The organism is Corynebacterium sp. HMSC05D08 (genome assembly GCF_001807215.1).
Taxonomy (GTDB): domain Bacteria; phylum Actinomycetota; class Actinomycetes; order Mycobacteriales; family Mycobacteriaceae; genus Corynebacterium; species Corynebacterium striatum.
In genome coordinates this window covers 1-112,941 of the sequence record NZ_KV788350.1, presented here as the reverse complement: position 1 = coordinate 112,941, position 112,941 = coordinate 1, and the positions used below count along the sequence as shown (strand labels likewise).

The following is a 112,941-nucleotide window of genomic DNA, read 5'->3' as shown; positions in this document are numbered from 1 at the left end:
CAGGATGATGAACATGGTGGAGTTCGGCGGCAGCGCCACGCCAAGGCCGGAGTTGCCGGCGACGAGCGTTGCAGCGCGCTCCGAGGTCCAGCCCGCCTTCTTCATCCATGGGATGGTGACAGATCCGACCGTCGCGGAGTTGCCCGCGGTGGAGCCAGCCATCAGGCCGATCATTGCCGAGCCCAGCGTCGAGACATAAGCAGCGCCGCCACGCACGCGGCCGAAGATCGAGTTGAGAATCTCAATCAAGCGGTCAATAAGTCCAGTTGCCTGAACGATGATGCCCATGAAGACGAATGCCATACCGGCGAAGGTGACTTCAGACTGCGCAGCCTCCTTGGCGGATTCCCACAGTAGTGTTGGTGCTCGGGTGCCGCCCAGCAGAGCGGTACAGATGAGCGCTACGACGAGAGATTCGGAGATATCCCTCTTCAAGAGCGTGTTAAAGACCACGGTTACCGCGATGAAGATTGCTAGTGCGGCAATACCCATGAGTCCCTCCTCACATAATTCAGATTAAAGAAAACCGTTTCGGTGACGGCGCTCACAGTAGCATGTTACATGTCAATCATTTGCAATTTTCGCAAAACGCAAATACCCCCGCACCACCCACAATCGGGCAGTACAGGGGCATAAGGAAGCTTGGAAGATGACCTCAAACGTGCAGATTAACGGTCAAAGACCTTCAAAATATCGTCGAGTTTCCGCTGATAAACTTGGACCCGCTCTTCGTAACGCTGGGCAATCGACGACACGCGCAGTAGACGGGAGGACTTGGGGGAAGCAAAGACCACAACGACGTCCTTCTCCCCCATCTAAAGCAGTTGTTCTACAGAACCGCGGTAGGTATGACCGGACAGATTGTGCACGGAACGCCCTAGCTAACCCTTACGTGGAATTCTTTTAAGGATGGCTTTTCTCTCCGCTAAAGTTTCACGACTAAACGTCCACGCAACGACACCCATCGCAGCGACCAATCCGCACACGGCGAAAGCCTTGGCAAAACCAAAGTAGTCCGCCAATCCCCCGACCACGATGGGGCCGAGGATTTGACCGAAGTCGCCGGCCATCTGAAATGTCGACAAGACCTGCCCACCGGAGCGTTGGTTGCCCACTACGTCACCGATTGCTGCCGTTTGCGCGGGATTGATAAGACCAGAAGAAGCTCCGGCCAGTGCAGACACCACCAGGAGCACCAAGACAGAATCTGCAAGGCCGAGCAATCCCACAAATACACCGGTGCCGATGAGTCCGATCAGAATCAGAGGGCGTCGACCATAAGTGTCCGCCCATTTTCCTGAAAACTGCAGCACTACAGCGTTGCCGAACGCGAAAACTGCCAACGCAAAACCTGATGCCGCCGCACCGTTATGGAAAACTGTTGCCGCAAACAGCGGAAGCACAGACACGCGTACGCCCATGTTGATCCAGCCTTGGGCAAAGTTGGAGGTCAACACCGCCCGGAAAGCGGTATCGTGCCATGCCTCGTTAAGTTTCATCGGCTGCAGTTTTGTCGCGTTGGGGTCATCTTCCTCAATTGCGGGCATCAGAATCCACACGACTACCGCAGCTAAGGCCACGCCGAGCCCATAGATGACAAACGGCCAACGAAAACCGAGGAAAGACAAGCTGGCGCCAAGCAACGGGCCGATGACGTTGCCCAGAAGAAAGGCAGTGGCATAGGTGGCCGAACACTTTCCACGAATGCTAGGAGGTGACAACTTAACGATGAGCCCCATGGCGGAGACCGTGAACATCGTCGAACCAATGCCAGCCAAGGCCCTGAATACTACGATGTGCCAATACTCTTGCGAGATGGCGACGAGTCCCGTGGTCACGGCCACTGTAAGAAGTCCGCCAAGATAGACCCAGCGGGATCCAAACCTATCGACAAGGCTTCCGGCACTCGGCGCAAAGACCAAACGGCTAGCGGAGAAAATGGATACCACCATGCCTGCCGCGGCCATCGAAACATCGAAGCTGACCACAAACTGCGGAAGCAGCGGCGCGATCAACCCGTAGCCCAAAGCAATAAGGAAAGCCGCGGAGACCATAATCCAGATTTCACGAGGAATCTTTGCTGGCTGCCCGAGCGCATCGATTGGCTCTGCGGAATTCTCTTTATTTGTCATAGCAACAAACACCATAGTCCGACGTTCAGCACTTAAGTAAACAGAACTAAAGATAACTTCACAGATAGAACGTGTGTTCTAAAAAAGGTCCGGTATGTCAGGCCTCCTAAATATCATCCGTGTCATGAAGAACCACAAGAACTCCCCCTACCGCCTCAACCCCAACGCTATGCCAGCTCGCCGCAACTCCACGCGTTACTCCCGCCATCCTCAAGAAACCCATTCGCTCACGGCCGGTGAACTAGCAGTTGAGATTCTTTTCCACGAGAACGAAACTGTCAACGCCCTCAATGGCGCGCTTCGGCATCCGCGCTCACTAGCCCGCCCTACACCCACATGGCGCCCACCGCTCAAGGAACTACCGTCCGTAGCAGGCTTCCCTAGCTTGAATATGACATTGACGCGGCACCGTGTAGGCGAGCAAGCTCGCGCACGCGTTCTCGGTTACGGTGAGGAGCGAGTCCCCACCTACCTGATTTCAGTACGTATTACCGACCCAACAGGAAGTGCCGTTATGCCTAATGTTGCCGAGGCATGGGTGCGTGCCATGGTGCCGCCGGCACTGGCTGACTCGATTCACGAGACTAGCCGCGGCGACGCGCACAATTTCGTCTGGCTGGTTGACAGCAACTACGTCCCAGTCCACTCCCCGGCTTCTTTGTTTACTGGATTTAGTCAGGCGGCTTAACCGCCAAGCTGCTAGCTGCCTAGGTGCCTAGGTGCCTGTCGAATACTCGGATGCTCGATACGCATCTTCGCTATAACCCTTGTTGTCCGCACTTTCTTGGAAGATATGTTCCACAATCGATCTATTTCCTGGGAACACAAAATAAGTGCGTAGCGCGATAGGCGCAAAGCGGATGATTGTACAGGCAAGGAGCAAGGTGAATGCCTTGTCGACGGAGTGCGATAGAAGTGCTTGGCAAATAATTGCCAGGCGCTCATCACCAGTAATCAGCTGGAAATACAGCAACAGGCCTGGACGCCCGACGCCATCGCTGTTTCCAAAGGAGAAAATCAGCGGATAGACGGAAACCATTCCACACAGCAAGCCGCCCACGAGACCGATTGCAATTGTTCCCGTCACATATCGGAAAAAGTTGCGGTCACCAAGCACACCGAACAAGAACCCCACTAGTATCGCCACTGGATTAAACGCTAGGGGGTACGCGGCAAAGCTTGAGGCAACAACCGTGGCGCCAACACCCGTTGCCATGCCTAATACCGGACCATACAAAATCGCAATGACCATTGTGCCGATCGTGTCAAAGTAGAACGGGATGTTCGTGCCCATCACAAGGGAGCCAAAAATCAAGTTCACTGCCATGCCCATGATGGGGTTAAACATCATGTGCCGCGGTAAAGCACCGTGTTTGGAAATCAACAGGCACAACGTGGCAACAAGGCACAGTACCCAAATCACGATGGTCAACGGGCTTTCGAAAGTATAGGTAATGCTCCAAAACTCCGAATTCATCGTCAAAGCCCACGAAACTGTTGTAAGTAACATGGCAAGCGCAACAAGTAGCTGACGCCACCTGGTACGGAGTAAGTACGGCATAGTTGTGGATTTCACTTTGTTAGATTGGGGCAGGCGGCACGCAGAGCCGGCGAAGACACCATTACCGGGAAGAAGCCAGCATAGGGACATAAATTTACACCGCTTACAAGCAGAGCTGCGATGAAGCTTGTCTGCGGGTAAGCGGTGTGTAGGTAGCTAGAGCATTCTCGCAATCCTCATGGACGCGTTTACTCTAATCCTCACGCTCTTCGTTTCCGAAGTCTTCATCATCGTCACCATCGATGTCATCGTCACCATCGATGTCATCGTCACCATCGATGTCATCGTCATCAATGTCATCGTCATCGATGTCATCACCGTCGTCGGCGCCGAACAAGTCATAGACATCCGGTTCTTCGAATTCATCGTCGTCGAAGGAAACCAACTGTGCTTCCCAATCCATTGCCTGCTCAGAAACAAGGTTCAAGACATCGAAGAGACGGTCGAAGTCGGTGTAAGTGCCAAGCTCTAGGGCCTCAGCGGGAACCTCAATGATAGGAGCGACGTCGTCAAGCTCACCCGCCTCTAACAGTGCCAAGCGCTGCTCCTCGCTGATACCATCCGCGTCATCAGACTCCCACAACTCGTTGATTGCCTCGTCCTCGAGTTCGTCGAACTCTTCTTCATCAAAATCAAAGGCAAGGAATCGGACAATCGCGGAAGGAACACCGTCCACAGTTTCCACCAGAACACGCAGTTCAGAGCCATTTGCAACCTCAGCCACAACCAAGTTGGGGTTGAACTCGTCCTGCACAAATTCTAGATCAGTAATGCGCTCGTCCGTGCCTTCCAAAAGGTCACGCAACACAGTTACTACTTGGTCAGTAGCGATGTGCTTGGCCACCGCCTCAACAGCATCATCCACGGAGAAAGCCACCGAGACTAAAACCGCCTCGAAGTCTTCATCATCTTCATCCACATCCGCCGCCGCAATGTAGACGTTCGCAGCTGGCAAGATAGGGTCAATTTCCACAAACTGAATTTCAAGGTCTGAGGTAATGGGCACAAACATCACGTCATCATTGACGCGGGACTCAATCCCCTCAGCGTCCAACGCAGAAGCGATATCTTCGAAAAAGCTCATTAGTGCAATCCATCCATGTGGCAGTTGGTCACCAAGGCAAACGCCAAGGCCATTCAGATCCTACCTGTTCTCCAGCGCATCCGTTATGAAGCCCAGAGCAGAAAGCAGTTCCGGGCGCCCGCTTCCCCACTCCAACATGTTGTAGTTTTCCCATGCTTGGCGACGCCTCTCAAAAGGCGCCTGAACCACTCGCGGCTCGGAGTCAAAAATCATCGTGTTACGCTGCGGCGATGCATACACCGGCCAATCCTCGTGCGGCTTGCCCGTGTGAATGAACGAGGACCACTGAGACTGCATCAACTCCGTCATGCCATCCATTAGTGAGCTATCTCCCATTCGAGTCAGAGCCGAAACTCGGGACGCCCCCGGGTCGCCGAAGATGTTGGAAAGCTCCATCGAGTGCATCGCTCCCAATCCCAGCCATCGCAACGCCGTCGGGGCAAAGTCGAAGCGGTACATCCACGTGTTGTTCATGCGGGAATGCGCATCCGCAACGCGAACGGTGGGCGCCCAGAACAGGGCGTCGGTAAGCAAGTGCGCAAAGTCCTTACGCGCAATCGCCCCACCATAAGCCTTGACCACCGCCGGCGCGTTCACTTCATCGAAGGAAGCCAAAAGCCGCAGTGCCGCACGCTGCCGAGCACTTTGACGCTGGTATAGGAACTTGCCGAAGCTGGCCTCATCCGAGTTCGTGCCCACCAACAGCGGGACCTGAATTTGCTTGCCCTCTTCAAAGGCCACAAGTGGATGCTGCGGAATGAGGTCGTCATCCACTGTGGGGGCGTAGCAGGAGTTCAAATGGAAAAGCTCGCCCGCACGCCACATCATGGATTGGCCGGCCCGCACGATGTCGCCGAAATCGTGGGTGCGCAAGTCATCGACGCTCGTCGCCCGCGGTAATGCCATGCGCGATACCAATTCTCGCGCCCAGAACGTCGACTGCGTGCGCGAATGCAACATACCAATAGGGGGCGACTGCGCAATGGCACGATTGAACAATCCCTCAGCCCGCGGAACCGTCATCAGTGTCAAAACCGCAGCACCGCCAGCTGACTCCCCCATCAACGTGATGTTTTCAGGATCGCCGCCAAAAGCCGCAATATTGCGTTTGACCCACTGCAACGCCAAGAGCTGATCCGAAACCGCAGGATTTGCCGTGCACTCCCCGCCCAGGCTACGCAAATCCAGGTAACCCAATGCGCCCAAGCGGAAGTTGACGGAAACGTAAACAACGCCCATCTGCGCGGCCAACTCGAAGCCCCGCAACATCAACATGTGCGAAGAACCCACAATAAAACTTCCCCCGTGCAGGTAGACCACCACGGGCAGCTTCTCATCATTATTGGGGCGCACCACGTCTAAGTGAAGGCAGTCTTCGGAGCCTTCGACGCGGTCCTGCCAAGAATAAATGGGTTGTGGAGCCACAGCCCCGAACTGTTTGCACTCCCGCACGCCTTCCCAAGGCGCCACTTTTTGAGCAGGCATAAACCGGTTGGCGCCACCCGTATCCGCGCCAAAGGGAAGACCACGCCAGGAGCGCACCGGGGAGGAGATAGGGCGATCGGTGCGCAGATCCTCCTCAAGACTGCCGCGCACCCAGCCGCTGTCGGTACGAACGGTCAGATCATCTTCCCAGGCATTAGCAGCGGCCACCGCTGCCGCCCGTGCCCGCGCATGCGCGCTGGCCGCATGCATTTTGGCTACGGCGGAACTTGCTTCGCGAGACCTCAGCCCGTAAGTTCCATCAGCATTCATATCTACAAGATTAGGAGAGTTTTACGAGCAATGTCTGGCAGCCAGCTGCGACTACGCCCATAGCAAATACCGGCTAGCCCACAGGAAGCTTTCAGGTTGAAGGCCGAATCTTACGCTACGGTGGGAAATAAACGTGGCGCCCATTCGGAGCGCCATTATCCATATTGAGAGGTGAACAAAAATGGCTGCTTTCTTTAACAAAGATGACAATAAGAACGGAAACGGCAACGTAGGTACTGCTGGGGTTAGTGCTGAAGGCGCTAAGGGCACTGAGGGCACTGCCCCAGAAGGGCTCGACGTTTATGACATTAACCCCGACAACGCCAATACTTTTACTAAGGCGCTGCTCGCAGGACTCGATAAGGCCGTCACTGTACAAACTTCTGTTATCACCAAGTACGTAGAAGGACTGCGCAAGCGCAACCCAGGCTCATCACCGGCGCAACTGCAGGCGCTCGTGGACAAGCATTTCCTTAACATTGTTTCCGGTACCGGTGCGGCCGCAGGCGCATCCGCTGCCGTCCCAGGCGTCGGCATGGTTACCGGCGTGGCCGCCGTCGGTGCCGAGTCCGTAGTCTTCTTAGAGTCCGCCGCGTGGTACATCCTGTCCTCCGCCTACCTGCGCGGCGACAACATTAATGACGAAGAACGCCGCCGCGCTCTGGTCCTACTCGTGTTGACCGGCTCCAAGGGAACCGCAGTGGTTGACACTCTCGTTGGTGACTTGGGCACTGTTTCGGGTGTCACCTCAGCAGCAACCTTGTCGCGCTTTTCCGCGCCCACTCTCAACGGCCTCAACGGACGCTTGACCAAGCTCTTTACCAAGCAGATCACCAAGCGCTTGAAATGGGCATGGGTTTCTAAGCTCATGCCCATGGGTATCGGCGCCGTCCTGGGTACCTCTGCGAACCGCAAATTGGCCAAGAAGGTCATGGAACACGCCCGCGAACAACTATCGCCATTGCCCGCCGCTTAAGTGTTTTTCCGCCACTAAGGGGGCCTTTTCACCCCTAACCTAGTGAGTAAAACAACACGGAACGTATCATGTGAGGAGACACTTTTCGGGGTGCCGCGTGCACCCGCGCGAAGACGCTACTAAAGTCCCATTAACGAACCGTAATTAACAAGGAAATGAGGCGAATTCCTGCCGTGAGCAACTCGAGCATTTTCGGCCCTAATGCGTGGCTGATTGACGAACAGTTCCAGCAGTACTCCAAGGATCCAAACTCCGTAGATAAGGAGTGGCGCGATTACTTCGAGGCCAACGGAGCACCAAACAATGGTGCATCTACCCCGGCGGCTGCTTCTGCGGATAAGTCCGCCAAGAAGTCGGCTCCGGTAAAGCCCGCTGCTAAGTCCGCTGCACTTGGCGGAGCACCGGCAGCTAAGCCTGCCAAGGTTGCTGAGAAGCCTGGCAAGGATTCCAGCTCTAAGAAGAAGACCTCTGATTCCCCGCTCGATCGCATTGGCGAAGCCCCTGAGGCAGGCGAGCGTCAGCTCAAGGGCATGTTCAAGGCAATCGCCAAGAACATGGACGAGTCTCTTGAGGTTCCTACCGCTACCACCGTGCGCGACGTGCCGGTGAAACTTATGTGGGAAAACCGCGCAATGATCAACGATCATCTCAAGCGCACCCGCGGCGGCAAGATTTCCTTCACCCACATCCTCGGTTACGCCCTCGTCAAGGCAACCCAGATTCACCCGGACATGAACGTCCGCTACGAGCTCAAAGACGGAAAGCCCACCGTGGTCCAGCCTGAGCACGTCAACTTGGGCCTGGCTATCGACCTTCCGCAGAAGGACGGCTCCCGCGCACTCGTCGTTGCCGCGGTCAAGGAAGCCGAGAACATGTCCTTCTCCGAGTTTGTGGACGCATACCAGGACATCGTTAACCGCTCCCGCAAGAACAAGCTCACGATGGATGACTTCTCCGGCGTCACCATCAACCTCACCAACCCAGGCGGCATCGGCACCCGCCACTCCATCGCCCGTCTGACCAAGGGCGCAGGCGCAATCATCGGCGTTGGCTCCATGGATTACCCGGCGGAGTTCGCCGGTACTTCCGAAGACCGCCTCGCAGATCTGGGCGTCGGCCGTTTGGTCACCCTGACCTCCACCTACGACCACCGCGTCATCCAGGGTGCAGAGTCCGGCGAGTTCCTGCGCACCCTCGGCCAGCTCATTGTTGATGACCGCTTCTGGGACGAACTCTTCGAGTCCATGGGCGTTCCTTACCAGCCTTTCCGTTGGGCACAGGATGTGCCGAACACCGGCGTAGACAAGAACACCCGCGTCATGCAGTACATCGAGTCCTACCGTTCCCGCGGCCACTTGCTCGCAGACGTCAATCCACTAGGCTGGCGCCAGCCGGGCCTGCCTTGGCCGGACCACCGCGACTTGGACCTCAAGACCCACGGCCTGTCCATCTGGGACCTGGACCGCACCTTCAACGTCGGCGGCTTCGGTGGCCAGGAGACCATGACCCTGCGCGAGGTCGTCAAGCGTCTGCGCGATGCCTACACGCTGAAGGTCGGCTCCGAGTACGCCCACATCTTGGACCGCGATGAGCGCAGCTGGCTGCAGGATCGCCTCGAAGCCGGCATGCCGAAGCCGACCAACGCTGAGCAGAAGTACATCCTGCAGAAGGTCAACGCTGCTGAGGCTTTCGAGAACTTCCTCCACACCAAGTACGTGGGCCAGAAGCGCTTCTCCCTCGAGGGCGCTGAGTCCCTCATCCCGCTGATGGACGCCATCGTGGACACCGCTGCCGGCCAGGGCCTCGACGAGGTTGTTATCGGCATGCCGCACCGTGGTCGCCTCAACGTCTTGTTCAACATCGTGGGCAAGCCACTGGCTGACCTCTTTGGCGAGTTCGATGGCAACTACAAGGGCGGCCAGCTCGGCGGCTCCGGTGACGTCAAGTACCACCTGGGCTCCGAGGGCCACCACATCCAGATGTTCGGCGATGGCGAAATCGACATCACCCTGGCTGCTAACCCGTCTCACCTCGAGGCCGTTGACCCAGTCATGGAAGGTATCGCCCGCGCCAAGCAGGACCTATTGGACAAGGGCCAGGACGGCTTCTCCGTTGTTCCGGTCATGCTCCACGGCGACTCTTCCTTCAACGGCCTGGGCATTGTTCAGGAGACCATCAACCTGTCCCAGCTGCGTGGATACACCACCGGCGGCACCGTGCACATCGTGGTCAACAACCAGGTTGGCTTCACCACCACCCCGGATTCCGCGCGTTCCACTCACTACGCCACCGACCTGGCTAAGGGCTTCGACTGCCCGGTCTTCCACGTCAACGGCGACGACCCAGAAGCAGTTGTGTGGGTAGGCCAGCTGGCCACCGAGTACCGCCGCAAGTTCGGCAAGGATGTCTTCATCGACCTCATCTGCTACCGCCTGCGCGGCCACAACGAGGCGGATGATCCTTCGATGACTCAGCCAGAGCTGTACTCCATCATCGATGAGCACAAGTCTGTTCGTGAGATCTACACCCAGGAGCTCATTGGCCGCGGCGATCTTTCTGATGCAGAAGCTGAGGCAGCTGCACGTGACTTCCACGACCAGATGGAGTCCGTCTTCACCCAGGTCAAGGAAGCTGAGAACGGTGCTCCGGGCGAGCAGCATGGCATCACCGCCGCACAGGAGCTCACCCGTGGTTTGGATACCTCCATCACTGCCGAGGAGATCGCCGAAATCGGCCAGGCCTACGCCAACGGCCCTGAGGGCTTCGAGTACCACAAACGCGTTGCTCGCGTGGCCAAGGAGCGACTGAAGTCCTCCACCCAGGGCGGCATCGACTGGGGCTGGGGCGAGCTCATCGCTTTTGGTTCCCTGGCCAACGAGGGCAAGCTGGTCCGCCTGGCTGGTGAGGATTCCCGCCGCGGCACTTTCACCCAGCGTCACGCAATCCCGATCGACCCGCGCGATGGCAGCGAGTACAACCCGCTGAATTACCTTGCACAAACCAAGGGCAACGGCGGCCGCTTCCTGGTCTACAACTCCGCTCTGACCGAGTACGCCGGCATGGGCTTTGAGTACGGCTATTCCGTGGGTAACCAGGATGCTCTCGTGGCATGGGAGGCACAGTTCGGCGACTTCGCCAACGGTGCTCAGACCATCATCGATGAGTACATCTCCTCTGGTGAGGCCAAGTGGGGCCAGCTCTCCAGCCTGGTTCTGCTGCTGCCACACGGCTACGAGGGTCAGGGCCCTGACCACTCCTCTGCTCGTATTGAGCGCTATCTGCAGCTGTGTGCTGAAGGCTCCATGACCGTGGCTCAGCCTTCTACTCCGGCAAACCACTTCCACCTGCTACGCCGCCAGGCTCTCGGTTCCATGAAGCGCCCGCTGGTTGTCTTCACCCCGAAGTCCATGCTGCGTAACAAGGCTGCCGCCTCCTCCATCGAAGAGTTCACGGAGATCAAGACCTTCCGATCCGTCATCAATGACCCGAACTTCGTTGACCACAACGGCAACAAGGTCGGCGATGCTGACAAGGTCAAGACCATCATGCTGGTCTCCGGCAAGTTGTACTGGGAGCTGGCCAAGAAAAAGGAAGCTGACGGTCGCGACGACATAGCTATCGTTCGACTCGAGATGCTGCACCCGATTCCGTTCAACCGCCTGTCTGAGGCATTCAAGGCTTACCCGAACGCTACCCAGGTTCGCTTTGTTCAGGATGAACCGGCTAACCAGGGTCCATGGCCGTTCTACAACGAGCATCTGCGCCGCCTGATTCCGGATATGCCGGAAATGGTCCGCGTCTCCCGCCGTGCACAGTCCTCGACTGCTACTGGTATCGCTAAGGTCCACCAGATTGAGCAGAAGAAGCTGCTGGACGAGGCCTTCGACATCTAAGAGCGTGTACGTGGCCGTCTGAGACGGCCACAGCTGACGGGGGTCAGGTTTGCCCCCACCAGCAAGCACTAGCGCCCTTGTCTCCCATCACGTGGGAGGCAAGAGCGCTTTTTGTTGTATATGAACCAACTTCCGCGTGCACGCGGTGTAGCAGGCTAAGAGATGAAAAGCTTAGGACTTTGGCTTACTGCTCTTATCAGTCTTGCCGTCATCAGATGTCAGATCAGAGCCACCAGAAGAATTCGAATCTCCGCCAGTATCCATCACTGTTCCGGCGTTGGACTCCGCCATCCATTGGCCAACGGTCTCCTCGATGGAGCCCGATTTCTCGGACTTTTCAACGAGCTCTTCAATTTCTTCCTCAGTAAGGAACTTGGTCAATGAAGACACCGCTAGGCGCTCTTCCCTATTGAACAGGCCCTTGTAGTACAAGGCCACGTAATTCTCTGGAAGTTCCACATCAGAGCCTTCACAACCGTGAGCACTGGCCGGTTCCACGACCGCCAATTCAGGCGGCAGAGCATTCATCAATGCAATATGCGTAGTGGCTAGGAAATCTTCACCAGAGGGTTCCTTTTCGTCCGCAACAAAGCGCTGCGATAGCTTTCTGGCTTCATCAGGATTAAACGCGTTCAGGAGCTGACCGGTGCACCCAATGTAGAGGTTGCTTGTCCCGTCACTGCTTTGGAACAGCGGCAATTTTTCATTCAAGCTCGGGTCTGCCGAAAGTACATCGCTGCTGGCTATGTTCGCTGCACGCCCCTCCGACTCGAGGGTTTGCTTGTAGAGCTCCGCCAGCACCAAGTGGCGCGTGGAGTGCGAATCAACTGCGATCGTCACTGGTTGGCCCACACCCACCTTGGCATCAGCAGAAGGATCAAACCTTGCGCAGGAGCTTGCCGTGCCCAAGGCTAGTCCTGCGGTGGCCAGCATCGCGAGAAATGCGCGGGTTTGCATCACAGTCTCCTAATAGATGTTCCAGAAGATGACATCAGTCAGTTAACAAGGGTCATCACGTCCCTGAAATTCTACACTGCGCATATGCGCTTAACGACGCCGCCTTATCCCAGCGTTTTCCTGTGTTAAATAAAGGGCTAAGATGGGACGGGTTATGACTAGCGCTATCACAGAATCCGCCGTTCGGGAGGCCCTTTCCAGGGTTGAAGACCCCGAGATCGGCCGCCCTATCACTGAACTCGATATGGTCAAATCCGTCAACGTTGACGGCAATGACGTCGCTGTAGAAATCTATCTCACCATCGCTGGGTGCCCGATGAAAAACACCATCGAAGCCAACACCCGCGCTGTCCTCGAGGATCTCGAGGGCGTGGGCAAAGTATCCGTCGCACTCGACGCAATGAGCGACGAGCAGCGTCGCGCACTCAAGCAGAAGCTGCGCGGCGGCCAGGCAGAGCCAGAAATTCCTTTCGCAAAACCAGACTCCACCACCCGCGTCTTTGCGGTCGCCTCCGGTAAGGGCGGCGTCGGCAAGAGCTCCACCACCGTTAACCTGGCTGCCGCATTGGTGACCAAGGGCCTTAAAGTAGGCATCGTCGATGCTGACATCTACGGTCACTCCGTGCCCGGTCTTCTAGGTTCTACCGCTGGCCCCACGGTGCTCGATGATGAGATGCTTCTGCCACCTATCTCCCACGGCATCAAGCACATCTCCATCGGCCAATTCGTGGAGGGCAACGCCCCTGTGGTGTGGCGTGGACCGATGCTGCACCGTGCACTACAGCAGTTCCTGGCGGACGTCTTCTGGGGCGACCTAGACGTGCTCCTGCTCGACCTTCCGCCCGGCACTGGCGACGTCGCGCTCTCCGTTGCGCAGCTCATCCCCAACGCCGAGCTACTCATCGTGACGACCCCGCAGGCCGCGGCCGCTGAGGTTGCAGAGCGCGCTGGCTCTATCTCGCAGCAAACCCGTCAACGCGTTGCTGGTGTCATTGAGAACATGGGCGCCATGGTGCTACCAGATGGCTCCACGATGGATATCTTCGGCACCGGCGGCGGCAAGGTCGTGGCTGAGCGCCTGTCCACCATCCTCGGCTACGAGGTGCCGGTCTTGGCTGAGATCCCACTCGACCCCGCTCTGCGCACTGGTGGCGACGCTGGCGAGCCGATCGTTAAGGCCGCGCCTGAGTCCCCCTCCGCGCAGGCGGTCAAGGGGCTAGCCGATAAGCTGGCCATCCGCTCCGACTCACTCGTAGGCAAGACCCTCGGACTCGGGGTTACCCGCCACTAGCCACGAGCCGGGCTCGGACGAGCTAGGTTACGTCAGCCCAGGAGAAGCCGGAACCTGCTGCATGACCCCCGTCATCGGAAGGTTTCGGCTTTTGGGCGTTTTCATGCCCCTGTGGCGCCTGTGTTTGCGCTCGTTGGCCCTGCTGGCTGGGCTTGGAGTGCGAGGTGTTTTGCTGGGGCGCATAAACCTGCGAGTAATCAAAGGTCGGCCTATTCTGCGTTGGGGTGGACGAGCTCTGCGTACCCGAGGCTGGTTGCTGCGGCTGGTTTGAAATCACCGGCTTGCCTAGGCCCTCCGTCATCTTCTTAGGGTCGAAGTCATCCCACGCGGATTCATCGCCGTCGAAAAGCGCCTTGGTGATAACGCCACGTGGGCCCATGCGAGTCCACTCTGCGGCCTGGCTGATGGGGCCACGCAGTGAGTCGAATTCCTCACCCAAGCCGCTCAGATCGCCTTCCAGCTCTGCTTTGGCGTTGTTGATGGCCTTGCGCGCGGCATAGATCGCAGCCCGAATATCGGTAATAACCCCAGGCAAGCGCTCCGGGCCGATGACAACAATTCCGATGAGAACGATGAACGCTATCTCGAGCCAACCGATTGAAGAAAACACGGTGTCATCTTATCCCTCTCAGCCGTCTTCTGCTGAGGCGACACCTCCACCAATTATGGGGACGAAGCTATTTACGGCCTTGGTTGTGCTTAACCGCGCGGATAACCATCTCAAACTTATCGAGGAAATCCTGGGGTGAAGCTGCCTGACAAACCTCTTCATCCCTTGCTTCGTTAGAAGTGCGCATTACGGTCGCGGCGTCACTAGCAATGCCGGCGAGCTTGGCCATCAGATCTTTGGGCGCGCGGACCTGGGCATCGACGTTGCACTGGCGCAACCACTCGGAAGCGTGCCGCTGCTCGTGGACGTCTGCACGGCACTCCGAGCAATGAACCAAGTGCACTCGCACGCGGTGTTTTGCCTTCGGCTCCATTTCACCGTCGACAAAGGCTGCCACAGCTTCTGGCCCAAGGTGACCAATGGTGTCGCCACGCCGCGCTTTAGCTTTGGCTTTATCGCGAGCTTTGGCATGGGCACTATCGATGCTGGTTTCAGTGCCCACCACCCCACGCAGAGAGAAGGCGGCGCGGCGTTTACGTTCGAAGGATTCCATGAACTATTCCCACCTTCTTTCTTATCGAGGCGTCGCCGTTATTTTGCAGCGCGTTGCTATCTCCCACCATAGACGCCGAACGGCGCTCGGTATGGAACGCTAGCGAGTGCGCAACAGCACGCGAGCGTCGTCGTTAGTCTGTGCCGCGTTCTCCAAGGCAGCGCGCAGCTGCGAACGGCCACGGTGGATGCGGGAACGAACAGTACCCAATTTCACACCCAGAGTCTCTGCGATTTCGTCGTAGCTCATGCCCACAACATCACAAAGGACCACGGCGACGCGGAAGTCAGGGGCAAGCTCATCCAAAGCCTTTTGCAGAACTGGATCCAAGTTCGCCACAGAATAGGCCTGCTCCGGGGTCATGTCCGTTCCTGGGACACGTTCGTAGTCCTCCGGCAAAGCCTCCATACGGATCTTGGCGCGGTGACGGACCATATCAAGGAACAAGTTCGTGGTGATGCGGTGCAGCCATCCATCAAAGGTGCCGGCTTGGTACTTATCCAGTGAACGGAAGACTCGCATGAACGTTTCTTGAGTCAGATCCTCCGCATCTTGCTGGTTACCAGAAAGGCGGTACGCCAAGCGGTAAACAGAGTCTGCGTGCTCAGCCACCAGCTCAGCCCAGGAAGGCATGGCTGCAGTGCCCGCGTCAAAAGCAGCCGTTCCAGTCAGTTCCTCTTGGGCATCAGCGAAGGATGCAGGAGCCCCCTCGCGTGCTTCGCCGAGAGAAGATTCAACGATCTGCTTTTTTGTCATGCCAATCATTTTTCTATACCTAGCTTCAAAACGCCAGACATTATTCTGTTAAGACTCTGTGAAGAGAAAACATCTATCTCATCAGTAACAAACCTGGCGTCTTGACACCGCGCACGTACAAAATTACCTAAGGTTTAGGTTGTGACTATTACGGCATACGACGCATTGCGTTCTTACATCGAATCCACCAGCGACGTTTCTGAGGCACTCGCCGGAGCACGCTCCCATGCTGAGGAATATGGCCTGTCCGTTCCTGATGAAGCAACAGGACAGCTGCTTACCTCCCTCACCGCCACCGGTACTGGCGCTGAGCGCGCACAGGCAGTGGCAATCACCCCGGCTGCCGCCGTGGTAGGAATCTATCTCCTCCAGGGTTTGCCCGAAAACGGCATCGTCACCTGTATCGACCCGGAGGCAGAGCACCAGGCCATGGCCAAGGCCACCTTCCGTGAGGCTGGATTCGCCACCACGCGTGCACGCTTCTTGCCTTCTCGTCCACTCGAGGTGATGGGCCGCCTTGCAACTGACGCCTACCAGCTCATCTTCGCCGACGTTCCTGCACTGGATATGCCTGCACTCATCAACGCCGCATTCCCACTGCTGCGCCAGCACGGCACCTTGGTACTGGCCAATTCCCTCCTCGACGGAACGCTCGCAGACACCACGCGTACTGACCGCGACACTGCGGCAGCCCGCGAGGCAGATGAACTCGCGCGCTCCCTCGAGGGCGCGATTGTCACGCGTCTTCCATTGGGCTCGGGACTTACCCTCATCACCAAGCAGTAGCTAGCGGTCACAACTCTTGGAAGACTAGCGACGAACTGGGCACAAAAGCCGGGGCGGAGCCAACCTTTGAAAGGAAGCTCCACCCCGGCTTTAATCGCAGCCCAAGTCCTAAGAGGCGATTTTATACAGTCTCGTTCTTGCCCACGACCACTACGCCGCCATCAGAGACCTTGAAGCGGGCTTCATCGCGCTCGCGGTCAACGCCGATAATTGCGCCATCGGAAACAACAACGTTCTTATCCAAGATGGCGTGACGAACCACCGCGCCCTTGCCCACGCGCACACCTGGCAAAAGGACGGAGCCCTCTACCGTTGCACCGTCTGCAACATGGACGTCCGAAGAAAGGACGGAGTTGCGGACCGTACCGCCAGAGACGATGCAGCCAGGAGCCACCATTGACGATTGTGCGATACCATTTTGCACAAACTTTGCTGGCGGCAGGTTGGACTCATCGGTGGAGTGAATCGGCCAGCGGTTGTTGTACAAGTTGAAGATTGGGTGCACAGAGATGAGGTCCATGTGCGCCTCGTAGAACGAGTCGATGGTACCTACGTCGCGCCAGTAACCGTGGTCGCGCTCAGTTGAGCCAGGAACCTCGTTAGCCATGAAGTCATAAACATGGGCCTGACCCCGCTCAACGAAATAAGGGATGATGTCCCCACCCATGTCATGATCAGAATTCTCGTTCTGCTCATCCTCAAGCAGCGCCTCAATCAAAGCGTCGGCGGTGAAGACATAGTTACCCATCGACGCATAAGTCATGTTCGGATCATCTGGCGTTGATGGCGGGTTCTCTGGCTTCTCCAAGAACTCAGTGATTGAGCCCATGCCATCAGCCTGGATACAACCGAATGCAGAAGCCTCTGAGCGCGGTACGCGAATACCAGCAACGGAACAGTCCAAGCCGGCGGCGATGTGTTCTTCGACCATCTGCTGGGGATCCATGCGGTAGACGTGGTCAGCACCGAAGACGATGACAAAGTCAGGTTTCTCGTCATAGATAAGGTTTAGAGACTGCACAATGGCGTCCGCAGAACCGTTGTACCAACGCTTGCCACGACGCTGCTGCGCCGGAACGGAAGCGATGTACTGGGAAGTAGGACCCGATAAATTCCAGGCCTGCGAGATGTGACGGTCGAGGGAGTGGGACTTGTACTGAGTCAAGACCGCAATCTTGAGATAACCCGCGTTGACGAGATTCGACAAGACGAAGTCGATTAAGCGATAGGAGCCGCCGAAGGGAACGGCGGGCTTCGCGCGATCCTCCGTCAACGGGAAGAGACGCTTACCTTCGCCGCCGGCGAGGACAATGGCAAGGACATTAGGCTGCGTTTTCACATGTTCCAACCTATTCACTTTTCAAACGTTTCGCAGAAGAAATATCTGTGAAACTACCCCCGCGATCTTTTTCTGCACACGCTTAACTTAATCCGTATTCTGGGAGGGCATGAGAGCCGGAATTTTTTCCAAAGAATACCCACCAGAGATTTATGGTGGCGCAGGCGTACATGTCGCCGAACTGACCCGATTTATGCGCGAACTCATCGACGTATCAGTGCATTGCACTGGCGCGCCCCGCGACGAAAAAGATGTCTTCACCCACGGGGTTGATCCGGAGCTGACGCAAGCTAACCCCGCTATCCAAACGCTGTCCACCGGATTGCGCATGGCCACTGCCGCCTCCGATATCGATATCGCGCACTCACATACGTGGTATGCCGGTTTGGCTGGGCATCTTGCGGCGCGCCTCTACGACATCCCGCACGTAGTCACTGCGCACTCTTTGGAGCCGCATCGCCCTTGGAAGCGTGAGCAACTCGGCGGCGGCTACGAGATTTCCTCGTGGTCAGAGAAGAACGCCATGGAATATGCCGATGCCGTCATCGCTGTGTCTGCCGGCATGAAGGGCGCTATCTTGGATGCTTATCCCCGCATCGATGAGTCTAAGGTGCACGTTGTTCTCAACGGTATTGATACCCAGCTGTGGCAGCCGCGCCAGGCTGACTACTTCGACACCCTGGGCGTCGACAAGCAGCGCCCCGTCGTTGCTTTCGTCGGCCGCATCACCCGCCAAAAGGGCGTAAAGCACCTACTCAAGGCTGCAGCCCAGTTCGACAAGGACATCCAGCTGGTCCTCTGCGCCGGTGCTCCAGATACCCCTGAAATCGCTGCGGAAACCAAGGCTCTGGTCGAGGAACTACAGTCCACCCGTGACGGAGTCTTCTGGGTACAAGAGACGCTTTCGCGCAGCCTTATCCAGGAGGTCTACTCGGGCGCCGAAGTTTTCGTGTGCCCTTCTATCTACGAACCGCTCGGCATCGTGAACCTCGAAGCCATGGCGTGTGGCACCGCCGTCGTCGCGTCTGACGTCGGAGGCATCCCCGAGGTTGTCGTGAATGGTGAGACCGGCGTGCTGGTTCACTACGACCAGAACGATACAGCTACCTTTGAGTCGGACCTCGCCGCGGCTGTCAATCAGGTTGCTACTGACAAAGAGCGGGCCGCTGCATTCGGCCAAGCCGGCCGCAAACGCGCAGTCGACGAGTTCTCGTGGGCCACCATCGCTTCCCAAACCGTCGACATCTACCGCGCCCTCGTATAGGCACATTTTAGGAAGGTTATTCGTGACAACTCATCGTCCTGAACTGCACTTTGTTCCGGAATCGGGAATTCTTGAAGCACCTGCCGGTGTCCTTCTCGATGGCACCACTTGGCATCTGTTCTTCCAGTACCGTCATGAGCTTTCTGCTCCGGCGCGTTGGGGCCACACATATTCTGAAGAACTCCCCTTCGACTGGCTGGAATGCGACGACGTCCTGGCCCCTGTCGGCGGCGAGCTTTCCCTGCGCGCGGGCTCCGTGGCAGCGGGGGAAGACGCCATCAATCTTTACTTCACCTCGGTGACCTCCACCGGCACTTCGGTGCGTTTGGCCCGCTTCACGGACTTCCAAGACGTGTGCGAGATTTCTGATGACAGTCACTCGTTAGATCCAAACGTTGTCCGTTATGGCGAAGTGGCTAGCTCCGTCACCAACTACTCGCGCTTCCGCTCCCCTTCGGTTGTTCCGGATTGGGCGGCAAAGGACCGCGACGAGGGCCACGAGGGCTGGCTCATGCTTGCACTGACTGGGCACTCTGATGCGCCGCTTCCGGTAATTCTCCGTTCTGCAGACGGTCTATCCTGGGAAGTCGAGGGCCCGCTCGAATTCAATGGCGAGCCAGGTTTCAACGAGGGCGAGGTGCCGGCGAACTCCTCTATTCCGCCCGTCGTTTCCCCTCGCTTGGTGCGCCTGCGTGACGAGGTGGACGGCCGCATTTACGACGTCCTCCTTCTTACCCTTGAACGCAACAATCGCGACGTGTCCGGATACTTGGTGGGCCGCTTGGAAGGAACCACCTTTACTATTGCGTCTGGCTTCCAGCGCATTGACTTCGGCCATGACTTCTCGCGGCCGCGCAATACCAACACCACTGATGGAACCATTCCGCAGGAGACGCGTTACGACGAAGCCCTCATCTTCGGCTTGCTCAACGGCAATGGCCGCGGCGACGATCCCACGCTGCACCCATCCTTCAAGGAGGAGGGGTGGGCCAATACGCTGGCGCTGCCGCGCCACCTGACCCTGCAGGGTGGAAAGCTCTTCCAGACTCCGCCGCGTGGCCTACCGGACGCAATCCGTCAGTCTGAACGCGCCCGTTCCTGGACCGGCGTACTGGACGTCCCAGAGGGCTCTTCCGTCACGGTAACTCTGTTGGACGGCAACGGTGAACCAGCGGCCGTGGTCACCCACGCAGGCAGCACCTTGACGCTTGATCGTTCTATGGCTAAGGCTTTTGATTCCTATTTCAAGGACTCCGAGCCGGCCATAGCTCAACTCGCGGAAGGCGACTCTGATTCCCTAACCATCGTAGTCGACGGCGCCACTGTAGAGGTCTACGCCGACGGCGGCCAGGTAGCAATGGGCTCCCGGGTCTACTTCGAGAAGGGCTGTTCCGATGTCATCGTTGAGACTTCCGGCGATGCTGTAATCGAGCAATCCTGGCAGCGCAAGGGCTCTAAGCTCTAAGGCACAACATTTAAAGACTAAAAGGCTGGAGACCCCCACGTGGTCTCCAGCCTTTCTGCATGTCCCTCCCTAGCCCTTAACCTAGGGTCCGGGGGTTCACGCCTTTTAATTGGGTTATACTGCGCGCAATCGGTCGAGACGCGCACGCGCAGTAACCGTCATAGATTCAGGAAGCAGCTCCATCCGCTCTGCAAGAACTTCAGCGCCCAGGTGGCGGGCCGAAGGGCTCATTCCCACCTGCGCTGCGATGGAAGCGCGGTCGAGGTTCATCGGGAAGGATAGGTCCACAGGGTCGGCTGCTTGCTCGAGATGGCCTGCGGCTTGCTCGTACATGCGCTCAATCTTGCCTTCCTCTACGCCCAAGATTCCTAGAGGTTCGCGCAATTCATCCAAGTGGCCCACACCAGGGGTCAAGACGATAACTTCGCCGCCCGGGCGCAAAATACGTTGAAACTCGGCTGGGTTGCGAGGGGCAAAGACTACGGAAATCGCATCCACCGAATCGTCCTGCAACGGAAGGCGTTCCCACACATCCGCTACAACTGCGCCGACGCGTGGGTGGCACTTTGCCAAATGCTTGGCAGCATGTGGTGAAATATCGAGGCCGATGCCGCGTGCGTCCGCGATGGAGTCGAGGGTGTGCGCTAGGTAATAGCCTGTGCCAGCACCTACTTCAAGCAGAGTCGGGGCAACGGTTTCTGGCAGTTCGGCTGCATCCAGTGCATCCTGGACCGCGCCAGTGACAGCTTCCACGAACGGCGCAAAGTGCCCGAGGGAGAGGAAGGTCTCGCGGGCATTGACCATCTCGATGGAGTCGCCCTTATGTTTAAGCCCTGCGCCTGCCGAGAGCGTGACGTAACCTTGCTTGGCTACATCAAAGGAATGGCCCGATCCCGATACCAGGCGGGTGAAATCATCCGCACCGGTGAGAGCAGAGCCATCGTTGGGGTCGGCCAGAACATCGATGATGTGTGAAAGCATGCTTTCAGACTAGCTGGAAACTTCAGTTAGGAGTGAACCGAGTTCAGCTGCTTCCTCTTTGGTGAGTTCAACGACGATTCGACCACCACCATCGGAGGGGATTCGCATAACAATCTTGCGGGACTCCTCAACTGCTTCCATTGGCCCACCTGTCGTGCGTGGCTTCATAGCTGCCATAGTTGTTCCGCTCCTTTGGGATTCAAATTATTTGGGTTACCCCAACCACTCTACGCCGTTTTCCTAGTCACGTTGCGGACTAGTGTTTTTAAGCGGCGCAGATAGGCCTTGCTTTCCAGATTCGGCGGATTCCTCTGTTGCTGCAGCCGTTTCACCGGTGGAAGCTTCAGAATTGGTGCCTGTGGAGGTCAGACGTTTTTCCAGTTCGTTAAGGAGAGCGTCGACTTGGGTCTGACGGTAGCCATAAGAGACAACGTCAAAGCGGATGTCATCAAAGCGATCCTCGCGCAACGCCTTCCGGTTGTCTTCAACAAGGTCACGGCGTTCGTCAAGGTCGGAAAACACCTCGCCACGCCCAAAAATAGAACCCCACACCCAGGTTCCTAGGATCACGAGCGCGAGCAAAACTGCAATTAACAAAATCCACGACAGCATAGGCTAGAGCTTACTGTTAAGGGCGAGGCGTTGATCAATAGGACCTACGACTGCGGCACGCGAGAGGATTGTCTGCGCCACGACATCAGCCATGGGGGCAAGCTCGTGGAGGTGTCGGTTGCGATGCACGCGCTCTCCTAAGTCCACCTCGGCGATTGATTCCACGCCGTAGCGCTTGGCGACGTCGATTAGCAGTCCTGCTTCGACCCCGTACCCGGAGACAAACGGCAGGGCACATGCGACGTCGCGTCGCAGCGCATACTCCCCGCCCAGCGGTTGGGAGATGACGCTGAGCTCAGGGAAAAACATATGCAACAACGGCTTTGCTGTGAGCTCCGTGACGCGGCCACCGCCGCTGGGAGCGCCGTCGATAGTGCGGCGGTAGGTAGCCTTCACCATTTGTATTCGCGGTTCAGTAAACGGAGCAACAAGCTCCTTGACCATTCCCGGCCGGGCAGATTCTAAGTCTGCATCGACAAAAACCACGATGTCTCCTCGCGCGGCAGCTACCCCGCGCCATAGGGATTCGCCTTTTCCTGGGCGAGGAGAAATGTCGGGAAGGATGTCCCGCCAGTTGTGCACCGTCGCCCCGGCGTCACGCGCGCGTTGCGCAGTGAGATCGACGGAGTCGGCATCGATGACGAGGACCTCTGCCGGGTTATCCGCACGGCAGGCGCGTACGACATCGGCGACGGTGGCTTCCTCATTCAACGCGGGGATGATAACGCTGACGTTCATGCAAGCCCACGTGTTGTGTTCAGCGGCGCCATGTGCCCCTGGATGGCGGCGGTCATGCGGATGACGTCGAGGGTTTCCGCAACCTCGTGGAGGCGAAATGCTGCCACGCCATGCGCGGCAGACCAAGCCGTGGCCGCCAGAGTGCCAAAGACGCGCTCGCCGACGCCGCGATCCAAGGTCTCCCCTACGAAGTCCTTGTTTGATAGGGCCATGAGCACCGGCCAACCGGTGGCCACCACCTCGTCAATGCGACGCAGCAGCTCCAAACCGTGGAAGGTATTCTTGCCAAAGTCGTGTGTGGGATCGATATAGACCAGCTCTTCCGGGCAGCCAAGCGTGGCTGCCTTTTCCGCCAGCGCCGTAGTCTCGGCGATGACGTCTGCGACGACGTCGTCAAAGTGCACGCGATACGGACGCGTGCGCGGAGTCACGCCGCCGGTATGGGAACAGACGTAGCCCACCTTGTGCTGGCCGGCTACCTCAATGAGCTCGGGATCCCATCCAGCCCAGGTGTCGTTGACGAGCGTGGCGCCGGCGGCGATGGCTGCCTCGGCCACGCTGGCACGCCACGTATCGACGGAGATGATCACGTCCGGGTGGCGTTCGTGCGCCGCAGCGATGGTGGGAACCACGCGATCGATTTCTTCCTGTGCATCGACGGCTTCGCCAGGCCCAGCCTTCACGCCGCCAATGTCGACAATGCTGGCGCCCTGTTTGATGACCTCCGAGCAACGCTCAATGGCAAGTTCCTCCGCGAAGGTGGCGCCTTTGTCATAAAAAGAGTCAGGGGTGCGATTGACAATCGCCATGACTCGGGCGAGGCTAGCGCTCATTGCGGACTCGCTTGTCGCTCATCACCTTGTGGCACTCCACGATATGGGCAACCGCCTCATCGACGTCATCGGTGACGAGGAAGAGATCGAGGTCCTCCGGATTGATGAAACCACCCGCCGCCAAGGTGGACTTGAGCCATTCAACGAGACCCGACCAGTACTCGGTACCCATGAGCACAATTGGGTAGTTGGTCACCTTGCCGGTCTGAACCATGCACAGCACCTCGAAAAACTCGTCCATGGTGCCCATGCCACCAGGCAGGCAGATAAACGCCTGAGAGTACTTGAGGAACATCGTCTTGCGAGCAAAGAAGTAACGGAAGTTCAGTCCCAGGTCCACGTACTCATTGAGCCCCTGCTCGTGCGGGAGCTCGATGCCTAGGCCCACGGAGAGCCCATCTGCTTCATATGCGCCGCGGTTGGCGGCCTCCATGACGCCGGGGCCACCGCCAGTGATGACGGCATATTCCGACTTGGCCAACGCCTCGCCAACGCGCACGCCCAGGTCGTACTCTGGTGTGCCCTCCCCCATGCGCGCTGAGCCAAACACGGTAACTGCTTTGGGCAGCTTGGACAGAGCGTCGAATCCGGCCACGAACTCACCCTGGATGCGCAGCACTCGCCACGGATCGGCGTGCTGCCACTCGTGGTCAGCGCCGGACTCCAAAAGGCGCTGATCGAAGGTGGACTCTTGCTGGCCATCGGTACGCAAAAGCAGTGGGCCACGGAGGGTGCGGTTTCTTTCAGGCGACATGGGATACTTCCTTGTTTTCGGGGTGCTTTGGGACGCTTGGGGTAACTGCGGGAGGGTGGCTTGTACGACTGTAGCGCCTAAGCGGTGGTCAGGTACTGCAGGAGTGCAGTGGATACGGTAGTGATCTGCTCGATGGGGACCTGCTCGTCCTTCTTGTGAGCAAACCCGGGATCGCCCGGGCCAAAGTTCACGGCCGGCGTGCCCATCTCGGAGAAGCGGGCCACGTCGGTCCAGCCAAACTTGGCGCGGAACTGGCCGCCGACGGCGTCGACAAGCGCGCGTGCCGCAGGCTGTCCCAGCCCGGGAAGTGCCGCGCCAGCTTCGTCGTCAACCTCGATGCTGACGTTCTCGTGCTCGCCGATGACCTCGCGCATGTGCGCCATTGCCTCCGGCAGGCTGCGGTCCGGCGCGAAGCGGAAGTTGACGAACATCCAGGCCTCGTCGGGAATCGTGTTCGTGGCCACACCCGACTCCAGGTGCACGATGTTCAGGCCTTCCTTATAGGTACAGCCGTCGATGGTGACCTCACGCGGAACATAGTTGGCCACGTTCATCAACACCGGAGCCAACGTGTGGGCAGCATTAGAGCCCAGCCAGGCGCGGGCAGAGTGGGCGCGGGTGCCGTGGGCCGTGACCCGCAGGCGGATGGTGCCCTGGCAGCCTGCCTCGATCATGGCGCCGGAGGGTTCGCCGAGCAGCGCCAGATCACCGTGCAACCACTCCGGATGATCCTTTTGTAGGTGTCCCAGGCCATTGAACTCGGTGGCCACCTCCTCGCCCTCATAGGCGATGACGGTGAGATCGTGGGCGAGCTCTGGGGCGTCGTAAAGCGCGGCGAAAGCATGCAAATACACAGCCATGCCGGATTTCATGTCGACGGTGCCGCACCCCCACATGATGTCCCCTTCCATGTGGTGGGGAACGTTGTCAGCCAAAGGCACGGTGTCGATGTGGCCAGCCAAGACCACACGGGAATCTTTGCCCCAGTTGGTGCGCGCGCATACGGTATTGCCATAGCGCACTACCTCGACTTTTTCGCTGTCGAGGCCGCGCAGGGCGGCTTCGACTGCATCGGCAATCGCCTCCTCGTGATGCGATGGGCTCGGAATATCAACGAGCGCTTTGGTCAATTCGATCGGGGACGCAAACAGATCTAAAGTCACAAAGCGCCATCGTAGCGTCCACGGATGTCTGCTGCATTGTGTAATATCCCCTTGGTCAACTTAAAGCGCGTCACAAAAGGCGGATGAATATGGCAGATGCCACACAGCAACTAAAGACTCGCCACCTCACCATGATGGGTCTCGGATCGGCCGTCGGCGCTGGTCTGTTCCTCGGCGTTGGTCTCGGTATTCAGATTTCCGGTACCTCGGTTCTCGTCTCCTATGCGATAGCCGGCGCCCTCGTAGCCGTCATCATGTGGATGCTCGGCGAGATGGCCGCAGCCCGCCCTTCCCTGGGCTCCTTCTCCACCTATGCCGGACAGGCTTTCGGCAACTGGGCCCGTTTCACCTTGGGCTGGATTTTTTGGTTCATGCTAGTCATGGTTATGGGCGCAGAGATTACCGGCGCTGCAGCCATTATCTCCTCGTGGTTTGACATCGCCCCCTGGATCCCAGCGCTCATCGCTGTGTCCTTCTTCGCCGTGGTGAACTTCGCCGCAGTCCGCGGATTCGGTGAGTTCGAGTTCTGGTTTGCCATCATCAAGGTCGCGGTTATCATCGCCTTCCTCGTCGTTGGTGTCCTCATGTTCGTGGGCGTGCTGCCTGGATTCAACGGCGATTTAGCCGGCACAAACTTCACTGAGAACTTCCTGCCTAATGGCCTACCTGGCTTTGCGGCTGGACTGCTTGCTGTGGCCTTCGCCTTCGGCGGTATTGAAGTGGTGACCATTGCCGCCGCTGAGTCTGAGGATCCAGCACACAACGTGGCAACCGCAGTCCGCGCGGTCATCTTCCGCATCATGGTCTTCTATATCGGCGCCATCGTAGTCATCACGATGATCCTGCCATTCGCCGGCATTCAGGATGCCGACGCTGCCGCGGATTCCCCGTTCACCCTGGTTCTGGAAGCAGCCAAGATCCCATTCGCTGCAGGCTTCATGGAAGTCATCATCGCCCTGTCACTGCTGTCCGCGTTCAACGCGCAGATCTACGCCACCTCCCGCCTTGTTCATGACATGTCCAAGGATGGCTCCGCACCTAAGGTCTTCCTCACCAAGAACCCTTCCGGCTCCCCGGTCTTTGCCGTCATCCTCTCGATGGTTTGCGCCTTCGCATCGGTACTCCTGCAGTTCTGGAACCCACCAGGACTTCTGGCCTTCCTCTTCAATGCGGTCGGCGGCTGCCTGCTGGTGATCTGGACCTTCGTGGTTGCTTCCTACCTGAAGCTGCACCCCATCATGGCTGCCAACAACGAGCTGACCACCATCCGCGTCATCGCCTACCCGGTACTGCCATGGGCCACTTTGTTGGCCATGGCGGTGCTGGTCGTGCTCATGCTCCTCGATCCCTCTGCCCGCAACCAGGTCATTGCCGTGCTCGTACTAACGGCCTTCCTCGTCGTTGCGTCGCAGTTCACAAAACCGCGCCAAGTAGCTACGGAAACTAGCTAGCTGTGTAAGCTGTAGCGGTAAAAGATGTCGCCTGGGGTTTCTCGGGCGATTCCCGGCAATCAAAAGGTTCACTTCTAGATATGACTTCTGCATCCGCCCGCGGCCTTGCCACCCTGACCCACGATGGAACCGTCCTTGACGTATGGTTCCCTGCCGTTCACATCGGCGAGGACGCTAACGTCACGAAGACCGGCACCACCCGCTTGGAGCAGACCCCACAGCAATTCGCTGCGCTGGTGGGCCCGGACGAGGAGCGCGGCGTGGCTCGCGTTGCAGTTGAGACCGCCATCAAGGATCTGGATGAGGCCCCGGTGGACACCTACGACGCATACCTGCGCCTCCACCTCCTCTCCCACCGCGCGGTCAAGCCGCACGGCCTGAACATGGACGGCATCTTCGGCCTGCTGGCTAACGTTGTGTGGACCAACTACGGTCCTTGCGCGGTTGCCGACTTCCAGATGGTCCGCGGCCGCCTGTCCTCCCGCGGCCCCGTTACTGTCTACTCGGTGGACAAGTTCCCGCGCATGGTGGACTACGTCGTGCCGACCGGCGTCCGCATTGGCGACGCCGACCGAGTCCGCCTCGGTGCTCACCTCGCTGAGGGCACCACGGTCATGCACGAGGGCTTCGTGAACTTCAACGCCGGAACCCTGGGCGCCTCCATGGTTGAGGGCCGCATCTCCGCGGGTGTTGTGGTCGGTGACGGCTCTGATGTTGGCGGCGGCGCTTCCATCATGGGCACGCTTTCTGGTGGCGGCAAAGAAGTCATCTCCATCGGCGAGCGCTGCCTGCTGGGCGCCAACTCGGGTATTGGCATCTCGCTTGGCGACGACGCCGTAGTCGAGGCCGGCCTCTACGTCACCGCTGGCACGAAGATCGCCGTGTTCGGCAAGATCGCCGAGGCTCTTGGAGTCAAGGAAGGCGACACCGTCAAGGGCTCACAGCTCTCCGGAGCTTCTGGCGTCCTGCTGCGCCGCAACTCCGTCTCCGGTGCCGTCGAAGCCACCGAGTGGAAGGCCGATGCAGTAGCCCTCAACGAGGACCTGCACAAGAACTAAGCTTCTGCCGAGCCCCCGGTTCATAGCCCCCTCGCAGGCGCGTTCTAAACTGGGAAGGTGACTGCATCGACATCTTCCTCATCAGGCTCTCTTGGCAGCGGCCTCAAGGTCCGCCACCTCACCATGATGGGCCTCGGCTCAACCATAGGCGCGGGCCTTTTCCTTGGAACCGGCGTTGGTATTTCCGCCGCAGGCCCCGCTGTGCTCCTCGCCTACCTCATCGCTGGCTTCCTCGCCATCCTCGTGATGCAGATGCTCGGCGAGATGGGCACCGTTATCCCCGCCTCCGGTTCCTTCTCTGAGTATGCCGAACACGGCATCGGACGCTGGGCCGGATTTACCCAAGGCTGGATTTACTGGCTCGCTACCGTTGCAGTCCTAGGCGCTGAAATCACCGGCGCGGCCGGCTTCATAGGTTCGTGGTTCAATGTATCGCCGTGGATTCCGGCCGCAGTGTGCGTAGCATTCTTTGGCATCGTCAATCTCCTGCGCGTACGCCTCTTCGGCGAGTTTGAATACTGGTTCGCTGCCATCAAGGTCATTGTCATCGTCGCCTTCCTGATCGTGGGCTTCCTGCTCATTTTTGGCTTTTTACCAGGGCACGAGTTCATCGGTACCAAGATCTTCCTCGAAGACGGCTTCATGCCGAATGGCCTCGGCGGCGTCGCTGCAGGTCTGCTCGCCGTTGCCTTCGCATTCGGCGGCATCGAGGTAGTAGCCATCGCGGCCGCCGAGTCTGAGGACCCTGAGAAGTCCCTCGTCAACGCGGTGCGCTCCACCATCTTACGTATCTCGGTTTTCTACCTGGGCTCCGTTCTGGTCATCACCTTCCTGTTACCGTATTCCACTCTCGGCGGCGCTGACACCGCAGCACAATCGCCGTTTACTCAGGTGCTCGACCGCGCTGGTATTCCGGTGGCCGCCGGCTTCATGGAAGTCATCATCGTGTTGGCACTGCTCTCCGCATTCAACGCGCAGATCTACGCCTCCTCGCGCATGATGCACTCGCTGGCCTCTCGCCACGAGGCACCGCAGATCTTTACCAAGACCAACGAGCGCGGCGTCCCCACCAACGCCATCGCCCTGTCGGTGCTCCTCTCTGTGGTCATGGTCGTGCTCAACTACGCCGACACGGGCTGGTTGCTCCGCTTCATGCTCAATTCTGCTGGCGCTTCCCTGCTCATCGTGTGGGTATTCATCGCGGTGAGCCAGCTGCGCCTGCGCCGCCGCCTGGAAGCTATCCACCCGCTGCCCATTCGTATGTGGGCTTTCCCGTACCTCACGTGGTTCTCCCTGGCCATCTTCGCGGCCATTGCGGTGCTCATGCTGACCGACGCCAGTGCCCGTGTTCAGCTGCTCTCGGCCGCAGCGATGTTTGCAATTCTCGCAGTCGCCAGCGTCATCAATGCGAAGATGCGCGGGATTTCCCCGACCTCGACGCTGCCGCTTCCCGACGTCGAAAAGCGCCTCAATAAGCAGCTCGAGGACTAGCCATCCGCAACAGATCGCACCGGCCCCTCGCCGGTGCTACTGCCTTTTTAGGACCTCCTAGTTGATGGACACATGTCCGTCAGGAGTAAAAGTCGCGACGCTGCCTCCGCTTTCCATGGCGAACGTTCCATCAAAGTCATTAGTCAGTGTGATGCCTTGAATGGTGGTGCGAGTGCCCGGTTCCATTGTCTTAGGCGCCGAGTCCGCCAGGCCGCCGCCCGGTAGGCCTGCGGTCATCGACTTAACAAATTCCAGTTGTCCTGATTCACTCTTAGCGACGGTATCGGCCGAATCCATTCCCACAGGGGTTTCCACTTGTGGCGTATCAACCATTGTCATTTGGCAAGTTGCATAACTGCCGCTCTGCTTAACGAAGCAATAACCGTCGCGGATGAGCACGACCCAAGTTATCTCATTAACCATAAAGTACTGTTCGTCCACAACCTTCAGGCTCGGTGCAACGGGTGCTCTCTTCCGACGTCGCCGAGCTCGTCACCGTCGCAGACACAGCGGCAGCGAAACTAGGCTCAGAATCCTGCGAATTGTCGGAGGAACCAGACGAACAGGCAGTCAACGCACCAGCGAGGGCAGCGCAGGAAAGAAGAGAAAAGAGCTTATTCATACCTTCACCTTACTGCCGCCAAAGTACTTTTAGAGCGGATCCTCTTGGGCAACGACGACAGGCGACTTTGGCTTCGAGCGGAATGTCCACAGCTTATTGATGACAAAATTGATCGGCATAGCGACCACGATGGAAATCGCATTCGCCCAGTAGCTCTTGTTTCTTAATCCAGAGGAGTCATCGAAGATATCGCTTGGTAGCTGGACCGGCGAGTTCGTGTTGATCAAAGCGACCATAACAATCTGCGAAACGATCATCGCACCAACGCCCGTGATGAGGAATGGGAAAAAGCCCCGCAACCAGGACACCTTCTCCACCGAGCCAAACGTCCATTTGCGGTTGAGCTGGTAATTCCAAATATTTGCAACCAAAAAGGCAATGAATGCGAAGACGTTGTACCAACGGATGTTGAAATCCGTGAACGGGATCGCCCAGAAAGGATCGTAGTAGTGCAATCCAAAAGCAGAATCAAAGATCTTTTTGGTGGCAATGAACACCGCTTGGTTCACCAACACACCTGATCCACCGACCATGCCGAACTTAATGAACTGGCCAAAATTGGAGGCAAACCGCGCAAAGGTCAAATCCGCCATAGCTCGCCCCTTAGCGTCGTCTAAAATTAAAACCTATTAGAGTCTAGTCCTTCACCCTTGCGCAGCGAAAAACTGACGCCGCGCGCCACATATCGGATCGATAAATTCTAAGCGCTCGTGTACCAACTGCAAAGGCTCCGAGAAGTCATAGAGATCCAGCCCTTTATCCACTGGATAAGTGTCATCCCCGCAGATGGGACTACCCAAGTGGTTCAACAAGACCCGCAGCTGATGCGTGTGCCCGGTCAGCGGTTGGAGCTCCACGTCCTTGCCGCTCGCACGCACAAAAGTCTGCGTCGGCGTACCCGCCGGATCCACGACAACCTGTCTGCTTCCGTGCGGCTTAGCCATCCTCAGCGTCACCATGCCCTCAAACTGGAGTGGCTGCGTCACCCGAGCGCGATAAGTCTTGTGCATCTGCCTGTCCTGGAACATGTGCTGATACAGCCCACGCGTGCGTGGGTTCACCGAACACACCACAACTCCAGCCGTGAGCCTATCGAGGCGATGCAAAGGAACAATCTCACCATTGCCCATATCCACGCGCAGGCGAGTCTGCAGAGTCTCGCGCACGATTCGTCCATTCGACGTCGTGGGCAGGAAATGCGGTTTGTCAACGACAAGAAGATGCTCATCGGCATAGAGCACCTGATAGTCGAAAGGAATGGGCGGCTCCGGCGGGACCTCTGGGTGGTACCACGCAGGAATAGGGCACTCCAGCCGCGTTCCGGGCTCTAAGAGTGCACCCGCCGGAAAAGGAGAATCCCCAGCCTCGGCCGCCCAATACTGCGGCGCGGCAGGAACGGTGCCATGCAGCACCGCCTTCCGCGGGCTTATCCCCTCCCGCGCTGGCGGTCGAAAAGCCATGGGCAGGCCCTCGACCTATTTACTGCGCGAGGCGGGCAACAGCGGCGTCGATACGCTCGTCGGTGCCGTTCAAGCCGATGCGCACGAACTTCTGCCCCGTTGGGCCGTAGAAGTCACCAGGGGCGACCAAAATACCGCGTTCAGCCAGCCAGTCCACCGTCGTGCGGCAGTCTTCATCGCGGGTAGCCCACAGGTACATGCTGGCCTCAGAATGCTCAATGCGGAAGCCTGCCTCCGTTAGGGCACGCAGCAGCTTCGCACGGCGGGCAGCATAGCGACGAACCTGCAAGCTCTCGGAGTCGTCGTCGTTGAGAGCTTCAACCATCGCCGCCTGAATCGGCCCCGGCACGATGAGACCGGCGTGCTTGCGCAGCTCCAGCAACTCCGCGATGAGCTTCGGATCGCCAGCGAAGAAACCGGTGCGGTAAGACGCCAAGTTGTGGGACTTCGACAACGAGTGCATAGCAATCAAACCCGTGGTGTCACCGTCGTTTACGCGTGGATCCAAAATGGAGACCGGCTTCTTGTCATCGTCCCAGGCCAGCGCCAAGTAGCACTCGTCGGAGGCCACAATAGCGTCGTTCTCACGTGCCCAAGCCACCACGTCGCGCAGCTCCTCCACGCTCAAGACGTTGCCCGTGGGGTTGGAGGGAGAATTCACAAATGCCATCGCAGCATCGCCGAACGCGGCTGGGTCGTCATTCCGCTCAGGAGTCGCCCCGGCGATGAGTGCGCCAACCTCGTAGGTCGGGTAAGCAACAGACGGAATAATCACCCGCTCACCGCGCATGCCGAGCAACGTCGGCAGCCAAGCGATGGCTTCCTTCAGACCAATGACAGGAAGCACACCGATAGCCTCTGGCTCCACATTGGTGCGGCGATGCACATTGCCGCGAATCGCGTCCTGCAGAGCGGCCGTACCTGCAGTGGTCGGGTATCCAGGAGCCTCCGCATTTGAAGCCAGCGCCAGCTGGACGCCCGGAGCAACCGGGTCCACAGGGTTGCCCACAGACAGATCAACGATTCCGTCCGGATGCGACTGTGCCTTCTTCTTCGCGTCTGCAAGAGAATTCCACGGGAAGTCAGGCAGTGTGTTTCCGAGCGGTTGGCGAGCCATGAGTCTAAAACTCCTTGAGCGTTATGGCGATGAATATGCGGCTAGCAAACAATTAACCCCGGCCTTGTTCACGCCAGCGCATGAATGGGCCGGGAATTTAAAATTAATCCTGATTTTGCGGCGGAAGCGCAGCAATCATCGGGGCGTCGAAGTCCTGCGGTCCGAGCGCGGCTGCTCCGCCTGGAGAGCCCAGGTCATCGAAGAACGCAGCGTTTGCGTCGTTGTAATCGATCCACTCGTCCGGAACATCATCCTCGTAGAAAATGGCCTCGACCGGGCAAGCAGGTTCACAAGCGCCGCAGTCCACGCACTCGTCAGGATGGATGTACAGGGAGCGCTTGCCTTCGTAGATGCAATCGACTGGGCACTCTTCAACGCAAGCGCGGTCCATCACATCGACGCACGGCTGCGCGATTGTGTAAGTCATGAGGTGCTAAAACTCCTGTTTTCACGGGTTTTGGGATGTTTAACAGTATGTCACTTCTGTTTGAAAAATGGGAAAATTCCGCCACCGATTCCAGCTATCAGCAGCAGAAGCGAAAGAATATTATTTGCCAGCCACATATCCCCAGTTACCGCCGCACCCAGCGCGAATGCTAAGTAGCCAAGTAACCAAGCAGCCAAAGGCACGAGACCAATGTAGGCATTATCACTCCACAGCCGCGCTGTGCGCGTGAGCACTCCATTGAACCACCAGGCCACAACAATAGTGATGGGAAACGCCACACTTGCGCCGTCGGGCAGTGGAAGGCGCGCCGTGAGGTAGACAACCTCCAAGACCAAAGAGGTCAATGCACCGACTGCCAACCACACCAAGCCGGTAACCTGCTCGCCCCGCGTGAACTGGTTTAAAATCACAGCCCCTCCAGCAAGCTGATGGCTGGCTCGCCTTGACCCAACTGGTAGTGCTCGGCGCGCAGCAACGGCATCACCAGCAGATTCGACAAACCATAAGCACCAACAGCCACCTCAGGGTCAACGATCCCCGCAACGGCTGCCTCGGGATTCGTCTCCGTAACTGTTGCGTCAGCCACCCAAATCTGCGTGGCATGGGCAACCATGGCGGCGCGCTTGGCGGCGAGGGCGGCGTCGGAAAGCGCATGCTCTACCGCATGTGACTCGTTGGTGAAGTTGTCGAGGTACGCCTGGTCTGGCTTGGCCCAGCCCTGCGGCGCGACCACCTGCTCGAGCGCGGCGTAGTGGGCGCTGCGCTCAAAGATGGCCCACCAAATGCGCTGGCGCGGATCCGCCGCAGCGTGAACTGCCTTGTGCACGGCGATGTGGTCCGGGTGACCGTAACCGCCGTCCGGGCCGTAAGTCAAAACGATGTGTGGCTGAATCTGAGCGAAGTGTTCCTTGAGAAGCACCACTGCTTCATCCACGCGGTTGACCAACGCGCGGGGATTGTCGTGGGCCGGCGAGCCCTCCATGCCGGAATCGCGGAAGTAGCCAAAGCCGCCGAGCTGGATTCCCTGCACACCGAGGATGCGCAGGGCGTCGGAAAGCTCGCGAGCGCGGAAGCCACCGAGTTGATCGGACTCGCATAGGCCTTGGTAAGGAGCGCCGATAACCTCGCCCTCCTCACCGAGGGTCGCGGTAATCACCGTGACATCGGCGCCGCGGGCAGCCATATCCGCCAGCGTTCCGCCGGTAAACAGCACCTCGTCATCTGGATGCGCGTGCACAGCCACCACGCGGTAGCCCTGTAAATCCTTATTGTTCATCTTTCCTCCACGTCGGTGCTGTAACTAGCCCTGCATCCCAATCCTCGATGCTTTGACCGGGCCCTACGATACCCCTGCCCAACGCGTGAATACGCACCTCGTCCATCAACGGGACATAAAGCACCTGCTCAGCGTTCAGCTTACGGACTCGCTCCAGACCTTCCTCCGGGGAGATGCGACCAGAGAGAATCTCGCTGACGGTTGCCTCGGAGTTCTCGGGGCAGAATCCAGAAAAATCGCTGGATACCAATCCTTCCTCTTCGCATAAGAAGTGGCTAGCCATTGTTGCGGGCTTGACGGCGAGGGACTCCCAGGAGACCAAGGCGTCGACCTCGCCGCGCGGCAGCAGCGTGCCGGTGATGGTTTGGGTGCGCTCGGATACGACCTCTGCGCCAATCGCCTGAGCTTCGAGGACGTCCACGATGGTGCGTGCAGCGGCCATAGCCTCCGAGTTGGTGGGGTCCGCGGCGATGCGCAAAGGCTTGCGTCCGGCGCGCTCGCGCAGCGGTGCGAGCTCCACATCCCCGCTGACAGGGTTTTGGCCAGGGCGCAGCTCCGAAGCGCGGCCGGCGGCCAGGCGGGCTACTTGGTCGGTTTCGATGAGCGAGGCTAGGGCGCGTCGCTGGCGCTCGTCCGGTAATGCAGACTGTCGCGCGGACAGGTGCAGGCGCAGCTGCCTGCCGCGGGTTACGGTTCCGGCATTGACGTTGCTGAGCAGGCTGAGGTTCTCCAGGGAGGTTTGTTCTGGGGTGAAATCGACAAATCCCACCTGACCGGAGCGCAGCATATTGACGGCCTGGCCGGTGTTGCGGACGGTGCGCAGCTGAACGACGTCGACAAGCGCAGGGTCAGCTCCCCAAAAGCGATCGTTACGGTTGAGGGTAATGACTCCCCTGCCGCGGTCGACGCCTGCGACGGAATAACGCCCAGCGGATGCCGGGATTCCGTCTGCGAGCGCTCGAGTAAATTCGGCGTCCTGCAAAAGATGGGAGGGCAGCAAGTGAGCGAACAGGCTGTGCCAATCGGCTACTCGCTCGCTGAAATCCACCGTCACCACGCGGCCGGCCGAGGAAGTATTGACCTCTTTGATGGCGTAGTAGGCTGCGGCATCGCTGACGCCTGCGGTGGAGGTCATCTGCGTCCACAGGTAGTGGAAATCGCTCCCGCTGATGGGCGTGCCATCCGACCATTGGGCGGGCGAGGCGATTTTATAGACCACTCGCTGTGCCACTCCCTCGGGTGGCTGGACCTCTTCGGCGCTGGCGAGGACGTCGGTGTCCATGTGCTCGCCGTGGAAGGCAGAAGGTAGCACGAGCTCGGCGATTTGGCTGACTAACTCATTATTATTTGCCACAAGGTGCGGGTTGAGGCCGCTGCTGAGTGGGTCCACGCCGATGGCGACGGTCTCGCGCTCGGTGCTCTCTTCCTCCTCAACAGGAGTCGGCGTTTCCGTCTCCGTGCTCTCGGCTGCGGGTTTTTCCTCCACCGGTGGAGGACCCGGGTTGGCCATGCAGGAGGTCAAGACGCACATGGATGCGATCAAAGTCGCTGCGCTCAGCTTCTGCACGGAAGGCCTGCCTTTCTTGGTTGAACTAGCACTACTCTAGTCGGTGTCAATGCTCAGTAAGTGATTGGCGTGCTATTGGGCATGTGCTGCCTTCGAACCATCTTTGCGGGCCTGTTTGGTCAATTTCAGGGCCTTAGATGCTTCGAGTTCACAATTTGGGAGCATCCTTTTCGCACTGTGCACACAAGCTGCGCCCGCCGACCCGGAAAACACAAAACGCGGCCCCCTTTCAAGGGACCGCGCCTTGCTAGCTCTTACTTGTTGAGCTGCTTTGCACGAGAAGCCGCACGCTTACGGTCGGTAGCCGACAGCTCGACCTTGCGCACACGCATGACGTTAGGGGCAACCTCGACGCACTCGTCGGTGCCACAGAACTCGAGGGCCTCATCCAGAGAAAGGGTACGAGCCTTCGCCAAGGTCACAGTTGCATCTGCAGTAGCAGAACGCATGTTGGTGAGCTTCTTTTCCTTGGTGATGTTGATGTCCATATCCTCATCACGGTTGTTAGCGCCCACGACCATGCCCTCGTAAGCCTCCATACCTGGCTCGACGAAGAAGTCGCCGCGGTCGGCCAGCTGCTGCAGAGCGTATGCGGTGATCTGTCCGGAGCGGTCAGCAACCAGGGAGCCGGTAGCGCGGGACTTGATCTCACCAGCCCAAACATCCAGGCCGTCACCGATAGAGTTCGCGATACCTGCACCGCGGGTCTCGGTCAGGAACTGGGTGCGGAAGCCGATAAGGCCACGTGCTGGGATACGGAAGACCATACGAACCCAGTCACCCTCGCGGACGTCCATGGACTGCATCTGGCCCTTGCGAGCAGCGAGCAGCTGGGTGATTGCGCCCTGGTGCTCAGACGGGGAGTCGATGGTGAGCATCTCGTAAGGCTCCATCGTCTTTCCATCAACAACCTGGGTAACAACCTGCGGCTTGCCCACGGTGAGCTCAAAGCCCTCGCGGCGCATGTTCTCGATCAGAACAGACAGAGCCATCTCGCCGCGTCCCTGCACCTCCCAAGCGTCAGGTCGCTCGGTCGGCAGAACGCGGATAGACACGTTACCGATGAGCTCCTGGTCCAAGCGAGCCTTGACCATACGTGCGGTGAGCTTGTCTCCGCCGCCCTGGCCTGCCATTGGAGAGGTGTTAACGCCGATGGTCATGGAGATTGCTGGCTCGTCGACGTGAATCTGCGGCAGTGCGACGGGGTTGTCAACATCAGCGATGGTGTCGCCAATCATGATATCTGGGATACCGGAGATAGCGATGATGTCGCCTGCAATTGCCTCGATGTCCGGCTGACGCTCGAAACCAACGGTACGCAGCAGCTCAGCGACCTTGACGTTCTTGGTAACTTGGTTGCCCTCGTCGTCCCAAGAAATCCAAGCGACCTGCTGGCCCTTCTTGATCTTGCCGGAGTAGATACGCAGCAAAGCAATACGGCCCAAGAAGTCGGAGGAGTCAAGGTTGGCAACGTGTGCCTGCAGCGGGCCGTCGACGGAAGCGGAAGGCTCCGGAAGGACGTCGTAGATAACGTCGAAGAGCGCCTGCAGGTCCTCAGCCGCAGGAACGTTGCCGTCGCCTGGGTTCTCGGTAGAAGCCTTGCCCTCACGGCCGGAAGCGTAAAGAACCGGCAGGTCCAGCAGAGTCTCAGCAGCAGCTGCTGCCTCTTCGTCCTCAAGGCCGGAAGCGATCTCGAGCAGGAGGTCGTGAGACTCGCTGACGACCTCGTCGATACGAGCGTCCGGGCGGTCGGTCTTGTTCACGCAGATGATGACCGGCAGCTTGGCTTCCAGCGCCTTGGTCAAGACGAAGCGGGTCTGTGGGAGCGGACCCTCGGAGGCGTCGACAAGCAGCACAACGCCGTCGACCATGGAGATACCGCGCTCAACCTCGCCGCCGAAGTCGGCGTGGCCTGGGGTGTCGATGACGTTGATGATGAGGTCTCCGCCGTCCTTGCCAAGGCCCTTGCGGTGGATGGCGGTGTTCTTCGCCAGAATGGTAATGCCGCGCTCGCGCTCCTGGTCATTGGAGTCCATGACGCGGTCCGTGTGCTCGCCGTGGTCGCCGAATGCGCCGGACTGCTCCAGCATGCCGTTGACGAGGGTGGTCTTACCGTGGTCAACGTGGGCGACGATGGCGACGTTACGGAACTCGGTGTTAGTCACTGGTGGGGTGCTCCTTAAAAGCAAAATGGGAGCGCGAAAGCGCGAAGATTTTTGAACGGGGTCTAAATATACTCTGACACCCTTTGAATTGCAGCATTGAAGCGCATGAAGAGCTGTAGAAACACAAGTTCCAGGGTTTTGTAACGAAACGATATACGCGAACGAAATATGACGTAGCAGTCGGTTTAGGTCTTGACCGCAAGGAAAAAGTGAATATTGTTACTGCAGATACTATTGTGACTTCTGTGACGAGTGTTGTTTCCAAGCACCTCGCCGGGCCGAAGCCCGCAATCCCTACTGCACCCAACACAAGGATTCTGATAACAGTGAGCACTCCGAGCACCACCAACCGCGCTCAGCGCAACCACGGACCCCGCCTCCGCGCGGGCTCCGGAGTTATTGCTGCCGCCACCACGGCGCTCATCGGTCTAGCCGCACCACTTGTCGCCCCCGCACAAGCAGACGCGCCGGACCTATCCTCACTGGAGGCCCAGACCGCTGCACTCTCCCCTTTGGATGAGCTCGGCCGCCCGAAAGAAGACACCCAGAACCGCATCCGCGAATTCGCCGCACAACCCTGGATGCCCCAGGAGCTGCGCAGCGCCATCCTCTCCGGCCTCGCCTTTTCCATGGGTGAGGGAGGCGATGCCGGCGTAGCAATGCCTGAGGGCCAAGGCCCCGCCTTCCGCCAGTTCTACTGGCCTACTGTCTCCGCACAGTGCATCGGCGGCCAAGCCAACTCTGTGGGTTCCGCCATCGCGGTCCCCGGCCCCACCCAGATGCCTGCGCCTGGCGCCGGCGAGGGCGAAGCAGTCTTCCTCTTCACCGCAATGGGAACCTCGCCTGCCGCCAAGGAGCAGGGAAACATGAACGTACGGTGGTTCAACCTGGACACTTTCCAGTCCGGCATCACTCCACTGTTCAATAACGGGATCAACCAAGATGGCCCCACCACGGTTTCGGGCCGCGCGGTTACTGGCAAGGGCACAGTCGTGGCCCTTTTGTCCGGCTCCGTCAACACTCAAGAATCTACGTGTAGCTTCCCGCCCACCGCAGCCTTCCTAGAGGTGATTTAATGAGCGCAGACCTGCATCCAGTCAAGCAAGAAACCTTTAATACGGTAAGCAACGTCAACGTTGACCCCAAAGGATTCCTCCGCGAGGTAGACACCTACCGTGAGACCGACTTCGGCCTCTACATGGCCCGCGGCGCCAATCACCCGCGCTTCGGCTACCTCGAGTCATGGCTGCTTCCGAAACTGGGTTTGCGGGCAAACATCTTCCACTTCCGCGAGGGTGTGGACGCGCGCCAGGACTTCTACTTCGATGTCGCTGACATCGATAACACCGATGGTGTGTGGACCGCGCGTGATCTGTACGTTGACTTGGTTTCTAACACCGGCGAGCCCATCGACCTCCTCGACATCGACGAGCTGGCCGCCGCCACCTCCGCAGGTCTCATCTCCGCGGAGGAGGCCGAGCGCGCCATGGAACGCACCCTCACTGCAGTCGAGGGCATCACTCGTTACGGCGATGATGCAATGGCTTGGTTGCGCACGCTGGGCATCGAACTTTCCTGGGCTGAATCTGTCAGCCTGACTCCGGCTGAATAGGTGCGTAGAGTATGGAGAGATAAATTACTCTCCAAATGAAGGATGCATAACACCTATGGCTGGTGGACTTTTTGCACTGCTTGACGACGTCGCACTCATCGCCCGCTCCGCTGCTGCCAGCGTTGATGACGTAGCAGCTCTTGCCGGTAAGACCTCCGTGAAGGCGGCGGGCGTGGTCGTGGACGACGCCGCAGTAACCCCCCAATACGTCGCGGGAGTCACCCCTGCCCGCGAGCTGCCAATGATTTGGCGCATCACCAAGGGCTCCCTGATCAACAAACTTGTCATCATTTTGCCCATCGCCTTGTTGCTTTCCTGGATTGCGCCATGGGCATTGACTCCAATCCTCATGTGCGGCGGCGCTTACCTGTGTTTCGAGGGCGCGGAGAAGATTTTCCACCACTTCATGCCGCACGAGGAGCATAAAGAGGACGCGGAACCCAAGGAAAAGGACCCCGACGCCGAGAACAAGCTGGTGAAGGCCGCCATCACCACCGACCTCATCCTGTCCGCGGAGATCATGGTGATCTCTCTCAACGAGGTCATCAACGAGCCCTTCTGGCTGCGTTTGGGCACGCTTGTGGTCGTGGCCATCGCCATCACTTTGGCTGTGTACGGCGCCGTGGGCTTGCTGGTCAAGATGGATGATTTGGGTATTAAGCTCCTAGAGCGCCACAACGGGAAGTCCGCTCTGGGCAACCTCCTAGTCAAGGGCATGCCGATTGTTTTGAATATCATCTCTGTCATTGGCACCGCCGCGATGCTCTGGGTGGGCGGCCACATCGTCATCAAGGGAATCCACGAGTTCGGTGCTGAGCAGCCTTATGGCTTCATTCACCACCTGACCGAGTCCATCTCCAACGGCGCACTCGCCTGGACCGCGGACACCGTCCTCTCCATGATCTTCGGCTTCCTGCTCGGCGCTGTCATCGTCACGGTGATCATGGCCGTGAAGAAGTCCGCGGGCAAGGACGCCCACGCCTAAGCAGCGCCAACACAGGCGGCGCGCCTTATAAGAACATCAACAGTGAAAGCGCCATGATCGCCATTCCGGCGATGAGCCCGTAAATGGCGTAGTGGTGCTCCCCTGTTTCCTCTGCCGTGGGCAGCAACTCGTCCAAGGAAATAAAGACCATGATGCCGGCGATGGCAGCAAAGCTAAAGCCCATCGTGGCCGGCCCCATCAGAGGCAGCAGCAGGAGGAAACCAACTACCGCACCCACTGGCTCTGCCAGACCAGAAATGGTGGCCCACCAAAAGGCCTTGGCGCGCGAACTAGTTGCCTCGCGCAGGGGCACGGCGACGGCGATGCCTTCGGGAATGTTGTGAATTGCGATAGCCACCGCAACCGGGATCGCAATTCGCGGATCCTCTAGTCCCGCGAGGAATGTGGCGAAGCCCTCCGGAAAGTTATGGAACGCCAACGCACACGCGGTGAACACGCCAGTCTTTATCAAGCGCTTGCGGCGCGCCGCCTCCTCAGTAGTCGCGGGCTCGTGCGGATTAATCTCCTCCGGCACCAGACGGTCAATAATCGCAATAACCGCAATGCCCGCGAAGAAGGCCAATACCAACGCCCAGGTGCCGGTCTTCTCGCTGCCATAGGCCTCGGTGAGCTGGTCAAGACCGGTGGGGAGGATCTCCATGAACGATACATAGAGCATCACACCTGCAGAAAGGCCAAGTGCCGCCGCCATGAAGGCCGGACCAGGGTTGCGTTTGCTGACTGCGATGCCGGCACCGATGGACGTCGACAAGCCGGCGAAAAGCGTGAGGCCAAAAGCCATGGCTAAGGTGGACAGCGAGTACATCATCTCTGACTATAGAACACCAGCCTGTGCCTGCTCGACTGCGAGGTGCGTAGGCTAGAGATACATACAATCCGTAGTGCAGGACAACATGGGAGGCGCCGTTGAACGGAAACTTGTATCCGCTGGCGAAAAGCTACTTTGGTGTCGAACACGTTGCGGTGCTCGACAACGTAGTGCTGTCCACCGCGCTCTCCCTGCCCACGCTAAGTGAAGCGCCGCTCGCGCTCGACGTGACTTTGGAGGCTGACGCCTTTACCGGTGGTTGGCGCGTGCGCAGCCACTTTGGCATCCTGGGATACCTCGATGCACAAGAGGCCGCCGACTACCCCGCCCTCGACCGCGTGCGTGCCTCAGGGCTGCAGCTATCTACTCGGGCCACGGTTGAGATCCTCCCTACGGAAGGCTGCGTGGACGTCGCTGTGAGCTTGGGGCTGGCGCCATGGATGATTCCTAACAATGACCAGCCAGCCGGTTCGGTGCTTCTCTGCGGGGGCTTGGGACTGCTCGTTGATACGGCTTCAGGCCAGCTTAATGACGCCCAGCTGGACCAGATGGGCACGCAACAGCTGTTTGTCACGCTGCATGATGTGGAGGGCGACATCGTGGCTGCGACTCCTGGCACGGTCCTGGGCGGTGTGGCCGCAGCTGGCCAGCAGCCGCACCTCAACGCCATTCTGGAGCGCGCAGCTGGCCAGGGCACCACGGTTGCGGCCCGCGCTTTTAGCGCGGATCGGCGCCTTGCTGTCGACGTTCCCTCCCCCGACGCCACTGAGTTCTTTGCGGCCAGCGTCCCGGTACTAGGCATTCCGCCATCCCGCCCAGCAATTCCACCCGCCACCGTAGAGCCGGCCACCTTCATGGCATGGGAGACCGGCCTCGACGCCGCAGACTTCAGCGCTGACTTGCCGCACGGCATGCGTCACATCGCAAGCCCCACTGCTCCGCAGCCGGAGCCCGTTACTACACAGCCAGAACCCGTGGCCGCCCAACCAGAACCCGTAGCAGCCCAGCCAGAGCCCGCCGCCCAGCCGGAGTCCGCTGCTCCAAGTCAAGCGCACGCAGAGCTAGCAGACCTTGTCAGTCACATGCCAGGCCAGCAAACGCTAGCGTGGCGCGATTTACCCACAGCTGCGGCACCTGGCCGCTTCTCCTCCGAATCGGCCCGCGTAAGGGCCCGCCGCTCCCAGCGCGACGCCGCCCACCGCCGCGGTGGCAACCACCGCAAATAACCCGCTTAGGTCGCCGCACTTTAAACCGATACGAAAGGTCCTTCATGCTTTCTTCTCATCTCCGCTTGGTACGCCTGAGCGCCGTCGTTGTGGCCAGCAGCCTACTGCTTTCTGCCTGCGGCGAAAGTGAATCTGCCAACCCCCGAATCATTCAGGGTTTGCATCAAAAGAAGCCGAGGGAACCCATCACCCGTGCGATGAGCGATCTTGTGCCTTCCGAGGTGGCTAAGGGCCTGGGCACCGACAAGTACGGCCTGCCCACCGCACATGGCGCCCCGTTGGCTTCTGGCGCCTTAGAAAAGTGCCCCGATTTCAAAGGAGATACCTTCCAGGCCATTGCGAATTCCCAGACGCTGGAGGACCACGAAATTGAGGTCGACTACGGTCTCGACAAGGCCGACCTTTCTTCGTGGGACGGTATGTGCGCGCCCATCAAGTTTGAGGGCAAGAATGTCTTTGCCACCGTGGCCACAGTTCCTTATGAGTCCAACGGCAATGACGTCACTGGGCCGATGCTCTACATCTTCGATGGCAACAATGGCACGCCACTGGTCACGCAGCCTTTCGATTTGCCCCAAGAATTTACAGGCACAAAGCTGTCCGATTTTGCTGTCTCGCAGGTTGGCGAAGAACTGGTATTTTCCCAGTCCGATGTTGCAGAGTCCGAGGCCCCGCGGATCTTCGCGCTCTCCCTGGCTGACGCCACGACCAAGGTACTTCAGCAGCCTAAAGCTAGCAGTGAGCAGCGCCGCTTAGAGGAGTTTCCACTGGGTGAGACATACGTATATCTAGTTCAGCGGACGGGCGAGGAAGGCGACCAGCTCCTGCTCATCGATGCGCTGAGCGGTGAGGAAAAGGTACTGGTCGACGCCAATGCTCCTGGATTCATCGACGGGGAACTGCCACAGGAGACAAAGGGCTACACGTTCCTCCACAACAACGACTTTGTGGTCGGCATCTCGGATAACGCGGCACGCCCCACCTTTGTTTATGATGAGGCTCATGGCGCGCGCATGCTTGGCGACGCCTTCCCCACCGCCAACCCCGATGACCCCGCCAAGGTCACGAGCCCTACCGGCACTGTGGTGCGCAACAAGCTCACTCTGTTGGATAAAGACGAGGGAATCCGCGTGATCGACCTCGCATCTGGGGAAATGATCAAGGAAGTCTCGAACGAAGACATGACCAAGATCTTTGAAACCGAGGATTACAAGGAAGAGGGTATCTCCGCGATTTCGGATGGCATGTCACTCTACCTGGCCACTGGCCAAACACAGGAGTCCACCGAACGCTACAAGGTCAATCTGGAAACGCTGGAGGTTGAGGAAAAGCAGCCCAAGGTCGTGCCGCTTTTCGATACCCAAAACTTGTTCTATTCCGGCTCAACGCTTTTTGCCAACTTTGGTGAGTCTGGCGGCACGATTCCGGCCACCGGCATCCACGCCTATTTTGACTAGGCCCAGCTAGCGCAGCTCGCGCTGAGCCCCGTCCAAGCGGCGGGTAACGCCCTTTTCGTCCAGGTATTCCAGCAGCGGGATGGCCACGCGGCGGGTAGTCCCCAGCGCCTGTCGCGCCTGGGACGTACTGAAAGGCTGGTCGATGCCTTGCAATCGAGTGCGCGCCTCAGCCACGGCCGAGGGCAACAACACGACGCCGTCCTTCAGGCGCAGGATTCGCCCGGCACGCTCGGCTGCGGCGAGCTCCTTGCTCCCCAGACGCAGATCCTTAAGATCCGCAGCTTCTGGCGCGGCGAAGGGTTCCTTGTGGAGTCGCTGTTCTAGCTTGGCGACGCCCTCCTCCGCAGCGCCAAGCGACGCCACAGCACCAGGCACCCGGATTGCGCCCTCGACGGATTCCAACTTGGCTGCCGCCACCGCAAGGTTGAGCAATGCATCTTCGCTAAGGCCCAAGGCGTCGCGTGCCGCGCCGCGAGGCAGGCCCACCGCGAGGGGGTTCGCGGCGGCGTGATCGGCTACGGCGCCGCTCAATTGCTGCTTCCACTGCCCCACTTGTGCTGCGGTAATCCACCACTTACTAAACGCGATGACACCGGCGGGCGGGGCGTCCACGGTGTAGCCATCGCGGCGCAAGTCTTCGATGAGGGCGTAGCCGCGTTGTTGCAGGGTCAAGGCGGGGCTCTTGTAATCTTGTTGCCCGGCGAGCTGCTCGGCCCAGCGCGCTGCCGCGCCACGGCGCCGCAGCTGCGGTGGGTTCAGGTCCACGACCTCGACGCCGGCGAGCACGTGGCGTGCGCCGGGGCCTCGCAGCACAAAGCGGTCGCCAAGTTCTAGCGCGAGCGGCTGGCTCAGGCGGATGCGTGCGAAGTCGGCGCTAAGCGGGCGAACGTGCGCCTCGACGCCAGCGGTACCAGTGTGAGCCACCAAATCCTGCGCGATTGCGTCAAGGGCATCGCCGGAGGTGCGCCGAACGTCGAAGAGCTCTGCCTGTCGCCACGTGCCGGGGCTGAGCAAGGCATCTCCTCGGCTAATCGCCGCGGCGTCGATTCCACGAAGATTGACCGCCACGCGTGTCACGGGTGTGGCAGCCTCCACTGCGGTGTTCTCGCTGTGGAGACCACGGACCTCAACGGGCGCCGTGCCAGACGCGTTGAGCAACTCGAGGCTGTCACCAACTCTCAAGGTGCCGGCCGCGAGCGTGCCGGTAACTACGGTTCCTGCGCCCTTAACGCTGAATGAGCGATCGACCCACAGTCGCACGCGTTGTTCGGTGTCGGGACTCGGTGCGGCAGCGAGAATCTCATCAAGCGCGGCACGCAGCTCATCGATGCCCTCGCCGGTCTTGGCGGAAACGGTGAGAATGGGGGCGTCGGCAAGCGCGGTGCCGTGCAGCTGGCGGCGCACGTCCGCCTCGACCTCCAAGCGGCGCGCCACGTCGGCACGATCGGCACGCGTCAAGGCCACCAAGCCGTGGCTGATGCCAAGAGCTGCAATCGCATCGCGGTGATCGGTGGACTGGGCCTGCCAGCCCTCATCTGCTGCAACCACGAAGAGCACCACGGGCGCGGGGCCGATGCCAGCCAACATGTTTCCAAGAAAACGTTCGTGCCCCGGCACGTCCACGAAAGCGACATCTGCGCCGGAGGGCAGACGCGTCCACACAAAGCCCAGATCGATGGTGAGGCCGCGGCGCTTTTCCTCTTCCCAACGATCAGGTTCCATGCCGGTAAGTGCCCTGGCCAGGGTGGATTTACCATGGTCAACGTGGCCTGCCGTTGCGACGACGAACATCTACTTCTCCCCTTGTGCGGCGAGTGCCTGTTGTGCGGCGAGGATGGCATCGATGAGCTGAGCATCCTGCGCTGGCGGGATACAGCGCACGTCGACAAGACACTGCCCCTGATGTACGCGTGGCAGGACTGCTGGTTCACCTGTACGCAGGTGCTGCGCGAACTGCTCTGGCAAAGACACAGCGAAGCCTTCGAGAGGGTACTCGGGCGCACCGCCGCCGCCCACACGTCCAGCGTGAGTTGTGACCTGCCCACCTACTGCGGCGGCAATGTCTTGAGTCCGTCCTTCATATTCCGCTAGATCGATGTGCAAGCTGTCTTGGACCGCATTCGATGGCGCATTAATCGCTGCCTCGAGTGCATTCAGGCGCAGCTTGTCGATGCGCACCGCGCGGGCCAGCGGATGCTTCTTAATCTTGGACAGCGCTTCCTTGGTGCCCAAGATGATTCCGGCTTGTGGGCCGCCGAGCAACTTGTCCCCAGAGGCAATAACCACGTCGGCACCAGACGCCAGCTGCGCCTGCAGATCTGGTTCTTCGGGCAGAGCCGGGTCTGGTACAAGCAGCCCCGAGCCTAGGTCCACGATGAGATGTACACGCTCGCCGGACGCACCTAGCTGTTTGTTGTGCCGTTTTAGAAGCTGCTGCAGCTGCGGCACGTCCACGGAGGTGGTGAAGCCTTCGATACGGAAGTTGGAGGGATGCACCTTCAGGATTGCGCCGGTGTGGGTGCTCAACGCGGATTTGTAGTCGCTGAGGTGGGTACGGTTCGTGGCTCCGATTTCCTTGAGTCGGGTACCCGAGGATTCAATAAGCTCTGGCAGACGGAATCCGGCCCCAATCTCGATGAGCTCGCCGCGGGAGATGATAACCTCTTGTTGCGGCGCAAGTGCTGCCGTGGCCAGCAGCAATGCGGATGCACCATTGTTAACCACGAGGGCATCTTCGGCGCCTGGGCATGCGGCAAGCAGTGCAGAGATTGCGCCGCGGCCACGGTTTTTGGAACGCACTCCAGCGGGCAGATCCATTTCGACGTCTGTGTAAGAAGCGGCGTCGCAAAGCGCTGCTTTAGCAACCTCTGGCAGCGATGCACGCCCAAGATTGGTATGGACGATGACCCCCGTGGCGTTGAGCACTGGACGCAGGCTATACGGGCGGGCCGAAGCGAGTACGCGTGCTACCTCTGCGCGCACATCCTGCGGGGCGATCTCAGCACGCTGAGCGCGGCCAACCACGCCTTTAATTAGTGCTTTTAGCGCATGTTCCGCAAGCCTAAGCCTCGCAGCTTTAGTCTCTGGAAGGCGGAGAAGTTCGTCGGTACGCGGGATGTTGCGGCGCTCATCTTGCTGCCGCGAATCACTGTGGCCTGTCACAATCGCTCCTTGATTTAAAGCTATCGAAGCCAGAGAAGCCACAATCGCAAGATAAACGGGCGCGACATGGCGGGCGCCAGCTCGAGAGGTTTTGGCGGAGACGGACAGGAATCGAACCTGCCAGACCGAGATGCTCGGCCTCACCGGTTTTGAAGACCGGGGCGCCCACCAGGACACGTACGCCTCCGTTGCGAAAGCTTACACGTAGGAGCCCTTCCCTTGGTGCCATGCTTCACTTTGAACGCACAAACACGTCAATCTCTAGGTGAGGTGCCCGGCGATGTGGCCTGCTGGGCTAAAGTTCCGTTACCGCGCGCCTTCGCTGCTGCTTTTAGACGATGGGTAGGGCATTCGCTGGGGTTGTAGACTCAGTTGCATGACTGACATCTTGTTAACCTCATTCGCAGCAGGTGGCGGATGCGCCTGCAAGATCCCTCCCGGCGAGCTGGAATCGGCAGTTGAGGGCCTCATTGGCAAGGCCGATCCCAACGTGCTCGTCGGCTTGGACGACGGCGACGATGCCGCCGCAGTCAAGATTCAAGACGGTCTCGCTGTTATTTCCACGGCCGACTTTTTTACGCCGATGCTCAACGACCCTTATGACTGGGGCCGAGTAGCTGCCGCTAATGCGCTTTCCGACGTCTATGCCATGGGCGGCACCCCAGTAACCGCCATCAACCTGGTGGGATGGCCGCGTGAGGTCCTGCCCCTAGATATCCTCCGCGAAGTGCTGCGCGGCGGCATGGATGTGGCAACGCAGGCCGGCATTTCGGTTACCGGCGGCCACTCTATTACCTCGCCTGAGCCAATCTACGGCATGGCAGCGACCGGCATCGTGGCGCCGGAGAAACTCATGCGTAACGACTCCGCTGAGGCGGGTCTGCCGATTACGCTAACCAAGCCCATTGGAGTGGGCATCCTCAACAACAAGCACAAGGCCACGGGTGAGGTTTCCCAGGCTGCCGTCGATTCGATGACAGCACTCAACAGGGACGCTTCCCGCGCAGCTGTGGAGGCTGGCATTTCGGCGGCTACCGACGTCACGGGCTTTGGCTTGTTGGGTCACCTCTACAAGATGATGCGTGCCTCCGGGGTCGCTGCTGAGCTCGACTTCAGCGCTGTGCCGACCGTCGAGGGTGCCAAGGAAGCGCTGGCCGAGGGCTTCATCCCCGGTGGCTCCCGCCGCAACCTAGACTGGGTCCACCCGCATATAACTAACGAGGCTGGACTGAGCGAAGAAGAGCTGGTCTTCCTCGCTGATGCACAGACTTCCGGCGGTCTGCTGCTCATCGGTGAGGTCCCTGGCTACCCGGTCATCGGACGCACCGTGGCTCACGATGGTTCTGAGGACAGCGCCTTCATCACCATCAAGTAAGACTGTGGTTTCGGCCGTGGCCTGCTGGACCGTCTAGGCCTTCTTCTTAAACAGGCGTGATACCCACCCGGACTTTTCCGCGGTGGGGTGCGTGCCGAGGATCTTCTCGCCGCGTCGGAACACAAACGTCATGCGCGCGCCCTCGCGGGTGGGCTCACCGATGAGCTCGTGGCCCGCTGCTGTGGCGTCATCCGGCACGTTGCGATAGGCCTGCGGGCAATCAGTGGTTACTTCCAGGGTCTGCCCCGGCTTGAGGGTTTTCGCGCAAAAGCGCGAGAAGCAAGCGCGGCTTAGTGCTTGGAGGTGACCACCGAGTGGGCCAGGCCTTCTTGCGCACGCTTGCGCGCGGCGCGACGCTTTTGTGGTTCGATGGTGGTCGCAGGATCCTTGACCGCCTCGATCCCCGCGTTGAGCACGCCGAAACGGGTGCAGGCGGAACCCGCCATGAGCGAAAGGCCCGAGAGCACGGAGAGGGTACGAGACTTTGTGGCCGCTGCCACCGCGGTGCCCACGCCACCAGCGGCGATGAGGTACTCGCTGGCTTTCATGAGCTTGCCTGGCTTGCCCTTGTGCAAAGGAACCACGGTCTCTGGTTCCATGTTCTCTTCCATGATCTTGGTCGCGGCCAAGTCACTAGCAGCGGCGGCCATGCCCAAGGCACGGGCTGGGCCGGCATGCTCGACTGGGGTGAACACCATGGCGCAGCCAGACGCGGCCGCCGACGCCGAGGAAACAAAGACATAAGCCAGGTGCTTCTTGGCGTCGTTCCACGTCGGGTTCGAGGTGTTGCCCAAAAGCACTGCGGTGTAGCCCGCCAAAGGACCGCCCAGCACACCAGCAACAACACCAGCAGGACCAGCCGCAGCGCCCAGTGCTTTGCGGGCAAAGCGCGGCAACGGCAGCTTCTGCTTAGTGAGTTTGTCGGCTTCATACAATGCAGGCAACGACGCAGCAGTGGCGAAGGAGCCCAGAATCCACGAACCCACGCTCATCGGCGAGGTCACCTTGAATACGCGGAACATGTTGAGCAAGCGCTCAGGGCGGCCAAGGTCAAGGACCAAGAAGACTGAGCCACCAGCGGCGGCAGTAAATGCGGCAATGCGGGTGCTGCGCGCCAAAGGTTCATTCTTCGTGGCAGATGCGCCGGCGGCCAGCAAAGCGGAGCCGCCGGAAAGGCCGCCTAGGAACAGGTAAGCGCCAATCGGCCACTCCCATGGCGGAGCCTTGACCACGGGTTTGCCGTAGTAGGAGGAGAACTCGAAGTCCTCCGCCATGCGCTCTTCCTTGGAACCATCCTGCGCACCGGCGCCAGGACGCTTACGCTTCTTCTTCGGCTTGGTGCCATCAAACTTGCGGTAGCGGTTCGCACGCTCTTCTTGCGGCGGGCGGTACTCGTCGAATTCGCTCACTTGCGGCCTCCCATCACGAACGCACCGGCAACAGCCAAGGCCATGCCGCCGATAGCTTTAGCTGCGGTCTTGTACATCTGCGGCAGGTCCGCAGTGGGCACGCGTGGGTCTGGCGGCAAGCCGTAGACCTCCGGCGAATCCAGGATAAGGAAGATAGAGCCGGTGCCACCGACGCCGTCCTCGCGGTTGGCGCCGTACAGGCGTGCCTCGGTCAGGCCCTGCTCGTGCAGAACTTTGACGCGCGCCTCGGCTGCGGCCAGCATCTCCTCGTACGGGCCGAACTGAATGGAGTCAGTCGGACATGTCCTGGCGCAGGCTGGCTGCTCGCCGATCTTAAGGCGGTCGTAACACATGGTGCACTTCTGAGCGACGCCGAGATTCTTAATCGGCATCTTCTCGCCCGGCGTGTGGTCCTCGCCTTGCGGCTTGAGCTGCGCGAGCTTCTTGAAGACGTTGATGCCCGCGTGATCATCGTGCTGGTAGTCCACGGTGGCGGTCTTATCGGTCTTCAGTGTCACGCCACCGTCGTCGCGGCGCTCGATAACGCCGAAAGGACAGCCGGCAACGCAGGTGCCGCAGCCATTGCAGACGTCATCCTGGACCACCACGGTGCCGAACTCAGAGCGGAACAGCGCGCCCGTTGGGCACACGTCCAAACAACCGGCGTTGGTGCAGTGCTTGCACACGTCGGAGGACATCAGCCAGCGAAAATCGCCGGTATCCGGCGGAGTGGTATCCACCGCGGCGGGCTGGGTGCCAACCCCCGGCATGCCGAGAGAGACCAGCTGGCGGCCTTCCTCGCGCGCCTTTTCAATGCGATCATTGTCCTGCTCGATAAAGGCCACGTGACGCCATGTATTCGCGCCCAGCGAACCGGTGTTGTCATAAGAGTCACCGGTGACCGCATAGCCCTCAACCGGGTTGCGGTTCCATTCCTTACAAGCCACCTCGCAGGCCTTGCAGCCAATACAGATCGAGGTGTCCGTAAAGAAAGCCATGCGGTTGTAGGACTCGTAGCCGTGCTGATCGGCTTTTTCAGTAAGCAAATTAGCCATGAGCTCTACTCACCTACCCTTCTTTGCCTTCATAGTCGGCTACGTTGCCGGCGGTGTCATCAGCGCCGGTGTTTTCGTCCTTGGAATTAGCACCCTTGTCTTCGGGATTCAGCGTGAAAGCATCGTCGACGTCGACAAGCTGGTTACCGGACTCGAGGTCGAGGTGAGCCTTGTCCTGGTACTCCTTGAGAAGCTCGATGCGTGCATGTCCGCGCGGACGACGACCCGGACGGATATCGCAAGCACCAATCTTGGAGTTCTGGATCCACACGTTCGGCTCAAGGGTCAGACCCAACAGGTCGTTGGCGCCGTCGCCAGCTACCGGCGTGGTCTCAGACTCGCCGTAGTGGTACGGGATACCAATCTGGTGGAAGTCCTCGCCGTTGATCTTCAGCTTCTGCACACGACCAGTGACCAGCACCTGTGCTTCGATGACGCCACGTGGCGAGACGATGGTCGCCCAATCGCCGTTGGTCAGACCACGCAGCTGCGCGAGCTCCTTGGAAACCTCGCAGAACAAGCCCGGTTGTAGCTCTGCCAAGTAAGGCAGGCGGCGCGACATTGCACCGGAGGTGTACATCTCGGTCAGACGATACGTGGAGAACACGAACGGGAATACCTCTGCACCAGGCTCCCCTGGCTCAGGACGCGACAAGTTGTCAGGACGCTTGATGGTCAGACGCGTCGGCGACTGCTGCTGCTTGTAGAGCAGGTTGTGCACTGGGGACTCATGCGGCTCGTAGTGCGTTGGCAACGGGCCGTCGGAAAGCCCCTTCGGCGCAAACAGCCAGCCCAGGCCATCAGCCTGCATGATGAATGGGTCATCACCATCGAGCGCTGCAGGACCGACGGCGTCGACAGGCGCGCGATAGTCCGGCGCCTTGTTGACTGGGAAGTCAGGGACGTCGTCGCCGACCCACGCGGCCTTGGCCTCATCCCACCAGATGTACTTCTTGCGCTCCGACCACGGAGTGCCGTCTGGGCGGGCGGAAGCACGGTTGTACAGGAGGCGGCGGTTGGCCGGCCATGCCCAGCCCCACTCCAGAGCAACTTCGTTTTGCTCGGCACCCGGGACCTTCTTGGCGGCATGGTTGATGCCGTCCTTGAAGACGCCCGTGTAAATCCAGCAGCCGCCGGAGGTGGTGCCGTCGTTCTTCATCTCGACGAAGGCCGGCAACAGCTGGCCCTTCTTCGGTCCGTCGAGGTAATAGCCGTTGATTTCCTTCAGGATCTCCTCGGAATCCGGCTCGCCTTCCTCGTTTTCTGGGTAGTCCCAGGTGATCTTCTGTACCGGAAGATCGCGCGGATCGGTTGAGTCAGCCAGGCGCTCCTTGATCTTCTTACCTAGCTGGTAGAAGAACCACAGGTCGCTCGTGGCCTCACCCGGCGGCGTGACCGCCTGGAAACGCCACTGCAGCATGCGTTGCGTCTGGGTGAAGGTGCCCGCCTTTTCCACGTGAGTAGCAGCCGGCATGAGGAAGACCTCGGTGCCGATGTCCTCGGTCTTGAGTTCGCCGTTCTTAATCTCCGGCGAATCCTTCCAGAAGGACGCAGTCTCGATCTCTTGGAAGTCACGGACCACAAGCCACTTCAGCGCAGCCAGGCCACGGCGCTGCATACCGCCGTTGGACTGTGCCACCGCTGGGTTCTGGCCAAAGACAATGTAGCCCTCAACCTCGTGCTTGAGCATGGCCATGAGCGTCTCATAGGTGGAGTGCGCACCAGAGATGCGTGGCATGAGGTTGTAGCCCCACTCGTTGTCCTTGGTCGCAGCATCGCCCCAGTAGGACTTCATGAGGGAGACGGCGTAGTTCTCACCGATCTGCCAGAAGCCCTTCTGGTCTTCCTTACGGAAGCTGTCCACGTACTGCTTCCAGTTCTGCAGAGCCACGTGTGGCATCGGCAGGTAGCCCGGCAGCGAGTTGAACAAAGTCGGGATATCGGTTGAGCCTTGGATGGACGCGTGTCCACGCAGCGCCATGATGCCCGAACCCGGACGGCCGACGTTGCCCATCAGCAGCTGCAGGATCGCAGCGGTACGGATGAACTGTGCGCCCAGGGTGTGCTGGGTAAAGCCCAGTGCATATGCGAAGCACGTGGTGCGATCCGGCTTGGAGTTATCCGCGATGGAGTTAGCCAGATAGAAGAAGTCCTCCTGCGAGATACCGCAGGTCTCCTCCACCATCTCCGGGGTGTAACGGGAGTAGTGACGCTTGAGAATCTGGAACACCGAGTTCGGGTGCTGCAGAGTCTCGTCTTTCTCCACGTTCCACGAAGAACCCTCCGGCTTACGGACGTATTGCCACGAGTCGGTGACGTACTTGCCGGTCTCTGGGTCATAGCCAGAGAAAAGACCATCCAAGTCCTCTGTGTCCTGGTAATCGGGGGAAATGATGGAGGAGGCGTTGGTGTACGAGACCACGTAATCGTGGAAGTAGAGCTCGTTGTCGATCATGTACTTGATGATCGCGCCGAGCAGGACCACGTCAGTACCGCCGCGAATGCCGATGTGGCGGTTCGCGAAAGCCGAAGTACGGGTGTAGCGCGGATCCACGTGGATGATGCGCGCGCCGCGCTTCTTGGCCTCAACTACCCACTGGAAGCCCACTGGGTGGCACTCGGCCATGTTAGAACCCTCAATGACGATGCAGTCCGCATTCGCCATATCCTGCAGCGGTTGGGTTGCGCCGCCGCGGCCAAACGAAGTTCCCAAACTGGGAACAGTGGCAGAGTGTCAAATACGAGCCTGATTTTCGACCTGTATCGCGCCCGTGGCGGTAAACAGCTTCTTAATCAGATAGTTCTCTTCGTTGTCCAAGGTCGCACCGCCCAGGCCAGCGATGCCCATGGTGCGGTTGAGGGTGCGGCCCTCTTCGTCGGTGTCCTGCCAGTGCGCCTTGCGGGATGCCACAAAGCGATCGGCAATCATGTCCATGGCGGTCTCGGTATCGAGGTACTCCCACTCCGAGGAGTACGGCGCACGGTACTTGATCTTGGTCAGGCGCGTCGCAGAGTTGATCAGCTGCTCGGAAGCAGAGCCCTTGGGGCACAGTCGGCCGCGCGAGATTGGGGAATCAGGGTCGCCTTCGACCTGAATGACTTTATTGTCCTTGACATAAACGCGCTGGGAACAGCCCACTGCGCAATAAGGACACACAGATTGCACGACGCGATCCGCCTCAACGGTCCTGCCGTGGAGCTCTTTGCTCTTCTTCGACTGGGTGCTCAAGTCCCTGCCGAAGGCGTCCTTGGAACGCACCTGGCGCACTACTGGCCAGTTGAGAGGACTAAATTTAGACATACAGTCAAAGTTAGTGCTACCTAGCCTCTAAAGCTAGAAAGGTGTACCTAAGTAGCAACTTTCGTACGTCCCCGGCTGGGCCCGGCTTGCTTAGCCACCACGCGGAACAAAGCCGGCGCTTCGCGTGTTGACCAAAGTATGGATAACCCAACGCATTTCGAACTCAAAGTCCCGGGCGGCAAGCTTCTAGTCGTCGATATCACTGTGACCGATGGAGTTATCTCTGCAGCACAGGTCTCCGGCGATTTCTTCCTCGAACCGGAAGAGGCCTTCGAGGCTCTCGGCCCCACGCTGGAGGGCTCCAAGGTTTCTGATTCCGCGCAAGAGATCACCGCGCGGCTCGATGCCGCACTCGCAAAGATTGAGGCGGAGCATCCTGTGGCCCTCCACGGCTTTTCCACGCACGACCTGGCCGTAGCTGTTAAGCGTGCGCTCTCAGACGGCACCGACTTCACAGACCACCAGTGGGAGATCCTCCAGCCGGGCGTGCTGCCTACCCCGGTGAACGTGGCGCTCGACGAGGTCATCCTCAACGAGGTGGCTGAGGGCAAACGTGGTCCGACGCTGCGTTTCTGGGAGTGGGACGACAAAGCGGTCGTGTTCGGCTCCTACCAGTCCTATGCCAACGAGCTGGACCAGGAGGGCGTCGACAAGCATGGCATCACCCCGGTCCGCCGCATGTCCGGTGGTGGCGCGATGTTCATGGAGGGCGGCAACTGCATCACGTACTCCATTTACGCCCCGGAGTCCCTGGTGGCCGGTTACTCCTACGAGGCTTCTTATGCCTACCTCGACCAGTGGGTGCTTGCTGCACTGGCCAAGCACGGTGTGAACGCCTGGTACGTGCCGATCAACGACATCACCTCCGACGGCGGCAAAATCGGCGGCGCTGCGCAGAAGCGTCGCGCGGGCGCGGTGCTCCACCACACCACGATGAGCTACGACATCGACGCCGACAAGATGATGGAAGTGCTGCGCATCGGCAAGGTAAAGGTCTCCTCCAAGGGCCTGGCCAGCGCCAAGAAGCGCGTGGATCCGCTGCGCCGCCAGACCGGCGTGGCGCGCGAGGAGATCATCGAGACCATGGCCCGCGAGTTCGCCACTCGCTACGGCGCCAAGGACGCCACGCTTTCCGACGCCACCCTTGCCGAGGCCGAGCGCCTCGTTTCCGAGAAGTACTCCACCGAGGAGTGGACGAAGCGAATTCCGTAATTCTTTCGCGGCTCTTCTCAGAGTTCAAAAGCAGCCCGGCGAAATCGCAGTTCCCGCTCAGCGGCATTAGTCGTCATGCGTTCACGACCTCAACACGCAGCCCCACCGCGCTGAGCAGTTCTAACACGGTGGAAAAGCTGGCTTTTCCGGTCCCCAGCTCCACATCTCGGACCGTTCTGTCGCTCACTCCCACCAACTCGCCCAATTCTTCCTGAGTCAATTGATACGCCTTTCGGCTTTCCCGCAGTGCGGTTCCGAGTTCAGACAACCAGCCATCGATGCGATTCATATCGGAAATATCCTTCCCTTTTACGCTTTTCAAACTCTAAAATAGCCTCGAAATCACAAAACAGGAAGCATTTTTCCGATTTACCCGTTTCTCCCGATATTCCCCTCGCTCCAGCAAGTTTTCGGAAGGATATTTCCCTTTCAAATCACCCGCACCACCACGCGGCCCGAAGGTTGACGGAGCGCCCCTTGCATGCCCCGGGCGCCCCAACCATGAGTCCGACCCCACAATAGTTGCACGGGAATTTATAATCACCGTACAGTGTTGAGGTCATTAGTGAACCGATCAGTTCATAATTGATGGACTAGACAGTTCAAATACGTACAAAGTTGTCTACAACGCCGAACTCTCACAAGTTCGTAGTAAAAGGAATTTTCGTGTCTCAACAAACAACGCAATCGCGCAAGCTGCCAGGCTGGACAACCGGCTTCGGCGCGCAGGTTATCGCGGGCCTTATCATCGGCCTCATCCTGGGTTTCATTGCATCCGGCATGGACGCTGGTCTGCCTGCCGACGATGAGAAGGGCTCCTGGCTCACCCAGACCCTCACCGGCGTGGGCAGCGCTTATGTCCAGCTACTCAAGGTGATGGTCCCGCCGCTCATCTTCGCGGCAGTGGTAACCTCCGTGGCTAACCTGCGCAAGGTAGCTAACGCCGCCTCGCTGGCTATCTCTACCCTGGTGTGGTTTGCCATCACCGCTTTCTTCTCCGTTATCACGGGCATCCTCGTCGCACTCGTGATGAAGCCGGGCGTGGGCACCACCGTGGATGCCGCCAGCGCAGCCGAGCCTTCCCACATCGGCTCCTGGACTGCGTTCCTGCAGCAGCTTGTGCCGTCCAACTTCATCGGCCTGAAGGCCTCCTTTGACGACGGCGAAGTGTCCTTGGGCTTCGGCGCACTCCAGCTGCTCGTCATCTCCTTGGCACTGGGTATTGCTGCAGTGAAGGCTGGCAAGGCTGCCGACCCATTCCTGCGCTTTACCGAGTCCTTCCTCAAGGTCATCCAGGTAGTCCTGTGGTGGATCATCCGCCTGGCTCCGATTGGTACCGCAGCACTCATCGGTAAGGCAGTTGCAACCTACGGCTGGGACGCGCTGGGCTCCCTGGGCAAGTTCGTGCTCGCGATGTACGTGGGCCTCGCACTCGTCATCGGCGTGGTTTACCCAGCAGTTCTTGCCTTCAACAAGATTCCGGTCATGGGCTTTTACAAGCGCGTCTGGCCAGTGTTCTCCCTGGGCTTTGTTACCCGCTCCTCCATGGGTGTTATGCCGGTGACTGAGCGCTACACCGAGCAGGCCATGGGCGTTCCGCGCGAGTACGCTTCCTTCGCCATCCCGCTGGGTGCTACCACAAAGATGGATGGCTGCGCCTCGGTCTACCCTGCTATCGCCGCCATCTTCATCGCTCAGTTCTACAACATTGACCTGACTCTGACGCAGTACCTACTCATCATCTTCGTCTCCGTCATCGGCTCTGCTGCTACCGCGGGCACCACCGGTGCAACCGTCATGCTCACGCTGACCCTGTCCACCCTGGGTCTGCCGCTCGCCGGCGTTGGTCTGCTGCTGGCAATCGAGCCAATCATCGACATGGGCCGCACTGCAGTCAACGTCACGGGCCAAGCACTGTGCGCCACCATCGTGGCCAAGCGCGCAGGCATCCAGGACCAAAAAGTCTGGGACGCTGCCGAGAACGGCGTCTCCGACCTCATGGAAACCAAGGATCGCGAGTCCGTCACCGCCTAAGAAACTAAGGCACTAACACAGGAAGGCACCTCACTGAGTGGGGTGTCTTCTTCGTTTTGCTGCGGTTACTCTCGGTGCCGGTCGGACTCGGTCGGCACCGGTCGGACTCGGTCGGCGGCGGTCGGCGGTGGGCTGTACGCTAGTCGACGATCGCCCCCAGAAAGGCCGCCATGGCAGGTGCCAGGTGGATGGCCTGTGTGTTAGTGAGTACCGCGCCTTTGAGGGAGCCCACACCAGAGATAGCGTCGAAGTCGAGGCCGCGGAAGTCCACGTCTTTCATCCGCGCCGCATCCACCCGCAGGGTCCGCGCGCGGCAGCCCCGGAAGGCCACGCGTTGGGCCTGCGCCTGGGACAAATCGACTTCGTCGAATACGCAGTCTTCAAAGAGGACATCCCGCAATGTTCCACCAGAATGGTTAGTCCAGGCGAATTTGCACCCACTGAACTTCACCGAAAAGAGGTCCGCTTCGGCGAAGTCTGCAGCGCCAAAGCGGGAATCAGCCACCTCGACGTCGCGAAGCACGGTGCGCGCCATCCTCCATCCCGGCGCATCGAGGCCGGTCAGCTCGCACTCGGTGAAAGTGGATGAGGAAAGGTCGATTCCGTCGAGTGAGGAATCAGCAACCATGCACCCAGTCAGTGACATCCCTTGAAGGTTGCGCTCAAACTCGCCGGAGAACCACTCGTTTTCAAACACTCCCCTCGCGTCCAGTCCCAGGCCTTCCCGCACTTCCAGGTGCAATGAAGATAGTTGGGGCGCTTGGACGATCCGGCGAGTCACTGCTTACTTCCTTTGGGTCGTGTTTTATTCATTTACGCGTTGCGTTCTATAGGCGCAAGCTTACGCAGCACCAACTCCGGCAACCACGAACGTGCCCCGATTGTGCGGGCGAAGTTACGTATTCCACACCTGTGTGGCACCCACGTGGCCCGCCAATGCTGCGCTAACCAGCAGTGCAACTGCAGCGACGCGGAGGCTCACAAAGTCGCAGGATCGACTGGGACGCTGATCGATTGTGCAGGAAGATAAGGGCGCAACAAGGCTAGGAGGCCAAAGTGGCGCTGGTTGAGCAGTGGATTGAACAGGCTTCGTGCGCTGATCTGAAGGTCCGGCTCAACAGTCAGCAACGCTTGGTACACCGGCCACTGCTCCTCATCCGACGCTAGGGAGCGAACCAAATGAACCCAGACGGTTTCGCCAAAGCGATTGACAGCGTTGGGATCGGCGCCTGCAGCGATGAGCTTTTCAATGACTGGGGCGTCCTGCGCGCAGAGCTCTGGGTTGTCCGCCAGCTCCGGCAGCAGCTTGATTGGCGGTGCCCAACCGAACTCAAGCATCGCCGTGAGTGCCTCAACTCTTTCGGCAGTGTCACGGACACGCGATGCATCGAAGAATACGGCTTCCGGGTCATGGCTCGCCCAGTCGATAGTGTCAACGAAAGTCATTACTGTGCCTCCTGGAGTTGAATCACGAGCCAATCGGGAATCCATTCCGCGGTGCGCGGGAAAGTCTCTATGTCGGCCACCCACTGCTGCGGGCTAGGTTGTACCGACCACGCCGGGCGGTAAGCAAAGTTAGGTCTGAGGACAAAACCGTTAGGTCCTGCCTTACCGTGCAGCGAGAGCCACGCTCCACGGGGATCGTCTTTGTGATAACGGGCATCCAAGAATTCTGCACGTTTGCTTGCTGGCAGTTCCCCGCTGACCTCGTAGATTTCGCCGCATGCACGCAGTACGAACTCTGGCAGGTCGGCGTCGATGGGGCCGTCGTAAGGCCCCTCTTGGTAATTAACAGGCGCGGCAGGAGCAACGCCGTATTTTTCTTCGACCCACTGACGCGCGGATTCAAGTTGAGTGCGGGCCTGGGGACGCAGCTCATCCACCTCTTGCGCGGAAAGGCTCTTGCCATCGATGATGATGCCGTGTTCGGCAGGAGCGAAGTCGATGAGCTCTCTCATCGTCATCTGCAACTGTGCTCCCCTGAAAGGCGCGATGTCGAGGGTATGCGCCTCCAGATGCGGTAGCTTTTTGCGGCTGCGAATCTTGAGCCGGAGCGGACGCGGCTTTGCTAGCGCCACTCCGACCAACGGGGCGAAGTTGAAAGCATCGGGCTTTTCCATGGCAGTCTCCTGTCACGTATAACTACAAAGTCGTTGAGCATGTGCCGCCTAGTGTAAATAAATACTGTGACGTCCGCCCCAGGAGTTTCCGCACTGAAGTTTCACGCTGCGCAGGTCGCTAAGAAATGGCTGTGCTGCACCAGCCGCAGACCGAGGAGCTAAGCAGTGGCAGCCGTAACGTGCACTGTTTCGCCGTATGCGCGCCGACCATGCACGAAGTAGTACAGCACCGTCGCCACGGCCACGGTTGCGGCAAGCACCCAATACATAGCGGAGTAGCCCAGCGCAGAAATCAGCATGCCCAAGACCACGGGGCCAAAGCCGATTCCGATGTCGAGGAGTAAGAAGAGCGTCGAAATACCCGCGCCCATCTCGTGCGGAGCCACGAGGCGCACGGCCACCGCTTGCGCCGCCGGCATGATGGAGCCATAGCCCAAGCCAACCAAAGCACCCGCGATGACGACCTCCCAGTCAGCTACTGCGATAGCAAGCACCACGAGACCAATCATGAACGAAGCGAGTGCACCGTAGAAGATGACGTTATCGCCGTGGCGATCCTGGACACGGCCCAAGACAAAGCGCATCGCGAGGCTGACAATCGCATAGGCAATGAAGAAGAAGCTGGCGCCCGTCGCCAGGTCGGACGCGTCAGCATAAGCGTTGAGGTACGTGATGATGCCTGCATAAGCAACGCCGATGAGAAGCATGAAGAAGCCAAAGGGCGCGACCGCCGGGTGGACGATGTTGGCCAGGCTAAAGGTCACGCTGGGGCGCTCCTGCGTAGGAATCTTGAGTGCCAGTGTCAAAGCCAAGGCACATACCGTGAGGCTGAGCACCACAACGAAGATGGTGTTGTAGCCACTCGCACCGACGATAGCCAGTCCTGCCGCCGGGCCAAAAGCGGTGGCAAGGGTAGTTCCCAAGGCAAAGTAGCCCGTGCCCTCAGCACGGCGATGGTCAGGAATGACGGACTGTGCCACGGCCATGACGGCAGTCGACGCCACCGCATAACCCAGGCCATGAATGATGCGCACGACGATAAGCAGTGCCAACGAGTGCGCAACAAAATACGCGGCACATGCCACGGTCACGAGAACCAACGAGACCAAGAGGGACTTTTTACGTCCTGCCGCATCAACCAGATATCCCGAGAACAGTCGCGCAATGGTCGCACCGACCACGAAGGAGCTGGAGGCAAAGCCGCCCGCTGTGTCTGATGCCCCAAACTGTTGCACCGCATACAAAGCCATGATCGTCACCAACAGGTAAAAGACCATGAATTGGGCAAAATTAACCAGCCATGCAAAGACGAATGTTGGGGTGATGAGTTTCTGCTCAGCGGACGTAGGAAACACCTTCTTGACAAATATGGAGTTAAAACGAACCCTAAAACGGTATCAGACCCTTAATCAGCGCATGGCGCTAGCTGGGCAGCAGAGCGGCTACCTCGGCGTCGGAAAGCACTGCGTCCTCAAAGTTGCGCAGCGTCTCCTCCGCGTTGAACTCCACACCGATGAGCACGACCTCAGAGCCCGGCGTCACTCCGTTGGAGGCCCACAGTGAGGCCGGCTGGATCTGCAGGTTAGGGCCCGCCTGCTGCCAGGCATGGGCCACGCGCAAGTCCGTGTCGATCCAGCAATACCCCTTGGAGCGAACCAGCCCGGTACTCGCGCGCAGCGCCTTGAGCAGTCGCTCACGATTGAACGGCCTATCGGAGCGAAATACCACGGAGGAGATGCCATACTCCTCGGTCTCCGGGGTGTGAGGGTTGGCGAGCTCTTCCGCGTAGCCGTGATAGGCTGCAGCCGTGGAGAGGTTGTAGAGGCCGGCATCCAGGATGAGCTCCGTAGCGATGACGCCATTGGTCACGGGAACTACCTTGCAACGGGTGTTCATCGCCTTGACCGTGGCGATGACGCGCTCGGTCTCGGCAGGTTCGACGAGATCGGTCTTGGTGATGAGGATGAGATCGGCAAACTCCACCTGGTCCACGAGGAGATCAGCGATTGTCCGATCGTCTTGCGGGGTGGCCTCGATGCCCTGCGAAACGAGGCTGCGGCCCCGCCGGAGCTGGTCCATGAACGTGGAAGCATCAACCAAAGAAACCATAGTGTCAATGTTCGCGTAGTCCTGCAGTTTGAATCCGTCTTCAAATTCCCACTCAAAAGTGGCGGCAACCGGCATCGGCTCGGAGATGCCGGTCGACTCAATGATGATCTGGTCATACTTGCCCGATTGCGCGAGGCGGGCAACGGACTCTACGAGATCCTCACGCAGGGTGCAACAGATGCAGCCGTTGGACAACTCCACGAAACGGTCTTCGCCGCGTTCGAGGTGGCCCTCCCCTGCAACGAGCGCCGCGTCGATGTTTACCTCGGAGAAGTCGTTGACGATGACGGCTAGCTTGCGGCCTTGTCGGTTAGCCAGCAGGTGGTTGAGCAGCGTGGTCTTGCCGCTGCCCAGGAATCCAGAAAGAACAGTCACGGGTGTAGTCATTCCGCAAATGATAATGGTTTTCATTTACGGGAACAACTACGCTCTAACCGAAGACCCTCCGCGTGTAATCAGAACCAAAGTGCCACTGCGGGTCCAGTTGCTCACGCAAGGCACAGAACTCGTCGAAGCGCGGATACAGCGCGGAGAAGTCTGCCCGCGTCAAGGTGTTCAGCTTGCCCCAATGCGGGCGGCCGCCGACATCCTTCAGAATGGGTTCCACCTTTGGCATGTACTCGTATGGGTTTTTGAAACGCGGGACGTGGAACGCGATGTACATCGACTCGCGGCCGTTGGCGGTAGACAACGCGACGTCGTCAGGTGCCGTGGTACGTAGCTCCAGCGGGAAAGCAATCTGCCAGCCCTGTGCATCAATAAAACGCCGGATCTCTCGCACCGCTTCAGGCCCGTCCGCCAACGGCACTGCGTACTCCATCTCATGGAAACGCACGCGACGCGGCGAAACAAAGACCACGTGCGCGCTCGCGCGGTAGCGATTGTGCGAAATCACCGAGGTAGCAAACTTATTGAAGGACGGGATAGTCTGCGGCACCACGCGCCCAATCCCCAATAACGCCGCATAGGCGCCGTTACCCAAGACCCCATCGTCCACGAATTGCTTAATCTTGGAGCGCCGCGCCATCTTGCCACCCGGGGTTGGCTCGCCAGGCGCAAGACGCGTATTACGCTTGGTCATTGCCGCCTGCGTGTGTAGGAACCAGTAGCACTCAAAGTGGTCGACTTCGCGGGAGTAGGCCTCGAAGTTATCGAGGATGTCGTCGATGTCCCCGCCCGATTCATCCGCAAACAGGTCGAAGGCGTCGACGCATTGCACCTCAACCTCAACCACAACGCCGAGCGCACCAATGCTGACCACGACGAGCCTGAGCTGTTCCGGGTCCTCGTCGAGGGAGAAGCTACGCAGCTGACAGTCGGCGTCGACAAGCCTAAGGCCCGTGACCGTACCCGCGAAGCCGGTGAAACCAATACCTGTGCCGTGGGTTGACGTGGAGATCGCGCCTGCCAGCGACTGGGGATCAACATCACCCTGGTTAGCCAAAGCCAAGCCAAATGGCCGCAGCAAACGCGGCACGTCACGCAGGCGGGTTCCCGCCAGGAATCGCACGCGCTTAAGCTGCCTGTCCACATTAACGATGCCGCTTAAGTAGTCCAGGTTCATCATCACGCCATCACTGGCCGCCACCGGTGTGAAGGAATGCCCCGCGCCGACGGTACGCACGCTGCCCACACGCTGCACTGCCTGGGATACCTCCTCAATTGACCGAGGCTGCAGAAACTCCTGCGGGTTGGCGCGCACGGAGCCCGACCAGTTACTAAAGCCCTTATTCTTGGCGCCACGTGCGCCGATTAACTTGCTCATCTGAAGGTCCAGCCCTTTCCACGATAGGTATCCCAATCTTTAACCTTGTTGTTCGCGTCCACTGCCAGCAGCCCGTCGAGGTGCTCGGTCATCTCGCCAGCCTTGGCGTGACGGAACCACACGAGGTCCTCCACGCACAGGTCTTTAGCAGCCGGGCCATGCAGCGGTGACTGCACCTCGCCGGCGCCCTCCATGCCGGAGTACTTCAAGCCCTTTGGCCACACCGGCACGGGAACGCGGTCCTTGGCAGGCGGGCCGGAGACAATCCAGCCGCCCGAGTTGACGGTGGCCCATCCCGGCGCGGGCAGGCGCGAGACCTCGCAGCAGAAGAACGCTGCCGCCTTGTGGTTGATGCCAGTGAACTGATCGAAGATGGCCGGGGTGTAGAAACCCGAGCCGGCAGCCAGCTCAGTCAGGGTTCCTTCCGCTGCAGATTCTTGGAGGCTGCCCGTGCCGCCGCCGTTGACGAACTCAAGGTCAGCATGGGCACGCGCTGCCGCGATGCACTCTCGGCGCCGCAGAGCAAGGACGTCCATCGACTTCGTGCGCAGCCACCGCTTGATGGCGCCAGTCGGCCCCTTCTCCTCGTCTGCCACAGAGGCCACCTGGCCTTCGTAGGCCATCATGCCCACTAGGCGAAGATCCCGTTTGAGAATCTCGCGGGCTAGCTGGTCCACCTGCTCAGGAGTGCGGATGGGTGAGCGCCGCGGACCGATGACCACGCCGGGCAGGTGCAAAGTACAGTCAATGTCGATGGCCACTCGCATGCCCGGCGCGAGGAGGTCGAGCAGCTCCACGGAGTCCACCATGACCGTAATCGCTTCCCGTACACCAGCGTCGGCACCTAACCACGCCAAGGCCGGACGGTGAACGCTGGGATAAGCCACGACGATATCGCGAAAACCCTCCTCGTAGAGGTGCAATGCCTCGGGAACGCTAAACCCCAGGATCCCTTGGTAGCCGTCGTGCTCGAAAGCCCGGCGCAACGCGGCGACGCTGCGCACCGACTTTGACGCCACGCGGATGGGAAGCCCACCCGCACGCGTCACCATTTGTTCCGCGTTGAAGTCGAAGGCGGCAATGTCAATGACACCAAGAGGGGCGGCCGCCTCGCCGGACCTGACCAGTGGCGCAATAGTTTCCCGAATCTGCGGGTTGGGAATTTTTGAAAGCGTTGGCATGAAGCCATGCTACTCACACCCACACCATGATTGCGATACGTATCACAATAGATTTCTGGCACCATAGACCCCATGAAAACCTTCACTAGTGCTCATCTCCCGCCGCGCGTCTCTGATTTCCTGGCCACCAACCCGGTAGGCGACGTGCGCGGTTCCGGCGCTCAACACACAGCACTCATGCCGTTTACTGGTGAAGAGCTTTTCTCCTTCCCCACGGCCACGCCTGAGGACGTCGCCGCTGCCGTCACCACCGCACGGGCCGGGGTGGGCCACGGCAATCGCGGGCGCATACTGCTCAAGCTTCACGACCTAATCCGGAAGCATGAAGAGCTCATCCTCGACCTCATTCAGGCTGAGAACGGCAAGTCCCGCTCGCACGCCTACGACGAGGTGATGGACCTCTATAACTGCGCGCGCTTTTATGGCGTGAACATACGCAAGGCCTTTGGCTCGGCGCGCCATCCCGGCGCGTTGCCCGTGCTCACCAAGACGCGCACCCAGCACTACCCACTAGGCGTCGTGGGGCTCATCTCCCCGTGGAACTATCCGCTTTCCTTGGGCGTGGGCGACGTGCTGGCGGCGCTTTCTGCTGGCAACTCTGTGGTTCACAAGCCTGATTCCCAGACCACACTGACGGCAATCTTGGTCCGCCGACTGGCGATTGAGGCCGGCCTCCCGGAGGCTGCCTGGCAGCTCGTACCGGGCAACGGCGCCGAGGTGGGCGACGCCTTGGTCCCCCTCGTCGACGGTCTTTCCTTTACAGGTTCCACCAAGGTGGGCAAGTCCATTGCTGCCCAGGCGGCCGGACGTCTCATCCCCACAATGTTGGAGCTCGGCGGTAAGAATCCAATGCTGATGCTTGACGACGCCCCCCTTGAGCCCACTGCTCGCGGCGCCGTGCGCACGGCCTTCTCGTCCTCGGGCCAACTGTGCATGTCCGCCGAACGTGCCTACGTGCACACAGACATTTATGAGGACTTCCTCGTTGCGCTTACGAAAGCCCTCGACGAACAGACTCTGGGCGCAGCCTTCTCCGATGCCGCAACTATCGGCTCCCTGACTTCGCAAAAGCAGCTCGACGTCGTCCAAGCCCATGTGCGCGATGCTGTGGACAAGGGCGCAACCATTGTCTACGGCGGAAAGCATCGCCCGGAACTCGGTCCGTTTTTCTTTGAGCCCACGGTGCTCACTGGGGTAACGCAGGAAATGGAGCTCTTCGCTAACGAGACCTTCGGCCCAGTGTTGGCTGTGTACGAGGTCGATTCTGATGCTGCTGCCATCCACGCAGCAAATGACACGAACTACGGCCTATGCGCCTCAGTGTGGTCGGGCAGCTCCCGCCACGGCTGGGAGGTTGCTTCCCAGTTAGAAGCGGGCATGGTCAATATCAACGAGGGCTTTGCCGCAGCATATGGTTCTATTGCCGCGCCGGGTGGCGGCGTAAAGGAGTCCGGCCTCAATCACCGCCACGGTATTACCGGCATGCGCTTGTGGGCAAATGAGCGCACCGTAGCCGAGCAAAAGCTGCACCCGCTGGCACCCTCGGAGCTACTGCCGCCGCAGCGCTTCCAGAGGCTCATCACCACGGGCATGGCGGCCATGAAGGCGCTGCGCCTGTAGCAGCATGCCTGTGGGCTATGGAAAACGGTATGGCTCTGGCTAGCCTGCGTGAACCCGCTTAAGGCATGCGCAAGATGCGGCGATGCACCGTGCCGGCGGGCTCGACGTGGATGAACACTTCGGCGCCTGGGAAAAGCTCGTCGATGTTGTCCTCGATGCGATCCGCGATGTCGTGGGCCGCAAGAACTGTCCACCCACCAGGCACGTCCATGGTGAGATAGACCAAGCGCTGGCGGCCCGATGCGATGGTACGCCGCGACGTGAACAACACGCCGAATTCTTCCTCAAGCTCAGTAAGTCGCGCATCAAGCTCAGCGTGCTCTTCCTTGGGCAGGGACTCGGAAAGCAGGCTACTCAAGGATTCTTTGAGCAGCTTGTAACCGGTCCACAGGATATTGATGCCCACTGCAAAAGCGACGATCGGATCGAGCCACAGCCAGTCCGTCAGGGCAACCAGCGCGATGCCCACGAGGACGCCAACAGAAGTCCACACGTCAGTCAGCACGTGATGGCCGTCGGCTCGAAGCGTTGCCGAACGATATTTCTTGCCCGCTTTCAGCAACACCAGACCGACAGCCAGATTAAGAACCGAAGCTAGCGTCGAAAGCGCCAGACCAATGCCTGGCTGTTCCAAGGGCTGGGGGTTGAGCAAGCGCAATGCAGAGGTATAAATGATGAGTGCTGCGGCGACAAAGATCATCGCACCCTCTACCAACGCGGAAACATACTCGGCCTTGCCGTGGCCGAATTGATGGTTCGCGTCAGCCGGCTTCGCGGCAATACGAAGGGCGATGAAGCCCACGACTGCGGCAACGAGGTTGACTCCGGATTCCAAAGCGTCAGACAGGAAGCCGACGGAACCAGTAAGCATGGCCGCAAGGACCTTTAAGACAATGGTGAGAACAGCCGTCGCGATGGACAGCTTCATGAAACGCTCAAGCAGGAGCTGCTCGGAAGGAAGTGCCATACAGATACCTTCGGTTAGTCGGCGTGACACGGCCATCCGTATGCGGTTTGGGGAGGACCGGTCAACGTAGGAGCTACGGACCGAAGGTATCGCTCACTCACGAATTTCGCAAGCTGGGTGGCCGGGCGCATAGGCACCAGTATGTCGACCATCCATCCGCCGCCATGGGGGCCGCGGAGGAGCTACTCCCCTTCAGGAATTTTAGGTTAGCAAGCCGCCGAGTTGCCAACAACTCGGCGGCTCAAGCAATGCTGAGACTACAGTTTTAATCTCAGGCGAGCGCTAGCCACCAATCTTGAAGTCGCAGACGTCGCCGTCCTGCATGATGTAGTCCTTGCCCTCTTGGCGGACCTTGCCCTCGGCGCGGGCCTCGGCCATGGTGCCAGCGGCGTCGAGGTCATCAAAGGAAACGATTTCGGCCTTGATGAACTTCTTCTCAAAGTCGGTGTGGATTACCCCCGCAGCCTGCGGAGCAGCCGAACCCTGCTTGATGGTCCAAGCGCGGGCTTCCTTCGGACCAGCAGTCAGGTAGGTCTGCAGGCCGAGCGTTGCAAAACCTGCCTTAGCCAGAGTTGCCAGGCCAGGCTCGGTCTGGCCGACGGACTCGAGGAGCTCCATCGCTTCGTCCTCGTCGAGCTCAAGCAACTCGGTCTCAGTCTGGGCATCAAGGAACACGCACTCTGCTGGGGCAACGAGCTCGGCGAGCTCGGCCTTCTTCGCGTCGTCGGTAAGCACTGCTTCATCAGAGTTGAAGACGTACAGGAACGGCTTCGAAGTCATCAAGTGCAACTCACGCACGAGAGCGAGGTCGATTTCGCCGTTCTTGGAAGCAGCGAACAAGGTACGGTCATCCTCTAGGATTTCCTGCGCCTTCTTGGTGGCCTCAACGGTCTCAGCCAGATCCTTGTTCTTGCGCGCTTCCTTCTCCAGTCGCGGCAGAGCCTTCTCGATGGTCTGCAGATCGGCCAGAATCAGCTCAGTGTTGATCACAGAGATGTCGTGCGCTGGGTCAACCTTGCCATCAACGTGGATGACATTGTCATCAGAGAAAGCGCGAACCACCTGGCAGATCGCGTCTGCCTCACGGATGTTAGCGAGGAAGGCGTTGCCCATGCCCTCGCCCTTGGACGCGCCTTCCACGATGCCGGCGATGTCCACAAAGGACACGGTCGCAGGCAGGATGCGCTCGGAGCTAAAGATCTCCGCCAAGCGGTTAAGGCGATGATCCGGCAGCTCCACGAGGCCAACGTTCGGCTCAATCGTGGCGAACGGGTAGTTGGCCGCCAAAATGTCGGAACGGGTCAGGGCATTAAACAGCGTGGACTTGCCAACGTTAGGCAGGCCGACGATTCCAAGTGTAAGACTCACAGGGGCAATCCTAACGCACGCGGAATTTTTTCAGGCAAGATGGTGGGGTGAGTTCTCAATCGCCTTCCGCATCATCCATGCCGCCTTCTGGACACAAGTCTGATCTGGACCAAGCTGGGCTTGGCGATCGTTTCGATGGTTCCGTCGACGCGACATCGCTTGACGACGTCTCCCCTCACCCACCGGGAGATCAGGTCGACCGTTCCGTTGTCGTCGGCGAGGTCATCAAGTCGACCTCGCTGTGGGCTCTGCGCCTTTTTGTTATTTGTGTATTCCTCTATGCGCTATTCCGCATGGCTGGAAACTTCTGGCGCGGCATCCTGCCGATTCTGTTGGCACTCATTATCTGTACTGTGCTCGCACCTGTCGCAGGATGGCTACGGCGCCATCACGTACCGAGTTCACTTGCCGCTGTACTGACTATCCTCGTTTCCTTCAGCGGGTTGGGCGCGCTTTTCCTTTTCATTGCGCCTAACTTTGTGCGCCAATCACAGACGCTGTATCTGCAGACCGCAAACGGTATCCAGGCTCTTCGCTTGTGGGTACAACAGCCACCGTTGAACCTTAACGAGGATGAGATCGGAACCTACATCGACGAGATCGCCCTGTGGGCACAGAAGCAGGCAGGCTCCATCGCCGGCTCCGTCTTTAACGGCATCGGCCAGGCCACTTCCATGATTGTCACATTGATGGTGGTCCTGGTCCTCACGTTCTTCTTCCTCAAGGACGGCCACCACTTTCTGCCCTGGCTGCGCGAAGCCACGGGGCGCCGCACCGGCTGGCACCTCACCGAGCTTTTGACCCGCGGTTGGAACACCTTGGGCGGCTTCGTCCGCGCGCAGGCTCTCGTATCGCTAGTAGATGCCGTCTTCATCGGCATCGGCCTCGCGATTATTGGCGTTCCGCTCGCGCTGACATTGGCCATCATCACGTTTATCGCAGGCTTCATTCCTTTTGTCGGCGCCATCGTGGCCGGCGCCCTGTCCGTGACGATTGCACTGGTCTCGCTGGGAGTCACGAAGGCGTTGCTCGTCCTTCTTCTGGTCTTGGTGGTCCAGCAACTTGAGGGAAACGTGCTTTCCCCATGGCTGCAGTCCAAGGCCATGAACCTACACCCAGTGGTGGTCTTAACCTCCGTCACCGTGGGTTCTGCACTCTTCAATCTCGTAGGTGCATTCCTGGCGGTACCGGCCGCTGCCATGTTCGCGGTTGCCTACCGCTATTTCCAAGACATGATGAAGCTGAAATCCGGAGAGAAAACAGCCGAAGAACTGCACTTTGCTACCGTCGCCGGCTTCCTCATCGGTCGCTACACCCAGGAGCAGGGCGAACATAAGCGCGCCGAGTGGCTGACAATGCCGGATCACAAAGCCCCCAATGCGGCGCCTGCCGACGTCGCACACGAAGGCGTGGGAGACAGGCTCGACGACGCAGTCAACATGGATGCCCGGCCCAATAACATCGGTGACGAGGAGGCCCCTGCATCGCGCGGTGCCCGCGCCCACGTTGTTCGAGGTAGCGTCCAGCGAGCAATGTCCCGTTTCGAACACTTGTTGCATCCAGACAAGAAGGATTAAACCGGGATGTCCTGAGCACGTGCAAGGGTGGTGAGCATGTCTACTGCCTTGCCCGTGCTTTTGTTGTTTTTCGGCGTCATCCTGGGAGCCATCCTCGGATGGTTGGCACGCGCATATAGCTCTAGCTCATCCCAGCCTTCTGCCGAACACCCCGCCCTCCAGGAATCACAGCGCCGCCAGGCAGAGCTTGCCCCGCTGGAAAAGGCGATGGATAGGTTGGGCTACCAGCTGCAGGAGCTCGAGGAAAGCCGCGCCACGGAACTCGCAGCGTTGTCGAGTCAGGTCCAGGCTGTGACGCGTACCTCCACGAAACTAACCGACAGAACCGACAAGCTGGTTGGCGCACTACGCTCGCCGAACGTGCGCGGCCGATGGGGAGAGATGCAGCTCGAGCGCGTGGTTGAAATCGGCGGCATGCTCAAGCACGTCGACTTTAATACGCAGGCCACGGCCCGAATTCAAGGCACCACGGTCCGCCCCGACCTAGTCATCCACCTCGCGGGTGGGCGCAGCGTCATCGTAGATGCCAAAGTCCCCTTCTCTTCCTATCTTGATGCCCTTGAAACCGAGGACCCGGAAGAGCATGCGGGCTATTTAAGACGCCACGCGCATCTGTTGCGCAATCATGTCCAGGCGCTGGCCCATCGCGACTACATCGAAGCCTTTTCTCCCACGCCGGAGTTCGTGGTGCTCTTTGTACCGGCGGATCCTTTCCTCGATGCCGCGCTGGGCGTCGACCCCGAGCTCTTGGAATTCGCCTTCGAGCGCAACATTGTCATCGCTACCCCGAGCACGCTCTTCGCACTTTTACGCACTGTTGCTCTGGGCTGGCGCCACGAGGACCTCTCCGAAAAGGCCAGGGAAGTCCAGAGGCTTGGCAGCGAATTCTACTCCAGGCTGGGCACGCTCAACGAGCACTACAACAAGGTCGGCCGCAGCCTGGAAAAGGCAGTCGAAGCCTACAACTCGAGTTTGGGTTCCTTGGATTCTAGAGTCGGTGTCACCGCGCGCCGCTTGTATGAGCTAGAAATTCCTGCGCGCACCGACCGACGCCCCGTGGAACCCCAGCCGGTACAGGCCGAACCACGTCGGCCGCGTTTCGAAGATTAACTATTAGGCAATTAATTTCGCCACATTCGGCCAAGAAAATACCGAAAGGGCCAGCAAAGCCTGTAGAATCGTCCGGCGTGTCACTTGCCAAAAATCGAAACCCCCGAGCCGGACGTGAATCTGCCGCCGTGCACGGGCTAACGCTGCCCAAGGCCCTCTTTGGTCTGGTAGCTGCGTTAATCGTTGCAGCACTCATCACGATCGTCGTGGGTTCGATCGGCTGGCCATTTTTCGCCGTTTTCACGCTCGGCGCACTCGCCATGACTTTCTTGGTCAACCCCCGCGGGTTGTATCTCTTGGTGATCAGCATCCCCTTGCTGTTTACGGTGGCCATTGTTTCAACATCGTGGATTTTGGCCGTGCAAGCGGCACCGGAAGGGGCCTCCCCATTCTCCACTACCTCCCTTTTGACCACAGCTTTCCCATTCCTCCAGCGCTTTCCGTGGCTGATCATCGTCTTCCTTCTGTGTGCTCTCCTTGCCGTGTTTAGGCTGTGGAACGGCAAGAACAATGCCAAGTCACGCAACGTCAAAGCCCAGGTTGCCCGCCGCGCTCAACAAAAGGCAGAAAGACGCAATCGTGATGAGCGACTTTCCGTTGCGGAACTCATCGCCCGCGATAAGAAGGCGAAAGAAACAGCTCGTCAGCGCACCGGACGCCTCCGGGAAATGGACCGCGAAGAGCGCCGGCGACAGCAAGCAGTCGAGCGCGAGGCTCGCGAGCGAGCTGCGAGCGTTAGCTCGGCGGAATACGACGACTCCGATTTCGCCCCGCGTCGCCCGGATCCGCAGCGCCGCGCAGGTGACGTCGACAAGCAGCCTGCTAAAGAGCCCAAGGCCAAGCCAGCTTCTCCCCTCGACGAGAACCTCTACGAGGACTAGATTCTGCCGCGAAGCAAGAGACAGAGAAAGACCCGACTCCCCTCCTTGACTGGAGATGAAAGTCGGGTCTTTCAGTGCCTTTAGCGCGGTATCTAAGTTTCCGGCCTTAAGCCTTAGCGCCTTGTGCAGTACGTGCTGGGCGCAGCTCACGCGGCAGGGAGAACTGAATGGTCTCCGTGGACGTCGTAACCTGCTCGACGTTGGAGTAGCCGCGCTCGTCGAGGAACTCGAGGACCTCGCGCACAAGCAGCTCAGGTACGGAAGCGCCACAGGTAACGCCTACGGTCTCCACACCTTCCAGCCATGCCTCATCAATCTCGCTCGCGAAGTCAACGAGGTGGGAAGCCTTAGAGCCTGCCTCCAGGGCAACCTCGACGAGACGCACAGAGTTAGAAGAGTTCTTGGAGCCCACGACGATCATCAGATCGCACTTCGGAGCGATATTCTTCACCGACTCCTGACGGTTCTGGGTGGCGTAGCAAATATCGTCTGAAGGCGGGTTCTCCAGGTGCGGGAAACGCTCGCGCAGCTGGTTGACGATGGTGATGGTCTCATCCACCGAAAGCGTGGTCTGGGACAGCCAGATGAGCTTTTCTTCTTGGAGGAAATCAGGCAGCTTGGCGACGCCCTCTACACCATCAACGAGGTGCGTTACCTCAGGTGCTTCACCGGCGGTGCCTTCGACCTCCTCGTGGCCCTCGTGCCCCACGAGCAGGATGTGGTAGCCGTCGCGGTGGAAACGACGTGCCTCGTTATGCACCTTGGTCACCAGCGGGCAGGTAGCATCGAGCGTGAGCTGCTTACGGCCCTCAGCCTCAGCACGCACGGCAGGCGCGATGCCGTGAGCAGAGAAAACCAGGTGTGCACCCTCCGGTGCTTCGGAGGCTTCTTCGACGAAGATGACGCCGCGCTTGGCCAGGGATTCCACAACGTAGCGGTTGTGGACGATCTGCTTGCGGACATAAATTGGGGCGCCGTACTTCTCCAGCGCCTTCTCCACCGTCTCAACTGCGCGATCGACGCCAGCGCAGTAGCCGCGCGGTGCCGCCAGGAGAACGTTCTTGCCAGTCTCAGTCATGGCCTCCAGAGTATCTAAAAGTCGTAGACAACAGTAGATTGGGTGGCTTATCCTCGTGCTACGAGAGAGTGTGAGGAGTACAGCACGAGTACTGCACAGCAGGGCGTGACCGGTAAATACGCCCGAGCTCGCAGCCCCGGGCGGTCACGTGTCCGGCAAGGGCAATAGACTATGAGGCATACAACGCTGTGCAGAAAGGCTGCTTTGTGAATCAACCGGCAAACTCCCCGGAGACGCCCTGGCCCGTTGGCAAGGTCAATGACCAAGTCAAGGGCTGGATTGAGCGTCTCGGTTTTCTTTGGGTAGAAGGCCAGCTGACCCAGGTAAACGTCAAACGCTCATGGAAGCTTTCTTATCTGACGTTGCGCGACGTCGAACAAGAAAAGTCCGTGCAATTAACCTGCCCCACGGACATGGTGCTGAAGATGCCCACGCCGCTCAAAGATGGCGATCGAGTAGTGGTCTACGGTAAGCCAGCTTTCTACGCTGGACGCGGTTCGTTCTCCCTGTGGACTACTGAGATCCGTCACGTTGGGGTGGGTGATCTCTTGGCCCGCATTGAGATGCTGCGCCAGCAGCTTGCAAAGGAAGGTCTTTTTGATCCTTCCCGCAAGCTGCCGCTTCCCTATCTTCCGCACAAGGTCGGTCTGATTACCGGGCGCGGTTCCGCGGCCGAACGCGACGTCTTGGCAGTGGCCAAGGACAGGTGGCCGGCCGTTCAATTCCGCGTCATCAACACCGCGGTGCAGGGTGCCAATACGGTGCCGCAGGTGATCGATGCTCTCCAGACTCTCGATGCTGACCCAGAAGTCGATGTCATCATCATCGCGCGTGGCGGCGGCTCGGTAGAAGACCTCCTCCCCTTCTCCGAGGAAGCCCTGCAGCGTGCGGTGGCATCCGCTCAGACCCCAGTGGTCTCAGCCATTGGGCACGAGCCAGACAACCCAGTGCTGGACAACATCGCAGACTTGCGCGCCGCCACGCCTACCGACGCCGCCAAGCGCGTCGTCCCTTCCGTCGCTGAGGAGTACGCCTTGATCGATGAGGCACGCTCCCGCATGGCAGCGGCCCTGCGTGGCTGGGTTGAGCGGGAAAGACGCGGTCTGGAAAACATTCGCTCCCGCCCAGTTCTGGCAGACCCAATGACGCCGATCAATGCTCGCCGTGAGGAGCTGGAGCGTTCCCGTGCATTGATAAATCGCGACATCCGCTACCTGCTGGATAACGAAACAAATCGCATCGCGGCCTTGCGTGCGCAGGTTTCGGCGCTTGGCCCCTCAGCCACCTTGGAGCGCGGTTACTCAATCGTGCAGGTAGTCCCCCGGGATGGCTCAGGTCCTGAGGTTGTTACTTCTTATGAGCAATCGCCTCCAGGATCGCAGCTGCGCATCAGGGTTGGTGACGGTTCCATAACCGCAGCGGCCATGGCAGCTAAGCCCGCGGACTAAGCAACTAGCCATAGTTTCAAACCAAGACAGCAACCCAAGACAGCTACGAAAAACACAACCACAAGATAGAAGTTAGAGGGAAATATGAATGACACCATCGGTTCCGGCACCCCGGGCCAAGATGCTTTTCCGCCAGTAGAGCAACTCTCCTACGAGCAGGCTCGTGACGAGCTCATCGAGACCGTAAAGATCCTGGAGCTCGGCCAGATGGGGCTCGACGAATCACTGAAGTACTGGGAGCGCGGCGAGGCTTTGGCCAAGGCCTGCGAGGCGCACCTTGATGGTGCAGCGCGCCGCGTCGAACAAGCCCTGGGCCGTGTAGACGCAGAGTCGGAGCCTGGGGAATCGCCAGCAGCCGGCTCCCCAGACGAGTCTCTTGAAGAAAACCCCAAGGATGAGTTCTAATGCAGGTTTACGGCTACCCAGGTGACCGCGTCGATTTCGTATCCAAGTCAGGTTCCGCAGGTTCGCTCCTGTTCGGGGATCCCCGCAACCTCGCAGAGGAATTTTTCGGCACACCGCACACTGCGTCCGAAAATGAAATCTCTTACTTCTCCGGGTCTATCGTCTTAAGCTTTAGCGAGGACAAGCTGCGCTCGGTAACCATCCATCCGCAGAAGTCGAAGCGCGAGCGCGTCGATGTCTACTTAGCCAAGACCCGTTTGAGCGGTTTAGACGAAGAAACCCTCGCACAGGCAGTGGAAACTGCTGGCGAGGGCGTCACTACCAGCTACGAAGAGCAGCTGGAATCTGTCACTTTTAGTTAGTTGGTGCAGGTAACCCAGACGGAGCGCTCTCGGCGCTTCCGTCTTCGCTGTGATGAAGCACTGGGGCTTCGGCAAATGCCTTGAGCGCCGTCTCGTAGTCGGCGTCTGCGGCAGAGCCAGAAAGGATCAGTCGGGCATCGCCTAGGTCCGCAATCCACAGCGGCCGCACGTCCGCGTCTTCGCTCTCTAGAACCTTAACCTTGAGACCGGCGACTTCTCGCTCGGACTGCTCCGCACGGTAGTTAGAGTCATAACCCTTTTCAGCTTCCTCAGCAGAAACCTTGGCCTGAGTCGACTCAATGTAGCCCTCGTCAGCAGTCAACCAACTGACAACCGCCGCGTTTTCACCAGCGACAGCGGACCTACGGGCCGCGGTTGGTGACCATCCCTCCGGCATCTTCGGCTCACGAATCACCGAACCGGTTGCACGCGCTTCCATCTCCAAAAAGGTCTTGGCGTCCACGTTTTGGATTGGGCCAGGCTTGGTCTCTGGGTTGATGGTGCACAAACCGGTTGCTCCCACAACCAGAAGCATCGCGATGACGGTCACTCCCAAAGACAAGATGATGTCTTTGGCGCCCTCAAAAATTTTGGGTTTCTCTTCAGCTGCCACGCAGACCAGTATTCCATGCACACTGTTGCGTAACGAAAAGCCGCGTACTTAAAGAAGAATCACACACTCTCGAAAACCGATATGCAGCAAGTTTCCTATTCAGTTGCCCCCGGATCGGGCAAAAGCCCTCTTTCGGGGGCACAAAGCGGACTACAAATCGATGCAAAAGTGCAAGAATAGAAAGGAGTGCCCTGGAAGCTCCCAGCGGCCGCAAGAAAAATGAATGGAAGGCAGCCTAAACACATGTCCGAAAACACTTCTTTCATGCCAGATCGCAACCTTGCAATGGAGCTGGTTCGCGTCACCGAGGCCGCAGCGTTGGCCTCCGGCCGCTGGGTCGGCCGTGGCAAGAAGAATGAGGGCGACGGCGCAGCTGTGGATGCAATGCGCAAGCTCATCAACTCCGTTGCCATGAACGGCGTTGTTGTCATCGGTGAGGGCGAAAAGGACGAGGCCCCAATGCTCTTCAACGGCGAAGAGGTTGGTACCGGCGAGGGCGCAGCCATGGACATCGCGGTTGACCCAGTTGACGGAACCCGCCTGATGGCGGAAGGCCGCCCGAACGCCATTTCCGTTATTGCTGCCGCCGAGCGCGGCACGATGTACGACCCATCCGCAGTCTTCTACATGAACAAGATTGCCGTCGGTCCTGCCGGTGTGGGTTCTATCGACATCAACGAGTCCGTTGAGTGGAACATCAACTCGGTGGCCAAGAAGCTCGGCATCAAGCCGGCTGACCTGACGGTTGTGGTCCTTGACCGTCCACGTCACGAGCAGCTCATCAGCGATATTCGCGCAGCTGGCGCAAAGGTCCGTCTCATCATGGATGGCGACGTCGCAGGCGCCATCGCCACCTGCCAGGACTCCAACTCCATCGACCTGATGATGGGTATCGGCGGCACCCCAGAGGGCATCATCACCGCATGCGCAATGAAGTGCATGGGCGGCGAAATCCAGGGCAAGCTGTGGCCTAAGGATGAGGCCGAAGCTGAAAAGGCTCGCAAGGCCGGTCACGACCTCGACCGCGTCCTTAAGACCGATGATCTGGTTTCTTCTGATAACTGCTACTTCGCGGCAACCGGTGTTACCAACGGTGACATGCTCCGCGGCGTCTCCTACCGTGCAAATGGCGCAAGCACCCGTTCGTTGGTCATGCGCTCCAAGTCCGGCACCATTCGTTACGTCGATTCCGTTCACAAGCTGGCTAAGCTGCAGGAATACTCCGTTGTTGATTACTCCAACGCGGCCGACGCCTAAGCCTTAGCGGCAAAAATCCTGCGGATTTTCTCCGGAGGAATCTTGCTGATGCTTGCCTAACTTTTGGGGGCGTGCATCTTGCACATTTGCGCGCTTTTTAGTCCATACTGGATGAAGTGAAGCGTGCCGCCCACACCACGCACCGTGCCGGGCAACACAATTCTGCTAAATCGTATTCCGCAACCACTACTTGCAGATTCGTTCGATCCTCTTCGACGTCTGGAAGCTGTGGTGCGGACAGCTAAATAAACATCTTTATTCAACACATTCTTTTGAGGTGGATTTCATGACTGAGTACCGCATTGAACACGACACCATGGGTGAAGTGAAGGTTCCTGTTGACGCTTTGTGGCGTGCACAGACCCAGCGTGCTGTAGAGAACTTCCCGATTTCTGGCCGCGGCCTTGAGACTGCGCAGATTCGCGCCCTCGGCCTGCTCAAGGCAGCCTGCGCCCAGGTCAACAAGGACTCCGGCGCGCTCGATGCAGAGAAGGCTGATGCCATCATCGCTGCCGCAAAGGAAATCGCTGAGGGCAAGCACAACGAGGCTTTCCCGATCGACGTCTTCCAGACCGGTTCTGGTACCTCCTCCAACATGAACACCAACGAGGTTATCGCTTCCATCGCCCACAACAACGGCGTTGAGATTCACCCGAATGACCACGTGAACATGGGCCAGTCCTCCAACGACACCTTCCCAACTGCTACCCACGTGGCAGCTACCGAGGCCGCAGTCAACGACCTCATCCCGGGTCTGAAGGTTCTGCACGCATCTCTTACCGCGAAGGCAAAGCAGTTCGCGGACGTCGTTAAGTCCGGCCGCACCCACCTGATGGATGCAACCCCAATTACCTTGGGCCAAGAGTTCGGTGGCTACGCTCGCCAGATCGAGCTCGGCATCGAGCGCATCGAAGCTACCCTGCCTCGCCTAGGCGAGCTGGCTATCGGTGGTACCGCAACTGGCACCGGCCTGAACACCTCCGCTGACTTCGGTGCAAAGGTAACCGAAGAGCTCAAGAAGCTCACCGGTGTCCAGGAACTCAAGGAAGCTGAGAACCACTTCGAAGCTCAGGCGGCTCGCGATGGACTCGTTGAGTTCTCCGGCGCAATGCGCACCGTTGCAGTCTCCCTCAACAAGATTGCTAACGACATCCGCCTGATGGGCTCCGGTCCTCTGACCGGTCTCGCTGAGATCCACCTCAAGGATCTGCAGCCGGGCTCCTCCATCATGCCGGGTAAGGTCAACCCTGTTCTGTGTGAGGCTGCCACCATGGTTTCAGCCCAGGTTATTGGCAACGACGCAGCCGTCGCTTTCGGCGGCGCTAACGGCCACTTCGAGCTCAACGTCTTCATCCCAGTGATGGCTCGCAACGTACTCGAGTCCTCTCGCCTGCTGGCCAACGTCTCCCGCGTCTTCGCCGAGAAGTGCGTCGATGGCATCGAGGCTAACGAGGAGCGCATGAAGAAGTTCGCTGAGTCCTCCACCTCCATCGTTACCCCGCTGAACTCCAAGATCGGCTACGAAAACGCAGCCAAGGCAGCTAAGCACGCCCTGTACCAGAAGATGACCGTGCGTGAAGCTGTCATCGACTTGGGCTTCGTAGACGGTGAGAACCTCACCGAGGCTGAGCTGGATGAGCGCCTCAACGTTCTGTCCATGACCAACCGCGAGCGTGACCGCTTCTAAAAGCCATGACTTAGCACCGCGCTAAGACCACTAAGACCAAAGCCTTCCTTCGCCCTCAACTGAGATTCTGGGCGGAGGAAGGCTTTCTTCTTTCCCCCGTCTGCAGGCGTCGGCACAATCGGAGGAATGCACTCACGAAACGTCGGCCGTAATGCCCAAGCCGCAGCATCCGATGCTGCTAAATAAGCAGCGCGTGGCGGTGCGCCCGGCGAAGCGTCGAACTCCGGCGCCATGGCGGCCATTGCCGAGCAGCCTTTCGGCGCCGCACTTCCCATCATCACAGCCATTGATTTCTCCCTTAATGGCTGCTACTCCATTGCTCGTGCGAAATACATCAACGAGATCTAAACCAAGGTATGCAAACAACCCCTAGGACCTAGATCACACCCTTCCGCTCGTCGTTTAAGAATCACCGAAATTACACTTGGTGCAAAGTTGCATCAAGTGTAAAGTTGCACAGTGTGCAAGAAGAAATGTCATTACGCGAGCAGAAGCGCCTCGAAACGCGGCTACGCATCGAAGACGCGGCCACTTCCCTAGTGGACAAGCGCGGATTCTCCGCTACCACGATCGAGGAAATTTGCGAACATGCAGGAATTTCTCGGCGCACGTTCTTTAACTACTTCGATTCTAAAGACTCCGCTGTACTCGGTTCCCCGAGCGAGATGTTTTCGGACGATCAGCGGACGTATTTTCTTAAAACTCCAACTGAAGATCTTCTGCATCTGACCGTTGAACTCATCAAGAACCACATGCGCGGCCACCACGCCAACCATGAAATTGCTGAGCGACGCCGTCGCATTGCAGGAGACCCGGACGCGGCCGCGGCGTCGTTAAGCCGCAAGCGAGCCAAGTCCTCGGAAATCGCAGAACTCATCAAGCTGCGACTCGAGAAGAACCCCGAGCTCAGCTTGTACCCGGATGTTCTGCCGGAAACGGAAGCGCTGCTCATCGGCGCCATCGTTCGAGAAGCGCTATGGATTGCCACCGCTTCCCCTGAAATCAACTGCGCAACCCCATTCGAGGATCGCCTCGACGACGCATTAAAACTCGTGATTAATTTTTCCAAAGGACTGAAATGGTAGATACCGCACTGACTCCGGCAAATAATGTCGGTGCAGCCGAGCCGGCCAAGGCCGCAGCTGCAGAAAAGAAAGAAAACAACGTCGGTTTGGTCTTCTCCGCCCTCGTGCTCACCATGCTGATGAGCTCTTTGGGCCAGATGATCTTCTCCTCTGCTCTGCCTACCATCGTCGGTGAGCTCGGCGGCGTGGACCACATGAGCTGGGTCATCTCCGCCTTCTTGGTCACCATGACCATCGCCATGCCGATCTCTGGCAAGCTGGGTGACATGGTGGGCCGCAAGTGGCTCTACATCGGCGGCATTGCTGTCTTCGTGATTGGATCCGCGCTCGGCGGCTTCTCCAACACGATGAACTGGCTCATTGTTGGCCGCGCAATCCAGGGCTTCGGCGCTGGATTCATGATGATTTCTTCCCAGTCCATCATCGCTGAGGTCACAACCGCCCGTGAGCGCGGCAAGTTCATGGGCATCATGGGCGGCGTCTTCGGCCTGTCCTCCGTGCTTGGCCCAGTCCTTGGCGGCTGGTTCACGGATGGTCCTGGTTGGCGTTGGGGCCTGTGGATGAACATCCCGCTTGGCCTACTCGCAATCACCGTCTGCACGTTGGTCCTGCACCTACGCGTTGGCGATACCGATTTGCGCAAGTTCGACGTCTTGGGCGCAACTTTTATCGCAATCACCACTGCTTCCCTCATTCTCATGACCACCTGGGGCGGCACTCAGTACGAGTGGTCGGACCCAATCATCATTGGCCTGGGAATCACCGTTGTCATCGGCGCCATCATCACCGTGATCGTCGAGTCCAAGGCGAAGGAACCGCTCATCCCAGTGCACCTGTTCAAGAATCGCAACATGGTTCTGACCACTGCTTCGGGCACTGTTCTGGGCCTCGCTATGTTCGGCGTGCTCGGCTACATGCCTACCTACCTGCAGATGGTTCACACCCTTACCCCGACCAAGGCAGGACTCATGATGATTCCGATGATGGTCGGCCTCATCGGAACTTCCACCATCGTGGGCTTCATCATCGCTCGCACGGGCCACTACAAGATGTACCCAATCATCGGCCTTATCATCACCACGGGCGCATTGTTCTGGATGTCCAAGCTGACCGTGGATACGACCCTGGTTCAGCTCAGCGCTGAGTTCTTTGCCTTCGGCGTGGGCCTTGGCTTCGTGCAACAGGTTCTGGTCCTCATTGTCCAGAACTCCTTCCCCATCGCTTTGGTTGGTACTGCGACTGCGGCCAACAACTTCTTCCGCCAAATCGGCGCTGCGGTGGGAGCTTCCCTGGTTGGCTCGCTCTTCATCCACAACATGAAGGATGAAATGGCAGCAAATATGCCAGCAGCAATCCAGTCCATGGGTCCTGAGGGCGCGCAGTATGCACAGCAGTTCGCAGCCGCAAGCGGCGGTTCTTCCCACTTGACTCCTTCCCTCGTTGTACAGCTTCCGGATGCAATTCAGTCTGTCATCCTGAATGCCTACAACGACGGCCTCACCCCAGTCATCCTGCTGATGGTCCCACTAGCCATCGTGGCGCTGCTTCTCGTGCTTCCAATTACTGAGGAACACCTCAAGGAAGAAATCTCCTAGCGGCACCTTCTCTAGGACGGTAGCTTCGCAACCGATACGTCAAAATCCCCGGCTCAACAGCCAAAGTACCTGTTGAGCCGGGGATTCTTTGCTATATCTCGCTAGTGACTGCCCTCAGCAAATTCCTCAACGATCTTCGCATTGAACGCAGGAAGGTCATCCGGGGTGCGGGAAGATACGAGGCCCTGATCGACGTGGACTTCTTCATCCACCCAGGTTGCACCTGCGTTTCGCAGATCCGTTTTGAGCGATGGGAACGACGTAAGAGTGCGGTCCTTGAGCACGTCAGCGTCAGTAAGAATCCAACCACCGTGGCAGATAACGCCCAGTGGACGGCCTGCCTCAACGTGCTTCTTCACGATTTCCACTGCGGCTTCGTCCATACGCAGTGCATCTGCATTACCCGTGCCACCAGGGAGCACGATTCCGTCGAACTTCTCACCTCGTACATCAGCAGTGGTTGCATCGACGTCGATGCTTGCGCCCTTCTTACCGCTAATGGTGCCTGCCTCAGGGGCAATGACCTTTACGGTTGCACCCGCCTCGCGAACGGCATCGGCCGGCGACGTCAGTTCGGAATCCTCGAAACCGTCGGTTGCGATAATGGCAATTGTCTTAGTGGAAAGATCCGCCATGATTTACTCCTTAGTGTTTCGTTGCTAAGTACAGTTCCCACCATAACCGCGACTCGCAGTTCTCGCAGAGCCGTGGAGCCCATCCCTGTCAACGGCATGCCGGGCGTCAAGCCCCCTGCAATTCAAGCTCTTCGCACATTGAGAACAGCAAACACAGAGTTGGTACCTAATCGGCTACTGGTTGCGCCGCCTTGCGCTTTTCCTCCGGCTTAGGAAGCAGCAGCTCATAGACGTCGGTATCGCGCCACTGGCCCGCCAGTTCGCCGTACGTCATCTTCGCCATGTGCGAGTAAGTTCCAACCTTGACGAATCCGCGCGACTTGTGCAGGCCTGCCGAGCCTTCGTTCTCCGGGAAAATCCAGGAGTGAATGGCCCATTTATGTAGGTCGATGCAGGTCGCAATGAGCTTATCCAAAAGAGCACCTGCAATACCGCGCCCCTGTGCCTGGGAACTGATATAGATGGAGTCCTCAACAACGCCGTGGAACACCGACCGGGAGGAAATCTGGGCAGCGGAAACCCAGCCCAAGACTTTGGAGTCATCGTCAGCTTCAACTGCAACGAAGACGGAGGGCATGATCTTTGCCTTGGTGAATTGCTCAAGGGTAAGCGAACGCGTCTCATACGTCGCGTGGCCGGTGTTCAGGCCCTCTTCATAAATCGCCCGCATTTGGGGATAGTCGGCCGTGACGAACGGACGAATAGTGAAATTCTTCGCGGGTTTGTTTTCTGTCATGTTCTTTATTATTCCAAGACGGTTGCCTATACGGCTATATAAATAATGCAGCGTTAGCTAGCAGTGATCATCCCTGGGCACGTGGGATAAACGCGACGTCGCCAAGCACTGTGTGCACGGCTTATGTTTCGTTTTCCAACAAGTCCGTGACCAGCTCCGCGATGGCCGAGCGTTCCGATCGCTGCAACGTGATGTGTGCAAAGAGCTGATGCCCCTTAAGCTTCTCAATCACCGCCTGGACACCATCGTGGCGGCCCACGCGTAGATTGTCGCGCTGGGCGACGTCGTGAGTCAGCACCACGCGCGAACCCTTACCCAAGCGGGAAAGAACCGTGAGCAAGACATTACGCTCCAAAGACTGTGCCTCGTCCACGATGACGAATGAATCGTGAAGGCTGCGTCCGCGAATGTGCGTCAGCGGCAGGACCTCGAGCAAACCGCGATCCTGCACTTCCTCCATCACGTTGTCAGAGACCAGCCCCTCCAAGGTGTCGTAGACCGCCTGTGCCCACGGATTCATTTTCTCGGACTCGGTGCCTGGCAGGTAGCCCAGAGACTGGCCGCCCACTGCATACATCGGGCGGAAGACCACGATGCGGCGGTGCTCCCCCCGCTCGAGAACCGCTTCCAGTCCTGCGCACAACGCCAGGGCTGACTTACCTGTACCGGCGCGTCCGCCCAAAGATACGATCCCTACATCGGAGTCCAAGAGGAGGTCCAACGCCACTCGCTGCTCTGCTGAACGGCCCTGCAAGCCGAATGCATTGGCTTCGCCGCGGACCAGGCGAATGGTGCCCTCTGCTGTAACACGCCCCAATGCCGACTGACCGCCAGCGTTCAGAGTCACGCCACAATGCACAGGCAGCTCTTCTACGGCAACGCCCGCCTCCGTCAGTGCACCATCGACCATGACTTCCCCATCACGGTAGAGCGCGTCAACGACATCGGGAGAGGTCTGCACTACGGCCATGCCCGTGTAACCAGTAAGCACAACGTCCTGTGCGTGATACTCATCCGCGGGGAGCCCAACCGCGCCGGCTTTGACACGCAGCGGTACATCCTTGGTTACCAGTACCGTGTCCTTGCCCTCATGAGCCAGGTTCAACGCACACGCAAGGATACGGTGATCACCTTCGGACCCACGGAATGCTGCTGGCAGCAGGGACTGGTCTTGGTGATTGAGCTCTACGCGCAGCGTTCCGCCATCAATGTTTACTGGAACCGGCTGATCCAAGGCGTCATAAGAGCCACGAAGGTCCTCCAAAAAGCGAAGAGCTTGACGGGCGAACCAGCCAAGCTCAGGGTGATGACGCTTTCCTTCCAACTCGGAAATGACAACGATAGGAAGGACGACCTCGTGCTCTGCAAATTTGCGCAGCGCCCACGGGTCTGAAAGAAGGACGGAGGTATCAATAACGTAGGTCTTGGTGGCCACAGCGCCCGGGTGCATCGATTCGGTCAGGACAGACGGGTTAGTCATGATGGCAGGGTTCTCCCTTTAGCTGCCACCTCCCCGCGTGTTTCCACGTGCACTGCGCAATGTCAGCGCCGCATGGATTGCGAGGAAGTAGCGGTAGTGAAGCTGGTTAATTTTCGAAACCCAAGAAGCTCCGCCACGGTGATGGTCCTCGCCGATAGCTTTCCTCTTGGTTGTCTTCCAAGCTAGGGGCCGAAGGTTGAAATTACATGGGTGAAAGATGAACATTGCGAAAACGCGAAAAAATCCCTTGGCTCTTTGAACCAAGGGATAAAGCGGTGAAAGCTTAATCGACGAGCTTATTCAACGGTAGCTTCGTACTGGCCGGAGGCACCCTTCATCCACTTGATGGTGCCGTTGGTGAACTTCTGGACCCAGCCGTTGCCTTCTGCCTGCTCAGGAGCGGTCGGCAGACCAACCTTGTTAGCAAGGCCGCCCTCGCCCTTCCAGGTTTCAGCGATCTTACCGATGATTGGCTGCGCACCAGACTCTTCGTTGAAGGCAAGCAGCTTGTCTTCCGCGAAGGTTGCTAGGGAACCGGCGTCAGTGTTCTCGATGCTCTGGACATCGCCCCACTCGCCAGCCTTCTCCTCGATTGCGGAAGCGAATGCTGCCGGAACCTCAAAATCGCCCGCTGGGGTGCTAATGGTCTTCTTCTCGCCAGAGTCCTTGCCCGCAGCGCCTTCAGAAGCATCTGCGCCCTCAGATTCAGACTCAGAGCCCTTCGCGCCAGTTGCGTCAGCGACAGCGGAACCAGCCTTCTCGGTTGCCTCGTTGGCTGCAGACTTAGCTGCGTCACCTGCGGAGTTAGCTGCGTCCTCAGCGTCGGAGCACGCTACTAATGCAAGCGAAAGGGAAGCTGCTGCGAGCCCTGCTGTGAAACGACGGGTGATCTTCTGCATGGGCTACGTTCTTTTCTAAATTTGTTTTCGTAGGAACACAAATAACGCTACGGACGGAAGGCTCACAGCAGCCACCTAATTTTCCGCGATTTGACAAGGAAAATGGCCTATTTCCGCCGTTTCCCCCGCTGAGAGGATTTCTTACTTTTTGATAACAGATAATTTTTTCGTCCCTGAACAGCTCTTTTGTTACCAGCCTGTGACCCACCGCTGGTCTTTTTCTTAGCATTGTTCTGCTTGTGCGCCTTGCCTTGCTCCTTGGCCAGAGCCTCCCGGCGCGCCTGCTTTGCTTTGGACTTCTCTCGAGCACTGAGTTTTACCGCGGTACCGCGCGAAGAATTTTTGGTGCGCCCCTTGGCCACGCCAACGAAAGCCTGGACGTCATCAGCATCGCGTTCCTTTGACCACACCAGCGCAATAGCGGTCCGCGCAACGGTTGGATCATTAAGCCCCAGCGGGACCACCTGCTTTTTGCTCAGCACCTTGAGCAAAGGCCGCGGCGCGATGACGATACCCACGTTCGCGGCCACCACCTGGAGTCCTTCGCGGACCGCGGGAACATCGACCAGTGCGTCATCGCCAATGCGATAGTTCACGTACTCATCCGCCACGTCCGCAGGCTCCACATCCTCCCCTACCTCGGCATAGACGGAGTCCTTCGGCACGGCGATGCCCACGGCTTCTTCATACAGGCGCACCATATGGAAGTCATCGCTAATGCGCTTGTCGACGCCGTCCGCCGGCACGCGCGCCAGCGCCAAGTCGGCGTCGCCCGCCAGTAAGGTGTCGATGGCATCGTCGGAGTCGACCGTGGTGAGGCCACCGTAGTCCGGGTTCGACCGGTAGCGCTCAAACCATTTCCCTGGTTCTGTTCCGGTACTAAAGACGAGTCGCAGCATGCAGACAATATTAGACAATATTACTGGGTGCTATCGCGGGCATCGTTACGCGGCGGGCACAGCACCACCGGGATAACACGAGCCCTAACTTGCGGCATGACATAGGCATGACATGTACTGCGCAATACTGCTACCGTAGGCAACGTGAATGACATGAATAAACAACCTTCCGGCACCGCTATGCGCGCTCAGACCGCTGCTAAGAAGCTGGGCATTTTCCTGCCCGCTACCCCGGAAGAATTCCAAAATAACGCAGTATCGCACGCGGAGCTGCGCGAATTACAGGACAATCCGCCGGAGTGGCTGGTCAAGCTGCGCCTTGAGGGTCCGCACCCACGCCCGGTAGTCGCGCAGAAGCTCGGCATCTCGGTCACGGCCCTTAAGAAGAATGACGTGGATCGTCCGATGACCACCGCCGAGATCAAGGAGCTCCTCGCCGAAATGCCAGAGTGGCTGGAGGCTGCCCGCAAGGCACATGCCGAGAACCGCGATGGTTCGGGCGAGTCGGAAGACTAAGCTCCAGCAGACAAAAGCGGGGGAGCTACCGCGCGGTTACATCGACCGCGCTTTCCCACAGCCGGGCGTTGATGCGCCCGGTTTTTGTGTTTTCTGGGTCTGCTGTGTTTGCTGCTGCCTGCACCATCTTGCCCTCTACAATCCATCGGGTAACTCGCGTCCAGCCATGCAAAGCGCTCGCGCACCAGGCTTGCAGCTCCAGCGCTTCCGCAAGCCGAATCTCCGCCCGGCGCGGTTTAGGCATCAGACCTGCCTCAACCGTGGCGCGCAGCGTGGTCGATTCCAGCACCCAATTCGCGGGCCCCATGGCAGGCCCCTCCTCGTCGAAAAATATGAGAGCAGCGTTGGCCGCCTCGTGTACTACGCCTTCTTCACCATAAAGGAGTGCATCATCCGCGCCGTGGCTTTGGGCTTCGGCGCGCAGCGTGCCCAGCAGCGCTAGGTCCGGGCCCTTGGTCAGCGGATGTATGCGCGGATCAGGTGTGGGAGGTACCCACAGCGTGGTTTCAGTGCGCAGCCGTGGCGCCGGGCGCCACACGACGCCGCCGACCGTCACGCGGGGGAACCACTCGCCGTGCTGCGGGGCGTCGTCAAGCGCCGGGTAGCCCGCGCCAAAACGCGCGCGATGCAGATCCGGGCGGATGGCTCTCCCCTCCCGTACAAGGAAGGAATCCACCCGCGTATCGGCAAGCGCCTCATTGTGGGCCGCAGCTTTATCCTCACTACGCGCCATGACTGCCACCTTGCAGCTGCGCAGGGCTAAGCCCCAGGTGATTGAGAAGCGGGCGGGCCTTGACCATGGTTTCTTCCCATTCGGCTGCCGGATCACTCACGGCGAGGATCGCGCCGCCCACTCCGTAATAGGCACCTCGCTCATTGCTCACGACGGAGCGGATGACCATGGAGAAGTCCGCAGTACCGGTCAGCGAGAGGTAGCCGTAGGCACCCGAATAGACGCCACGCCACGTGCCCTCCAGCTCGCTGATGATGCGCATCGTGCGTTCCTTGGGCGCGCCTGTCATGGAACCACCGGGAAAGGCCGCGCGGATAGCGTCAACCGGGCTAGCGTTGGTCTTGAGCCGTCCGGTCACCTCGCACATAAGCTGATGCACCGTAGCGTAGCTGCGCACCTCAAAGCCACGTGGCACCGTGACGCCATCGCACACGCGGGCCAAGTCATGGCGAACCATGTCCACGACCATGAGCAGTTCAGAGGTGGTCTTGGCGTCCCGCAGCAGCTCCTTGTGCACAGCATCTTCTGCGGGGTCCGCGCTGCGCGGGCTGGTTCCCTTAATCGGTGTTGAGGAGACCATGCTCCATTCGTCGATGCTCAAGAAGTGCTCAGGCGACGTCGAGAGCAATGCGTTTCCAGCAAAGCCCAGGTATCCCGTGCGCTTGCTGGGATTGTCTTCGCGCAGCTTCAAAAAAGTCTCCAGCGGCTGCGGCAAAGGTTCCAGCTCAATGCGGTTGGTCAGGCATACCTCGTATGTCTCGCCGCGTACCTCAAAGTCTTGCGCTGCTGCGATGAGGCGCAAGTACTCCGCCTCGTCATGTATGAGCCTGCCCGAGGATTCCCACGGCTTTGATGTCCCCGTCTGAGCTTTAACTGGTGGCAAATCCCAATCGGCATCGTCCGCGAAGCTCAACAAATAGGTTTTGTTCTCTTCATGATCAATAACGATTGCTCGATCGCAGAACACGAACTCCGCGTCCGGGCCAGGTGCCGGCGGGAAGGCGGTATGTGCCTCCTCGAGTCCAATCTCGTATCCCAGGTAACCCACCCAGCCCAGCGCAAAGTCGCAGCCTGGAATGGGCGCGCCGACGCGCGGTGGCAGGACAAACTCTTCGTATTCACGCGCAGCATGATTAAAGAATCCCGCATCATCCCCTGCTGAAATTGTGTAACTCAGATGCCGCGCACGCGGGCCTGAATCGTCGCCCAGGATGCCGAACCGGCCAGCGTCTAGCCAAAAGACATTGCCGCGCAGTCTCCTGGCGATGTCTTTGATCGGCAGCGGCTCGTCGAGGGTACGCACCGCAAAGTACTCGGCTGCATAGTAGTGCCGAGCGAGTTGGAGGAAGTTGGCTATGAGCCGCTCCCCTGCGTCCGTCATCAGGGATTCAGGGTGAAACTGCACGCCCCAGCGCGGCAGGCTACGGTGTTGAATCGCCATGACGAGGGTGTTCAAGGAAACGTCGTGGGGCGCATCAGTGGCGCGACAGGTGGCGGTGACCTTGAAGCACTCAGGGACTTCGTGAGTGACCAGGGAGTGGTAGCGCACCACTCTATACGGGTTTTCAAGGCCCGCGAACAGGCCAGTCCCGTCATGGTCAACGTGGTCAACCACGCCGTGTGCAGGGGCGGGGGCTGGGCCGACTACACCGCCTTCTAGGTGCACCATCGCTTGGAGTCCAAGGCACACGCCGAGAATAGGACCGGCGAACTCGCGCAGCACATCCGCGCTGATTCCCAAGTCAGCAGGGTTGGCCGGGGTGCCTGGCCCGGGTGAGATGATGGCGGCGTCGTAAAGCGCCAGATCCACCTGAGCCCACGGGGTGTCATTAGGCACCACCGTAGGCTCAGTGCCAGTCACCCGCCGAACGTAGTCCACGAGGTTGAAGGTAAAAGAATCGTGATTATCGACGATCAGCAGGTGCATGGCAATGGGTTGTGTGAATTAGCTTGGAAGGAAGCTTTTAGACGAGCTTCCAGTCCTCGAGGCCATCGTAGAGCGGGTACTGCTCAGCGATCTTGGCAACGCGTCCGCGCAGGGTCTCGACATCAGCGTTCTTGCCCTGTGCCAGAGCAGTACCAATGATGTCAGCAACCTCAGTGAACGCAGCTGCGTCTAGGCCACGGGTAGCAAGCGCCGGGGTACCGATACGCAGGCCGGAGGTAACCATCGGCGGGCGAGGATCGTTCGGCACAGCGTTACGGTTCACGGTGATGCCCACCTCGTGGAGGAGGTCCTCAGCCTGCTGGCCGTCGAGCTCAGAGTTGCGCAGGTCAGCCAGAACCAGGTGCACGTCGGTACCGCCGGTCAGAACGTCCACGCCGGCAGCCTTTGCGTCAGCAGCGGTCAGACGCTCAGCAAGGATGCGTGCGCCCTCGAGGGTGCGCTCTTGGCGGTTCTTGAACTCCTCCGAAGCGGCGATCTTCAAAGCAATAGCCTTAGCAGCGATGACGTGCATCAGTGGGCCGCCCTGCTGGCCTGGGAAGACGTTGGAGTTAATCTTCTTAGCGTAGTCCTGCTTAGCTAGGATCAGACCGGAGCGTGGGCCGCCCAAGGTCTTGTGAACCGTGGTGGAGACAACGTCAGCGTGCGGAACTGGAGATGGGTGCAGGCCTGCAGCAACCAGACCAGCGAAGTGGGCCATGTCCACCCACAGCTTGGCGCCAACTTCGTCGGCGATGGAGCGGAAGGCCGCAAAATCCAGGGTGCGCGGGTATGCGGACCAGCCGGCGATGATGACCTTCGGTTGCTCCTTGATGGCCTGCTCGCGCAGCTTGTCCATGTCGATGCGCATGGTCTCTGGGTCAACCTCATATGCGGCGACGTCGTACAGCTTGCCCGAGAAGTTCAACTTCATGCCGTGAGTGAGGTGGCCACCGTGTGCCAAGGACAGACCCAGGATCTTGTCGCCCGGCTCCGCCAGGGTGGACAGAACCGCAGCGTTTGCCTGCGCACCGGAGTGCGGCTGGACGTTAGCGAACTCAGCGCCGAAGAGCTCCTTGGCACGGTCACGCGCCAGATCTTCGATGACGTCAACGTGCTCGCAACCACCGTAGTAGCGGCGCCCTGGGTAGCCCTCAGCGTATTTGTTGGTGAGGACGGAACCCTGTGCCTGCAGAACGGCACGTGGGACGAAGTTCTCAGATGCAATCATCTCAAGGGTGTCGCGCTGGCGGGCGATCTCACCATTAATGGCGTTAAATACGTCCGGGTCCAGCTCGCGCATCTCTTGGTAGCGCACGTCTGCGGAGTTGTTGGCAGTCATGGAAGCGTTGATTCCCTTCTCGGTTGCTTACAAGGTCGGTTCAAACCTGCTCTACATATTAACTGCCACGCCCCCACGCGGGGGCTGTTGCAGCCACTAAATACATGCAACTTTCACCAAGGACCGATGAAGTGCGACAATTAGGCAATGGCGCGTATTACCGACACCAGTCCTTACCTCGACTTTGACCGCGAAACCTGGCGCCAGCGACGCTTGTCGATGCCCCAGGTTCTTACCGCCACAGAAGTTGAGGCGCTTCGCGGTATCGGTGATCGCATTGATCTCGACGAAGTTGCTGACGTCTACCTTCCGCTGTCGCGTCTTATTCACATGCAGGTCGCAGCACGCCAGGAACTGACCGCCGCCACCGAAGAATTCTTGGGCAACGACCCCGCACACGTTCCTTTTGTCATCGGCATCGCGGGTTCGGTGGCGGTAGGTAAATCCACCACCGCCCGTGTACTCCAATTGTTGCTCCAGCGTTGGGATTCCCACCCGAAAGTGGATCTGGTCACCACCGATGGCTTCCTCTACCCCGCGGATACTCTCAACGAGCGCGGCCTCATGCAGCGTAAAGGTTTTCCAGAGACCTATGACCGCCGCAAACTCATGCGTTTTGTCACCGACGTGAAGTCCGGCAAGGCTGAGGTCAAGGCGCCAGTGTATTCGCACATTTCCTACGACATTTTGCCCGATGAATACCAGGTGGTGCGCCGTCCCGACATCCTGATTCTGGAGGGCCTCAACGTCCTGCAGACGGGCCCTACCTTGATGGTCTCGGATCTGTTCGACTTCTCCGTCTACGTCGACGCGCGGGTGGACGACATTGAGCATTGGTACATCGAGCGCTTCCTCCACCTACGCCACACCGCGTTCCGTGAGCCGGGCGCGCACTTTGCTTCCTATGCGGAGATGGATGACAGCGAGGCCCGCGCGCAGGCCCGCGAGATTTGGCAGTCCATCAACTTGCCAAATCTTGTGGAAAATATTCTGCCCACGCGTCCCCGCGCCTCACTCGTGCTGCGCAAAGGCTCACACCATTTGGTGGAAAAGGTGCGCATGCGCAAGCTTTAGGAGTTGCGCTGTGCCCATTGAACGATGGGCGCCAGCTCCGCAAAGTTGATCCTTCGCGCGCGCTTCCTCAAGCAGCGTCATCCCAACGACCACGACGGCCACTGGGCGGTCACCAAAGTCATGCTTCTTTACAAAATCGGCGGCGGTAATCGATGGGCCATGCACCGGGGACATGACGATGAGCGGTTGCTTGTCGACGCCCAGCTTGTCCAGGTGTGCTTGATTCTTAGCGTCAGCGAGCGGCAAGATTTCGGCGTTGAGCTGATTTGCCAGCTCTTGGGCGTAGCGGTGGGTAGAACCGTAAACAGAGTCGAAGATTACGGTGGTCATGGAGACCTACTTTCCGAAACGGCGGGAGCGTTGCGAGTAATCACGCAGCGCTCGGAGGAAATCGACGCGGCGGAATGCCGGCCAATAAGTGTCAGTAAACCAGATCTCGGAGTATGCCGCCTGCCAGAGCAAGAATCCGGAAAGACGCTGTTCACCGGAGGTGCGGATGACCAGATCTGGGTCCGGCAGCCCCTTGGTGTAGAGGTGGCTAGTGATGGCATCTGCGGTCACCGAGTCGGCGATTTCCTCTGTACTATGCCCCTTCTGAGCCTCGTCGCGGATGAGATTTTGGACGGCGTCGACGATTTCCTGGCGGCCACCATAGCCCACGGCGATGTTGACGATGACGCCCTTGTTGTCCTCGGTGGCCTGCGCTGCGGCGCGCATCTTCTCGGTAACCTCAGCAGGTAATAAATCAAGGTGTCCAACGAGTCGGATTTGGCAGTCCAAGTCCCCCTCGGACAGGTGCTTTACCACGTCGGAGATGATGTCGAAGAGCAGCTGCACTTCTTGGGTGCTGCGCTTAAGATTCTCCGTGGACAGCAGATAGATGGTGACGACCTCAATGTCAGTGTCTTTGCACCACGAGATCATCTCACTGATCTTTTTTGCGCCCTGCCTGTGACCGTGGCTGATATCAGTAAAGCCGGCTTCCCGAGCCCAGCGGCGGTTTCCGTCCGCCATGATGGCTACGTGGCGTGGCTGCGGTTTTCCTTTAATCGCGCGCGCCAAACGTGCCTCATAGACGGGGTACAGCAACTGGCTCAGGAAGCTCACTATTTTTCCTTACACAACATTCCGGTTTCGACGCATAAAACTTCGCCTACAAGAAAGAACGCTTACGGTTGTCAAAGACACCGGCTTCCTTCATTGCCGCATCAACGGCTTCATCGTCGAAAGGATCAATGCCATGGTCTTGAGCAAACATGGTGCGACGGCGGAAACGGGAGTAGCGGCGGTGAAAGTTCCAGCCGGCGAACAGGACAGCCGCGCCCATCAGGGCGAGGATCAACAGGCCGATAGGTGAAGCTTTACCGAACTCTGGGCCCATGGGGCCTTCCTTTGCACCCTGGGCAAGGAAAAAGACATTGGTCTGGATGTCACTTGCAGCAAGAACTAGCGAATCAATTGCGCTCATATCTTAAGACTCCCCTACTTCAGTAATTCCTGCAAATAAATCGCTTTCTGGAAGCTCAGTCGACACACGAGTCTGCGCAAGCTCGAACTCCTCCGTTGGCCACAGGCGCTGCTGAACCTCTACGGATGTGGCCAAGAACGCGCCGGCCGGATCGATCTGCGTCGCATGCGCACGCAGGGCATCATCACGGTTTTGGAAGTAGTCTGCACACTCAACCTGAGTGGTCACTCTTGCCATAATGTCGCCGAATGCTGTGTCCCATCGCGCAAGCATAGGACCGTACGGGCTGGACTTGCCTTCTTCCTCGAGAAGGTCGTGGAAGAGCTTCATGCGCTGATAGACAAATCCGTGAGTGTAGTAAAGCTTCTGTGGCTCCCATGGCTCGCCGAGCCCTGGGTGGTAGGACGGATCTCCTGCCTTCTCCCAGGCAATCATGGATGCGCGGTGCACCATGAGGTGATCTGGGTGCGGGTAGCCGCCAATCTCGTCGTAGGTGATGATGACCTGGGGGCGGAACTCGCGAATCGTCTTCACTAGCTCTTGCGCCACTTCATCGTCTGGGATGAGAGCAAAGCAGCCCTTAGGCAGCAAGCTCTTAAGTTCCGGATCGAATGGATCACCACCGGGGAGACCAGAGTCAACATGGCCGAGCCACTGGTGCTTAACGCCGAGAGCCTTCGCGGCTTGTGCCATCTCTTCGTGGCGGATGGCTCCCATATTTTCTTTAACGCCTGGCTTATCCATGGCGGGATTAATAACGTCGCCGCGCTCGCCGCCGGTGCAGGTAAGCACGAGCACTTCCGCGCCCTCGGCTGCATACTTAGCTGTAGTGGCGGCACCCTTGGAGGATTCATCATCGGGGTGCGCGTGGATGGCTAGCAGGCGCTTGTCGCTCACAGTGGGTTCATCTCCTCTAGCACTGGTATAGGAACAGGGGTCCAGTGTAGTGGATAGTTTGAAAATCTTGAGTGTTGGATAGACTATTGACTATGACTTCCGCCGGTACCCCTCGTTCAGGCGCTCGCTACGGTGCCCGCCCCTCGGCAGACAACTCTGCGACTAAGACCTCAAGTTTTACTAATAAGGCCATTGTGCTCGTTTTCGCGGCAATGTTCATCGCCGCGATTGTTTATGGTGTCCAGTACTTCCAAAAGCGCGAGGAGGTCAACGCCAGCATCTCCTACGTCACACACGAGGTGCTGTCCGACGACTCCATCCGTGTCTGGGCTGACGTCACCCGCAACCACATCGATGAGGACGCGTACTGCATTGTCCAGGCTTACGATTACTCCAAGGCTGAGGTGGGCCGCCGCGAATTTGCTGTTCCTGCCGGCGGCGCTGAGGTGCAACGCATTGCTGTCGACGTCCCCACTAACCACCGCGCGGTAGCCGGCGGCGTTTACGGTTGTTCGGGCAACGTGCCGAGCTATCTCAACATGAATAACCCGGACTATGTGGAGCAGTCCACTAGCTAAACCGGCTCATCTGCTCAGCACAGCAGCAAAGCTGACTCATAACGGTTCTATCCCACAACAGCTTCCCGAACTGTTGCGCTAGGCGACGCCGTGATAATCACCCGCGTGTGCTAGGATTTGTAGCGCTTAGGATAGGTCGCACCTCCTGCGAGTTTGCACGGTGGGAGCTGACCTTTTCCATTAGGTGGGCCCGCAATTGTATAAGGCCCACAATATTTTAGATTCTCCCCGCTTTACGGAAGGTTGCACTATGGCTGAGCAGCAGAAGCAGTACATCACCCCGGAAACCAAGGCCAAGCTTGAAGCAGAGCTGCAAGCGCTTATTGACCACCGCCCGGTAGTCGCTGCGGAAATCAACGAGCGACGCGAAGAAGGCGACCTTAAGGAGAACGCTGGCTACGACGCAGCCCGCGAGATGCAGGACCAGGAAGAGGCCCGCATTAAGCAGATCTCTGAGGTTCTGGCAAACGCCACCACTGAGCGCACCGCTATCCAGGAGGGTGTTGCCGCCATCGGTTCCGTGGTTCACGTTTACTACAACGGTGACAAGGACGATAAGGAAACCTTCCTCATCGGTACCCGCGCTGCTGCTTCTGACAACAAGGATCTTGAGACCTACTCTGAGCAGTCCCCGCTGGGTGCCGCCCTGATCGGAGCGCATGAAGGTGAGACCCGCGAGTACACCGCACCAAATGGCAAGACCATTTCGGTCACGGTGGAATCCGCAGCGCCGTATGATTCAGCTAAGGCCGCAACTCCGCGCCAGGCCTAATTTCATATTCTTAGTTTCAACTCATTCTGGAGAAAGAGCACCCATGAAGAAGTTCTCCCGCTTCGCAACTGCCGGTTTGGTATTCGCTGCAGGTCTGTCTCTGGCAGCTTGCCACCCACCGAACGAGCAGGATTCCACCAGCGAGAAGATCGACAACGCTTCCACCTACACTGGCAAGGCTCCGAAGCCTGCTGAGTCCACGTCTTCGAGCGAGGCATCCGAAAGCACCGCGGCAAACAATCCGGCTGCTTCCGAGTCTGCTGCTGCTAACCCGAACGTCGTGGTTGAGACTCAGGTAGTACCGGCTCTGTAAAACTAAGAAATGGCGCCCATGCACTGTGCATGGGCGCCATTCTTTTTAGTCCGAGTCGGTTCTATCCTTCTTCACGTGCCCATGCTCCGATGACGCCGGGCAGTGCGGCTGGCGGCTCCCCTAATAGATCCCGTCGATTTGGGTCGCTTTCGACTTTGCTGGTGACTGACTTGATACGTCGATCTTCGCCACCACCACGCCCCATCCCGGCCATCATGGGCATCATCCCGCGCCCCATAGTGCCACGAGCAGCGGCTCCCCCACGTGCCGCAGTCAGGGTTGTGTTGGTGCCACCTCCCATGTGCGAACCATTGCCGATGCTTCCTGTGCTGAGCGATCCACCACGAGCGCCCGCCGTGCCCGCCGAACCGGCAAGTGCACCTCCGCCCGCTCCGCTTCCGGTGCTAAATGCCCCAGGTACACCGGCTCCATTGCCTTGATTTAGCGCACCCGTGTTGCTTAGCCCCAGGGCATGCTTACCAGAACCGTAGCTCTTGCTTGCTGGTGCGCCAATCATGGCGGGAACTCCCACATGTGAATTCGCTGGTGTTAGCCCCACACCGCTATTGGCTGCAAGCGTCGCTGGATTGATGTGTTGGTTGGCGCCAGTACTCTGCGGGATGGAGCCAACCCCACCCAAACCAGCCGTGGTGTGGCCTGTCGGCGCGCCTACCGATGGGCTGGCATTGGCACCACTAGTGACAAGGTCTGCTGCAGAGATCGGCGCACCAAGCTGCGCTAGCGACGCCCTGCCACCGTTGAGCAGGTCTTGGTTAAACTTTTGGATCTCAGAATCTGTCATCCCAAGGCCTTCCATCCCTTCGACCTGACCATCGACGATTCCAAAAGAGCCAGGGCCCAATTTCCCGCTAGCGATTGCTTCTGCAATCCTTCGCGGCCATACGACCGTGTTGGTGTCGAAACGTTGGCCATTGCCATTTACGCCACCAAATTGGCTGCTTACATCGCCGCCGCCTGACGGTGGCATGGTTGTCATTAGCGCATGTTGGAAAGGCATCGCGGCGACCACTTGGGTTTGGAGTGCGTTTTGCATAAACGCCAGGCCTGCCTGCTCGGCGGCCTTGCGTGCTGCTGGATCAGGAATCGCCATCGCGGACATGGCCAAGGACATTGCTTTGGGCTGCGACGCCATCAGGTTGGCTTGGAAGCCGAAAAGCTTCTGGCTCATCACCTCAGCATTAGCGATGAAATGATTACCTGATTCCGCCACAGATCGGATCTTTTGTGCTGCCCGCGCGGTTGCTTCACTATCATTTTCGGATTCCAGCGAAGAAGCCGCCTCATTCAATCCATCAACAATTGCCGTGACCTCGTCGGCGAGGCTCTTCCACCGTGAATTGGTTTCTGAGACACTCCAGATCTTGGTATTCAACAAGTCCATCGCCAGCCCCAACAAGTCAGGCCCGACGTTGACCACCGGCATCACAAAACCGAATGGACTGTACCCCGGATCCGGCTGATTCATCACCGGCATCGCCTCACCCGCTACAGAACCTCCCGCGTCAGCGATGTCCAGACCTCGGCTGTTAACTGCGTCTTGTGATTCAAAGCCGTGAGCTTCAGCCATAAGGGTCTTAGCCAACCACTGAATTTGTTCGTTGAAGCTGCGAAGCGAATTGCTGGCGGAGCCAGGATCTGTAGCAATCACTCGCTGATGAATCGCCCCCACATCACCTACTCCATTGACGCTGGAGAAGCTTCCATCAATTGGCGAAGTCGCTTTTGCCGCAATCTGTTGCATTTGGCGTGACAACTTACTGATTTGGAATTGAGTCGACATCATGTTTTCAATCGAAATACGCACTGGTCCCCCTGATTCTGAGCTAATCGATAAGCTTTTTAAGTACTAATTCTGCTTGTCTACAATTTTCCCGATTATCTTCTTGCAATTTGGTATTGCCAAAGCCCACACTAACCATCCCTCGCACAGTGTTGATGTTCACAGTGCAAATCAAGTCGCCCTCGAATTCGTCTTCAAAAGCTACTACTGGTAATTCAATCCCCCGATATATCTCTCGCTTTCCTAACGGAATTTCAATGTCAGTGTAAGATTTCGTGCTTGAAGCGATTGAAACCATTGCCGGATTTCCAGACGAGCTTTGTCCGAAAAAGCTACAGGTGCTCATGTCGGAGAAGATGAGGCGGTGCTCGCCGTTACCTTCGAGTCCAGCCTCCTTTAACTTCTCCTCTGGAATTTCTGTACAAGGATCAAATAGGTCGAAATCTGGGTCTGTACGGTCGAAGCTGCCGAATGGCGGCAGAACGCCGTTCCCCTCCCCCTTTGCGGTGATGCTGGAATCCGCACCAGCATCACCGCTGTCGCTCGTGCCATTGGAATCGATGAATCCCCCATCCCCGGTAGCTTCCACAGCGTCCCCCGGATTGTCGGCGTTTTCTGCCGCCTTGTCCATACTTGTGCCGAAAGTGTCCCCCGCCTCCTTTACGGTATCTGGCTGGTTTTCTTTCGCGCTCCATGGAGCAAGTCCTATAGCGCAGCCCGTCAGCACCCCCATGCTGACAATCAGCGCTACGACAATCCCCTGCTGCTTCATGATTACCCTTCATCAGACTTCAATGACGAGCCGGAAGGCCGCTGTTGTAGCTGCTAGCCGCTTGCTGCCTCCCGCAAATAGGATGCACGAATCTGCGCGGTCTGTCGCGCCAAGATGTGAATTGGGTCAAATTCGGGGAGTCTTCTACGACATAAAGATGCCTTGCCTAAACCTCGAAATGGGAAAAATTTCCTGCTCAAACCATATGAAAAGGCTGTAAAAGAGTTGGAAGAACCATGAACTCTCAACCATTTATTAATTCCCCCATTTCTACACCCGAATTACAAGAATGTTACTTAGCAGACTTATGCCCTACCGCTCATATAAGAAACCCCAGCCGCCAAGGGCTCGCCTTGGAAGCTGGGGTCTAAGAAAAGCTATTTTATTCAGAACACCGTTAGCGGTCTTGGAAATAGGACAGCAGGCGCAGAATCTCAGTGTAGAGCCAGACCAAGGTGACAGTCAGGCCGAGTGCAACGCCCCACGCAGTCTTGGACGGAGCACCAAGTCGGATGAGACGGTCAGCGTGGTCGAAGTCCGTAAGGAAGGACATCGCAGCAAGCACGATGCAGACCAAAGAGAAGATGATGGCAATCGCGCCGCCATCGCGCAGTGGGCTGAACCCGAAGAAGATCGCACCGATGAAGTTACCCAGAGCCAGAACCGCCACACCAGCGATGAGACCGAACATGATCTTGTTGAACTTCGGGGTGACCTTCACAGCACCAGTCTTGTAGATGACAAGCATGCCGATGAATACGCCAACGGTACCCATGATTGCTTGGCCGATAAGTGCCATACCGTCAGAACCAGCAACGTTAACGCCAGCAAAAAGAAGCGAGAAGCCACCAACAAAGAAGCCATCGAGTACAGCGTAGGTAAGCGTCAGCGGCGCAGAGCCGAACTTCTTACTAAACGCAGCAATTAGCGTGACGATGAAGCTGCCCAAGCCACCAACTACAGTCAACAAGATTGCCGCACCATAGTTGACCTGAGTGCCGATGAAGAAGTTGGCAACTGCAAAGACGATCAACACCGCGAGCGTAATGCCGGTCTTAGTAACAACGTCGTCGACAGTCATTGGTCGCTCAGAAGTCTGACCGGCTGATTGTCCATATCCCTGCTGGCCAAATGAGTTTACATTCTGGCCAGCATCGTAAGGGTTGTTGTTACCGAACGGGTTGGTAGAAGTTCCTTGACTCTTCGTCAAAGAGTTCATTACCGGGTTGCTTGAACGCATTGAGGTACCGATTCCTTTCACAGGTTTAGTCACTAGGGTTAGCGAACGCCCAGCCTAACAGTAATCACGCACCATTTGGGCCAAGCGGTTTCATTTAAGATTCCACTAAGTTCAACGCGTGCAATACTTCAAAAGTTCCCAGCCGTACGGTTTTACTTTGAACTATTTTGCAGTGCCTCGGGGAATCGAAATCCCGGGTTTCACTTATCGTTACGCTTGGGGTTCATTGCGCACGCGCTTTCCGACGTCCCACCTCACCCAATTCACGAAATGACAGGTTTAGCGCACAAATGCAAACTGGTTCTGCAGAGCAAAAGGTCATGGACAAAAGTCCATGACCTACAAATTTGGTGCCCCCAGTGGGACTCGAACCCACACTGAATTGATTTTAAGTCAACTGCCTCTGCCGATTGGGCTATAGGGGCTTTAAGGTGTGCTCCTATTTTAAGGCACCCCACATGCACACGCCGACAGTGGGGTACCCGAGAGGGATGGCGTTTGCGATACTTACAGGTCAGCCGCAATACCGACAACGATCCCATCGAGGATGTCCTTCTCACTAATGAAGAAGGACTTTGCATCACTGTTACGTTCAATCATTCGGATAATTCCCTCAACAGCCACCGATCCGCCACCAATAACGTCGGCACGACCAGGATGAATGACTGGGTTAAGCGCGCGGACGTCGGAAGGCACGCCCATCAATTGACGCGTCAGCACACGAAGCGCATCAAAACGCAGCTCAGAACCATGGATAGCATCGGCGTCGTAGCGCTCTAAGCCCTGTGCCAAGGCTGACAGAGTGGTGAAGGTACCAGCACAGCCCACAAAGGTCTGTGCGTCCGAAATCGGAACGATCTTCTCTACTTCCTGCATACGCTGTTCCACGTAGTCAGCAGCGATCTCAATCTCTGCCTCCGTCGGCGGATCCGTCCTCATGATGCGCTCAGTCAAACGGACACAACCCATCTGTGCCGAGTGCGCACCCAGGATCTCACCTTCTGCTGTTCCCACCACGAACTCGGTAGAACCGCCGCCGAGATCGATGACGCAGAATGGTCCCTTGTGTGACGCCAAGTCAGTGACCGCTCCCTTGAAAGACAACAAAGCCTCTTCTTCGCCGGTGATGACCTCAGCCTGTGCCCCTTGTTGGATTTGGCCAAGCAGCTGCGCCGCCATGTCGAAGAATTCACGCTGGTTCTTTACATCTCGCGTAGCGGATGTAGCCACCATGCGCACACGTTTGACATTCTCGAACTTCATCTGCTGGACGTAGCCTTCGAGCGCCACGCGAGTACGCTCCAGAGCTTCAGCAGCGAACTCCCCTGTTGCGTCAACTCCCTGACCTAAGCGGACGATTTCCATCGTGCGTACGATGTCACGAATCTTTCCGTCTTCCTGAACCTCACAGATGAGGAGTCGAATTGAGTTGGTTCCGCAATCAACGGCGGCGACGCGAGTCATTGAAACTCTTTCCCTTCAAAAATTAAGTGTGCGTTGGCAGCAACGGGGTTCTTATTACGCGTGTGCTACTCGGCGTTCGAGAAATCGAACTGGCTCAAGTCGATACCGAGATCCTCGGTGGTGGGCCATTCTTGCGGAATAGCAGTGCCACGCAGTCGGCCGTGGTCTGCTGCCAATGCAACTGCCTCCGTGCCCAAACGGAAGTGCTGTGGCCCCTCAGCGAGGGCATACGCGATAAGCACGTGGAGACACTTCACGCGATCAGGCATGCCACCGCCGGAAAAGGTGGTTCCTAGGTCCTCGATTTCGTTGCGCTTGGCGAGGAAATACTCGTGCGCACGCTTGTAGTCTTCAGCTAGTTCTTTATCCTCTGCCAATCGAGCTTCCATCCACTTCATAACGTGAGCTACCTCGAGGCGCGAAGCCTCCGCAGTCAGGCGCGGGTCAGTCAAGTAGTAGAGGGTAGGAAATGGCGTGCCGTCAGGTAGCTTTGGGGAAGTCTTCACCACGGCCGGCTGGTTGTCCGGTGTGCGATAAGCAATGTCGAGCACACCACGCGGAGCGCGGCCAAGTTGCTCTTTAACAATTTCGAGATCTGCATCGTTGACGGTCATGACCGTTATTGTCTCATGCCAGTGCAACTCTAAGACGCTTAGGATTCACTGCGACCACAAAACTGCACGGTTCTAGACTACAAAGCGCTACTGCGCTGCAGGCTCTGCCGGTGCTGCGGGAGCTCCTGGAACTGCAGGGTCACCGTCGCCAGCAGGAACTTCCTGTCCCGGCACTGCCTCCGGGCCAGACGACGGCGCAACCGTCGGCAGGTGTCCTGGATCGGTGTTTGTCGACCCCGTCACGCTTGTGTCTTCATCTTCAGAGATAGACCCCCAAAGAATTTCATACCACGGACGAGAATCTACATCGCTCAGCCTGTCGGTAGTCACCGTATTGTTGTGATTCATCCGGTTATCCATGATGCGGTATGCGGTCTCGCCCTCCGCAATAACGCCAAAACGGCGACGCGCTTCCTGCTGCAAGTAGTCCTCGGAGCGGTACTTATCAATCTCTTCCAGCAGCTCTTCCTTTTCCGCTTGCTTTGCGGCAATGGCTCGCTCGAGCCGGGCTGTTTCAGAACGCACGTGATAATAGTTGCGCAATGGCACCGCGATGGTGAGCAGCACGATTAGCACAACCACGAGAATTACGGCAAAGCCAACAATATCCATGCGGCCCATTGACTTAATGCGTTGCGACGCCCCCTTGGCTTTCGCTTTAGCCGCGGCTTCTCGCTGTCTAGTGGCACGCGAAACCACTGGAACAGTGGTCCGGGATTTCTTGGAAGTGTGATTCTGGCGTGCCATAGGGTTCCTATCCTAGCGACGAGCGCTGTTTGAAACGGATGACGCGCGTGTGATTGGAGTAAATTCTCACAAAAAGAAGCGCCGCCCGCGGCGGTCCCTCCTTGAATGGGAGGAATTACCTGCGGACGGCAGAGTCGTTAACGCTCAAAGGCGATTAACTCTGGGGCGCTAGCCCCGAAGAATTAGCCCTGAAAGCGAGGGAATGCGGAGCGGCCTGCGTAGACAGCGCCCTCGCCGAGCTCCTGCTCGATGCGCAGCAGCTGGTTGTACTTAGCAACGCGCTCGGAACGAGCCGGTGCACCAGTCTTGATCTGGCCACAGTTCAGTGCCACTGCAAGGTCAGCGATGGTGGTGTCCTCGGTCTCACCGGAGCGGTGAGACATCATGGTGCGGTAGCCGTTGCGGTGAGCCAACTCGACAGCGTCGAAGGTCTCAGTCAGGGTACCGATCTGGTTAACCTTCACGAGCAAAGCGTTAGCAGCCTTCTTCTCGATGCCCTCAGCCAGACGGGCTGGGTTGGTGACGAAGAAGTCGTCGCCAACGATCTGGACCTTGTCACCAATGGTTGCGGTGAGCTTGGTGTAGCCCTCCCAGTCATCCTCCTGCAACGGATCCTCGATGGAGACGATTGGGTACTCGTTGATGAGCTCCTCGTAAACCTTGGCCATCTCCTCAGCGGTGTGCTCGCCGCCCTCGAAGTGGTACTTGCCGTCCTTGAAGAACTCAGAGGAAGCAACGTCGAGTGCCAGGGCAATGTCCTTGCCTGGCTCGAAGCCAGCTTTCTTGATTGCCTCAACGATAAGGTCCAGAGCAGCCTTGGTGGACTCAGCTTCTGGTGCGAAGCCGCCCTCGTCACCGAGACCGGTGGACAGTCCCTTTTCCTTAATGACGGACTTCAGGGAGTGGTAAACCTCAGCGCCCATGCGCAGTGCTTCTGCGAAGGACTCAGCACCGATTGGAGCAATCATGAACTCCTGAACGTCAACGCCAGAGTCAGCGTGTGCGCCACCGTTAACAATGTTCATCATTGGAACTGGAAGAACGTGGGCGTTCGGGCCGCCGATATAACGGTACAGCGGTAGGGCTGCGGACTCAGCAGCAGCCTTAGCAGCAGCGATGGAAACACCCAGGATGGCGTTTGCGCCGAGGCGAGACTTGTTCTCGGTGCCGTCGAGGGCAATGAGGGCCTGGTCGATGAGGCGCTGGTCGTCGGCCTCGAAGCCAGCAATCTCGTCAGCGATCTCTTCGTTGACGTTCTCAACAGCCTTGAGAACGCCCTTGCCCAGGTAGCGCTCGCCACCGTCACGAAGCTCGTGTGCCTCGTGAACACCTGTGGAAGCACCAGACGGGACGCCGGCTACGCCGTGTGCACCGTCATCAAGGAAAACCTCTGCCTCGACGGTCGGGTTACCGCGGGAATCAAGAATCTCTCGAGCAAATACGTGGATGATGTCAGCCATGCTGCTTTCACTCCTATTGAGCCAAATTGGTTTAGATATGTGCTTTGGGTTTCTTGCCCCAAATCACCTGCCGCCAATTGTTCCAGAAAACTTCGGAACGTGTCGGACAGAAAGTCACATAGTGAGCTAAAACGTGATTTTTTCTACGAAGCAGCGGGCTGCGGAATCGAATAAGCATTGGCTGCAGCAGCCACGCGTCGCAGGTAGTCCTCCGACTGGTTGTAATTAAGTACGCCTGCACGCCAATCTTCAGGAACCGACAAATTTCTTCCACCAAAGCATAAGAGTGCCGCCGCACCGAGTGCTGCATCGTCGATTTGGTTGGGATCGGCTACACCATCCCCGTTTGCGTCACGGCCGACATGTTCCCACGAGGAAGGGATGAATTGGAGCGGGCCAACTGCGCGATCAAACTCGGCATCGCCATCAAAATGCCCACCATCGGTATCCGGCGTATGGGCCGTCCCATTCATTCCATCCAACGCAATGCCAATAATCGGCGGATCGGGATAGCCATTCTCATCCAACTTCGACGGACGGAACCAGTTTCCGTTGTATGTGCCGTGGCGGGTCTCCACCCATCCCAGCCCCGCAAGGGTCGTCCAGTGAAGATTGCATTCTGGCCATGCGTCACGAGCAATAAGCTCTGCATTTCCATAGGCCCGCAACGCTTGACCGGAGATACCGGTTTCAGCTTCCAGTTGGGAGGACCAATACGTTAGTTTGTCGGCTGTACGCCCCTCAGCGTGCACGTCGATATCGGGAACCGCCATTCCCGCCAACGGTGGCATGGCATCTGGCACGGGTTGCAGCTGTTTCAAGGTCGCTGGCTTGCCCAATGCGGAGAGAACCCAGCCCACAAGGGAAACGATAACGACCACAGCGAGGACTGCGGCTAGGCCGCAGCCCCCGAGTTTCCGCAGCCGCTTAGTCATGGGTAGCAATCTTAACGGGCAACACATCCCTGCCCCACCTGACACTTCGACAGAGAGCATCCTCCCAGAAGAAATCCAGCAAACTAGTAAAAATTATGTCGTTATATTCACACCCGTAACATTTTGCGCTACAGTAACCCTGTTAAGTCTGGACTTTTGACCTAACCCTCCTCTTACTCAACCCCGCATTTCCCCTCCCGAAGGAGTCACATGAACATCCGCCGAATCGCCGCCGCAGCCCTGGCCACCATCGCCCTTGGCACCGCCACTCCGGCTGCTGCACAGGCCCAGAACCTGCGGGGCGACATCAACAGCCTCGCAGCGCAGCTCATCTCCGGAGCCGACTGCGGCACCGTCCGCACCGCCCTGACACTAATTGATCAGAACACCCCGGGCGTTTTGCTCGATGAAAACACCACCCGCAATCAACTCGCACACAACCTGCAGAATCTCGGTGGCGAGCGGAAGGCTCAGATCTCCCCGCTGACTATCGCAGCCATCAAGTACTCCGGCCTGACCGCCGACCGCGCACTGGCTTGCGGCATCGTCAAGCAGGACACCCCGCTCACCGGCGGCACCGGCCTGTCATCCCAGATTTCGGACTACCTGCCAATGCTCTCCTCCACCCTGAACCTGCCGAAGCTTTAAGACTCCGATTCCAAATTTCCGGAGTCTAAACCCAAGGCTTGCGACTTCTCGCGGGCCTTTCCTTCTGCCCACAGGAGCTCTTGCTTTTCGACGTCGACTAGCTCGCGGGTTCCATCAAAAAGATACGGTGCGCGCGAGCGAAGTTTGGTCACGAAGGAAGCCGCGACGTCGTCAAGCGTAAACGCGCCTCGCCGCGAGGCGAGCTCGGCATGGAAGAGAACTTGCAGGAGGACGTCGCCAAGCTCCTTGCACAATTCTTCATCCCCCGCGCGTTCCCGGACCGCCTCCGCAAACTCTTGAGATTCTTCCGCCAAGTACGGCAAAAGGCTTTCATGAGTCTGCGCCCGCTCCCATTGCCCTATCCGCACCGCTTGCATCATCGCTTCGCGGGCTTGGAGCATCGGATCCTGGCGCGAGGGTGCCTCAATCAGTTTTTCGCCTGCCGCCAGGCGCGCTTCTACCTCTTCGTCGTGCGCGTCGGTAGAAACGAGCAGCCCGAGCCCGGTTGGATCCTCTCCCGAAAGGAGATCGCTGAAGTTCCATCGCACACGCACTGGAACTTCACCCGTAAATGAAACTGGACCCAAGAGCAAGCCCTGGGCCTCCATCGGAATCATCGTGGGCCAGCGTTCATCGAGCAGCAGAACAGTCATGGCCACAAAGTATAGGGCAGTTTAGTAATCAGGTTTTAAATGCTGACTTCGCTCCGTGGCTTTTGCGGGGTATTTTAGTCGAATGACCTCCACTACTTCCTCCCTGGCGAACGCCGAGTCATCGCGCAATCACACGGTGACTCTGTGGACTCTCGTCGCCTTGATTATCGGCTCCACCGTGGGCAGTGGAATATTCTCGCTCCCTCAAAACATCGCCTCGGTTGCAGGTCCCGGCGCAATGCTCATCGGTTGGCTCATCGCCGGCGTGGGCATGCTCTCTGTCGCGTTCGTGTTCCAGTACTTGGCGCACCGCAAGCCGCACCTCGACTCCGGCGTGTACTCCTACGCCCGCGCGGGCCTAGGTGATTTCATCGGCTTTACCGCAGGCTGGGGCTACTGGATTGGCTCCGTAATCGCACAGGTGGGGTATGCCACACTCTTCTTTAACACCGTGGGCCACTATGTGCCGCTTTTCGACGCCGATCATCGCTGGGCCTCCGCCATCGCAGTGTCAGTAATGTCTTGGGCCATTTTTGCAGTTTTGGCGCGCGGCATTAAGCAGGCCGCTGTGATGAACATGGTGACCTCGATTGCCAAGATAGTGCCGATTCTGGCCTTCATGGTCTTCATTGCTTTCCTCGGCTTTAGCTGGGATAAGTTCACCTTTGATTTCTGGGGCGAGGACTCCGGCTCAACCGTCTTTGAGCAGATTCAGGGCATCATGCTCTATACCGTGTGGGTATTCATCGGTGTGGAGGGTGCCTCCGTCTACTCCAAGCAGGCCCGCTCCCGCAACGACGTCGGCCGTGCCACCGTCATCGGTTTCTTCTCCGTGCTGGCACTTTTGGTTTCGGTCTCCACCTTGTCATTCGGCGTGCTCTCCCAAGCTGAACTGGCAGCATTGCCGGATAACTCCATGGCTTCCGTGCTAGAAGCTGTCGTCGGCCCATGGGGCGCGGCTTTTATCTCCATCGGCCTCTGCCTTTCTGTGCTGGGCGCTTACGTGTCTTGGCAGATGCTGTGTGCTGAGCCCATCGTAATGATGGCTATCGACGGCCTGCTGCCTCGCAAGATCGGCACCATCAACGTGGCCGGCGCCCCATGGGTAGCGCAGCTTATCTCCACCTCTGTTATTCAGGTCTTCATCATCGTGTTCTTCCTGAATGAGACCTCATATAACGCCATGGTGCAGCTGGCCACCATCATGTACCTGCTGCCTTATATCTTCACCTCGCTCTACCTGCTTTTACTGGGTATCCGCGGCAAGGGCCTTTCACACCCGCACGCAGGTGTGAAGTTCGATCTTTCGGGCCCGGAAATCTCGAAGCGGGAAAACCGCCGTCATATCGTCATCGGCGCCATCGCATTCGTTTACTCGCTGTGGCTTATCTACGCCGCCGACCTGGTTTATGTCTTGCTCGGTGTGCTCGCCGTTATTCCAGGTCTTATCCCTTACGTGGGAACGCGCCTGTATAAGAAGGAGCGCGTCTTCAACGCATTTGAATGGTGCGTCGTGGCCATCGTCTTCATCGGCGCGATCGCTGCGATTTGGGGTCTGAGCACCGGCAGTCTGGCACTCTAAGCTTCTTAACTCCTAAAAGGGGTAGCCACACGACGTGTGAGTTGCCTCTTTTCTTTTTGCGCCAAATCACGCCAAATAAATTTCAAGTTAGCCTTACCTTGGTTAGATAGTTCAAGTGGCGGAACACCGTCCCTTCGTCACTGCCCTGAAAGAAATTGCTGCTTTTTGCTAACTTGCTCATCGGCCTGCGCGAAGGCCTTGAAGCAGCCATGGTCGTTATGATCCTCGCCGCCTACCTAGCCAAGTCCGGCCGCAAGGACCTGATGCGGTGGGTGTGGGTCGGCGTCGCCAGTGGCGTTGGTCACCTACATGCTGCTGTGGATGCGCGGTGCTTCGAAGAACATGAAGGCAGAACTCGAGGGAAAGCTGGAGGCGGCCATCACAGTGGGCGCGGGTTCCGTCTTCGTCCTGGCATTCATGGCCGTGGTCCGCGAGGGCATCGAGACAGCGCTGCTGGTGTTCGATACCTTTGCCTACGGCTCCACCATGACGCCGGCGCTCGGCCTTTCCCTAGGCATCCTCATCGCCGTAGCCGTAGCCGTAGCGATGTACTACGGCGCAGTGCGCATCAACCTCGGCACCTTCTTTAAAGTCACCGGCATCTTGCTGGTCGTCGTGGCTGCGGGCATCCTGCGCTATGGCATCACGGACTTGCAGGAAGCTGGCCTGCTGCCGGGCCTGCACACACTCGCCTTCGACATCTCTAACGTCATTGCGCCTGGCACTGCACTTGCGACCTTCATCGAAGGAATCTTCAACCTCGTGCCGGCGCCGACCTTGCTGTCCATGATCGCATGGGCGGTCTATCTCGTCGTCGCCATGTATCTCTTCCTCCGCCCTGCCCCAGCGCCAAAGCCAGCTAAGCAGGAGCAGCAAGCAGACACGCAAAGCATGGCGCACTAACAACTTTTCTAACTCTTCGCCTCACAACTTTTTAAACCAAGGAGAACAAACCCAATGAAGCGCATCCTCGCTGCCGTCGCCGGCACCGCTGCCGTACTGAGCCTTTCCGCGTGTGCGAACAAGGTCGACGAGGCAGAGTCCACCAACTTCACGGTCACCGCCTCCGACGAGTCCTGTGAGGTCTCCGGAACCGAGGCCACCACTGGTACCTCCACGTTCGACGTGACGAACAACAGCAAGAAGACCACTGAGTTTTACGTCTACACCTCTGGCGGCCGCGTGGTTGGTGAGGTCGAGAACATCAGCTCGGGTGCTACCCGCAAGCTGGTTGTGCAGATCACCGATCCGGGCGAGTACACCCTGACCTGTAACCCAGGCATGGTGGGCGACGGCATTTCCCAGAAGCTCAACGTCACCGGCGAGGCAGTTGCCGCCACCAAGGATGAGGTTCTGACCCAGGCTGTTGACGGTTACATCTCCTACGTCCGCTCCCAAACCAATAACTTGTAGGGCCAGGTAGACGAGTTCGTTGCCGCCATCGAGCCCGTGGCGGAGTCCTTCCCAGATGACCTCGACCCGCGCATCGACCTGCGCGAGGCCGACATCGAAGAGGGCGACACCTGGACCGGCTTCCACAAGATTGAGAAGGATCTGTGGGTGAACAGGAAGATCACCGACGAGACCAAGAAGGATGCCGCCCAGCTCAAGAAGGACATCGCTGAGCTTGTCGACGGCGTCGCAGCCGACGATTACACTCTGACTCCGGTTCAGATTGCCTCCGGCGCCCAGGGCCTGTTGGACGAGATTGCAACCTCGAAGATCACCGGTGAAGAAGACATCTTCTCCCACACCGACCTCTATGACTTCCAGGCCAACCTGGACGGCTCGAAAGCAGCCATCGCCTCCCTGGAGAAGGCTCTCAATGAGCGCGATCCACAGCTGCTGACCGACATCAATGAGCGCTTCGAGAAGGTGCAGACTCTGCTGGACAAGTACAAGGAGCTTTCCGACGCCCTCGATGTCCTGACTGAGAAGGTCTCCACCGTCCAGGAAGTTGTGGCTAAATAATGTCATTCGCATTCAGCCGCCGCGCATTTCTGACGGGCGCATCCGCTTTGGGCGCCACCACGCTTGTGGCTGGTTGCGCGACTAATTCTGCCGGTACCACTTCTGGCGACGCTGCCATCAAGTTCGACGGCGAGCACCAGGCGGGCATCACCACGGCCCAGCAGGACCGCATGCACTTCGCGGCTTTTAACGTGGTGACTAAGGAGCGCTCTGAGTTGGAGGAGCTGCTCAAGAAGTGGACCGCTATGGCGCGCCGCATGACCCGCGGCGAGACCACAGTGGATGAGACGATTGAGGACGTGGGCCAGCACTCGGTGCCGAAGGACACCGGCGAGGCCTACGACTTGGAGCCTGCGAACCTCACAATCACCATTGGGTTTGGGCCTTCGCTTTTCGACGATCGCTTTGGCCTGGCATCGGCGCGTCCGAAAGAGCTCAAAGACTTGCCGAAGTTCTCCGGCGACATGCTGGTGGACAAGCTTTGTGGCGGCGACATCGCCATCCAGGCGTGCTCTGACAACCCGCAGGTGGCTATCCACGCCATCCGCAACCTGGCGCGCGCTGGCAGCGGAGTCGTGGAATACAAGTGGTCCCAGCTAGGATTCGGCCACGCCACTGCCACCACGCGCGGCCAGCAAACGCCGCGCAACCTCTTTGGATTCAAAGACGGTACGAACAACATCAAGGCTGAAGATAAGGACATCGTCAACGAACACGTGTGGGTCTCTGGGACCGACTCGTGGTTTGACGGCGGTACTTTCGCCGCATCCGCATGCTCCTGGAAAACTGGGACCGCCAGGTACTTGCCGACCAAGAGGAGACCTTTGGACGCTCCAAGGGCAGCGGCGCTCCCCTGGGCCGCAGCGACGAATTCGACGAGCTGCCATTGGACGAATACCACGGCACTTCTGGCCCGGTGATTCCGCTGACGGCACACTCGCACTTAGCGAGCCATCAGGAAAACCAGGGCGCGCGCATGCTGCGCCGCGCGTACAACTTCACGGATGGAATCGACGACTTCGGCCACCTCGATGCGGGCCTATTCTTCGTGGCCATCGTGAACTCGCCCGAGCAACGCTTCATCCCGATCCAGTCCAAGCTGGCAAAGTCGGACAAGATGAACGAATACGTGCGCTACGAGTCCTCCTCTATCTTCGCCTGCCCTCCGGGCACCACCGGCGAAGACGACTGGTGGGGCCGCACGCTGTTCGAGGCCACGGCCTAGATGCGTCCGCGCCGCGTTCGTGCGGCGCGGACTCCGCCCTAATAGCGAATGACGCGGCGGCCTTCGATGCCGCCCTTGATAAGCCCCTCGAAGACCTCGTTGACCTCGTTGAGCTTGACTTCCTCGACCGTCGGCTTAATCATGCCGCGGGCGTAGAAGTCGAGCGCCTCCTCGAGATCCTGGCGTGTACCCACGAGCGAGCCGCGGATGGTGAGGCCCTTGAATACGATGTCGAAGATGGGCGCGGGGAACTCTCCCGGCGGCAGGCCGTTGAAGACGATGGTGCCGCCCTTGCGCGCCATGCCGATGGCCTGGCCGAACGCCTGCGGGTGGACGGCCGTAACGAGCACGCCGTGGGCGCCGCCCTTGGTATACTCAGTAACGGCCTCGGCCGGGTCCGCTTCCTTGGCGTTGACGGTGTACTCGGCGCCGTGCTTCTTCGCCAGCGCTAGCTTCTCTTCTGAGATATCCACCGCGATGACGCGCATGCCCATGGCGACGGCGTATTGCACCGCGATGTGGCCCAGTCCACCGATGCCGGAGATGACCATGAACTGGCCCGGGCGCGTCTCTGAGACCTTGAGCCCCTTGTAAACCGTGACGCCAGCGCAGAGAATCGGCGCGACCTCGATCGGGTCCGAGCCTTCCGGAATGCGTGCGCAGTAGCGGGTGTCCACGAGCATGTACTCGCCAAACGAGCCGTCCACGGTGTAGCCGCCATATTCCGCCTCGTCACACAGCGTTTCCCAGCCGGTGCGGCACTTCTCGCACACACCGCAGGCGGACCACAGCCAGACGTTGCCCACGATGTCGCCCACCTCGACGGTGTGCTCGCCTGGTCCCAGCTTGACCACTTCGCCCACACCCTCGTGCCCCGGGATGAAGGGTGGCTCCGGCTTAACCGGCCAGTCGCCTTCCGCGGCGTGGACGTCCGTGTGGCAGATGCCCGACGCAAGGTTACGCACGAGCGCTTGGTTGCGCCCCGGTTCCGGAAGATCCGCCTCACGGATATTCAGGGTAGGTCCGAATTCTTCGACGACAGCGGCGGTGAATGTATCACTCATTATGTACTCCTTTACTACGGGTCGATGACGTCACCCAGACTAGAAATCTCGCCCGCGCGCGTGTACCGCTCTACCCCGCTGCAAATTCCGCAAATCTGTGAATTAACACGAATCCGACGCGATGAGTGATATAGAGCATTCAGTCTGCAAAGATTGCATTTTTACCCCCGACCTGCATAAATGAATACCTATTTCATTAACCGCGGTCGTTTCCCCCCATACCGCGCGAAGGCATGCCGAATCGCCCCAGCCGCGGCCGGGTTGTCGTTTGTGGGGGTTAGTCCACGGTGCAGAGGTAGCGCTTGCCGTAGGGCGTGACGTACCAGTAGTTGCCCTCGGCATCGCGGGTATACGAGTCCCCGTCGGCCTTGCGTCCGTTATGGAACCGGCACAACGGCACAAGATTCGCGACGTTCGTGTCACCGCCCTTGTTCCGCGGGATGAAGTGGTCACGCT

104 protein-coding genes, 2 tRNA genes and 5 pseudogenes (1 of these 111 only partly in view) are annotated in these 112,941 nt (G+C 58.7%); 40 read left to right on the top strand and 71 right to left on the bottom strand.

What is annotated here, in order from left to right; all coding sequences use genetic code 11:
• The 3 genes from HMPREF3148_RS10190 to HMPREF3148_RS10185 all read right to left on the bottom strand — a co-directional run.
• On the bottom strand, positions 1 to 492 hold the start of the coding sequence (locus HMPREF3148_RS10190; RefSeq protein ID WP_049192411.1) for a TRAP transporter large permease subunit. It extends 858 nt beyond the left edge of the window; 492 of the gene's 1,350 nt are visible here — the first part of the coding sequence; the start codon lies at positions 490 to 492; its stop codon lies beyond the left edge, outside the window.
• Positions 493 to 668: 176 nt separating this feature from the next.
• Positions 669 to 815 carry a hypothetical protein gene (locus tag HMPREF3148_RS13715; RefSeq protein ID WP_005531938.1) on the bottom strand — a complete coding sequence of 49 codons (147 nt, stop codon included), beginning with the start codon at positions 813 to 815 and terminating at the stop codon, positions 669 to 671.
• A gap of 66 nt (positions 816 to 881) precedes the next feature.
• On the bottom strand, positions 882 to 2,132 hold the full coding sequence (locus HMPREF3148_RS10185) for an MFS transporter (RefSeq protein WP_049192410.1): 1,251 nt from the start codon (positions 2,130 to 2,132) through the stop codon (positions 882 to 884).
• A 124-nt stretch (positions 2,133 to 2,256) separates the two neighbouring features.
• On the opposite strand from HMPREF3148_RS10185, the gene HMPREF3148_RS10180 reads away from it, so the two are divergent.
• Positions 2,257 to 2,820 carry a hypothetical protein gene (locus HMPREF3148_RS10180; RefSeq protein ID WP_246818812.1) on the top strand — a complete coding sequence of 188 codons (564 nt, stop codon included), beginning with the start codon at positions 2,257 to 2,259 and terminating at the stop codon, positions 2,818 to 2,820.
• A 27-nt stretch (positions 2,821 to 2,847) separates the two neighbouring features.
• Here the strand turns inward: HMPREF3148_RS10180 and HMPREF3148_RS10175 are convergent, their stop codons facing one another.
• From HMPREF3148_RS10175 to HMPREF3148_RS10165, 3 genes are all read right to left on the bottom strand, one after another.
• Complete coding sequence (locus HMPREF3148_RS10175; protein WP_141741086.1) at positions 2,848 to 3,564, bottom strand: hypothetical protein; 717 nt, start codon at positions 3,562 to 3,564, stop codon at positions 2,848 to 2,850.
• A 322-nt stretch (positions 3,565 to 3,886) separates the two neighbouring features.
• Positions 3,887 to 4,777, bottom strand: coding sequence for a DNA primase (locus HMPREF3148_RS10170; protein ID WP_070509072.1), 891 nt, complete (start codon positions 4,775 to 4,777; stop codon positions 3,887 to 3,889).
• A gap of 60 nt (positions 4,778 to 4,837) precedes the next feature.
• Entirely contained in the window at positions 4,838 to 6,532 is a 1,695-nt protein-coding gene (locus HMPREF3148_RS10165; protein WP_049151775.1) for a carboxylesterase/lipase family protein, read from the bottom strand.
• Positions 6,533 to 6,713: 181 nt separating this feature from the next.
• On the opposite strand from HMPREF3148_RS10165, the gene HMPREF3148_RS10160 reads away from it, so the two are divergent.
• Together HMPREF3148_RS10160 and HMPREF3148_RS10155 are read left to right on the top strand one after the other, a co-directional pair.
• Entirely contained in the window at positions 6,714 to 7,508 is a 795-nt protein-coding gene (locus HMPREF3148_RS10160) for a hypothetical protein (RefSeq protein ID WP_114976158.1), read from the top strand.
• 173 nt (positions 7,509 to 7,681) lie between these two features.
• Positions 7,682 to 11,401, top strand: a complete 3,720-nt coding sequence (locus tag HMPREF3148_RS10155) for a multifunctional oxoglutarate decarboxylase/oxoglutarate dehydrogenase thiamine pyrophosphate-binding subunit/dihydrolipoyllysine-residue succinyltransferase subunit (RefSeq protein WP_201271425.1) — start codon at positions 7,682 to 7,684, stop codon at positions 11,399 to 11,401.
• 171 nt (positions 11,402 to 11,572) lie between these two features.
• On the opposite strand, the gene HMPREF3148_RS10150 is transcribed toward HMPREF3148_RS10155, so the two are convergent.
• Complete coding sequence (locus HMPREF3148_RS10150) at positions 11,573 to 12,358, bottom strand: hypothetical protein (RefSeq protein ID WP_049151773.1); 786 nt, start codon at positions 12,356 to 12,358, stop codon at positions 11,573 to 11,575.
• A gap of 154 nt (positions 12,359 to 12,512) precedes the next feature.
• On the opposite strand from HMPREF3148_RS10150, the gene HMPREF3148_RS10145 reads away from it, so the two are divergent.
• Positions 12,513 to 13,649 carry an Mrp/NBP35 family ATP-binding protein gene (locus tag HMPREF3148_RS10145; protein WP_034657584.1) on the top strand — a complete coding sequence of 379 codons (1,137 nt, stop codon included), beginning with the start codon at positions 12,513 to 12,515 and terminating at the stop codon, positions 13,647 to 13,649.
• 22 nt (positions 13,650 to 13,671) lie between these two features.
• Here the strand turns inward: HMPREF3148_RS10145 and HMPREF3148_RS10140 are convergent, their stop codons facing one another.
• From HMPREF3148_RS10140 to sigE, 3 genes are all read right to left on the bottom strand, one after another.
• The gene (locus HMPREF3148_RS10140) at positions 13,672 to 14,259 is read right to left on the bottom strand and encodes a twin-arginine translocase TatA/TatE family subunit (RefSeq protein WP_005531919.1); all 588 of its coding nucleotides are present in this window, start codon (positions 14,257 to 14,259) and stop codon (positions 13,672 to 13,674) included.
• A gap of 67 nt (positions 14,260 to 14,326) precedes the next feature.
• Positions 14,327 to 14,812, bottom strand: a complete 486-nt coding sequence (locus HMPREF3148_RS10135) for an anti-sigma factor family protein (protein WP_005531916.1) — start codon at positions 14,810 to 14,812, stop codon at positions 14,327 to 14,329.
• Positions 14,813 to 14,911: 99 nt separating this feature from the next.
• Positions 14,912 to 15,577 (bottom strand): RNA polymerase sigma factor SigE, encoded by a 666-nt coding sequence (sigE, locus tag HMPREF3148_RS10130; RefSeq protein WP_080972432.1) that lies wholly within the window; start codon positions 15,575 to 15,577, stop codon positions 14,912 to 14,914.
• Positions 15,578 to 15,709: 132 nt separating this feature from the next.
• On the opposite strand from sigE, the gene HMPREF3148_RS10125 reads away from it, so the two are divergent.
• Positions 15,710 to 16,354, top strand: coding sequence for an O-methyltransferase (locus tag HMPREF3148_RS10125; protein ID WP_049160282.1), 645 nt, complete (start codon positions 15,710 to 15,712; stop codon positions 16,352 to 16,354).
• Between the two features lie 121 nt (positions 16,355 to 16,475).
• Here HMPREF3148_RS10125 and glgC read toward each other — a convergent pair whose 3' ends face one another.
• Positions 16,476 to 17,693, bottom strand: a complete 1,218-nt coding sequence (gene glgC / locus HMPREF3148_RS10120) for a glucose-1-phosphate adenylyltransferase (protein WP_049160586.1) — start codon at positions 17,691 to 17,693, stop codon at positions 16,476 to 16,478.
• Between the two features lie 109 nt (positions 17,694 to 17,802).
• Here glgC and glgA point away from each other — a divergent pair, with 109 nt between their 5' ends.
• Both glgA and HMPREF3148_RS10110 read left to right on the top strand, forming a co-directional pair.
• Positions 17,803 to 18,957, top strand: coding sequence for a glycogen synthase (gene glgA / locus HMPREF3148_RS10115; RefSeq protein ID WP_049062634.1), 1,155 nt, complete (start codon positions 17,803 to 17,805; stop codon positions 18,955 to 18,957).
• A 22-nt stretch (positions 18,958 to 18,979) separates the two neighbouring features.
• Positions 18,980 to 20,422, top strand: coding sequence for a GH32 C-terminal domain-containing protein (locus tag HMPREF3148_RS10110; protein WP_049151772.1), 1,443 nt, complete (start codon positions 18,980 to 18,982; stop codon positions 20,420 to 20,422).
• Between the two features lie 114 nt (positions 20,423 to 20,536).
• On the opposite strand, the gene HMPREF3148_RS10105 is transcribed toward HMPREF3148_RS10110, so the two are convergent.
• The 7 genes from HMPREF3148_RS10105 to dapE all read right to left on the bottom strand — a co-directional run bounded on the left by HMPREF3148_RS10105 (position 20,537) and on the right by dapE (position 25,503).
• Positions 20,537 to 21,403 carry a methyltransferase domain-containing protein gene (locus tag HMPREF3148_RS10105; RefSeq protein WP_049151771.1) on the bottom strand — a complete coding sequence of 289 codons (867 nt, stop codon included), beginning with the start codon at positions 21,401 to 21,403 and terminating at the stop codon, positions 20,537 to 20,539.
• 9 nt (positions 21,404 to 21,412) lie between these two features.
• Positions 21,413 to 21,580 carry a DUF3117 domain-containing protein gene (locus tag HMPREF3148_RS10100; RefSeq protein WP_005531903.1) on the bottom strand — a complete coding sequence of 56 codons (168 nt, stop codon included), beginning with the start codon at positions 21,578 to 21,580 and terminating at the stop codon, positions 21,413 to 21,415.
• A 63-nt stretch (positions 21,581 to 21,643) separates the two neighbouring features.
• Complete coding sequence (locus tag HMPREF3148_RS10095; RefSeq protein ID WP_005531900.1) at positions 21,644 to 22,015, bottom strand: hypothetical protein; 372 nt, start codon at positions 22,013 to 22,015, stop codon at positions 21,644 to 21,646.
• A gap of 3 nt (positions 22,016 to 22,018) precedes the next feature.
• Positions 22,019 to 22,753: a glucosyl-3-phosphoglycerate synthase gene (locus HMPREF3148_RS10090; RefSeq protein WP_005531898.1), complete on the bottom strand. Its 735-nt coding sequence runs from the start codon at positions 22,751 to 22,753 to the stop codon at positions 22,019 to 22,021.
• Positions 22,750 to 23,586, bottom strand: coding sequence for a dihydropteroate synthase (folP, locus tag HMPREF3148_RS10085; protein WP_141741085.1), 837 nt, complete (start codon positions 23,584 to 23,586; stop codon positions 22,750 to 22,752). The genes HMPREF3148_RS10090 and folP overlap by 4 nt, the downstream gene beginning before the upstream one ends.
• Positions 23,576 to 24,340, bottom strand: coding sequence for an LOG family protein (locus HMPREF3148_RS10080; RefSeq protein WP_005531895.1), 765 nt, complete (start codon positions 24,338 to 24,340; stop codon positions 23,576 to 23,578). The genes folP and HMPREF3148_RS10080 overlap by 11 nt, the downstream gene beginning before the upstream one ends.
• Positions 24,341 to 24,417: 77 nt before the next feature.
• Positions 24,418 to 25,503: a succinyl-diaminopimelate desuccinylase gene (dapE, locus tag HMPREF3148_RS10075; protein WP_049151769.1), complete on the bottom strand. Its 1,086-nt coding sequence runs from the start codon at positions 25,501 to 25,503 to the stop codon at positions 24,418 to 24,420.
• An 89-nt stretch (positions 25,504 to 25,592) separates the two neighbouring features.
• On the opposite strand from dapE, the gene HMPREF3148_RS10070 reads away from it, so the two are divergent.
• The 3 genes from HMPREF3148_RS10070 to HMPREF3148_RS10060 all read left to right on the top strand — a co-directional run bounded on the left by HMPREF3148_RS10070 (position 25,593) and on the right by HMPREF3148_RS10060 (position 29,503).
• Complete coding sequence (locus tag HMPREF3148_RS10070) at positions 25,593 to 26,954, top strand: amino acid permease (protein WP_070509066.1); 1,362 nt, start codon at positions 25,593 to 25,595, stop codon at positions 26,952 to 26,954.
• Between the two features lie 80 nt (positions 26,955 to 27,034).
• The gene (gene dapD, locus HMPREF3148_RS10065) at positions 27,035 to 28,012 is read left to right on the top strand and encodes a 2,3,4,5-tetrahydropyridine-2,6-dicarboxylate N-succinyltransferase (protein WP_005531889.1); all 978 of its coding nucleotides are present in this window, start codon (positions 27,035 to 27,037) and stop codon (positions 28,010 to 28,012) included.
• Positions 28,013 to 28,135: 123 nt separating this feature from the next.
• Positions 28,136 to 29,503, top strand: a complete 1,368-nt coding sequence (locus tag HMPREF3148_RS10060; protein WP_100618608.1) for an amino acid permease — start codon at positions 28,136 to 28,138, stop codon at positions 29,501 to 29,503.
• Positions 29,504 to 29,560: 57 nt separating this feature from the next.
• Here HMPREF3148_RS10060 and HMPREF3148_RS10055 read toward each other — a convergent pair whose 3' ends face one another.
• From HMPREF3148_RS10055 to typA, 9 genes are all read right to left on the bottom strand, one after another.
• Positions 29,561 to 29,944, bottom strand: a complete 384-nt coding sequence (locus HMPREF3148_RS10055) for a hypothetical protein (RefSeq protein WP_005531884.1) — start codon at positions 29,942 to 29,944, stop codon at positions 29,561 to 29,563.
• 210 nt (positions 29,945 to 30,154) lie between these two features.
• On the bottom strand, positions 30,155 to 30,718 hold the full coding sequence (locus tag HMPREF3148_RS10050; RefSeq protein WP_005531882.1) for a GtrA family protein: 564 nt from the start codon (positions 30,716 to 30,718) through the stop codon (positions 30,155 to 30,157).
• Positions 30,719 to 30,769: 51 nt separating this feature from the next.
• The gene (locus HMPREF3148_RS10045; protein ID WP_049151766.1) at positions 30,770 to 31,585 is read right to left on the bottom strand and encodes a pseudouridine synthase; all 816 of its coding nucleotides are present in this window, start codon (positions 31,583 to 31,585) and stop codon (positions 30,770 to 30,772) included.
• 19 nt (positions 31,586 to 31,604) lie between these two features.
• On the bottom strand, positions 31,605 to 32,702 hold the full coding sequence (gene dapC, locus HMPREF3148_RS10040) for a succinyldiaminopimelate transaminase (RefSeq protein WP_005531878.1): 1,098 nt from the start codon (positions 32,700 to 32,702) through the stop codon (positions 31,605 to 31,607).
• A gap of 103 nt (positions 32,703 to 32,805) precedes the next feature.
• Positions 32,806 to 33,129, bottom strand: a complete 324-nt coding sequence (fdxA, locus tag HMPREF3148_RS10035) for a ferredoxin (RefSeq protein WP_005531876.1) — start codon at positions 33,127 to 33,129, stop codon at positions 32,806 to 32,808.
• Between the two features lie 50 nt (positions 33,130 to 33,179).
• Positions 33,180 to 33,560 carry a hypothetical protein gene (locus HMPREF3148_RS10030; protein WP_005531874.1) on the bottom strand — a complete coding sequence of 127 codons (381 nt, stop codon included), beginning with the start codon at positions 33,558 to 33,560 and terminating at the stop codon, positions 33,180 to 33,182.
• Positions 33,557 to 34,426 carry a PIG-L family deacetylase gene (locus tag HMPREF3148_RS10025; protein WP_005531872.1) on the bottom strand — a complete coding sequence of 290 codons (870 nt, stop codon included), beginning with the start codon at positions 34,424 to 34,426 and terminating at the stop codon, positions 33,557 to 33,559. Before HMPREF3148_RS10025 ends, HMPREF3148_RS10030 begins: the two co-directional genes overlap by 4 nt.
• Positions 34,416 to 35,993: an ABC transporter family substrate-binding protein gene (locus tag HMPREF3148_RS10020; RefSeq protein WP_246818811.1), complete on the bottom strand. Its 1,578-nt coding sequence runs from the start codon at positions 35,991 to 35,993 to the stop codon at positions 34,416 to 34,418. Before HMPREF3148_RS10020 ends, HMPREF3148_RS10025 begins: the two co-directional genes overlap by 11 nt.
• Positions 35,994 to 36,247: 254 nt before the next feature.
• On the bottom strand, positions 36,248 to 38,158 hold the full coding sequence (gene typA / locus HMPREF3148_RS10015) for a translational GTPase TypA (RefSeq protein WP_005531868.1): 1,911 nt from the start codon (positions 38,156 to 38,158) through the stop codon (positions 36,248 to 36,250).
• A 398-nt stretch (positions 38,159 to 38,556) separates the two neighbouring features.
• Here typA and HMPREF3148_RS10010 point away from each other — a divergent pair, with 398 nt between their 5' ends.
• From HMPREF3148_RS10010 to HMPREF3148_RS10000, 3 genes are read left to right on the top strand one after another with little or no spacing between them, the layout of a single operon-like run.
• Complete coding sequence (locus HMPREF3148_RS10010) at positions 38,557 to 39,234, top strand: Rv1157c family protein (protein ID WP_049145262.1); 678 nt, start codon at positions 38,557 to 38,559, stop codon at positions 39,232 to 39,234.
• Positions 39,234 to 39,770 (top strand): ribonuclease FAU-1 family protein, encoded by a 537-nt coding sequence (locus HMPREF3148_RS10005; RefSeq protein WP_070509065.1) that lies wholly within the window; start codon positions 39,234 to 39,236, stop codon positions 39,768 to 39,770. The genes HMPREF3148_RS10010 and HMPREF3148_RS10005 overlap by 1 nt, the downstream gene beginning before the upstream one ends.
• A 55-nt stretch (positions 39,771 to 39,825) precedes the next feature.
• Positions 39,826 to 40,755, top strand: a complete 930-nt coding sequence (locus HMPREF3148_RS10000) for a DUF808 domain-containing protein (RefSeq protein WP_049062643.1) — start codon at positions 39,826 to 39,828, stop codon at positions 40,753 to 40,755.
• Between the two features lie 25 nt (positions 40,756 to 40,780).
• On the opposite strand, the gene zupT is transcribed toward HMPREF3148_RS10000, so the two are convergent.
• Positions 40,781 to 41,581: a zinc transporter ZupT gene (zupT, locus tag HMPREF3148_RS09995; RefSeq protein ID WP_034657613.1), complete on the bottom strand. Its 801-nt coding sequence runs from the start codon at positions 41,579 to 41,581 to the stop codon at positions 40,781 to 40,783.
• A 101-nt stretch (positions 41,582 to 41,682) separates the two neighbouring features.
• On the opposite strand from zupT, the gene HMPREF3148_RS09990 reads away from it, so the two are divergent.
• Together HMPREF3148_RS09990 and HMPREF3148_RS09985 are read left to right on the top strand one after the other, a co-directional pair.
• Complete coding sequence (locus HMPREF3148_RS09990) at positions 41,683 to 42,810, top strand: hypothetical protein (RefSeq protein WP_236081475.1); 1,128 nt, start codon at positions 41,683 to 41,685, stop codon at positions 42,808 to 42,810.
• A 44-nt stretch (positions 42,811 to 42,854) separates the two neighbouring features.
• A complete protein-coding gene (locus tag HMPREF3148_RS09985) occupies positions 42,855 to 44,267 on the top strand; it encodes a hypothetical protein (protein WP_129720902.1) in 1,413 nt (470 codons plus the stop codon).
• Between the two features lie 6 nt (positions 44,268 to 44,273).
• On the opposite strand, the gene selB is transcribed toward HMPREF3148_RS09985, so the two are convergent.
• From selB to HMPREF3148_RS09970, 3 genes are all read right to left on the bottom strand, one after another.
• A complete protein-coding gene (selB, locus tag HMPREF3148_RS09980) occupies positions 44,274 to 46,058 on the bottom strand; it encodes a selenocysteine-specific translation elongation factor (protein ID WP_070509063.1) in 1,785 nt (594 codons plus the stop codon).
• Positions 46,059 to 47,429 carry an L-seryl-tRNA(Sec) selenium transferase gene (gene selA / locus HMPREF3148_RS09975; protein WP_049145206.1) on the bottom strand — a complete coding sequence of 457 codons (1,371 nt, stop codon included), beginning with the start codon at positions 47,427 to 47,429 and terminating at the stop codon, positions 46,059 to 46,061.
• Between the two features lie 92 nt (positions 47,430 to 47,521).
• Positions 47,522 to 47,616: transfer RNA gene (locus tag HMPREF3148_RS09970), tRNA-Sec, on the bottom strand.
• A gap of 189 nt (positions 47,617 to 47,805) precedes the next feature.
• Between HMPREF3148_RS09970 and selD the strand changes: the two genes are divergently transcribed.
• Entirely contained in the window at positions 47,806 to 48,804 is a 999-nt protein-coding gene (selD, locus tag HMPREF3148_RS09965) for a selenide, water dikinase SelD (RefSeq protein WP_049145207.1), read from the top strand.
• A 33-nt stretch (positions 48,805 to 48,837) separates the two neighbouring features.
• Here selD and HMPREF3148_RS13570 read toward each other — a convergent pair.
• The 4 genes and pseudogenes from HMPREF3148_RS13570 to fdnG all read right to left on the bottom strand — a co-directional run.
• Positions 48,838 to 49,053: pseudogene (locus tag HMPREF3148_RS13570) on the bottom strand (sulfurtransferase TusA family protein); the annotation flags it as partial.
• 41 nt (positions 49,054 to 49,094) lie between these two features.
• Positions 49,095 to 50,213 (bottom strand): NrfD/PsrC family molybdoenzyme membrane anchor subunit, encoded by a 1,119-nt coding sequence (gene nrfD / locus HMPREF3148_RS09960; protein WP_046645472.1) that lies wholly within the window; start codon positions 50,211 to 50,213, stop codon positions 49,095 to 49,097.
• The gene (locus HMPREF3148_RS09955) at positions 50,210 to 51,268 is read right to left on the bottom strand and encodes a 4Fe-4S dicluster domain-containing protein (protein WP_049145209.1); all 1,059 of its coding nucleotides are present in this window, start codon (positions 51,266 to 51,268) and stop codon (positions 50,210 to 50,212) included. Before HMPREF3148_RS09955 ends, nrfD begins: the two co-directional genes overlap by 4 nt.
• Before the next feature lie 13 nt (positions 51,269 to 51,281).
• A complete protein-coding gene (gene fdnG / locus HMPREF3148_RS09950) occupies positions 51,282 to 54,569 on the bottom strand; it encodes a formate dehydrogenase-N subunit alpha (protein ID WP_236592650.1) in 3,288 nt (1,095 codons plus the stop codon).
• Between the two features lie 138 nt (positions 54,570 to 54,707).
• Here fdnG and HMPREF3148_RS09940 point away from each other — a divergent pair, with 138 nt between their 5' ends.
• Entirely contained in the window at positions 54,708 to 55,781 is a 1,074-nt protein-coding gene (locus HMPREF3148_RS09940) for a lipoate-protein ligase small subunit (protein ID WP_070509061.1), read from the top strand.
• Positions 55,782 to 55,854: 73 nt separating this feature from the next.
• Here HMPREF3148_RS09940 and HMPREF3148_RS09935 read toward each other — a convergent pair whose 3' ends face one another.
• Entirely contained in the window at positions 55,855 to 56,070 is a 216-nt protein-coding gene (locus HMPREF3148_RS09935) for a helix-turn-helix domain-containing protein (protein WP_005531838.1), read from the bottom strand.
• A 377-nt stretch (positions 56,071 to 56,447) separates the two neighbouring features.
• On the opposite strand from HMPREF3148_RS09935, the gene HMPREF3148_RS09930 reads away from it, so the two are divergent.
• Positions 56,448 to 57,815, top strand: a complete 1,368-nt coding sequence (locus tag HMPREF3148_RS09930; RefSeq protein ID WP_049152265.1) for a dicarboxylate/amino acid:cation symporter — start codon at positions 56,448 to 56,450, stop codon at positions 57,813 to 57,815.
• A gap of 139 nt (positions 57,816 to 57,954) precedes the next feature.
• On the opposite strand, the gene HMPREF3148_RS09925 is transcribed toward HMPREF3148_RS09930, so the two are convergent.
• The 7 genes from HMPREF3148_RS09925 to HMPREF3148_RS09895 form a co-directional block, all read right to left on the bottom strand.
• On the bottom strand, positions 57,955 to 58,596 hold the full coding sequence (locus HMPREF3148_RS09925) for a pentapeptide repeat-containing protein (protein ID WP_049062652.1): 642 nt from the start codon (positions 58,594 to 58,596) through the stop codon (positions 57,955 to 57,957).
• A gap of 197 nt (positions 58,597 to 58,793) precedes the next feature.
• The gene (locus HMPREF3148_RS09920; RefSeq protein WP_049145221.1) at positions 58,794 to 59,261 is read right to left on the bottom strand and encodes a hypothetical protein; all 468 of its coding nucleotides are present in this window, start codon (positions 59,259 to 59,261) and stop codon (positions 58,794 to 58,796) included.
• Complete coding sequence (locus HMPREF3148_RS09915; RefSeq protein ID WP_049152264.1) at positions 59,261 to 59,935, bottom strand: hypothetical protein; 675 nt, start codon at positions 59,933 to 59,935, stop codon at positions 59,261 to 59,263. Before HMPREF3148_RS09915 ends, HMPREF3148_RS09920 begins: the two co-directional genes overlap by 1 nt.
• Positions 59,936 to 60,093: 158 nt before the next feature.
• On the bottom strand, positions 60,094 to 61,290 hold the full coding sequence (locus HMPREF3148_RS09910; RefSeq protein ID WP_005531827.1) for an MFS transporter: 1,197 nt from the start codon (positions 61,288 to 61,290) through the stop codon (positions 60,094 to 60,096).
• Between the two features lie 67 nt (positions 61,291 to 61,357).
• Complete coding sequence (locus HMPREF3148_RS09905) at positions 61,358 to 62,431, bottom strand: GTP-binding protein (protein WP_034657610.1); 1,074 nt, start codon at positions 62,429 to 62,431, stop codon at positions 61,358 to 61,360.
• A 43-nt stretch (positions 62,432 to 62,474) separates the two neighbouring features.
• Positions 62,475 to 63,809, bottom strand: a complete 1,335-nt coding sequence (locus tag HMPREF3148_RS09900; protein ID WP_049152261.1) for a D-arabinono-1,4-lactone oxidase — start codon at positions 63,807 to 63,809, stop codon at positions 62,475 to 62,477.
• Positions 63,806 to 64,990: a type III PLP-dependent enzyme domain-containing protein gene (locus tag HMPREF3148_RS09895; RefSeq protein WP_049152260.1), complete on the bottom strand. Its 1,185-nt coding sequence runs from the start codon at positions 64,988 to 64,990 to the stop codon at positions 63,806 to 63,808. Before HMPREF3148_RS09895 ends, HMPREF3148_RS09900 begins: the two co-directional genes overlap by 4 nt.
• A 72-nt stretch (positions 64,991 to 65,062) precedes the next feature.
• On the opposite strand from HMPREF3148_RS09895, the gene HMPREF3148_RS09890 reads away from it, so the two are divergent.
• Complete coding sequence (locus HMPREF3148_RS09890) at positions 65,063 to 66,610, top strand: succinic semialdehyde dehydrogenase (RefSeq protein WP_070509059.1); 1,548 nt, start codon at positions 65,063 to 65,065, stop codon at positions 66,608 to 66,610.
• A 58-nt stretch (positions 66,611 to 66,668) separates the two neighbouring features.
• On the opposite strand, the gene HMPREF3148_RS09885 is transcribed toward HMPREF3148_RS09890, so the two are convergent.
• Positions 66,669 to 67,577: a cation diffusion facilitator family transporter gene (locus tag HMPREF3148_RS09885; RefSeq protein ID WP_049160642.1), complete on the bottom strand. Its 909-nt coding sequence runs from the start codon at positions 67,575 to 67,577 to the stop codon at positions 66,669 to 66,671.
• Between the two features lie 282 nt (positions 67,578 to 67,859).
• Complete coding sequence (gene ychF / locus HMPREF3148_RS09880; protein ID WP_005529923.1) at positions 67,860 to 68,945, bottom strand: redox-regulated ATPase YchF; 1,086 nt, start codon at positions 68,943 to 68,945, stop codon at positions 67,860 to 67,862.
• A gap of 77 nt (positions 68,946 to 69,022) precedes the next feature.
• Between ychF and HMPREF3148_RS09875 the strand changes: the two genes are divergently transcribed.
• The 3 genes from HMPREF3148_RS09875 to HMPREF3148_RS09865 all read left to right on the top strand — a co-directional run bounded on the left by HMPREF3148_RS09875 (position 69,023) and on the right by HMPREF3148_RS09865 (position 72,513).
• A complete protein-coding gene (locus HMPREF3148_RS09875) occupies positions 69,023 to 70,522 on the top strand; it encodes an AI-2E family transporter (protein ID WP_005529925.1) in 1,500 nt (499 codons plus the stop codon).
• Positions 70,523 to 70,558: 36 nt separating this feature from the next.
• Positions 70,559 to 71,632 carry a DNA recombination protein RmuC gene (locus HMPREF3148_RS09870; protein ID WP_005529927.1) on the top strand — a complete coding sequence of 358 codons (1,074 nt, stop codon included), beginning with the start codon at positions 70,559 to 70,561 and terminating at the stop codon, positions 71,630 to 71,632.
• A 77-nt stretch (positions 71,633 to 71,709) separates the two neighbouring features.
• Positions 71,710 to 72,513, top strand: a complete 804-nt coding sequence (locus tag HMPREF3148_RS09865; protein WP_141741084.1) for a DUF6542 domain-containing protein — start codon at positions 71,710 to 71,712, stop codon at positions 72,511 to 72,513.
• A 106-nt stretch (positions 72,514 to 72,619) separates the two neighbouring features.
• Here HMPREF3148_RS09865 and HMPREF3148_RS09860 read toward each other — a convergent pair whose 3' ends face one another.
• Positions 72,620 to 73,591, bottom strand: coding sequence for a 4-hydroxy-3-methylbut-2-enyl diphosphate reductase (locus HMPREF3148_RS09860; protein ID WP_005529931.1), 972 nt, complete (start codon positions 73,589 to 73,591; stop codon positions 72,620 to 72,622).
• Positions 73,592 to 73,797: 206 nt separating this feature from the next.
• Between HMPREF3148_RS09860 and xseA the strand changes: the two genes are divergently transcribed.
• From xseA to HMPREF3148_RS09845, 3 genes are all read left to right on the top strand, one after another.
• On the top strand, positions 73,798 to 75,039 hold the full coding sequence (gene xseA / locus HMPREF3148_RS09855; protein WP_049152257.1) for an exodeoxyribonuclease VII large subunit: 1,242 nt from the start codon (positions 73,798 to 73,800) through the stop codon (positions 75,037 to 75,039).
• 84 nt (positions 75,040 to 75,123) lie between these two features.
• Positions 75,124 to 75,444: an exodeoxyribonuclease VII small subunit gene (locus HMPREF3148_RS09850; protein ID WP_049152256.1), complete on the top strand. Its 321-nt coding sequence runs from the start codon at positions 75,124 to 75,126 to the stop codon at positions 75,442 to 75,444.
• Positions 75,444 to 75,806, top strand: a complete 363-nt coding sequence (locus tag HMPREF3148_RS09845) for a hypothetical protein (RefSeq protein WP_049152255.1) — start codon at positions 75,444 to 75,446, stop codon at positions 75,804 to 75,806. The genes HMPREF3148_RS09850 and HMPREF3148_RS09845 overlap by 1 nt, the downstream gene beginning before the upstream one ends.
• On the opposite strand, the gene HMPREF3148_RS09840 is transcribed toward HMPREF3148_RS09845, so the two are convergent.
• Complete coding sequence (locus HMPREF3148_RS09840) at positions 75,799 to 76,419, bottom strand: DUF4245 domain-containing protein (protein WP_049152254.1); 621 nt, start codon at positions 76,417 to 76,419, stop codon at positions 75,799 to 75,801. The two genes, HMPREF3148_RS09845 and HMPREF3148_RS09840, sit on opposite strands and share 8 nt — an antisense overlap.
• 243 nt (positions 76,420 to 76,662) lie before the next feature.
• On the opposite strand from HMPREF3148_RS09840, the gene glpX reads away from it, so the two are divergent.
• The 5 genes and pseudogenes from glpX to HMPREF3148_RS09820 all read left to right on the top strand — a co-directional run bounded on the left by glpX (position 76,663) and on the right by HMPREF3148_RS09820 (position 82,043).
• Positions 76,663 to 77,676, top strand: a complete 1,014-nt coding sequence (gene glpX, locus HMPREF3148_RS09835) for a class II fructose-bisphosphatase (RefSeq protein ID WP_070509058.1) — start codon at positions 76,663 to 76,665, stop codon at positions 77,674 to 77,676.
• 286 nt (positions 77,677 to 77,962) lie between these two features.
• On the top strand, positions 77,963 to 79,363 hold the full coding sequence (locus HMPREF3148_RS09830) for a class II fumarate hydratase (protein WP_034657174.1): 1,401 nt from the start codon (positions 77,963 to 77,965) through the stop codon (positions 79,361 to 79,363).
• Positions 79,364 to 79,561: 198 nt separating this feature from the next.
• Positions 79,562 to 79,711 (top strand): annotated as a pseudogene (locus HMPREF3148_RS14195) (DUF1206 domain-containing protein); the annotation flags it as partial.
• 125 nt (positions 79,712 to 79,836) lie between these two features.
• The gene (locus HMPREF3148_RS09825; protein WP_168712942.1) at positions 79,837 to 80,448 is read left to right on the top strand and encodes a TetR family transcriptional regulator; all 612 of its coding nucleotides are present in this window, start codon (positions 79,837 to 79,839) and stop codon (positions 80,446 to 80,448) included.
• Positions 80,442 to 82,043 (top strand): MDR family MFS transporter, encoded by a 1,602-nt coding sequence (locus HMPREF3148_RS09820; RefSeq protein WP_049145238.1) that lies wholly within the window; start codon positions 80,442 to 80,444, stop codon positions 82,041 to 82,043. The genes HMPREF3148_RS09825 and HMPREF3148_RS09820 overlap by 7 nt, the downstream gene beginning before the upstream one ends.
• Positions 82,044 to 82,144: 101 nt before the next feature.
• Here HMPREF3148_RS09820 and HMPREF3148_RS09815 read toward each other — a convergent pair whose 3' ends face one another.
• The 5 genes from HMPREF3148_RS09815 to HMPREF3148_RS09795 all read right to left on the bottom strand — a co-directional run bounded on the left by HMPREF3148_RS09815 (position 82,145) and on the right by HMPREF3148_RS09795 (position 86,692).
• Positions 82,145 to 82,678 (bottom strand): type 1 glutamine amidotransferase domain-containing protein, encoded by a 534-nt coding sequence (locus HMPREF3148_RS09815; protein ID WP_049152252.1) that lies wholly within the window; start codon positions 82,676 to 82,678, stop codon positions 82,145 to 82,147.
• A gap of 166 nt (positions 82,679 to 82,844) precedes the next feature.
• Positions 82,845 to 83,414, bottom strand: a complete 570-nt coding sequence (locus tag HMPREF3148_RS09810) for a GNAT family N-acetyltransferase (RefSeq protein WP_049152251.1) — start codon at positions 83,412 to 83,414, stop codon at positions 82,845 to 82,847.
• Between the two features lie 121 nt (positions 83,415 to 83,535).
• Entirely contained in the window at positions 83,536 to 84,894 is a 1,359-nt protein-coding gene (locus tag HMPREF3148_RS09805) for a PhoH family protein (RefSeq protein ID WP_049145242.1), read from the bottom strand.
• A gap of 296 nt (positions 84,895 to 85,190) precedes the next feature.
• Positions 85,191 to 85,793 carry an LGFP repeat-containing protein gene (locus HMPREF3148_RS09800; protein WP_049145245.1) on the bottom strand — a complete coding sequence of 201 codons (603 nt, stop codon included), beginning with the start codon at positions 85,791 to 85,793 and terminating at the stop codon, positions 85,191 to 85,193.
• Between the two features lie 107 nt (positions 85,794 to 85,900).
• A complete protein-coding gene (locus HMPREF3148_RS09795; RefSeq protein ID WP_034657176.1) occupies positions 85,901 to 86,692 on the bottom strand; it encodes a LysR family transcriptional regulator substrate-binding protein in 792 nt (263 codons plus the stop codon).
• Positions 86,693 to 86,845: 153 nt separating this feature from the next.
• Between HMPREF3148_RS09795 and HMPREF3148_RS09790 the strand changes: the two genes are divergently transcribed.
• The gene (locus HMPREF3148_RS09790; protein WP_046645446.1) at positions 86,846 to 87,208 is read left to right on the top strand and encodes a DUF5997 family protein; all 363 of its coding nucleotides are present in this window, start codon (positions 86,846 to 86,848) and stop codon (positions 87,206 to 87,208) included.
• Positions 87,209 to 87,233: 25 nt separating this feature from the next.
• Here HMPREF3148_RS09790 and HMPREF3148_RS09785 read toward each other — a convergent pair whose 3' ends face one another.
• The 3 genes from HMPREF3148_RS09785 to glyA are packed head-to-tail and all read right to left on the bottom strand — an operon-like array spanning position 87,234 to position 91,207.
• Entirely contained in the window at positions 87,234 to 87,941 is a 708-nt protein-coding gene (locus HMPREF3148_RS09785) for an aminotransferase class IV (protein ID WP_049145248.1), read from the bottom strand.
• Entirely contained in the window at positions 87,931 to 89,868 is a 1,938-nt protein-coding gene (locus tag HMPREF3148_RS09780; RefSeq protein ID WP_049145251.1) for a chorismate-binding protein, read from the bottom strand. The genes HMPREF3148_RS09785 and HMPREF3148_RS09780 overlap by 11 nt, the downstream gene beginning before the upstream one ends.
• 37 nt (positions 89,869 to 89,905) lie before the next feature.
• Complete coding sequence (glyA, locus tag HMPREF3148_RS09775; RefSeq protein ID WP_070419842.1) at positions 89,906 to 91,207, bottom strand: serine hydroxymethyltransferase; 1,302 nt, start codon at positions 91,205 to 91,207, stop codon at positions 89,906 to 89,908.
• Between the two features lie 147 nt (positions 91,208 to 91,354).
• Here glyA and coaA point away from each other — a divergent pair, with 147 nt between their 5' ends.
• On the top strand, positions 91,355 to 92,281 hold the full coding sequence (gene coaA, locus HMPREF3148_RS09770) for a type I pantothenate kinase (RefSeq protein WP_049145253.1): 927 nt from the start codon (positions 91,355 to 91,357) through the stop codon (positions 92,279 to 92,281).
• Here coaA and HMPREF3148_RS09765 read toward each other — a convergent pair.
• Genes HMPREF3148_RS09765 through mca form a run of 4 tightly spaced genes read right to left on the bottom strand, consistent with a single transcriptional unit; the run spans position 92,240 to position 94,646 of the window.
• Positions 92,240 to 92,611: a flavodoxin domain-containing protein gene (locus tag HMPREF3148_RS09765; protein ID WP_152681346.1), complete on the bottom strand. Its 372-nt coding sequence runs from the start codon at positions 92,609 to 92,611 to the stop codon at positions 92,240 to 92,242. The genes coaA and HMPREF3148_RS09765 overlap by 42 nt on opposite strands.
• 6 nt (positions 92,612 to 92,617) lie before the next feature.
• Entirely contained in the window at positions 92,618 to 93,388 is a 771-nt protein-coding gene (locus HMPREF3148_RS09760; protein ID WP_005529965.1) for an isoprenyl transferase, read from the bottom strand.
• A gap of 46 nt (positions 93,389 to 93,434) precedes the next feature.
• Entirely contained in the window at positions 93,435 to 93,749 is a 315-nt protein-coding gene (locus tag HMPREF3148_RS09755) for a hypothetical protein (protein WP_046645442.1), read from the bottom strand.
• 3 nt (positions 93,750 to 93,752) lie between these two features.
• A complete protein-coding gene (mca, locus tag HMPREF3148_RS09750; protein ID WP_049063196.1) occupies positions 93,753 to 94,646 on the bottom strand; it encodes a mycothiol conjugate amidase Mca in 894 nt (297 codons plus the stop codon).
• A gap of 92 nt (positions 94,647 to 94,738) precedes the next feature.
• On the opposite strand from mca, the gene HMPREF3148_RS09745 reads away from it, so the two are divergent.
• From HMPREF3148_RS09745 to HMPREF3148_RS09735, 3 genes are all read left to right on the top strand, one after another.
• Positions 94,739 to 95,224, top strand: coding sequence for a DUF4307 domain-containing protein (locus tag HMPREF3148_RS09745; RefSeq protein WP_049063195.1), 486 nt, complete (start codon positions 94,739 to 94,741; stop codon positions 95,222 to 95,224).
• Positions 95,225 to 95,474: 250 nt separating this feature from the next.
• Positions 95,475 to 95,996: a transcription elongation factor GreA gene (greA, locus tag HMPREF3148_RS09740; protein WP_005529969.1), complete on the top strand. Its 522-nt coding sequence runs from the start codon at positions 95,475 to 95,477 to the stop codon at positions 95,994 to 95,996.
• Between the two features lie 43 nt (positions 95,997 to 96,039).
• Positions 96,040 to 96,309, top strand: a complete 270-nt coding sequence (locus tag HMPREF3148_RS09735; RefSeq protein WP_005529970.1) for a hypothetical protein — start codon at positions 96,040 to 96,042, stop codon at positions 96,307 to 96,309.
• A 61-nt stretch (positions 96,310 to 96,370) separates the two neighbouring features.
• Here the strand turns inward: HMPREF3148_RS09735 and HMPREF3148_RS09730 are convergent, their stop codons facing one another.
• The 9 genes from HMPREF3148_RS09730 to HMPREF3148_RS09690 all read right to left on the bottom strand — a co-directional run bounded on the left by HMPREF3148_RS09730 (position 96,371) and on the right by HMPREF3148_RS09690 (position 105,342).
• Positions 96,371 to 98,134, bottom strand: a complete 1,764-nt coding sequence (locus HMPREF3148_RS09730) for a hypothetical protein (protein ID WP_236081473.1) — start codon at positions 98,132 to 98,134, stop codon at positions 96,371 to 96,373.
• 19 nt (positions 98,135 to 98,153) lie between these two features.
• Positions 98,154 to 98,882 (bottom strand): DUF3558 family protein, encoded by a 729-nt coding sequence (locus HMPREF3148_RS09725; RefSeq protein WP_049192391.1) that lies wholly within the window; start codon positions 98,880 to 98,882, stop codon positions 98,154 to 98,156.
• 397 nt (positions 98,883 to 99,279) lie between these two features.
• Positions 99,280 to 100,122 (bottom strand): Bax inhibitor-1/YccA family protein, encoded by an 843-nt coding sequence (locus HMPREF3148_RS09720; protein WP_005529976.1) that lies wholly within the window; start codon positions 100,120 to 100,122, stop codon positions 99,280 to 99,282.
• A 348-nt stretch (positions 100,123 to 100,470) separates the two neighbouring features.
• Positions 100,471 to 100,547: transfer RNA gene (locus HMPREF3148_RS09715), tRNA-Leu, on the bottom strand.
• A gap of 82 nt (positions 100,548 to 100,629) precedes the next feature.
• Positions 100,630 to 101,586, bottom strand: coding sequence for a Ppx/GppA phosphatase family protein (locus HMPREF3148_RS09710; protein ID WP_005529978.1), 957 nt, complete (start codon positions 101,584 to 101,586; stop codon positions 100,630 to 100,632).
• Between the two features lie 65 nt (positions 101,587 to 101,651).
• Complete coding sequence (locus HMPREF3148_RS09705; RefSeq protein WP_005529980.1) at positions 101,652 to 102,200, bottom strand: DUF501 domain-containing protein; 549 nt, start codon at positions 102,198 to 102,200, stop codon at positions 101,652 to 101,654.
• Positions 102,201 to 102,287: 87 nt separating this feature from the next.
• Positions 102,288 to 102,947 carry a septum formation initiator family protein gene (locus HMPREF3148_RS09700; protein ID WP_080972431.1) on the bottom strand — a complete coding sequence of 220 codons (660 nt, stop codon included), beginning with the start codon at positions 102,945 to 102,947 and terminating at the stop codon, positions 102,288 to 102,290.
• 182 nt (positions 102,948 to 103,129) lie between these two features.
• The gene (eno, locus tag HMPREF3148_RS09695; protein WP_005529983.1) at positions 103,130 to 104,407 is read right to left on the bottom strand and encodes a phosphopyruvate hydratase; all 1,278 of its coding nucleotides are present in this window, start codon (positions 104,405 to 104,407) and stop codon (positions 103,130 to 103,132) included.
• Positions 104,408 to 104,550: 143 nt separating this feature from the next.
• Complete coding sequence (locus HMPREF3148_RS09690) at positions 104,551 to 105,342, bottom strand: lysozyme family protein (protein ID WP_005529985.1); 792 nt, start codon at positions 105,340 to 105,342, stop codon at positions 104,551 to 104,553.
• A gap of 210 nt (positions 105,343 to 105,552) precedes the next feature.
• On the opposite strand from HMPREF3148_RS09690, the gene HMPREF3148_RS09685 reads away from it, so the two are divergent.
• Positions 105,553 to 105,990 (top strand): hypothetical protein, encoded by a 438-nt coding sequence (locus HMPREF3148_RS09685; protein WP_049160675.1) that lies wholly within the window; start codon positions 105,553 to 105,555, stop codon positions 105,988 to 105,990.
• On the opposite strand, the gene HMPREF3148_RS09680 is transcribed toward HMPREF3148_RS09685, so the two are convergent.
• On the bottom strand, positions 105,987 to 106,643 hold the full coding sequence (locus HMPREF3148_RS09680) for a MazG nucleotide pyrophosphohydrolase domain-containing protein (protein WP_046645431.1): 657 nt from the start codon (positions 106,641 to 106,643) through the stop codon (positions 105,987 to 105,989). The two genes, HMPREF3148_RS09685 and HMPREF3148_RS09680, sit on opposite strands and share 4 nt — an antisense overlap.
• A gap of 82 nt (positions 106,644 to 106,725) precedes the next feature.
• On the opposite strand from HMPREF3148_RS09680, the gene HMPREF3148_RS09675 reads away from it, so the two are divergent.
• The 4 genes and pseudogenes from HMPREF3148_RS09675 to efeB all read left to right on the top strand — a co-directional run bounded on the left by HMPREF3148_RS09675 (position 106,726) and on the right by efeB (position 111,421).
• Positions 106,726 to 108,225: an amino acid permease gene (locus tag HMPREF3148_RS09675; protein ID WP_049063189.1), complete on the top strand. Its 1,500-nt coding sequence runs from the start codon at positions 106,726 to 106,728 to the stop codon at positions 108,223 to 108,225.
• A 209-nt stretch (positions 108,226 to 108,434) separates the two neighbouring features.
• Positions 108,435 to 109,128, top strand: a pseudogene (locus tag HMPREF3148_RS09670) (FTR1 family protein).
• 54 nt (positions 109,129 to 109,182) lie between these two features.
• Positions 109,183 to 110,196, top strand: a pseudogene (locus HMPREF3148_RS09665) (imelysin family protein).
• A pseudogene (gene efeB / locus HMPREF3148_RS09660) lies at positions 110,196 to 111,421 on the top strand (iron uptake transporter deferrochelatase/peroxidase subunit). Before HMPREF3148_RS09665 ends, efeB begins: the two co-directional pseudogenes overlap by 1 nt.
• A gap of 38 nt (positions 111,422 to 111,459) precedes the next feature.
• Here efeB and HMPREF3148_RS09650 read toward each other — a convergent pair.
• Together HMPREF3148_RS09650 and HMPREF3148_RS14255 are read right to left on the bottom strand one after the other, a co-directional pair.
• Entirely contained in the window at positions 111,460 to 112,485 is a 1,026-nt protein-coding gene (locus HMPREF3148_RS09650; RefSeq protein ID WP_005530002.1) for a zinc-dependent alcohol dehydrogenase, read from the bottom strand.
• Between the two features lie 277 nt (positions 112,486 to 112,762).
• Positions 112,763 to 112,941: HNH endonuclease (locus HMPREF3148_RS14255; protein ID WP_371440707.1), on the bottom strand; the 179-nt coding region annotated here is incomplete at its 5' end.

Excerpts from the sequence above, each read along its gene's own strand:
- HMPREF3148_RS09765 (WP_152681346.1), bottom strand. The coding sequence starts at position 92,611 with ATGACCACCGTAATCTTCGACTCTGTTTACGGTTCTACCCACCGCTAC.
- dapD (WP_005531889.1), top strand. The coding sequence starts at position 27,035 with ATGACTTCTGCATCCGCCCGCGGCCTTGCCACCCTGACCCACGATGGA.
- glpX (WP_070509058.1), top strand. The coding sequence starts at position 76,663 with ATGTCCGAAAACACTTCTTTCATGCCAGATCGCAACCTTGCAATGGAG.
- HMPREF3148_RS09955 (WP_049145209.1), bottom strand. The coding sequence starts at position 51,268 with ATGGCTAATTTGCTTACTGAAAAAGCCGATCAGCACGGCTACGAGTCC.
- HMPREF3148_RS10025 (WP_005531872.1), bottom strand. The coding sequence starts at position 34,426 with ATGAACAATAAGGATTTACAGGGCTACCGCGTGGTGGCTGTGCACGCG.
- HMPREF3148_RS09685 (WP_049160675.1), top strand. The coding sequence starts at position 105,553 with ATGAACATCCGCCGAATCGCCGCCGCAGCCCTGGCCACCATCGCCCTT.
- HMPREF3148_RS10145 (WP_034657584.1), top strand. The coding sequence starts at position 12,513 with ATGACTAGCGCTATCACAGAATCCGCCGTTCGGGAGGCCCTTTCCAGG.
- HMPREF3148_RS09705 (WP_005529980.1), bottom strand. The coding sequence starts at position 102,200 with ATGACCGTCAACGATGCAGATCTCGAAATTGTTAAAGAGCAACTTGGC.
- HMPREF3148_RS09795 (WP_034657176.1), bottom strand. The coding sequence starts at position 86,692 with ATGCTGCGACTCGTCTTTAGTACCGGAACAGAACCAGGGAAATGGTTT.
- selD (WP_049145207.1), top strand. The coding sequence starts at position 47,806 with ATGACTGACATCTTGTTAACCTCATTCGCAGCAGGTGGCGGATGCGCC.
- glgA (WP_049062634.1), top strand. The coding sequence starts at position 17,803 with ATGAGAGCCGGAATTTTTTCCAAAGAATACCCACCAGAGATTTATGGT.
- HMPREF3148_RS09720 (WP_005529976.1), bottom strand. The coding sequence starts at position 100,122 with ATGCGTTCAAGCAACCCGGTAATGAACTCTTTGACGAAGAGTCAAGGA.
- HMPREF3148_RS09915 (WP_049152264.1), bottom strand. The coding sequence starts at position 59,935 with ATGGAAAAGCCCGATGCTTTCAACTTCGCCCCGTTGGTCGGAGTGGCG.
- HMPREF3148_RS09890 (WP_070509059.1), top strand. The coding sequence starts at position 65,063 with ATGAAAACCTTCACTAGTGCTCATCTCCCGCCGCGCGTCTCTGATTTC.
- HMPREF3148_RS09885 (WP_049160642.1), bottom strand. The coding sequence starts at position 67,577 with ATGGCACTTCCTTCCGAGCAGCTCCTGCTTGAGCGTTTCATGAAGCTG.
- sigE (WP_080972432.1), bottom strand. The coding sequence starts at position 15,577 with ATGATTGGCATGACAAAAAAGCAGATCGTTGAATCTTCTCTCGGCGAA.
- selB (WP_070509063.1), bottom strand. The coding sequence starts at position 46,058 with ATGTTCGTCGTCGCAACGGCAGGCCACGTTGACCATGGTAAATCCACC.
- HMPREF3148_RS09815 (WP_049152252.1), bottom strand. The coding sequence starts at position 82,678 with ATGGCGGATCTTTCCACTAAGACAATTGCCATTATCGCAACCGACGGT.
- HMPREF3148_RS10165 (WP_049151775.1), bottom strand. The coding sequence starts at position 6,532 with ATGAATGCTGATGGAACTTACGGGCTGAGGTCTCGCGAAGCAAGTTCC.
- fdxA (WP_005531876.1), bottom strand. The coding sequence starts at position 33,129 with ATGACTTACACAATCGCGCAGCCGTGCGTCGATGTGATGGACCGCGCT.
- HMPREF3148_RS09860 (WP_005529931.1), bottom strand. The coding sequence starts at position 73,591 with ATGACTGAGACTGGCAAGAACGTTCTCCTGGCGGCACCGCGCGGCTAC.
- HMPREF3148_RS09810 (WP_049152251.1), bottom strand. The coding sequence starts at position 83,414 with ATGACAGAAAACAAACCCGCGAAGAATTTCACTATTCGTCCGTTCGTC.
- HMPREF3148_RS09690 (WP_005529985.1), bottom strand. The coding sequence starts at position 105,342 with ATGACTAAGCGGCTGCGGAAACTCGGGGGCTGCGGCCTAGCCGCAGTC.
- coaA (WP_049145253.1), top strand. The coding sequence starts at position 91,355 with ATGGCGCGTATTACCGACACCAGTCCTTACCTCGACTTTGACCGCGAA.
- HMPREF3148_RS10105 (WP_049151771.1), bottom strand. The coding sequence starts at position 21,403 with ATGCTTTCACACATCATCGATGTTCTGGCCGACCCCAACGATGGCTCT.
- HMPREF3148_RS09805 (WP_049145242.1), bottom strand. The coding sequence starts at position 84,894 with ATGACTAACCCGTCTGTCCTGACCGAATCGATGCACCCGGGCGCTGTG.
- HMPREF3148_RS09920 (WP_049145221.1), bottom strand. The coding sequence starts at position 59,261 with ATGACTTTCGTTGACACTATCGACTGGGCGAGCCATGACCCGGAAGCC.
- HMPREF3148_RS10100 (WP_005531903.1), bottom strand. The coding sequence starts at position 21,580 with ATGGCAGCTATGAAGCCACGCACGACAGGTGGGCCAATGGAAGCAGTT.
- HMPREF3148_RS10090 (WP_005531898.1), bottom strand. The coding sequence starts at position 22,753 with ATGAACGTCAGCGTTATCATCCCCGCGTTGAATGAGGAAGCCACCGTC.
- greA (WP_005529969.1), top strand. The coding sequence starts at position 95,475 with ATGGCTGAGCAGCAGAAGCAGTACATCACCCCGGAAACCAAGGCCAAG.
- HMPREF3148_RS10160 (WP_114976158.1), top strand. The coding sequence starts at position 6,714 with ATGGCTGCTTTCTTTAACAAAGATGACAATAAGAACGGAAACGGCAAC.
- HMPREF3148_RS10185 (WP_049192410.1), bottom strand. The coding sequence starts at position 2,132 with ATGACAAATAAAGAGAATTCCGCAGAGCCAATCGATGCGCTCGGGCAG.
- HMPREF3148_RS10150 (WP_049151773.1), bottom strand. The coding sequence starts at position 12,358 with ATGCAAACCCGCGCATTTCTCGCGATGCTGGCCACCGCAGGACTAGCC.
- HMPREF3148_RS09650 (WP_005530002.1), bottom strand. The coding sequence starts at position 112,485 with ATGAGTGATACATTCACCGCCGCTGTCGTCGAAGAATTCGGACCTACC.
- HMPREF3148_RS09845 (WP_049152255.1), top strand. The coding sequence starts at position 75,444 with ATGCAGGTTTACGGCTACCCAGGTGACCGCGTCGATTTCGTATCCAAG.
- HMPREF3148_RS09755 (WP_046645442.1), bottom strand. The coding sequence starts at position 93,749 with ATGAGCGCAATTGATTCGCTAGTTCTTGCTGCAAGTGACATCCAGACC.
- HMPREF3148_RS09735 (WP_005529970.1), top strand. The coding sequence starts at position 96,040 with ATGAAGAAGTTCTCCCGCTTCGCAACTGCCGGTTTGGTATTCGCTGCA.
- HMPREF3148_RS09830 (WP_034657174.1), top strand. The coding sequence starts at position 77,963 with ATGACTGAGTACCGCATTGAACACGACACCATGGGTGAAGTGAAGGTT.
- HMPREF3148_RS09710 (WP_005529978.1), bottom strand. The coding sequence starts at position 101,586 with ATGACTCGCGTCGCCGCCGTTGATTGCGGAACCAACTCAATTCGACTC.
- folP (WP_141741085.1), bottom strand. The coding sequence starts at position 23,586 with ATGAGCGCTAGCCTCGCCCGAGTCATGGCGATTGTCAATCGCACCCCT.
- HMPREF3148_RS10080 (WP_005531895.1), bottom strand. The coding sequence starts at position 24,340 with ATGTCGCCTGAAAGAAACCGCACCCTCCGTGGCCCACTGCTTTTGCGT.
- HMPREF3148_RS09745 (WP_049063195.1), top strand. The coding sequence starts at position 94,739 with ATGACTTCCGCCGGTACCCCTCGTTCAGGCGCTCGCTACGGTGCCCGC.
- HMPREF3148_RS10135 (WP_005531916.1), bottom strand. The coding sequence starts at position 14,812 with ATGGAATCCTTCGAACGTAAACGCCGCGCCGCCTTCTCTCTGCGTGGG.
- HMPREF3148_RS09875 (WP_005529925.1), top strand. The coding sequence starts at position 69,023 with ATGCCGCCTTCTGGACACAAGTCTGATCTGGACCAAGCTGGGCTTGGC.
- HMPREF3148_RS09700 (WP_080972431.1), bottom strand. The coding sequence starts at position 102,947 with ATGGCACGCCAGAATCACACTTCCAAGAAATCCCGGACCACTGTTCCA.
- HMPREF3148_RS09870 (WP_005529927.1), top strand. The coding sequence starts at position 70,559 with ATGTCTACTGCCTTGCCCGTGCTTTTGTTGTTTTTCGGCGTCATCCTG.
- HMPREF3148_RS10000 (WP_049062643.1), top strand. The coding sequence starts at position 39,826 with ATGGCTGGTGGACTTTTTGCACTGCTTGACGACGTCGCACTCATCGCC.
- HMPREF3148_RS09985 (WP_129720902.1), top strand. The coding sequence starts at position 42,855 with ATGCTTTCTTCTCATCTCCGCTTGGTACGCCTGAGCGCCGTCGTTGTG.
- HMPREF3148_RS10070 (WP_070509066.1), top strand. The coding sequence starts at position 25,593 with ATGGCAGATGCCACACAGCAACTAAAGACTCGCCACCTCACCATGATG.
- glyA (WP_070419842.1), bottom strand. The coding sequence starts at position 91,207 with ATGACTGCCAACAACTCCGCAGACGTGCGCTACCAAGAGATGCGCGAG.
- HMPREF3148_RS09725 (WP_049192391.1), bottom strand. The coding sequence starts at position 98,882 with ATGAAGCAGCAGGGGATTGTCGTAGCGCTGATTGTCAGCATGGGGGTG.
- HMPREF3148_RS09780 (WP_049145251.1), bottom strand. The coding sequence starts at position 89,868 with ATGCACCTGCTGATCGTCGATAATCACGATTCTTTTACCTTCAACCTC.
- HMPREF3148_RS10170 (WP_070509072.1), bottom strand. The coding sequence starts at position 4,777 with ATGAGCTTTTTCGAAGATATCGCTTCTGCGTTGGACGCTGAGGGGATT.
- zupT (WP_034657613.1), bottom strand. The coding sequence starts at position 41,581 with ATGTACTCGCTGTCCACCTTAGCCATGGCTTTTGGCCTCACGCTTTTC.
- HMPREF3148_RS10060 (WP_100618608.1), top strand. The coding sequence starts at position 28,136 with ATGATGGGCCTCGGCTCAACCATAGGCGCGGGCCTTTTCCTTGGAACC.
- HMPREF3148_RS10005 (WP_070509065.1), top strand. The coding sequence starts at position 39,234 with ATGAGCGCAGACCTGCATCCAGTCAAGCAAGAAACCTTTAATACGGTA.
- HMPREF3148_RS09940 (WP_070509061.1), top strand. The coding sequence starts at position 54,708 with ATGGATAACCCAACGCATTTCGAACTCAAAGTCCCGGGCGGCAAGCTT.
- HMPREF3148_RS10050 (WP_005531882.1), bottom strand. The coding sequence starts at position 30,718 with ATGGCGGATTTGACCTTTGCGCGGTTTGCCTCCAATTTTGGCCAGTTC.
- HMPREF3148_RS09935 (WP_005531838.1), bottom strand. The coding sequence starts at position 56,070 with ATGAATCGCATCGATGGCTGGTTGTCTGAACTCGGAACCGCACTGCGG.
- HMPREF3148_RS13715 (WP_005531938.1), bottom strand. The coding sequence starts at position 815 with ATGGGGGAGAAGGACGTCGTTGTGGTCTTTGCTTCCCCCAAGTCCTCC.
- HMPREF3148_RS09820 (WP_049145238.1), top strand. The coding sequence starts at position 80,442 with ATGGTAGATACCGCACTGACTCCGGCAAATAATGTCGGTGCAGCCGAG.
- HMPREF3148_RS10180 (WP_246818812.1), top strand. The coding sequence starts at position 2,257 with ATGAAGAACCACAAGAACTCCCCCTACCGCCTCAACCCCAACGCTATG.
- HMPREF3148_RS09800 (WP_049145245.1), bottom strand. The coding sequence starts at position 85,793 with ATGCAGAAGATCACCCGTCGTTTCACAGCAGGGCTCGCAGCAGCTTCC.
- HMPREF3148_RS09790 (WP_046645446.1), top strand. The coding sequence starts at position 86,846 with ATGAATAAACAACCTTCCGGCACCGCTATGCGCGCTCAGACCGCTGCT.
- HMPREF3148_RS09785 (WP_049145248.1), bottom strand. The coding sequence starts at position 87,941 with ATGGCGCGTAGTGAGGATAAAGCTGCGGCCCACAATGAGGCGCTTGCC.
- HMPREF3148_RS10095 (WP_005531900.1), bottom strand. The coding sequence starts at position 22,015 with ATGCTGTCGTGGATTTTGTTAATTGCAGTTTTGCTCGCGCTCGTGATC.
- eno (WP_005529983.1), bottom strand. The coding sequence starts at position 104,407 with ATGGCTGACATCATCCACGTATTTGCTCGAGAGATTCTTGATTCCCGC.
- HMPREF3148_RS09900 (WP_049152261.1), bottom strand. The coding sequence starts at position 63,809 with ATGAGCAAGTTAATCGGCGCACGTGGCGCCAAGAATAAGGGCTTTAGT.
- HMPREF3148_RS10045 (WP_049151766.1), bottom strand. The coding sequence starts at position 31,585 with ATGGCTTTTCGACCGCCAGCGCGGGAGGGGATAAGCCCGCGGAAGGCG.
- dapC (WP_005531878.1), bottom strand. The coding sequence starts at position 32,702 with ATGGCTCGCCAACCGCTCGGAAACACACTGCCTGACTTCCCGTGGAAT.
- HMPREF3148_RS09825 (WP_168712942.1), top strand. The coding sequence starts at position 79,837 with ATGTCATTACGCGAGCAGAAGCGCCTCGAAACGCGGCTACGCATCGAA.
- HMPREF3148_RS09850 (WP_049152256.1), top strand. The coding sequence starts at position 75,124 with ATGAATGACACCATCGGTTCCGGCACCCCGGGCCAAGATGCTTTTCCG.
- HMPREF3148_RS09905 (WP_034657610.1), bottom strand. The coding sequence starts at position 62,431 with ATGACTACACCCGTGACTGTTCTTTCTGGATTCCTGGGCAGCGGCAAG.
- HMPREF3148_RS09895 (WP_049152260.1), bottom strand. The coding sequence starts at position 64,990 with ATGCCAACGCTTTCAAAAATTCCCAACCCGCAGATTCGGGAAACTATT.
- HMPREF3148_RS09675 (WP_049063189.1), top strand. The coding sequence starts at position 106,726 with ATGACCTCCACTACTTCCTCCCTGGCGAACGCCGAGTCATCGCGCAAT.
- HMPREF3148_RS09680 (WP_046645431.1), bottom strand. The coding sequence starts at position 106,643 with ATGACTGTTCTGCTGCTCGATGAACGCTGGCCCACGATGATTCCGATG.